Annotated in this window: 88 protein-coding genes, 5 tRNA genes and 1 pseudogene (1 of these 94 cut by a window edge); 71 read left to right on the top strand and 23 right to left on the bottom strand. The window is 66.0% G+C overall.

Annotated features, from left to right (window positions below):
* Together ACEN9N_RS27400 and ACEN9N_RS27405 are read right to left on the bottom strand one after the other, a co-directional pair.
* Positions 1-841 carry the 5' portion of an ABC transporter substrate binding protein gene (locus ACEN9N_RS27400; RefSeq protein ID WP_495654978.1) on the bottom strand. 227 nt of this gene lie to the left of the window's left edge, so only the first 841 of its 1,068 coding nucleotides appear in the window; the start codon lies at positions 839-841; the stop codon falls past the left edge of the window.
* A gap of 155 nt (positions 842-996) precedes the next feature.
* Positions 997-2,886 (bottom strand): ATP-binding response regulator, encoded by a 1,890-nt coding sequence (locus tag ACEN9N_RS27405; protein WP_413315278.1) that lies wholly within the window; start codon positions 2,884-2,886, stop codon positions 997-999.
* A gap of 161 nt (positions 2,887-3,047) precedes the next feature.
* Here ACEN9N_RS27405 and phnD (ACEN9N_RS27410) point away from each other — a divergent pair, with 161 nt between their 5' ends.
* The 34 genes from phnD (ACEN9N_RS27410) (at position 3,048) to ACEN9N_RS27575 (ending at position 48,735) form a co-directional block, all read left to right on the top strand.
* Positions 3,048-4,082: a phosphate/phosphite/phosphonate ABC transporter substrate-binding protein gene (gene phnD / locus ACEN9N_RS27410; RefSeq protein ID WP_413315277.1), complete on the top strand. Its 1,035-nt coding sequence runs from the start codon at positions 3,048-3,050 to the stop codon at positions 4,080-4,082.
* The gene (gene phnD, locus ACEN9N_RS27415; protein WP_495656427.1) at positions 4,082-5,158 is read left to right on the top strand and encodes a phosphate/phosphite/phosphonate ABC transporter substrate-binding protein; all 1,077 of its coding nucleotides are present in this window, start codon (positions 4,082-4,084) and stop codon (positions 5,156-5,158) included. The genes phnD (ACEN9N_RS27410) and phnD (ACEN9N_RS27415) overlap by 1 nt, the downstream gene beginning before the upstream one ends.
* A gap of 157 nt (positions 5,159-5,315) precedes the next feature.
* A complete protein-coding gene (locus ACEN9N_RS27420) occupies positions 5,316-5,504 on the top strand; it encodes a hypothetical protein (protein ID WP_495654979.1) in 189 nt (62 codons plus the stop codon).
* Positions 5,505-5,735: 231 nt separating this feature from the next.
* Positions 5,736-6,041, top strand: coding sequence for a hypothetical protein (locus ACEN9N_RS27425; protein WP_413334891.1), 306 nt, complete (start codon positions 5,736-5,738; stop codon positions 6,039-6,041).
* Positions 6,042-6,199: 158 nt separating this feature from the next.
* Entirely contained in the window at positions 6,200-7,531 is a 1,332-nt protein-coding gene (tssK, locus tag ACEN9N_RS27430) for a type VI secretion system baseplate subunit TssK (protein ID WP_413315276.1), read from the top strand.
* 121 nt (positions 7,532-7,652) lie between these two features.
* Positions 7,653-8,984 (top strand): DotU family type VI secretion system protein, encoded by a 1,332-nt coding sequence (locus ACEN9N_RS27435; protein WP_495654980.1) that lies wholly within the window; start codon positions 7,653-7,655, stop codon positions 8,982-8,984.
* Positions 8,981-12,583 carry a type VI secretion system membrane subunit TssM gene (gene tssM, locus ACEN9N_RS27440; RefSeq protein ID WP_495654981.1) on the top strand — a complete coding sequence of 1,201 codons (3,603 nt, stop codon included), beginning with the start codon at positions 8,981-8,983 and terminating at the stop codon, positions 12,581-12,583. Before ACEN9N_RS27435 ends, tssM begins: the two co-directional genes overlap by 4 nt.
* Positions 12,580-13,233, top strand: coding sequence for a type VI secretion system-associated protein TagF (tagF, locus tag ACEN9N_RS27445; protein WP_495654982.1), 654 nt, complete (start codon positions 12,580-12,582; stop codon positions 13,231-13,233). Before tssM ends, tagF begins: the two co-directional genes overlap by 4 nt.
* 609 nt (positions 13,234-13,842) lie before the next feature.
* Complete coding sequence (locus ACEN9N_RS27450) at positions 13,843-15,726, top strand: protein kinase domain-containing protein (RefSeq protein ID WP_495654983.1); 1,884 nt, start codon at positions 13,843-13,845, stop codon at positions 15,724-15,726.
* A 55-nt stretch (positions 15,727-15,781) separates the two neighbouring features.
* Positions 15,782-17,380: a murein transglycosylase A gene (mltA, locus tag ACEN9N_RS27455; RefSeq protein ID WP_495654984.1), complete on the top strand. Its 1,599-nt coding sequence runs from the start codon at positions 15,782-15,784 to the stop codon at positions 17,378-17,380.
* A 105-nt stretch (positions 17,381-17,485) separates the two neighbouring features.
* Positions 17,486-18,235, top strand: a complete 750-nt coding sequence (locus ACEN9N_RS27460; RefSeq protein WP_495654985.1) for a hypothetical protein — start codon at positions 17,486-17,488, stop codon at positions 18,233-18,235.
* Positions 18,236-18,262: 27 nt separating this feature from the next.
* Positions 18,263-19,426: a hypothetical protein gene (locus ACEN9N_RS27465; RefSeq protein ID WP_495654986.1), complete on the top strand. Its 1,164-nt coding sequence runs from the start codon at positions 18,263-18,265 to the stop codon at positions 19,424-19,426.
* A gap of 155 nt (positions 19,427-19,581) precedes the next feature.
* Positions 19,582-21,555: a caspase family protein gene (locus tag ACEN9N_RS27470; protein ID WP_495654987.1), complete on the top strand. Its 1,974-nt coding sequence runs from the start codon at positions 19,582-19,584 to the stop codon at positions 21,553-21,555.
* Between the two features lie 55 nt (positions 21,556-21,610).
* On the top strand, positions 21,611-22,168 hold the full coding sequence (locus ACEN9N_RS27475) for a type VI secretion system tube protein Hcp (protein WP_007833348.1): 558 nt from the start codon (positions 21,611-21,613) through the stop codon (positions 22,166-22,168).
* 28 nt (positions 22,169-22,196) lie between these two features.
* Positions 22,197-23,015, top strand: a complete 819-nt coding sequence (locus ACEN9N_RS27480; protein ID WP_495654988.1) for a type VI secretion system accessory protein TagJ — start codon at positions 22,197-22,199, stop codon at positions 23,013-23,015.
* Positions 23,008-23,520, top strand: coding sequence for a type VI secretion system baseplate subunit TssE (gene tssE / locus ACEN9N_RS27485; RefSeq protein WP_007833351.1), 513 nt, complete (start codon positions 23,008-23,010; stop codon positions 23,518-23,520). The genes ACEN9N_RS27480 and tssE overlap by 8 nt, the downstream gene beginning before the upstream one ends.
* A 111-nt stretch (positions 23,521-23,631) precedes the next feature.
* Positions 23,632-25,524, top strand: coding sequence for a type VI secretion system baseplate subunit TssF (gene tssF / locus ACEN9N_RS27490; RefSeq protein WP_495654989.1), 1,893 nt, complete (start codon positions 23,632-23,634; stop codon positions 25,522-25,524).
* Positions 25,521-26,585 carry a type VI secretion system baseplate subunit TssG gene (gene tssG / locus ACEN9N_RS27495; protein WP_413314924.1) on the top strand — a complete coding sequence of 355 codons (1,065 nt, stop codon included), beginning with the start codon at positions 25,521-25,523 and terminating at the stop codon, positions 26,583-26,585. The genes tssF and tssG overlap by 4 nt, the downstream gene beginning before the upstream one ends.
* Positions 26,582-29,308: a type VI secretion system ATPase TssH gene (gene tssH / locus ACEN9N_RS27500; RefSeq protein ID WP_413314925.1), complete on the top strand. Its 2,727-nt coding sequence runs from the start codon at positions 26,582-26,584 to the stop codon at positions 29,306-29,308. Before tssG ends, tssH begins: the two co-directional genes overlap by 4 nt.
* Before the next feature lie 321 nt (positions 29,309-29,629).
* Positions 29,630-32,518 carry a type VI secretion system Vgr family protein gene (locus ACEN9N_RS27505; protein ID WP_007830891.1) on the top strand — a complete coding sequence of 963 codons (2,889 nt, stop codon included), beginning with the start codon at positions 29,630-29,632 and terminating at the stop codon, positions 32,516-32,518.
* 17 nt (positions 32,519-32,535) lie between these two features.
* Positions 32,536-35,139, top strand: a complete 2,604-nt coding sequence (locus ACEN9N_RS27510; RefSeq protein WP_495654990.1) for a DUF2169 family type VI secretion system accessory protein — start codon at positions 32,536-32,538, stop codon at positions 35,137-35,139.
* A 22-nt stretch (positions 35,140-35,161) separates the two neighbouring features.
* Positions 35,162-36,211: a pentapeptide repeat-containing protein gene (locus ACEN9N_RS27515; RefSeq protein WP_495654991.1), complete on the top strand. Its 1,050-nt coding sequence runs from the start codon at positions 35,162-35,164 to the stop codon at positions 36,209-36,211.
* Positions 36,212-36,227: 16 nt separating this feature from the next.
* Positions 36,228-36,881 carry a DUF3540 domain-containing protein gene (locus tag ACEN9N_RS27520; RefSeq protein WP_495654992.1) on the top strand — a complete coding sequence of 218 codons (654 nt, stop codon included), beginning with the start codon at positions 36,228-36,230 and terminating at the stop codon, positions 36,879-36,881.
* An 11-nt stretch (positions 36,882-36,892) separates the two neighbouring features.
* On the top strand, positions 36,893-37,288 hold the full coding sequence (locus ACEN9N_RS27525; protein WP_007830901.1) for a DUF4150 domain-containing protein: 396 nt from the start codon (positions 36,893-36,895) through the stop codon (positions 37,286-37,288).
* Between the two features lie 74 nt (positions 37,289-37,362).
* Positions 37,363-39,708, top strand: a complete 2,346-nt coding sequence (locus tag ACEN9N_RS27530) for a type VI secretion system Vgr family protein (protein ID WP_495654993.1) — start codon at positions 37,363-37,365, stop codon at positions 39,706-39,708.
* Positions 39,709-39,711: 3 nt separating this feature from the next.
* Complete coding sequence (locus ACEN9N_RS27535; protein WP_495654994.1) at positions 39,712-40,185, top strand: DUF6484 domain-containing protein; 474 nt, start codon at positions 39,712-39,714, stop codon at positions 40,183-40,185.
* 11 nt (positions 40,186-40,196) lie between these two features.
* Positions 40,197-41,246: a DUF2169 family type VI secretion system accessory protein gene (locus ACEN9N_RS27540; RefSeq protein WP_495654995.1), complete on the top strand. Its 1,050-nt coding sequence runs from the start codon at positions 40,197-40,199 to the stop codon at positions 41,244-41,246.
* A complete protein-coding gene (locus ACEN9N_RS27545) occupies positions 41,243-42,307 on the top strand; it encodes a beta-ketoacyl synthase N-terminal-like domain-containing protein (protein ID WP_413314933.1) in 1,065 nt (354 codons plus the stop codon). The genes ACEN9N_RS27540 and ACEN9N_RS27545 overlap by 4 nt, the downstream gene beginning before the upstream one ends.
* A gap of 3 nt (positions 42,308-42,310) precedes the next feature.
* Positions 42,311-43,243: a PAAR-like domain-containing protein gene (locus ACEN9N_RS27550; protein WP_007830908.1), complete on the top strand. Its 933-nt coding sequence runs from the start codon at positions 42,311-42,313 to the stop codon at positions 43,241-43,243.
* Positions 43,244-43,273: 30 nt separating this feature from the next.
* Complete coding sequence (locus ACEN9N_RS27555) at positions 43,274-44,215, top strand: type VI immunity family protein (RefSeq protein ID WP_413314934.1); 942 nt, start codon at positions 43,274-43,276, stop codon at positions 44,213-44,215.
* Between the two features lie 5 nt (positions 44,216-44,220).
* The gene (locus ACEN9N_RS27560) at positions 44,221-44,901 is read left to right on the top strand and encodes a hypothetical protein (protein ID WP_007830916.1); all 681 of its coding nucleotides are present in this window, start codon (positions 44,221-44,223) and stop codon (positions 44,899-44,901) included.
* Positions 44,898-46,166 (top strand): TIGR02270 family protein, encoded by a 1,269-nt coding sequence (locus ACEN9N_RS27565; RefSeq protein ID WP_495654996.1) that lies wholly within the window; start codon positions 44,898-44,900, stop codon positions 46,164-46,166. Before ACEN9N_RS27560 ends, ACEN9N_RS27565 begins: the two co-directional genes overlap by 4 nt.
* A gap of 79 nt (positions 46,167-46,245) precedes the next feature.
* Complete coding sequence (gene tagH, locus ACEN9N_RS27570; RefSeq protein ID WP_495654997.1) at positions 46,246-47,907, top strand: type VI secretion system-associated FHA domain protein TagH; 1,662 nt, start codon at positions 46,246-46,248, stop codon at positions 47,905-47,907.
* Between the two features lie 36 nt (positions 47,908-47,943).
* Positions 47,944-48,735, top strand: coding sequence for a PP2C family protein-serine/threonine phosphatase (locus tag ACEN9N_RS27575; RefSeq protein ID WP_007830922.1), 792 nt, complete (start codon positions 47,944-47,946; stop codon positions 48,733-48,735).
* A 97-nt stretch (positions 48,736-48,832) separates the two neighbouring features.
* Here the strand turns inward: ACEN9N_RS27575 and ACEN9N_RS27580 are convergent, their stop codons facing one another.
* The 5 genes from ACEN9N_RS27580 to tssA all read right to left on the bottom strand — a co-directional run bounded on the left by ACEN9N_RS27580 (position 48,833) and on the right by tssA (position 53,222).
* Complete coding sequence (locus ACEN9N_RS27580; RefSeq protein WP_495654998.1) at positions 48,833-49,372, bottom strand: peptidoglycan-binding domain-containing protein; 540 nt, start codon at positions 49,370-49,372, stop codon at positions 48,833-48,835.
* Between the two features lie 87 nt (positions 49,373-49,459).
* Entirely contained in the window at positions 49,460-49,939 is a 480-nt protein-coding gene (locus ACEN9N_RS27585) for an Hcp family type VI secretion system effector (RefSeq protein WP_495654999.1), read from the bottom strand.
* Positions 49,940-50,091: 152 nt separating this feature from the next.
* Positions 50,092-51,585, bottom strand: a complete 1,494-nt coding sequence (gene tssC, locus ACEN9N_RS27590) for a type VI secretion system contractile sheath large subunit (RefSeq protein WP_495655000.1) — start codon at positions 51,583-51,585, stop codon at positions 50,092-50,094.
* Positions 51,586-51,617: 32 nt separating this feature from the next.
* Positions 51,618-52,133, bottom strand: coding sequence for a type VI secretion system contractile sheath small subunit (tssB, locus tag ACEN9N_RS27595; RefSeq protein WP_007830930.1), 516 nt, complete (start codon positions 52,131-52,133; stop codon positions 51,618-51,620).
* Positions 52,134-52,184: 51 nt separating this feature from the next.
* Positions 52,185-53,222, bottom strand: coding sequence for a type VI secretion system protein TssA (gene tssA, locus ACEN9N_RS27600; RefSeq protein ID WP_413314939.1), 1,038 nt, complete (start codon positions 53,220-53,222; stop codon positions 52,185-52,187).
* Positions 53,223-53,293: 71 nt separating this feature from the next.
* Here tssA and tssJ point away from each other — a divergent pair, with 71 nt between their 5' ends.
* A complete protein-coding gene (gene tssJ, locus ACEN9N_RS27605) occupies positions 53,294-53,806 on the top strand; it encodes a type VI secretion system lipoprotein TssJ (RefSeq protein ID WP_007830934.1) in 513 nt (170 codons plus the stop codon).
* A 59-nt stretch (positions 53,807-53,865) separates the two neighbouring features.
* On the opposite strand, the gene ACEN9N_RS27610 is transcribed toward tssJ, so the two are convergent.
* Positions 53,866-55,209: a DotU family type IV/VI secretion system protein gene (locus ACEN9N_RS27610; RefSeq protein WP_495655001.1), complete on the bottom strand. Its 1,344-nt coding sequence runs from the start codon at positions 55,207-55,209 to the stop codon at positions 53,866-53,868.
* A 242-nt stretch (positions 55,210-55,451) separates the two neighbouring features.
* Here ACEN9N_RS27610 and ACEN9N_RS27615 point away from each other — a divergent pair, with 242 nt between their 5' ends.
* Positions 55,452-56,147 carry a response regulator transcription factor gene (locus ACEN9N_RS27615; protein ID WP_007830939.1) on the top strand — a complete coding sequence of 232 codons (696 nt, stop codon included), beginning with the start codon at positions 55,452-55,454 and terminating at the stop codon, positions 56,145-56,147.
* 19 nt (positions 56,148-56,166) lie between these two features.
* Here the strand turns inward: ACEN9N_RS27615 and ACEN9N_RS27620 are convergent, their stop codons facing one another.
* The 6 genes from ACEN9N_RS27620 to ACEN9N_RS27645 form a co-directional block, all read right to left on the bottom strand.
* The gene (locus tag ACEN9N_RS27620) at positions 56,167-56,703 is read right to left on the bottom strand and encodes an Rrf2 family transcriptional regulator (RefSeq protein WP_413314941.1); all 537 of its coding nucleotides are present in this window, start codon (positions 56,701-56,703) and stop codon (positions 56,167-56,169) included.
* Between the two features lie 214 nt (positions 56,704-56,917).
* Positions 56,918-57,379, bottom strand: a complete 462-nt coding sequence (locus ACEN9N_RS27625; RefSeq protein ID WP_495655002.1) for a methyltransferase family protein — start codon at positions 57,377-57,379, stop codon at positions 56,918-56,920.
* 46 nt (positions 57,380-57,425) lie between these two features.
* Complete coding sequence (locus ACEN9N_RS27630; RefSeq protein ID WP_007830949.1) at positions 57,426-58,232, bottom strand: oxidoreductase; 807 nt, start codon at positions 58,230-58,232, stop codon at positions 57,426-57,428.
* Positions 58,233-58,270: 38 nt separating this feature from the next.
* The gene (locus tag ACEN9N_RS27635) at positions 58,271-59,152 is read right to left on the bottom strand and encodes a class I SAM-dependent methyltransferase (protein ID WP_007830951.1); all 882 of its coding nucleotides are present in this window, start codon (positions 59,150-59,152) and stop codon (positions 58,271-58,273) included.
* Between the two features lie 65 nt (positions 59,153-59,217).
* The gene (locus ACEN9N_RS27640; protein ID WP_495655003.1) at positions 59,218-60,063 is read right to left on the bottom strand and encodes an alpha/beta fold hydrolase; all 846 of its coding nucleotides are present in this window, start codon (positions 60,061-60,063) and stop codon (positions 59,218-59,220) included.
* Positions 60,064-60,250: 187 nt separating this feature from the next.
* Positions 60,251-61,144, bottom strand: a complete 894-nt coding sequence (locus ACEN9N_RS27645) for an NAD(P)/FAD-dependent oxidoreductase (protein ID WP_495655004.1) — start codon at positions 61,142-61,144, stop codon at positions 60,251-60,253.
* 96 nt (positions 61,145-61,240) lie between these two features.
* Here ACEN9N_RS27645 and ACEN9N_RS27650 point away from each other — a divergent pair, with 96 nt between their 5' ends.
* The gene (locus ACEN9N_RS27650; RefSeq protein ID WP_495655005.1) at positions 61,241-61,879 is read left to right on the top strand and encodes a TetR/AcrR family transcriptional regulator; all 639 of its coding nucleotides are present in this window, start codon (positions 61,241-61,243) and stop codon (positions 61,877-61,879) included.
* Positions 61,880-62,166: 287 nt separating this feature from the next.
* Positions 62,167-62,877: a phosphoglycolate phosphatase gene (gene gph, locus ACEN9N_RS27655; RefSeq protein WP_495655006.1), complete on the top strand. Its 711-nt coding sequence runs from the start codon at positions 62,167-62,169 to the stop codon at positions 62,875-62,877.
* A 24-nt stretch (positions 62,878-62,901) separates the two neighbouring features.
* On the opposite strand, the gene ACEN9N_RS27660 is transcribed toward gph, so the two are convergent.
* Complete coding sequence (locus ACEN9N_RS27660; protein WP_007830959.1) at positions 62,902-63,507, bottom strand: chalcone isomerase family protein; 606 nt, start codon at positions 63,505-63,507, stop codon at positions 62,902-62,904.
* A gap of 348 nt (positions 63,508-63,855) precedes the next feature.
* Here ACEN9N_RS27660 and trpE point away from each other — a divergent pair, with 348 nt between their 5' ends.
* From trpE to hyoA, 30 genes and pseudogenes are all read left to right on the top strand, one after another.
* Complete coding sequence (trpE, locus tag ACEN9N_RS27665) at positions 63,856-65,358, top strand: anthranilate synthase component I (RefSeq protein WP_495655007.1); 1,503 nt, start codon at positions 63,856-63,858, stop codon at positions 65,356-65,358.
* Positions 65,355-65,747 carry a GxxExxY protein gene (locus ACEN9N_RS27670; protein ID WP_495655008.1) on the top strand — a complete coding sequence of 131 codons (393 nt, stop codon included), beginning with the start codon at positions 65,355-65,357 and terminating at the stop codon, positions 65,745-65,747. Before trpE ends, ACEN9N_RS27670 begins: the two co-directional genes overlap by 4 nt.
* On the top strand, positions 65,744-66,328 hold the full coding sequence (locus ACEN9N_RS27675; protein WP_495655009.1) for an aminodeoxychorismate/anthranilate synthase component II: 585 nt from the start codon (positions 65,744-65,746) through the stop codon (positions 66,326-66,328). Before ACEN9N_RS27670 ends, ACEN9N_RS27675 begins: the two co-directional genes overlap by 4 nt.
* 7 nt (positions 66,329-66,335) lie before the next feature.
* Positions 66,336-67,394 (top strand): low-specificity L-threonine aldolase, encoded by a 1,059-nt coding sequence (gene ltaE, locus ACEN9N_RS27680; protein WP_495655010.1) that lies wholly within the window; start codon positions 66,336-66,338, stop codon positions 67,392-67,394.
* A gap of 16 nt (positions 67,395-67,410) precedes the next feature.
* Positions 67,411-68,070, top strand: coding sequence for a LysE family translocator (locus ACEN9N_RS27685; RefSeq protein WP_007830968.1), 660 nt, complete (start codon positions 67,411-67,413; stop codon positions 68,068-68,070).
* A 22-nt stretch (positions 68,071-68,092) separates the two neighbouring features.
* The gene (trpD, locus tag ACEN9N_RS27690) at positions 68,093-69,115 is read left to right on the top strand and encodes an anthranilate phosphoribosyltransferase (protein ID WP_478180531.1); all 1,023 of its coding nucleotides are present in this window, start codon (positions 68,093-68,095) and stop codon (positions 69,113-69,115) included.
* Between the two features lie 26 nt (positions 69,116-69,141).
* Positions 69,142-69,942, top strand: a complete 801-nt coding sequence (gene trpC / locus ACEN9N_RS27695) for an indole-3-glycerol phosphate synthase TrpC (RefSeq protein WP_495655011.1) — start codon at positions 69,142-69,144, stop codon at positions 69,940-69,942.
* Positions 69,939-70,646 (top strand): uracil-DNA glycosylase, encoded by a 708-nt coding sequence (locus ACEN9N_RS27700; RefSeq protein WP_007830971.1) that lies wholly within the window; start codon positions 69,939-69,941, stop codon positions 70,644-70,646. Before trpC ends, ACEN9N_RS27700 begins: the two co-directional genes overlap by 4 nt.
* A 106-nt stretch (positions 70,647-70,752) precedes the next feature.
* A tRNA-Tyr gene (locus ACEN9N_RS27705) sits at positions 70,753-70,838 on the top strand.
* 65 nt (positions 70,839-70,903) lie between these two features.
* Positions 70,904-70,977: transfer RNA gene (locus tag ACEN9N_RS27710), tRNA-Gly, on the top strand.
* 41 nt (positions 70,978-71,018) lie between these two features.
* Positions 71,019-71,093: transfer RNA gene (locus ACEN9N_RS27715), tRNA-Thr, on the top strand.
* Between the two features lie 74 nt (positions 71,094-71,167).
* Positions 71,168-72,361 carry an elongation factor Tu gene (gene tuf / locus ACEN9N_RS27720; RefSeq protein WP_108143266.1) on the top strand — a complete coding sequence of 398 codons (1,194 nt, stop codon included), beginning with the start codon at positions 71,168-71,170 and terminating at the stop codon, positions 72,359-72,361.
* 21 nt (positions 72,362-72,382) lie between these two features.
* A tRNA-Trp gene (locus ACEN9N_RS27725) sits at positions 72,383-72,458 on the top strand.
* Positions 72,459-72,560: 102 nt separating this feature from the next.
* The gene (gene secE, locus ACEN9N_RS27730) at positions 72,561-72,944 is read left to right on the top strand and encodes a preprotein translocase subunit SecE (RefSeq protein WP_007831049.1); all 384 of its coding nucleotides are present in this window, start codon (positions 72,561-72,563) and stop codon (positions 72,942-72,944) included.
* 3 nt (positions 72,945-72,947) lie between these two features.
* Positions 72,948-73,550, top strand: a complete 603-nt coding sequence (nusG, locus tag ACEN9N_RS27735; protein WP_007831050.1) for a transcription termination/antitermination protein NusG — start codon at positions 72,948-72,950, stop codon at positions 73,548-73,550.
* 137 nt (positions 73,551-73,687) lie between these two features.
* Positions 73,688-74,119 (top strand): 50S ribosomal protein L11, encoded by a 432-nt coding sequence (gene rplK, locus ACEN9N_RS27740; protein WP_007831051.1) that lies wholly within the window; start codon positions 73,688-73,690, stop codon positions 74,117-74,119.
* Complete coding sequence (rplA, locus tag ACEN9N_RS27745; RefSeq protein ID WP_007831052.1) at positions 74,120-74,818, top strand: 50S ribosomal protein L1; 699 nt, start codon at positions 74,120-74,122, stop codon at positions 74,816-74,818. It begins immediately after the preceding gene.
* Positions 74,819-75,078: 260 nt separating this feature from the next.
* A complete protein-coding gene (gene rplJ / locus ACEN9N_RS27750; protein WP_007831059.1) occupies positions 75,079-75,615 on the top strand; it encodes a 50S ribosomal protein L10 in 537 nt (178 codons plus the stop codon).
* Positions 75,616-75,658: 43 nt separating this feature from the next.
* Complete coding sequence (gene rplL, locus ACEN9N_RS27755; RefSeq protein WP_007831060.1) at positions 75,659-76,033, top strand: 50S ribosomal protein L7/L12; 375 nt, start codon at positions 75,659-75,661, stop codon at positions 76,031-76,033.
* A gap of 296 nt (positions 76,034-76,329) precedes the next feature.
* A complete protein-coding gene (rpoB, locus tag ACEN9N_RS27760) occupies positions 76,330-80,454 on the top strand; it encodes a DNA-directed RNA polymerase subunit beta (protein ID WP_495655012.1) in 4,125 nt (1,374 codons plus the stop codon).
* A gap of 21 nt (positions 80,455-80,475) precedes the next feature.
* Positions 80,476-84,711, top strand: a complete 4,236-nt coding sequence (gene rpoC, locus ACEN9N_RS27765; protein WP_007831062.1) for a DNA-directed RNA polymerase subunit beta' — start codon at positions 80,476-80,478, stop codon at positions 84,709-84,711.
* Between the two features lie 98 nt (positions 84,712-84,809).
* Positions 84,810-85,418 (top strand): LemA family protein, encoded by a 609-nt coding sequence (locus ACEN9N_RS27770; RefSeq protein ID WP_413314953.1) that lies wholly within the window; start codon positions 84,810-84,812, stop codon positions 85,416-85,418.
* 130 nt (positions 85,419-85,548) lie between these two features.
* A complete protein-coding gene (rsmB, locus tag ACEN9N_RS27775) occupies positions 85,549-86,883 on the top strand; it encodes a 16S rRNA (cytosine(967)-C(5))-methyltransferase RsmB (protein ID WP_495655013.1) in 1,335 nt (444 codons plus the stop codon).
* Positions 86,884-86,935: 52 nt separating this feature from the next.
* Positions 86,936-87,502, top strand: a complete 567-nt coding sequence (locus tag ACEN9N_RS27780) for a DUF4390 domain-containing protein (protein WP_007831065.1) — start codon at positions 86,936-86,938, stop codon at positions 87,500-87,502.
* Positions 87,499-89,829, top strand: a complete 2,331-nt coding sequence (locus ACEN9N_RS27785) for a sensor histidine kinase (RefSeq protein ID WP_413314955.1) — start codon at positions 87,499-87,501, stop codon at positions 89,827-89,829. Before ACEN9N_RS27780 ends, ACEN9N_RS27785 begins: the two co-directional genes overlap by 4 nt.
* A gap of 89 nt (positions 89,830-89,918) precedes the next feature.
* Positions 89,919-90,620, top strand: coding sequence for a response regulator (locus ACEN9N_RS27790; protein ID WP_007831069.1), 702 nt, complete (start codon positions 89,919-89,921; stop codon positions 90,618-90,620).
* A 24-nt stretch (positions 90,621-90,644) separates the two neighbouring features.
* Positions 90,645-90,720: transfer RNA gene (locus ACEN9N_RS27795), tRNA-Phe, on the top strand.
* 534 nt (positions 90,721-91,254) lie between these two features.
* Positions 91,255-95,007 (top strand): hypothetical protein, encoded by a 3,753-nt coding sequence (locus tag ACEN9N_RS27800; protein ID WP_027730223.1) that lies wholly within the window; start codon positions 91,255-91,257, stop codon positions 95,005-95,007.
* A 485-nt stretch (positions 95,008-95,492) separates the two neighbouring features.
* Positions 95,493-95,966 (top strand): annotated as a pseudogene (locus tag ACEN9N_RS27805) (type I restriction endonuclease subunit R); the annotation flags it as partial.
* Between the two features lie 15 nt (positions 95,967-95,981).
* The gene (gene hyoA, locus ACEN9N_RS27810; RefSeq protein WP_049809676.1) at positions 95,982-100,289 is read left to right on the top strand and encodes an NACHT domain-containing antiphage protein HyoA; all 4,308 of its coding nucleotides are present in this window, start codon (positions 95,982-95,984) and stop codon (positions 100,287-100,289) included.
* A gap of 336 nt (positions 100,290-100,625) precedes the next feature.
* Here hyoA and ACEN9N_RS27815 read toward each other — a convergent pair whose 3' ends face one another.
* From ACEN9N_RS27815 to ACEN9N_RS27830, 4 genes are all read right to left on the bottom strand, one after another.
* A complete protein-coding gene (locus ACEN9N_RS27815) occupies positions 100,626-101,714 on the bottom strand; it encodes an NADH:flavin oxidoreductase (RefSeq protein ID WP_026284327.1) in 1,089 nt (362 codons plus the stop codon).
* A 195-nt stretch (positions 101,715-101,909) separates the two neighbouring features.
* Entirely contained in the window at positions 101,910-103,427 is a 1,518-nt protein-coding gene (locus ACEN9N_RS27820; protein ID WP_018907324.1) for an efflux transporter outer membrane subunit, read from the bottom strand.
* On the bottom strand, positions 103,424-106,630 hold the full coding sequence (locus ACEN9N_RS27825; RefSeq protein ID WP_027730221.1) for an efflux RND transporter permease subunit: 3,207 nt from the start codon (positions 106,628-106,630) through the stop codon (positions 103,424-103,426). Before ACEN9N_RS27825 ends, ACEN9N_RS27820 begins: the two co-directional genes overlap by 4 nt.
* Entirely contained in the window at positions 106,627-107,802 is a 1,176-nt protein-coding gene (locus ACEN9N_RS27830; protein ID WP_018907322.1) for an efflux RND transporter periplasmic adaptor subunit, read from the bottom strand. The genes ACEN9N_RS27825 and ACEN9N_RS27830 overlap by 4 nt, the downstream gene beginning before the upstream one ends.
* 208 nt (positions 107,803-108,010) lie before the next feature.
* Between ACEN9N_RS27830 and ACEN9N_RS27835 the strand changes: the two genes are divergently transcribed.
* The 3 genes from ACEN9N_RS27835 to ACEN9N_RS27845 all read left to right on the top strand — a co-directional run bounded on the left by ACEN9N_RS27835 (position 108,011) and on the right by ACEN9N_RS27845 (position 111,608).
* Entirely contained in the window at positions 108,011-108,955 is a 945-nt protein-coding gene (locus ACEN9N_RS27835; protein ID WP_018907321.1) for a LysR family transcriptional regulator, read from the top strand.
* Positions 108,956-109,245: 290 nt separating this feature from the next.
* Positions 109,246-110,634, top strand: coding sequence for a glutathione-disulfide reductase (gene gor, locus ACEN9N_RS27840; protein WP_027730220.1), 1,389 nt, complete (start codon positions 109,246-109,248; stop codon positions 110,632-110,634).
* A gap of 65 nt (positions 110,635-110,699) precedes the next feature.
* Positions 110,700-111,608, top strand: a complete 909-nt coding sequence (locus ACEN9N_RS27845) for a LysR family transcriptional regulator (RefSeq protein ID WP_027730219.1) — start codon at positions 110,700-110,702, stop codon at positions 111,606-111,608.
* 79 nt (positions 111,609-111,687) lie between these two features.
* On the opposite strand, the gene ACEN9N_RS27850 is transcribed toward ACEN9N_RS27845, so the two are convergent.
* The 4 genes from ACEN9N_RS27850 to yghU form a co-directional block, all read right to left on the bottom strand.
* Positions 111,688-112,032: a carboxymuconolactone decarboxylase family protein gene (locus tag ACEN9N_RS27850; RefSeq protein ID WP_021004317.1), complete on the bottom strand. Its 345-nt coding sequence runs from the start codon at positions 112,030-112,032 to the stop codon at positions 111,688-111,690.
* 117 nt (positions 112,033-112,149) lie between these two features.
* On the bottom strand, positions 112,150-113,241 hold the full coding sequence (locus tag ACEN9N_RS27855; RefSeq protein ID WP_027730218.1) for an alkene reductase: 1,092 nt from the start codon (positions 113,239-113,241) through the stop codon (positions 112,150-112,152).
* Between the two features lie 26 nt (positions 113,242-113,267).
* Positions 113,268-113,882, bottom strand: coding sequence for a glutathione transferase GstA (gene gstA, locus ACEN9N_RS27860; protein ID WP_028253984.1), 615 nt, complete (start codon positions 113,880-113,882; stop codon positions 113,268-113,270).
* 219 nt (positions 113,883-114,101) lie between these two features.
* A complete protein-coding gene (gene yghU / locus ACEN9N_RS27865) occupies positions 114,102-114,977 on the bottom strand; it encodes a glutathione-dependent disulfide-bond oxidoreductase (protein WP_018907561.1) in 876 nt (291 codons plus the stop codon).
* Positions 114,978-115,343 lie beyond the last annotated feature (366 nt).

The following is a 115,343-nucleotide window of genomic DNA, read 5'->3' on the forward strand; positions in this document are numbered from 1 at the left end:
CCGCCAGGCCACCCGAGCGCACCAGCCCTTCGCTGGCGCCGAACACCGGCAGGCCCGCGCCCGCCCCGGCACGAAGCACCGAGAGCGTGGCCGCCTGGTTGTCGCCGATCAGGTCGGGCAGCACCATCAGCGCGTCGCTCTGCGGCACCACGAGGCGCAGTGCGGCGGCGAGCGACCTGGCGTCGGGTGCGTACTCCACGCGCAGCTCCCAGGCCGGGTTCGCGCCCTGTGCCGCGCGCTGCAGCTCGCGCACCAGCGGCTCCGATTCGGGCGTGGCGACCACGCCCACGCGGTGCTGCCGCAGAAGCACCGCGTTGATCAGCGCGAGCTGATCGGCCATGGCCGGGTCGCGCAGCAGCACGCCCACGCGCCGGTCGCCGCGCCGCAGGGCGGGGCTGGCGGCCTTCAGGGTTTCGTACTCGAGCCGGCTCAGCATCGCCAGCACCAGCGGCTCGTGGCCCGGCCGCTCGACGGCGGCGCGCGCGGCGGCGGGGCCGACAGCCATGGTGAGCGGAGCATCGGAGGCGGTGCGCAGCCTGCGCGTGCGCACGCCGGAGTTCGCCGTGCGCTCGGCGTCCGCAGCTTCCGTCGACGCTTGCGGATCGGCGCCGCCCGGCGCGAGTCGCACCAGCTCGAACCTGCCGCCCGGCTCCTGGTCCGCGCGCAGCCGCTGCACGAATTCGGAAGACGCCGCGACGTCGTCGCCCATCAGCACCGTGAGGCTCGCCGCCGTGGCGCTGCTGCCGGCGCCCCAGGCCAAGCCCGCGGCCAGCGCGGCACCGGCCGCGCGGCGCAACCTTCCGTAGAGGGGCGAGAAGAAGGACTTCACGGCAACAAACATGGACTGCTTTCGCAGCGAGGGAGCGATGGTCCAATGTAAGGACGCCCCCCGCTTCGCGCGATAAGGCAGAGGGCTTATGTCAGCGCTGGCAGGCGCCTGCCAGTGTGACGAAACTCACACCATTGCAGCCGCTCGGCCTATGTCCGACGGACTACCTATGCACCTACCATTTGCGCGGCGGCCGCGCGCTGCGCTTGAATGGCCTGGCGCAGCACGCGCGGCGACACCGGCTTGTAGAGCACCGCGATGCCTGCACTCGCCACTTCGCGCAACCGGTCGGGCTTGGTCTCGCCGGTAACGAGCAGGCGCGCGGTACCGGCGCCGATGCCGCGCGGATGGCGCTCGAGCGCGCCGATCACGTCGAGCCCGTTGTCGCCGCCCTGCAGCAGCAGGTCGCTGATCACCATGTCGGGCGGCTGCGCCCAGGTATCGGCGAGTGCCAGCGCCTCGGCGCGGGTCTGCGCGGGCAGCACCTCGGCGCCCCAGTTGGAGAGCACCACCGTCAGGCCCTCGAGGATGGTGCGCTCGTCGTCGATCACGAGGATGCGCACGTTGGCCAGGCTCTCTTCCTCCTCGATGGCGGCAGCGGCGGGCGACACCGCCGGTGCCGGCAGCGCGGGCGGCGCCGAACGCACCAGCACCCGCACGCAGGTGCCCTTGTGCAGCTTCGAGCTCAGTTCGACGCGGGTGTTGAGCAGCTCGGCCAGCCGCTGCACCGTGGCCAGGCCCAGCCCCATGCCGCGCGCGCCGCGCGCCGCCTGGCGGCCGGTGGGCTCCACCTGGTAGAACTCCTCGAACACACGGGCCTGGTGATGCGTGGCAATGCCCACGCCGGTGTCGACCACGTCGATGCGCACGCCACGGCCGCGCCGACGCGCGCCGATCAGCACGCCGCCCTCGATGGTGTGGCGCAGCGAGTTCGACACCAGGTTGTTCAGGATGCGCGAGAGCATCACGTAGTCGCAGCGCACCCACAGGTCGGTCTTGCGCGCCACCAGCCGCAGGCCCTGCTGCTCGGCCACCGGACGGAAGTTGCGGCTGATCTCCTCGAACAGCCGGTCGAGCGGGAAGTCGATCCACTGCGGCTGCAGCACGCCCGCGTCGAGCTGCGACAGGTTCAGCAGCTCGGAGAACAGCCGGTCCAGCGAATCGACGCACTCGCGGATGTGGCCGATGCGCTGCAGCTTCACCGGGTCGGTCTCGCCGTTGGCCAGGCCGTCGGAAAACAGCGTGAGCGCGTGCAGCGGCTGGCGCAGGTCGTGGCTGGCGGCGGCCAGCAGGCGGGTCTTGGCCTGGCTCGCCACCTCGAGCTGCTGGTTCTTGCGCGCCAGCTCGGCCGTGGCCTCGTTGATGCGGCTTTGCAGCAGCCGGTGGCTTTCGGCGAGCGCGCGCGCGGCCTGGTTGAAGCCCTGCTGCAGGTGGCGCACCTCGGACGTGCCCTCGACGGCCACGCTCGCGTCCTCGCCCGCGCCGAGGCGATCGACCGCCTCGCCGAGCGCACGGATCGGCTCGCTGATGCGGCGCGCCGCCCACCAGCCCGCCAGGGCCACGCCGGCGAGGCTGATCGCCAGCACCAGCCCCACGTTGAACCAGACCGAGCGCCGCGCGCTCTGCACCGCGGCCAGGCTCATCTCGACCATCACCTGGCCGGTGTGCCGGCCGTCGTCGCCCACGATGGGCACCACCACCTGCAGGCCGTCGCCGCGGACGCGGTCGACGGTTTCGGAATTGGCCACGATCTCGCCGTCCTCCGTCCAGATCTGCACCTGCTGCACGTTGGGCTGGTAGGTGCCCGACTGGGCGGTGCGCGCCAGCGCGCGGCGGTCCATGCGCGCCAGCGGCGCCTGCGCCACCGTGGCCACCTGCAGGGCCACCGTCTGCGCATTGGCGCGCATCAGTTCGGTGAGATTGCCCAGGTGCTGCCGCGTCAGCACGGTGATTGCCGCGAGCGTGGCCAGCGTTGCCGGCACCAGTGCCAGCAGGATCAGCTGCTGGGCGAAGGTCAGGCGGGCCAGGCCGCGCAGGACGCGGAAGTTCCAGTTCATAAGGGCATTGCAAGCATGGGCGCCGAGCTTAGAGGGGCAACCCGGAACTGGGAAGGCAGGAAAAACATCACGAAACTTGCATGTATTTGATATTTAATGGCGTCCGCGCTGCCCATGTTAGACCCGCCGCTGCGCAACGGCCCTTTGTCCCAGGCCCACAAATGCAGGCTTCCATGCGCCGATTTGCCGATTTGCCAGGCGCCCTCCGTGCGGCGGCGCTGGCATTGTTCGTGGGGCTGCCGCTGTGGGCCTCGGCCCAGGCCGGCGCGCTGGACGGGCCGGTTCGCTTCGGCATCCTGCCGCTTGGAGGCGCCTTCGAGTCGCGCAACGACTGGGACCCGCTGCTGGCCGAGCTGAGCCGCGCCATCGACCGCCCGGTGAGCGTGCTGTCGGTCAACTCGTACGAGGCGCTGGAGCAGGCCATCCAGCGCGACGAGGTCGACATGGCCTTCCTGTCGGGAAAGATGGCGCTCGACGCCGTGACCCAGCGCCGCATGAAGGTGGTGGCGCAGGTGGTGCGGCACGACGGCCTGCCCGGCTACCGGGCGCTGCTGCTGGCGCGCAAGGCGCCGCCCTTCAATTCGTTGAAGAACATGCTGGAGCAGCCGGAGCGCTGGCGGCTGGCGCGTGGAGAGAAGCAGTCGGTGTCGGGCTTCATCGTGCCGCAGCTGCAGCTCTTCCTGCCGAACCACATCGCGATGGAGACGCGCTTTCTCAGCGAGACCGTGGGCACCCACCAGACCAATGCGCTGGCCGTGGCCAACAGCGAGGCCGACGTGGCCACCAACAACTCGGCCGACTTCGAGCGCTTCAAGCTGCGCTTTCCGGCCGAGACGGAGCGCCTGCAGGTGCTGTGGGAGTCGGAGCTGATCCCGCATGCCCAGATCGTGGTGCGCCGCGAATACCCGCCCGAACTGCGCAAGCGCGTGCAGGCCTTCCTGGTCGGCTACGGCCGCGCCAAGGGGCCGCGCGGCGACGCCGAGCGCGCGGTGCTCAAGTCGCTGCACGACCTGGCCGGCTTCGTGGCCGCCGACAACAGCTCGCTGCAGCCCGCGGCCAAGCTGGCCTACCAGCTCGCCAGGCAGAACGCCATGACCGCGCAATGGGTGAACGACGCCGCGCGCCAGGCCCGCCTGCAGCGCATCGAGAGCGGCTATGCGGACCAGGTCACCGTGCTCAGGGACACGACACCGTGATGAAGCCCTTGCGCGCGTTGGTCCCGCCATGGTGGCTGCTGGCTTTTCTGGCCGCCGTGCTTGCCGGGCCCTTGATGGCCATGGCGCAGGGTGCGGGCGCCGCCGCATCGACCGAGAAGACCGACAAGGCCGCCCCTGTGCCGCCGGCCGTCAGGATGATCCGCTTCGGCGTGCTGCCGCTGGGCGGCGCTGTCGAATCGCGCGCGCTGTGGACGCCGCTCATGGCCGACATGAGCCGCAGCCTCGGCATTCCGGTGAGCGCCTATTCGGTGCCGACGTACGAGGAGCTGGACCGTGCCATCGGCCGCGACGAGATCGACATGGCCTTCCTCTCGGCCAAGATGGCGCTCGACGCCGTGATGCAGCGGCGCATGAAGGTGGTGGCGCAGATCGCGCGGCACCCCAGCGTGCCCGAGCACCGCGCCGTGCTGCTGGTGCGCAAGGACGGGCCGCTCAACACGCTCGAAGGCGTGCTCGCGCAGCCCGAGAAATGGCGGCTCGCGCGCGGCGACAGCCGTTCGGTCACCGGCTTCATCGTGCCGCAGAGCCAGCTCTTCCTGCCGCACAACATCGAGATGGAGACGCGCTTTCGCAGCGAGTTCGTCGGCACCCATCAGGCTACCGCGCTGGCGGTGGCGAACGGCGATGCCGACGTGGCCACCAACAACACCACCGACTTCGAGCGCTTTCGCCAGCAGTTCCCGGTGGAAGCCGAGCGGCTGCAGGTGGTTTGGCAATCGGAGCAGCCGCCCGGCGCGCCGATGGTGGTGCGGCGCGACTACCCGCCGGAGTTCCAGGCGCGGCTGCAGAGCTTCCTGACCGGCTATGGCAAGGCCAAGGGCGCGCGCGGCGACGCCGAGCGAGAAGTGCTGAAGACCCTGCGCGCGGCCTACGGCTATGCCGCGGCCGATGACAGCGCGCTGCTGCCCGAGGCCGCGCTCGAATACCAGCTCGGCAAGCAGAACGCCATGGCCGCCGCCTGGGTCAACGACGCGGCGCGCGAGAAGCGCCTGCAGCGCCTCGAGAAGAACTACAGGGAACAGGTCGAGGCATTGCGTGCAGCCGCCGCGCGCTGAGCATCTACGGATGGCCTTTCAAGGCTGATCTCTGTGGTGTGCTCCAGGGCCCGGACCCTGGCCCCAAGTGGGGACCTTGGCCAACCGGCAGCACCTGTCCAAGCCGATATCATGGATCTGGCCTGCCAGGGCAACTGGCCAATCAAGGGAGAGAACGATGTCAACGAACATGAATTCGGCTGCGCGTGCGCAGCATTCGGAGCCCAACATCACTCTGTACGGGCGCATCGCTGCAGATCCTGTCGGCTATGTCAGCTGGCCCACGCCCGACCTGCATTTTTCGATCGTCATCGACGACGCCTACAGCGGCATCACTGTGATCGATGGTCAGCCATCCTTCTTTTGAAGCAGGTAGGCGAAATTTTGGTTTGATCCGATCGAACCGATACACGAACTCGCTTCCTGGCGAGGTGCGCACCAAGATTCCTTTGAATCCCCCGCACAACAGCAGTTCCTATGTTGCAGGCTTGCTCAAGAGCGTGACGGGCTACGTGCCTTTGGTGTCCGTACCTGGATATCAGACGCCAGGTTGGGAGAGCCCCATGCCGGCGCATTACTACAAGGGCGAGGCGATCCGATGAAAACGCGGTGGCGGCTGCCGCTGAACATGCTGGCCTGGACCTTGGCGATGCCCTTGCTCAGCGTCGGCCTGCGCTTCCTGGAGCAGCATCGAATCCTGGCAATGTCGGGGAGTGTGGTGGCGGCGGGAGCGCTTGCGCTCGTGCTGTGGGCCGCGTTGATCTACGCGAGGTGCGTTCCGGCAGCACCCGGGCTTTCGCGCCGCATCGGGTACTTCGTGGCGTTCGTCGCCGCGATGCTTGCGCTGGGCGCGGGAGCCCTTTGGCTGACCTTCTGGGCGATCGTTGCGATCTACGGCCTGTAGCACCCGCCCGGAGGTGCCCGTTCCTTTGCCGGCGCATCTACTCCCTTCGCCGTAGCTCCAAAACCCCGCATCTAGGCCGTTAGGCGGATTTGCCCGCCGCCGCCCGCGCCGGAAACTTCGTGTTTCTTTCAGGCACCCTTGCCGTTGACGGAGTGCGGATGAGTTGGCGAACAAAAGTGGTCTGGAGCGAGGGGATGCTGTTGCAGCCTCAGCACCTGCAGCAGAGCGAGCGTCATGCCGATCATGCGCGGCATGTGCTGCTGCGTTCGACCACCCCCTACGCCTGGGGCTTTGCCGAGCTGGAGATCGACTCCGCCGCGCTCACGCTGGGCAAGCTGGCATTGGTGCGGGCGGTCGGCGTGTTCGGCGACGGCACGGTGTTCGACATGCCGGCGGTCGATCCGCTGCCGGAGCCCATCGACATTCCTTCTTCCATGCGCGACGAGGCCGTGGTGCTCGCGCTGCCGCTGCGCCGTGCCGGTGCGCGCGAGGCCGACGCCGAGGAATATGAAGAGCTGGTGCGCCACCGCGTGCTCGAGTCCGAAGTGCCCGACTCCAACACCGCCGGCGAACGCACCGCCATGCTGCAGCTGGGCCGGCTCCACACGCGCCTGATGCGCGCCGGCGAAGCCACCGACGCCTGGACCACCATCGGCGTGGCTCGCGTGGTCGAGCGCCGTGCCGACAACCAGGTGCAGCTCGACCGCGCCATGCTGCCGCCGCTGCTCGACGTGGCCGGCCATGCCGTCATCCGCGCCTGGCTCGACGAACTGCTGGGCCTGCTGCGCCAGCGCGGCGAGGCGCTGGCGGGCCGCATGACCCAGGGCGGCACCGGCGGCGTGGCCGAGATCGCGGACTTCATGCTGCTGCAGGCCGTGAACCGCAACGAAGCCGTCTTCGCGCACCTGGCGAAGAGCGCGGTGCTGCACCCGCAGCATTTCTTCGAGCATGCGCTGGGGCTGGCCGGCGACCTCGCGAGCTTTCGCGACTCGCGCCGCGTGGCCCACTTCGGCCCCTACGTCCACGACGATCTCGCGATGAGCTTCCGCCCGGTCATGGACGACCTGCGGCGCAGCCTCTCGATGGTGCTCGAACAGTCGGCCATCCGCATCGACCTGCACGACCGCAAGCACGGCGTGCGCGTGGCGATGGTGACGGACGTGGAACTGCAGCGCAAGGCGACCTTCGTGCTCGCGGTGAACGCGAGCATGCCGAGCGAGGCGCTGCGCGCGCGCTTTCCGACGCAGGTCAAGATCGGCCCGGTCGAGCGCATACGCGATCTCGTCAACCTCGCGCTGCCGGGCGTCACGCTGACGCCGATGCCGGTGGCGCCGCGCCAGATTCCGTTCCACACCGGCGCGAACTACTTCGAGCTCGAGACGCGCAACAGCGACCTGTGGCGCCAGCTCGAGCAGTCGGGCGGCATCGCCATGCACATCGCCGGCGACTTCCCCGGCTTGGACCTCGCGTTCTGGGCGATACGAGCATGACCCCCAGTCTTCGCGCACTTCGTGTCGCTACGCCAACCCCCTTCCAGGGGGCAACGCCTGCGGCCCGGCAAAGCCGGTTCCGCGGCATTCCACGAATTGGCACCGTCAGCGTGGAGCCATCATGAGCACACCTCCCGATCCTTTTGCCGCCTTCGAGTCGGAGCGCACGGTCATCAAGCCCAAGCCGCGCACGCCGGGCGGCACGCCCAGCGCCCCGGCGCCCGCGCCTTTCTTCGGCGGAGCCGATCCGACGCCGGTCGCCGATGTCGGCGAGCTGGGCCTGCTCAATCCGCTGGTGTCGGCGGCCGGCAAGCTGCTGGTGCTGATCGGCAAGCTGCGCAACCTCGCGCAGCCTCCCAATGTGCCGGCCTTGCGCGCATCGACCGCCGACGCGGTGAGCCAGTTCGACGCCAGTGCGAGGCGCGCAGGCGTCGGCAACGAATCGGTGCTCGCCGCGCGCTACGTGCTGTGCACCGCGCTCGACGAGGCCGTCGCCAACACGCCCTGGGGCGTGCAGGCCGGCTGGAACAAGCAGAGCCTGCTGGTGCAGTTCCACAACGAGACCTGGGGCGGCGAGAAGGTGTTCCAGCTGCTGGCCAAGCTCGCGCAGGACGTGCCCACGCACCGCCAGCTGCTGGAGCTGATCTACAGCGTGCTCGCGCTCGGCTTCGAGGGCCGCTACCGCGTGGTCGACAACGGCCGCGCGCAGCTCGACTCGGTGCGCCAACGCCTCGCGGACCTGATCGCGAAAGACCGCCCGGCCGTCGAGCCCGAACTCTCGCCGCACTGGCGCGGGCAGGGCGCGGGCACGGTGCGCTTGCGCGAGTCGCTGCCGCTGTGGGTGTTCGCGGCGGGCTTCGCGCTGCTGCTGGCGCTCGCATGGTTCGGCCTGCGGCTCACGCTCAACCACCGCTCCGACACCACCTACGCCGCGGTGTCCAGCCTGCGCGCGCCCAACATCCAGATCGCGCCACCCGCGCTGCCGGCGAAGGCGCCACGCCTCGCGCGCTTTCTCGAACCCGAGGTGAAGCAGGGCCTGGTCACGGTGACCGACGAGGCCGACCGCAGCGTGGTGCGGCTGCGCGGCGACTCCTTCTTCGGCTCCGGCAGCGCCGAGCCGATGGCGCAGTCGCTGCCGGTGCTGCGCCGCATCGGACAGGCGCTGGCGGAGGTGAAGGGCGAGGTGCTGATCACCGGCCATTCCGACAACCAGCCGATCCGCTCGCTGCGCTATCCGTCGAACTGGCACCTCTCGGCCGCGCGGGCCGATGCGGTGAAGGGCGCGCTGTCGACGCTGGTCGATCCGGCGCGCATGCGCGCCGACGGCAAGGCCGACGCCGAGCCCGTGGCCGCCAACGACACGCCGGCCAACCGCGCGAAGAACCGCCGCGTCGACATCGTGCTGCTCACGGAACCCGAGCGCGTGGCCGCGAACACGGGAGCCGCGAAATGATCAAGAAAATCTTCGGCTTCCTGTTCAGCCCGCTGCTGCTGACACTGCTCGCGCTGATCGTCGTCGCGCTGCTGATCTGGTGGATCGGGCCGCTGGTGAAGATCGGCTCGATCGCGCCGCTCGAAAGCGAAATGGTGCGCGCCATCGTCATCGGCGTGATCGTGCTGGTCGTGGTGTTGCGCGCGCTGTACCGCCGCTGGCGCGCGCGCCGTGCGAGCCAGCATTTGACCGACGGCCTCATGAAGGCCCCGGCCGCCAAGGCCGATGCGCCGGTCAACGGCGAGCAGAAGATCCTCGACACGCGCTTCAGCGAAGCCGTCGCCACGCTCAAGCAGATGCGCCTGCACGCCGCCGGCAGGAAGCCGGGCTGGCGCGACTGGATGTCGATCTCTGGCGGCAGCTACCTGTACGACCTGCCGTGGTACGTGTTCATCGGCGCGCCCGGCGCGGGCAAGACCACTGCGCTGGTGAACTCGGGCCTGAGCTTTCCGCTCGCCGAGAAATTCGGCCCCGGCGCGATCCGCGGCGTGGGCGGCACGCGCAACTGCGACTGGTGGTTCACCGACGAGGCCGTGCTCATCGACACGGCCGGACGCTACACCACGCAGGACAGCCACCAGTCGGAAGACAAGAGCGCGTGGGAAGGCTTCCTGGGCCTGCTCAAGAAGGCGCGCCCGCGCCGGCCGCTGAACGGCGTGTTCCTCACCGTCAGCGTGGCCGACCTGCTGAGCCAGGGGCCGGAGGCGCGCACGCAGCTCGCGGCCTCGATCCGTGCACGCCTGCTCGAACTCGACGGCAAGCTCACCACGCGCCTCCCCGTGTACGTGCTCGTCACCAAGAGCGACCTGCTCTACGGCTTCACCGACTACTTCGACGACCTGGGCAAGGAGCAGCGTGCGCAGGTCTTCGGCTTCACGCTGCCGGCCGACGAGAACCTGCAGCTCGAGGAGAAGGGCCTTTCCACGGCCTTCCACCGCGAGTTCGCGCTGCTGCACAACCGCGTGAACGACGGCCTCATCGCGCGCATGCAGCGCGAGACCGACGGCACGCGCCGCGCGGCGATCTTCGGTTTTCCGGCGCAGTTCGGCTCCATCGGCTCGCTGCTGTCCGACCTGCTCGAACAGGTGTTCGCCGGCTCGCGCTTCGCGCAGCCGCCATGGGTGCGCGGCGTGTATTTCACCAGCGGCACGCAGGAGGGCAGCCCGATCGACCGCGTGATGGGCAGCCTTGCGCGCAGCTTCGGCATCGAGCGCGCCATGCTCGCGCCGCAGAAGTCCAGCGGTCGCAGCTACTTCCTCACCTCGCTGCTGCGCGAGGTGGTGTTCCCCGAGCAGCGCCTCGCGGGCGCCGACGTGAAGCTGGAGCGCCGCCGCCACACGTTGCGCGTGATCGGCGTGACCGCGATGACGCTCGTCACCGTCGGCCTGCTCGCCGCCTGGGGCTACAGCACGCTGCAGAACATGAACTACCTGAAGTCGGTCGAGGCCCGTGTCGAGCCGGCCCGACAGAACCTCGCGGCGCTGCCCGCGCGCGTGCAGAACCTGGTCGAGGTCGCCCCCGTGCTGCAGGGCCTGCGCGACATCTGGAAGACGCCCGACAACCGCCAGGGCGACGAGCCGCTGTCGATGACGCTGGGCCTGTACCAGGGCGACAAGCTCGACGCCGCCGCCATGCTCACGCACCAGCGCGCGCTCAACGACGCCTTCCTGCCGCAGATCGCCAAGCGCATCGAGGACCAGCTGCGCACCGCGCAGAAGGACAACCTCGAGTACACGTACGAGGCGCTCAAGAGTTATTTGATGCTCTACCAGCCCGAGCACTTCGACGCCGAGGCGCTCAAGGCCTGGATCACGCTCGACTGGTCGCGCAACCTCGACCGCGGCATTCCCGAAGACCAGCGCAGGCAGCTCGAAGACCAGCTCGACGTGCTCATCGCCCAGGGCCCGCCGCGCTCGCCGCTCAAGATGGACGAGAACCTGGTGCGCAGCGTGCGCGCCGTGCTCGCGAGCTACCCGCTGGAGCAGCGCGTGTTCAGCCGCCTGAAGCGCCAGCGTGCCAGCAAGGACATTCCGGCCTTCAGCGTGGCCAACGCCACCGGCCCCTCGGGCCCGCTGGTGTTCGAGCGCATCAGCGGCAAGCCGCTGTCCGATGGCGTGCCGGGCATGTTCACCTACGACGGCTATCACAAGCGCTTCCAGAACGAAGTGACCGTGCTCACCGGCCTGCTCGCCAACGAAGACCCGTGGGTGTTGGGGCAAGACCGCAACGCCGCCGACCGGCTGCGCGACGTGGCCGCGCTCGGCGCGCTGACCGACCGCGTGCGCCGCCTCTACCTGGAGGAATACGTCAAGCAGTGGGAGGCGCTGCTCGCCGACGTGCGCCTGATCCGCGTGAGCGGCCTGGAGAAGAACATCGAGACCGCGCGCATCCTCTCGGGCGTCGATTCGCCGCTCGCGAACTTCCTGCGCGCCGTGGTCAAGCAGACCACGCTGATCCCCGCGGCCGACGCCAGCAAGGACGTGGTCAGCAAGGCCACCGAGACGGTGCGCAACACCCGCAAGGGCCTGGAGGACCTGTTCGGCAGCGACCCTGGCCGCCAGGTAGCGCCGGGCAAGCGCATCGAGAGCATCGTGGACGACCGCTTCGAGTCGCTGCGCCGCCTCGTCACCGCGGGCGGCCCCAACCAGCCCGCGCCCATCGACGACGCGCTCAAGCTCTTCAACGAGGTGTACGTGTACCTCAATGCGGTCGACACGGCGGTGAAGGGCCGCACGTCGCCGCCGCCCGGCGACGTGGCCGGCAAGCTCAAGTCCGATGCGGGCCGGCTGCCCGAGCCGGTGCGCTCGATGGTCGAGAACCTGAGCCAGGCCGGCGCCGCACAGGCCCAGGTGGCCGAGCGCGGCAACCTGAGCCAGGACCTGCGCCCGGTGGCCGAGTTCTGCGCGCGCGCCATCGCCGGCCGCTACCCCTTCGTGCAGGGCAGCAAGCGCGACGTGCTGCCCGAGGACTTCGGCCAGATGTTCGGCCCCGGCGGGTTGATGGACGACTTCTTCCAGAAGCGCCTGGCCGCCATCGTCGACACCAGCACGCGCCCGTGGCGCTACAAGCCCGTGGCCGAGCGCGGCGCCATCACCACCCAGGCGATCGCCCAGTTCGAGCGCGCCGCGCGCATCAAGGAAATCTTCTTCCGCGGCGGTGGCCGGGGCCCGTCGATGCGGCTGGATTTCAAGCCGGTGGAGATGGACGCGGGCATCACCCAGTTCATCCTCGATGTCGATGGCCAGCTCGTGAAATACGCGCATGGTCCTGTCGTGCCCATGGCCGTGCAGTGGCCCGGCCCGAAGGGCAGCAACCAGGTGCGCATCCAGGTCAGCCCGCCCTCGACCACCGGAAGTTCCGGCGCGGCGGTGGACGGGCCATGGGCCCTTTTCCGCGCGCTCGACGATGGCCAGCTCGAGGCGGGCGACGCGCCGGAGAAATTCTTCATCACCTTCCAGATCGGCGCGCGCAAGACGCGATTCGAGGTGACCACCAACAGCGTGCAGCATCCGATCCGCTTGCGCGAGCTGCGTGAGTTTTCTTGTCCGGAGGGGTTGTGAGCGAGGCTTCCTCTTCACCTTCTTCTCTCTTTGCATCGACCGCATTGCCGGGGTGGTTCGGCAAGCTGCCCGGCATGGGGGACTTTGCGCATCGCCGGCTGCCTGAGTCGTTCCGTGCGGTGTGGGACCAGTGGCTGCAGCGCGGCATGTCGCGGCTGCGGGATCGGCATGCGGACTGGACCGAGCGGTATCTGGAGGCGCCTATCTGGTGCTTTGCGCTGGGGCGGCAGGTGGCGGGGGAGCAGGCGTGGATCGGGGTGCTGATGCCTTCGGTGGATGGGGTGGGGCGCTACTTTCCGTTTGCTTTGGCGATGGAGCTTGATGAGGCGGTGCCTGAACAGCTTCAAGGGGCGGCGCTGGCTGCGGCGCTGCAGTGGTGGGCGCATGCGACTCAGGCTGCGCTCGAGGGGCTGGATGGGGATCTGGATGCGCTGCGGTTCGATGCTGTGCTGCAGAGGCTGTTTGCTGTTGCTGATGCTGCTGCGTCGGTTCGCGAGAACGCGGTGGAGTCGTTGATGTTGCCTGTTGCTGGGGCCTCGCTTTGGTTGGGGGATCCTGCTGCTGAGCAGGGGGTTCGGATGTCGAGTACCGGGTTGCCTCGGGACGAGCAGTTCGAGGCGTTGTTCCTCGGCTTTGCGGAGGAGGGGTGAAATGACTGCCTCTCTTCGTCTTGTTTCCCGAGGCCGGGTCTCGCCCCGGCAGGCGACTTACTTTCTTTGCTTCGCCAAAGAAAGTAAGCAAAGAAAGGCGACCCCACTGTCTGCGACCCTTCGCTTCGCTTCGGGCAACCTGCGGTGCTCGCGTTTCGCGGGGTCCGCAGAACTCGCTTCGCTCAAACAGCTGCGGCCCTTATCCGCGAAACGCTGCGCTCCTCGGCGCAGCCAGAGGGGAGGGGAATCCTCCCGGGTCTTTGCTTCGCTCGGCCCTTACGCGGCTGCAGGCGCTGCGCGCCTGCAGCCGCCCCCCGCCGAGCGCAGCGATGGCGCGTTCGGTTTCCAAATCCCTTCTGGCTGCGCCGAGGAGCGCAGCGGTTCGCGGATCAGGGCCCGCCCTTGTTTGAGCGAAGCGAGTTTGGGCGGGACCCCGCGAACCGCGAGCACCGCAGGTTGCCCGAAGCGAAGCGTAGGGACGCAGACAGCAGGGTCGCCTTTCTTTTGCCTACGTTTCTTTGGCGAAGCAAAGAAAAGTAGGTCGCCCGCCGGGGCGAGACCCGGCCTCGGGAAGCAAACCAAAAGCACAGTTCAAACAGGAGCCAGTCGATGACCGACTCCAACGACGACCGCACCCAGGTCCTGCCCAAAGCCGCGCAGCCGCCGACGACCGGCGACATGACCGCCACCGTCATCACCGCCGGCGCGACCCCCGTCACCAGCCCTGCCACGGGCAGCACCGAAGCCGGCCTCCTCCCCGTAGGCAGCCGCCTCGCGGAATTCGAAGTCACCAGAGTCATAGGCCAGGGCGGCTTCGGCGTCGTCTACGAGGCCTGGGACCACACCCTCGAACGCGTGGTGGCCATCAAGGAATACCTGCCAACGTCGCTATCGACAAGACAGCAGGACGGCACAGTGGTCCCCCTGTCGGAACGACACCGCGAAACCTTCGACCTCGGCATGCGCAGCTTCATCAACGAAGCGCGATTGCTGGCCCAGTTCGACCATCCGTCGCTGCTCAAGGTCTACCGCTTCTGGCAGGAGAAGGGCACCACCTACATGGTCATGCCCTTCTACCGGGGCGACACGCTGAGAGAGGCCCTGGTGGCCATCCCCGCCGGTGTCGACGAGGCATGGCTGATCCGCATCATGGACGGCGTGACGCAGGCGCTCGCGGTGATGCACAACGCCAACTGCTACCACCGCGACATCGCCCCCGACAACATCATCCTGCTCGAAGGCTCCGGGCGTCCGGTGGTGCTCGACTTCGGCGCTGCGCGCCGCGTGATCACCGACAAGACGCAGGCGATCACCGTCATCCTCAAGCCCGGCTATGCGCCCATCGAGCAGTACGCCGAGATGCCCGACATGTCGCAGGGCGCGTGGACCGACGTCTACGCACTCGCAGCCGTGATGCACGTGGCCGTATGCGGCCGCGCGCCGCCGCCGTCGGTGGCGCGGCTGCTGTCCGACAGCTACGTGCCGCTCGCGGGCAACGAGATCCTGCGCCAGCGCTACAGCACGCGGCTGCTCGAAGCCATCGATGCGGGCCTGGGCGTGCGGCCCGAGCAGCGGGCGCAGTCGATGGCCGAGCTGCGCGCGGCGCTCGATCTCGAGGTGGGGCACAGCGTCGCGCCGACGCCGCGCACGCAGCCGCCATCGGGAGCGCGGGCCACCACGAATGCCGATGCGGCGACGGTCATCGCCAGCGGCAGCAAGACCGGCAGCGGCAAGGCGCCTGCACCCGCCCCCGCCAGCGGCGGAAAGGGCAGCAGCAAGGCTGTCGCCGCACTCGCATCGGTCGCCGTCCTCGCGGCCGCGGCAGGTGGCGCCTGGTGGTGGTTCCAGGGCCGCGCAGGCGGTGAAGCGGGCAGCGGCGGCGGCAAGCAGACCGTCGCCGCCACGCCGGCCCCGCCGCCCGACACCAAGGTTGCAGAGGCACCACCTCCTGCGCCTCCACCACCGCCGCCGCCTCCGGCTCCGCGCACGCCTGCCGAATCGCTGCAATCGCTTGCGGCCGGTGCAGCCCCGGGCTTCGACGTGACGGCCACACCGAAGAAGGCCGAGGTCGCCATCGGCAAGGACCGCCTCGCTTTCGAGGTGCGCAGCAAGCGCGAGGGCTTCGTCTACGTTTTCCTTCTGTCCAGCGGCGGCGAGATGTTCCTGCTGTTCCCGAACCTGCTCGACAAGTACAACAAGATCACCGCCGGCGGCTCGCTCTCGCTGCCGCGCGCCTCGTGGCCGATGGACGCGGGCGGCCCGGCCGGCACCGACCAGTTCGCGGTGCTCGTGAGCGAGCGCGAGCGCGATTTCAGCGCCGCCGGCGTGCAGAACGACGGCGTGTTCCCGGTGTTCCCTCTGCCGGTGCTGGCCGCGCTCGAAGCCACGCGCGGCACCGGTCCGACGCCGCTGCTGGGCAAGCCCGTGTGCGCGCCCAACACCCCGTGCAACGACGTCTATGGCGTTGCGAATTTCAAAATCGTCGAGAAGTAATCGTCTGTAGGGCGTTGGCCCCTCGGGCCGCCACTTGCTGGACAAGGAGACTTTCATGACCGCTTCACAACCGCAACAGCAGCCCGAACAGCGCCTCGCCTGCGCGCTCCGATGGGCCGTGGCCGCCGCCATTGCGTCGCTGGCGGGCTGCGCCGCACCACCGCCGGCCGCCACGGGTACCGGCGCGGCCACGACCGACGCCGCGGGCAGCACGACCGCCTCGCGCCCGCCACCCGATGGCAGCAGCGTGGCCGGGCAGGCGCGCACTTTCTCTACGCAGCTCGCCACCTACACCTCGGTCGGTTTCGACTCGGTGCCGGGCTGGGCGCGCGACGATTTCTCCGAAAGCTGGCCCGCCTTCCTCGGCAGCTGCAAGGTGCTGACCGGGCGCGGCGCCGAGTGGAAAGAGGTGTGCGACCGTGCGCTGAAGGTCGACGGCAAGAGCAGCACCGCCATCCGCGGCTTCTTCGAGGGCGAGTTCTCGGCCTACCAGATCCGCGACGACGACCGCAGGCCCGACGGCGTGGTCACCGGTTACTTCGAGCCCGAGATCGCGGGCGCCCGCCAGTACGGCGCACCCTTCATCTACCCCGTCTACGGCCAGCCCGAGGACATGCTGTTTGCCGACGCGCGCAAGCTGCCCCCCGGCAGCGGCACGGTGGCGGCGCGGGTCGAGGGTCGCAACGTGGTGGTGCAGACCGGCCTCAGCACGCGCGACATGGGCGCACCGGGCCTCTATGCGCTCGACCTCTCGGCCATTTCGCGCGACACGCTCGACCGCAAGGTGCGCCTGCGGGTCGAGGGCAAGCAGCTGCTGCCGTACTACACGCGCGAAGAGATCGAGACCAAGGGCGCGCCCAACGCCAAGGTGCTGGCCTTCGTGAGCAGCGCCACCGCGCTGTACGAAATGCAGATCCAGGGCTCGGGCCGCATCAGGATGGCCAACGGCGACATCGTGCGCGTCGCCTACGCCGAGCAGAACGGCCAACCCTTCCGCCCGACGCTGGCGCAGGCCTCCAACGGCAAGCCGCGCAGCCCGGTGAAGGTGCGCGGCTCGTCCATCGAGCTGCAGTTGGACGATGGCGACGAGGACGACACCGGTGCCGTCGACAGCGGCACCATCCGCACGCGCGGCTTCACGCTCGTGCGGCCGGTGGCCAGCGGCCCGGTCGTCGTGCCGGGGCGGCGCGCGGCTGGCGCGGTGAGCGGCTCGGGCATCAAGGACCCGAGCTACGTGTTCTTCAAGGAATCGATCTCGCCGGTGGGCGGGCCGGTGGGCGCCTTCGGCGTGCCGCTGTCGGCGGGACGTTCGATTGCGGTCGATCCGCGCAGCACGCCGCTGGGCTACCCGGTGTTCGTGTCGACGCGCACGCCCGGCAGCGGCGCGCCGATGCAGCGCCTGACCATCGCGCAGGACACCGGCGGCGCCATCCGCGGCGCGGTGCGGGCCGACTATTTCTTCGGCAACGGCCAGCAGGCCGCGACCAACGCGCGCCGCATGAAGGAGCGCGGGCAGCTGTGGATTCTTCTGCCGCGCGGCCTCGCCGTGGCGCAGGCCGCGGTGTCGTCGGCTATCCGCACGCGCGGCGGGGCGGTGGGGGCGAACCTGCCGCAGTGCCTTGTGCCCTCGGAAGGCAGCTGCGTCGACGATTAGTCATGTCTGCCCCCCGGCTTTTCACTCGCTGCGCTCGTGTAACTCCACCCCCCGGGGGGGAGGCGCGGCTCGCCTTGGGGCGGCCCGGCGGCGGCCGCTGAACTCATGCAGGAGACGTTGTCGTCCGCGGAGAGCAGCGAACTCGTCCGCCTCTGGCGGCGCAGGCAGACGCTGTCCCCGGGCGAGATGGGCGCCATGTACCGCATCGTCGGCGAGGCGCTGGTGGCCTGCAATCCGCCCGAGCTGCAGGTGCTGGGCGAGGGCCGGCAGGAGCTGGTGGCGCAGTTCATCTACGTGAAGGTGCTGCGGCTCGATGCCGACCCCGACGAGGCCGACGAGCGCGCGGGCCACAGCGCGCCGTCCACCGCCTTCGCGCTGTGCGCCTACTTCCGCCGCTACCTCATCGACTGCACGCGCGCCAGCTCGTTTCGCCGCAAGCTCTCCATCGGCGACCAGATCACCGAGGCGCAGCTCGAGGACGAGATCGGTGCCGGCGAAGACCTCGACGGTTGCCTGGCCGAACACGGCCTGAGCGCGCAGGCCGTGCAGCTTGCCGCGCGCGCCTTCATCGCCGAGCTGCCCGAGCCCGAGCGCCTGCTGCTGTGCGAGGGCTTTGGCAAGGAGGCCGAGGGCGGGCTGTCGGGCATCGCCTCGCGCCATGCCATTGCGTCGTACCACTACCGTGCGGGGCGGCTGGGCCTCGTGCACAAGCGCGAGGGGCTGACCGCGGACTACGCCAGGACCCGGCTCGGCGGCTGGCTCCAGCAGACGCTGGGCATCGCCATCGAGCCCGACAACATGGCCGTGATCCTGCAGGTTTTCAAAATCCTCGGTGCTGAAGCGTCTTATGCCTGAAGACATAGCCATTCAGGAACAGATGCCATGACCCACGACCTCTGGCCCCCGCTCAGCGTGATCCGCCACGCGTTCGAAACGGGCGCGGCCGTGCCCGACGACGCGTCGCCGCCCGGCATGGCCACCGTGGCCATGCCGGGCTCGTCCCCCGGAACGGGCGCCGAACCCGTTGCTGCAGCCGCTGCATCCGACCTGCTGCTGCCCCTCACCGATCTGGCCCGGCGCCGCGAGGCTGTCGCCCAGCGTGCCTTCCCGGCGCGCTGGGCGCCGGGCCGCCTCGTCAGCGTGGTGCACGAGGGGCGGCTGCTCGGCGTGCTGCTCGACCGCCGCATCCACGGCGAACTCTGGCAAGGCTGGATGGCCGCTGGCGAGGCCGACTGGGCATCTGCCTTCGACGTGCTGCTGGAGCCCGAGGACGAGCCCTTCGAGCCGATGTTCGGCGTGATCCAGGCCTGGAACGTGCTCACGCTCGAGCCGAGCCCGCAGCTGTGCGCGCGCGTGCAGGGCGAGGTGTCGGCCATGCGTCTCGCCGCTATCCGCGCGGTGCACGACGAGTGGGCCGCGCACGCCCCGCTGGCCATTGCGCCCGAACCGGGGCGCATCGCGCTGCGTAGCGTGGGCGGGGTGTTCTCGGTGCTGTCGGGCACGCCGCTCGGTCCGCAGGACCCGCGTGCCGACTACCAGGCGCTGTACCGCGACGCGGGCCTGCGGCTTGGGGCGGCGCTGGCGCGGCCGCAGGGCGATGCATCGGCTTCCTCGCCTTCTTCTTCATCTTCGCGTGCGCAGCCGCAGTCCCGGCCGGAAGACGGCTGGTGGGGCAGCATCCGCCGCTGGTTCGGCGCGGAAGGCTGGGCGCGCCCGGCCTTCGCGGTGCTGGCGCTGTTCGTGGTGATCCAGAACATCGGGGTGCTGGGCGGCCGCGATGCGTCCGAGGAAGACGAGGTGCGATTCCGCGCCGTGCCTGCCGCACCTGCGCCGACGCGGGCCGACCTCGTGGTGCGTTGGAAATCCGGCATACGCATGGACGAGGCCGACCGGCTGCTGCAGTCGATCTCGGCCGATGTGGTGGGCGGGCCGGGCGGCGAGGGCGCGTGGCGCCTCCGGGTGCCGGAGCCCGTCGATGCGCTGGCGGTGCTCGCGGCTTCGCCGCTGGTCGAGTCGGCCGGGCCGGCCACGGGGCAGCGGCCATGAGTCGCATCGTGCATTTCTCTTTCTCCCTCCCCCACTGGGGGAGGGCCGGGGTGGGGGCACGCGGCGTATCCGATGGGCGCTCTGCCCGCCCCCATCCCAGCCTTCCCCCAAAGGGGGAAGGAACAACACAACTTCGCGTTCTGCAGGTGCTGCTCGTGCTGTGGCTGCTCGCCTGCTGCACCCTTGCTTTCGCCACCCCGCGCGCGCTGCTCGTCGGCGTCTCCGAACTCGCCAACCAGCCGCAGGCGCTGTGGCTGCAAGCGCCGCGCAACGACGTGATGCTGATGCGCGATGCGCTGCTCAAGCAGGGCTTCGCGGCGTCCGACATCGCCATGCTCGCCGACGGCGTGAATGGCGCCGCATTGCCCGAATCGCAGGCCATCCACGAGGCTCTTGCCAAGTTGCTTGCGCAGTCGGGAAGCGGCGACTTCGTGCTGCTGTACTTCTCCGGCCACGGCACCCGGCTGCGCGACATCGCCAAGCGCTACCAGGAGCCCGATGGCCTCTCCGAGAACTTCCTCGCGCGCGACGTGCGCGGCACGCTGGGCAGCGACAACGTGCTCACGGGCGACCTGCGCGACGCCGACTTCGATGCATGGATCCAGTCCTTCCTCGCGAAGAACGTGTTCGTCGCCTCGGTGTTCGACACCTGCTCTGCCAACTCCATGACGCGCGGCACCGCCGATGCACCCGCCACCGCCGAGGGCCCGAGCGACGACGAGGTGCGCTGGCGCGGCCTGCGCGCGACCCAACTGACTGGCGGTGCAGCGCCGGTACGGCCCCTGACGCCGCCCATACCGGCCGAAGCCGTGCCGCGCGCCCGCTACGTCGCCTTCTTCGCCTCCGAGAGCCACCAGATCACGCCCGAGCTGCGCCTGCCGCGCAAGGCGCGCAACGCCCGGCCGCAGGGCCTGCTGACCTGGGCCATGGTCGAGGCGCTGTCGCGCAAGCCCGCCACCTGGCGCGACCTGTTCGACGGCGTGCTCGCGCTGTACCCGCCGGTCATCGATGAACTCGCACAGCGCTTTCCCACGCGCGAGCTGCCGTCCCCGGTGGCCGAAGGCAACCTCGATGCGCCGCTGTTCGCCAACAGCGGCGCGCCCGCGTCCACGCGCCCCGTGTGGCGCGCGCAGCGCAGCGGCGACAGCCTGGCCATCAAGGCCGGCCTGCTCGATGGCCTTGCACAGCAGCAGGAGCTGCGTGTGATCGCGACGCTCGACGACGGCGCCGTGCGCAGCGCGCCGGCCACGGTGGCGCAGATCAAGCTCGGCGGCGCGTGGCTCGCTGTACCCGCGGCGTTGAAGGACGTGTCGGGCAGCGCGTTCTGGAGCGTCACGCCCATGACCGAGCCGGCCGCCACCGCCTTGCGCGTGCGTGCCGACAAGCCCTTGCCCGCCGGCCTCAGCCTCGACTATCCGGCGGCGATCCGCCGGGCCGACGACGCGGCCACCGCCGACGTGCGCTGGACCGACCTCGGCCCCCCGGGACAGCGCCTCGAGCTGCTCGCGCCGATGCTCGGCGCGACGGTCTCCACCGTGGTGCTGCCCGACACCGCTGCCCTGCGCCGCCGCCTGCAGGCCCTGGCGCAGCTCAAGTGGCTCGCGCAGCTGCAGGCCTATGGCAAGGACGGCCAGCTCGACGGCTTCGATGCGACGCTCGAGGTCTGGAGCGCCGATCGGCTGCTGCGCAGCGTGCCCGTCGTTCAGGCTGCAGCCATGCTGCCATCGCCGCGCGCCGGGGAGCGCGTGCGCCTGACCGTGCGCAACACCAGCGGCCGCTCGCTCGACCTCGTCATCGCCGGCATCGATGCGCGCGGCAACCTGCAGTCGGTCTACCCCGACGAGCTCGGCGAAACCAACCGCTTCAAGCGCGGCACGACCGAGCAGCCCTCAGTCAAGCGCTTCGACCTGCCCTGGCTCGACGCCGCCGGCGATGCGCGCCTGCTGGTCATGGCCGTGCCCGCCACGCCCTACAGCGCGCCACGCCTGTTCGGCGTGGCTTACGCACAGGCCGAGGTGTCGGAAGTGCGCGTGCGCGGCGGCCAGCCGCCGGCCGAGAGTGGCGAGCGGCAGGTGTTCGCGGCCTTGCTGCGCAGAAGCGGCGCTGCGGACGGCGGAGCCCGGCCATGAAGCCGGCGCATGCGATTTCGGTTCAACCTTTTTTCTTTCGCACCCCGGAGGTGATATGGCATTTCTCGACGACGGCTCCTGGAGCCCTGAAGACGCCCGGCAGTTCTACGACCTGATCGGCACCGGCTCCGCGGAAACCGACCTTGTCATGCTGATCGAGAACAAGGGCGCGCCCGTCGAAGCCGAGCTCGACCGCTCCTTCGACGACGGCAAGGCGCGGCTGAACATCGGCGGTTACTACTGGTCGGTGCAGGTGCCCGAGTCGTCCAGCCAGAACCAGGTCGTGCCCAACAACCTGATCGTCGCGCGCCGCAGCGACGCGGCCACCGCCACGCTCGCCAGCCTGCTGCGCACGCAGGAGAAAGACCTGAAGGTCGTCATCAGCGCCTTCAAGGCCGGCGGCGACGAGCGCTCGCCCGATGCGCAGTCGACCTTCGAGCTGGTGCTGGAGAACGCCCGCATCTGCCGGCTGGTGCTCAACTCCGGCGGCCACTGGGGCGTGCCCTCGGAGCTGGTCTCCATCAGCTACCGCACGGTGAAGGTCAAGTCGGCGCCGCAGAAGACCACCGGCTTGCGCGGCGCGGTGCGCGAATGCCAGTTCACCCGCGCCTGAACGCCGCCACATCCAGGAGCCGCACACCATGACGACCGCCGCCGAACTCCTCAAGGCCGCCGACCCGGCCGCCGCCCTCAAGGCCCTGAGCGACGACGTGCGCGCCAGGCCCGCAGACAGCAAGCACCGCGTCTTCATGGCGCAGCTGCTGTGCGTGCTCGGCCAATGGGAGCGCGCGCTGAACCAGCTCAGCGTGGCGGCCGAACTCGACGCGCTCGCCGTGCCCATGAAGCAGGTCTACGGCGAGGCCGTGCGCTGCGAGGGCCTGCGCGCCGAAGTGTTCGCCGGCACGCGCACGCCGATGATCTTCGGCCAGCCCGACGAGTGGCTGGCGCTGCTCATCGAGTCGCTGCTGCGCCAGGGCCGCGGAGAAAGCGAGCTGGCCGAGGACCTGCGCCAGCGCGCCTTCGACGGTGCGCCCGCCATCAGCGGCACCATCGACGGCGCGCCCTTCGAGTGGCTCGCCGATGCCGACATGCGCCTGGGGCCGGTGCTCGAAGCCTTCGTCAACGGCAAGTACTATTGGATTCCGTACGCGCGCCTCGCGCACATCAAGATCGAGCCGCCCGAGGACCTGCGCGACTGCGTGTGGATGCCCGCGCACCTGCAGTTCGAGAACGGCGGCGAAACGCTTGCGCTGATTCCCACGCGCTACGAAGGCACCGAGAAGACCAAGGACGGCGAGCTGCTTCTTGCGCGCAAGACCGAGTGGCGCGAACTGCGCCCCGAGGTCTGGGCCGGCCATGGCCAGCGCGTGCTCGGCAGCGACGCGGGCGAGTACGCGCTGATGGACGTGCGCGAGATCCTGTTCACGCCCGAGGGCGGCGAAAGCAGCGCCGGTGGCTGAACTCACCGCGCAGGAGCGGCTGCAGCCTTCGCTGCTCGACCGCCTCGTCGACAACGCGCCCGACGAGAAGCGCGAGAGCGACGAGAAGCGCACGCTGACCAAGCAGGCGCTGCGCCAGGCCGTGCTGCGCGACCTCGGCTGGCTGTTCAACGCCACCGGCTACGGCCTTGCGATGGACGACAGGCAGTACCCGAATGCCGCACGCTCGGTCATCAACTACGGATTGCCTATGCTGTCTGGCCAGTTCACCTCGTCGGTGCAGCGTGTCAGCATGGAACAGGCTTTGAAGAACGCAATCCTGCAGTTCGAGCCGCGCATTTTGTCCCGCACACTCGAAGTGGAACTCGTCATGGAAGGCCCGGCACTGGACTCCCACAACAGCATCGGCCTGCAGATCCGCGGCATGCTGTGGGCGCAGCCGGTACCGCTCGAGTTCCTGATGCGAAGCCGCGTAGACCTGGAAGAAGGACGCATCGAGATCGTGGACATGGCGCAGAAGTTATGAGCCCCCCGGCTTTTCACTGCGCTGCGCTTCGTGTAATTCGCCACCCCCCGAGGGGGAGGCGCGGCCCGCCTTGGGGCGGCCCGGCGGCGGCCGCCTTCCTGGAGTGAAGAGATGGACCCCAGGCTGCTGAGTCTGTACGAACAGGAACTGCGCTACTTCCGCGAAAGCTCTGCCGAGTTCGCGCGCGCGTTCCCGAAGATCGCGCATCGACTTGGCATCGAGGGCCAGGAGGTGGCCGACCCTTACGTGGAGCGGCTCATCGAGGCCACCGCGTTCCTGTCGGCGCGCGTGGGCCTGAAGCTCGACGCCGAGTACCCGCGCTTCACGGGCCACCTGCTCGACATCGTCTATCCGCACTTCCTCGCGCCGACGCCGGCGATGGTGGTCGTGTCCTTCGTGCCCGACCCCGACGACGCGAACCTCGCGACCGGCCCGAGCCTGCCACGCGGCAGCGGCCTGCGTGCGCGGCAGGCCGTGGGGCAGAACACGCATTGCGAATTCCGCACGGCCAGCGCGCTGCGCGTGTGGCCCATCGAGGTGCAGCGTGCGCAGTACTTCACCTACGCCCCCGACCTGCCACTCAACACGCACCCGCAGTCGCGCGCCATCCGCGGCGGCCTGCGCATCGCGCTGCGCGCCACGGCCGGCCTGAACTTCAGCCAGATCGCGCTTGACGACCTCGTGCTGCACTTCGGAGGCGCCGAAGACGTGGCCTGGCAGCTGCACGAATGCGCGCTGGGCCAGCCCGTCGGCGTGCTGGTGCGGCCGCTGGCACCGAGTGGTGCCTTGCAGGGCGCGGCACAGAGCCTGCCCGCCAGCGCCATCGGCGCGGTCGGCTTCGAGGACGACGAGGCGCTGCTGCCCGCCACTGCCACCGGCTTCTCGGGCTTTCGCCTGCTTCAGGAGTACTTCGCGTTTGCGCAGCGCTTCCAGTTCGTGCGCATCGGCGGGCTCGAGGCGCTGCTGGCCACGATGCCGGTGACCGATGTCGAGATCGTGCTGCTGTTCTCGCGCGGCGACGCGGCGCTCGAAAAGCTCGTGAGCGCCGACAACGTGCAGCTGCATTGCGTGCCCGCCGTCAACCTTTTCACCAAGCGGCTCGACCGCGTGGCCATGACCGAGGGCGTGAGCCAGTTCCACCTCGTGCCCGACCGCACGCGGCCGCAGGACTTCGAGGTGCACACCGTCACCGAGGTCATCGGCCATGGCGCGCCCGGTGCCGATGCGGCGGCGGTCGAGCAGCCGTTCAGGCCCTTCTACTCGGCCTTCCACGGCAGCCGCACGAGCCACCCGGCCTACTTCACCACCACGCGCGAGCCGCGCATGCTGTCGGTGCGCCAGCGCACCGAGGGCAACCGCAGCAGCCACATTGGCTCCGAGGTCTACATGCAGATCGTCGATCCGCAGCAGGCGCCGTATGCGGCCACGCTGCGGCAGCTGGCGGTGACCGCGCTGTGCACCAACCGCGACCTGCCGCTGCTCATGCCGCTGGGCCGCGAGAACGACTTCGACTGCGTCGATTCCTTCCCCGTGCAGCGCGTGCGCATGGTGCGCGGGCCGTCGCGGCCGGTGTCGCCGGTAGTGAGCCAGGGGCTGGGGTGGCGCGTGGTCGACCACCTCGCGCTCAACTACCTGTCGCTGTCCGACAGCACGCCGGAGCAGGGCGCCGCCGCATTGCGCGAGACGCTGATGCTCTATGCCGTGCATGCCGACGAGATGCGCCAGGGCCAGGTGCGCGGGCTGCTGTCGGTGAAGTGCAGGCCCGTCGCGCGCAGGCTGCCGCTCAAAGGGCCGATCGCCTTCGGGCGCGGGCTCGAAGTGACGCTTGAAGTCGACAAGGACGCCTTCCACGGCCACAGCGCGTTCCTGTTCGGCGCTGTGCTCGCGCGCTTCCTGTCGCGCCATGTAGAGGTGAATCATTTCGTCGAAACCGTGCTGCGCATCGCAGGCAAGGGCGAGACCATGCGCTGGAGGCCGCTGTGCGGGACGCGCCAGATTCTGTGAGTGCGCGGGTCGACGCCGCACTGCGCGAGTGGTCGGCGCAGCCGTGGGCCTTCGACTATTTCGCGGTGATGCGGCGGCTCGAATCGGTCGCGAAGACCACGCCGCGCTGGGGCCGTGCCCTGTTGCCGAACGCCGAACCGGTGCGTGTGGGGCAGGAGCCTTCGCTGTCGTTCGCTCCCGCGAGCTTCAGCCGCTTCGAGCCCGCCACTGCGCATTCACCGCCACGCTTGCGCCAGCAGTTCTTCGGCTACATCGGCCCCAACGGCCCGCTGCCGGTGCACCTGAGCGACTTCATCCGCGAGCGCAGCCTGAACCACGGCGACCCGACGTGGCTGGCCTTTCTCGACAGCTTCTCGCACCGTTTCTCGCTGCACTTCTATCGCGCCTGGGCGCAGTCGCGGCCGGCCGTGGCGCTCGACCGGCCGGGCGAGGACCGCTTCCGCCTGCAGATCGGCGCGCTGATCGGCATCGGCACGCCGGGCCGCGTGGACCGCGACGAGATCCATGACGACGCGCGCCTGCATTTCTCGGGCTGGCTCGCGCGCCGCGTGCACAACGTGGAGGGCGTGGAGTCGGTGCTGTGCAGCTACTTCGGCGTGCCCGTGAAGCTGGAGCGCTGGGTCGGCCACTGGATGAGCCTGCCGGCCGGGGAGCTCACGCGGCTGGGGCGGGGCGAGAGTTCGCGCTCGATGGGCATGGGCGCCATGCTCGGCACCCGCGCCTGGGACCGCCAGCACCGCGTGCGGCTGCACCTGGGGCCGCTCACGCTCGACCAGTACCGCATGTTCCTGCCGATCGGCAACGCACGGCCCGTGCTGCAGCGCTGGATGCAGCAACTGCTGGGCGACGAGCTGGAGTGGGACGCCGAACTCGTGCTCGAAAAGACGCAGGTGCCGCTCACGCGCCTCGGCGATGCGAAGGGCAACGGGCCGCGCCTCGGCTGGGTCTCGTGGCTCGGGCAGCGCACACGTTCGCGCGACGCAGCGGAGGTGCGCATCGGCAGCCAGCCTTTCAATCAACCCATCTTCATTCGTTCAGAAGAGATACGGAGTCCCTCATGAGTGAAATCAGCCGCACCGCCCTTTTCGGCAAGCTCAACGCGCTGGCCTACAAGGCCATCGAGGGCGCCACCGTGTTCTGCAAGATGAGGGGCAATCCGTACGTGGAGCTGGAGCACTGGTTCGCCCAGCTGCTGCAGGCGCAGGACTCCGACCTGCACCGCGTGATCCAGCACTACGGGCTCGACGTGTCGGTCATCGCGAAAGACATGACCGCCGCGCTCGACCGCCTGCCGCGCGGCGCCACCGCCATCAGCGACTTTTCGCCGCACATCGAGAACGCCATCGAGCGCGCCTGGACCTACGCCACGCTGCAGTTCGGCGAGGCACAGGTGCGCACCGGCTACCTGCTGGTGGGCATGCTCAAGACGCAGAGCCTGCGCAACCCGCTGTTCGGCTTGTCGAAGCAGTTCGAGAAGGTCAAGGTCGAAGACCTGGCGGACAACTTCGCCAAGATCTGCGATGCCTCGCCCGAAGCGCAGATGCGCGCGCAGGACGGCACCGGCATGGGCAGCGGCGCACCCGGCGAAGACTCGGGCGCGATGGCGCCGGCCGCAATGGGCAAGGGCGATGCGCTGAAGAAGTTCGCGGTCGACCTCACTGAGAAGGCGAAGAAGGGCGAGATGGATCCGGTGACCGGGCGCGACGAGGAGATCCGCCAGATCGTCGACATCCTCATGCGCCGCCGCCAGAACAACCCGCTGCTGACCGGCGAGGCGGGCGTCGGCAAGACGGCCGTGGTCGAGGGCTTCGCGCAGAGGCTCGCGCGTGGCGACGTGCCGCCGCAGCTGAAGGACGTGAAGCTGCTCACGCTCGACATCGGCCTGCTGCAGGCCGGCGCGAGCATGAAGGGCGAGTTCGAGCAGCGGTTGCGGCAGGTGATCGACGAGGTGCAGAGCTCGCCCACGCCCATCATCCTGTTCATCGACGAGATCCACACGCTGGTGGGCGCGGGCGGCGCGGCCGGCACCGGCGACGCGGCCAACCTGCTCAAGCCGGCACTGGCGCGCGGCAACCTGCGCACCATCGGCGCCACCACCTGGGCCGAGTACAAGAAATACATCGAGAAAGACCCGGCGCTCACCCGCCGCTTCCAGGTCGTGCAGGTGCCCGAGCCCGACGAGACCAAGGCGATCCTGATGCTGCGCGGCGTGGCCAGCGTGCTCGAGAAGCACCACCGCGTGCAGCTGCTCGACGAGGCCATCGAGGCGGCGGTGAAGCTGAGCCACCGCTACATTCCCGCGCGCCAGCTGCCCGACAAGGCCGTGAGCCTGCTCGACACCGCCTGCGCGCGCGTGGCCGTGTCGCAGCACGCGACGCCGCCCGAGGTGGAAGACTGCATGCGCCGCATCGAGGGGCTCACGGTCGAGCAGGAAATCATCGGGCGCGAGGAGGCCATCGGCATCGATGTGACCAAGCGCGCGGCGCAGGTAGCGGGGCTGCTCGACGAATCGAAGACCCAGCTCGAAGGGCTCAATGCGCGGTGGAAGGAAGAGAAGGGACTGGTCGACCGGCTGCTCGAACTGCGCGCCAAGCTGCGGGCGGGGAACAAGCCGGTCGATGCGCCGGCCGGCGGTGATGCCAAGGCCGACGTGCCCCCACCCCAGCCCTCCCCCAGCGGGGGAGGGAGCGAAGACCGTGCCGCGCTGCTTGAGGAGTTGCACGAGCTGCAGGCCAAGATCCACGCGGTGCAGGGCGAGTCGCCGCTCATCCTGCCCTCGGTCGACGAGCAGGCGGTGGCCTCGGTCGTCGCCGACTGGACCGGCATTCCCGTCGGCCGCATGGTCAAGAACGAAGTCGAAGCCGTGCTCAAGCTCGCCGACACGCTCAACCAGCGCGTCATCGGCCAGAAGCACGGCCTGGAGATGATCGCGCGCCGCATCCAGACCTCGCGCGCGCGGCTCGACAACCCGCAGAAGCCCATCGGTGTGTTCATGCTCTGCGGCACCTCGGGCGTGGGCAAGACCGAGACCGCGCTCGCGCTGGCCGAGGCGCTGTACGGTGGCGAGCAGAACATCATCACCATCAACATGAGCGAGTTCCAGGAGGCGCACACGGTCTCCACGCTCAAGGGCGCACCGCCGGGCTACGTGGGCTACGGCGAGGGCGGCATCCTGACCGAGGCGGTGCGCCGCCGTCCGTACAGCGTGGTGCTGCTCGACGAAGTGGAGAAGGCCCACCCCGACGTGCACGAGATCTTCTTCCAGGTGTTCGACAAGGGCTGGATGGAAGACGGCGAGGGCCGCATGATCGATTTCAAGAACACGATCATCCTGCTGACCACCAACGCCGGCAGCGAGCTGGTGATGAGCATGTGCCGCGACCCCGAGCTGCTGCCCGATTCCAATGCGTTGGCCGATGCGCTCAAGGCGCCGCTGATGAAGGTGTTCCCGCCCGCGCTGCTGGGCCGCATCGTCACCATTCCCTATTACCCGCTGTCGCCCGAGATGATGAAGAAGATCGTGCGGCTGCAGCTGGGCCGCATCAAGAAGCGCGTGGAGACCAACCACGGCGTGCCTTTCGAATACAGCGAGGCGGTGGTCGAGCAGGTGGTTGCGCGCTGCCAGGACCCGGAGTCGGGCGGGCGCGTGATCGACGCGATCCTGACGAACACCGTGCTGCCGACGATCTCGGTCGAGTACCTGCAGCGGCTGGCGTCGGGTGGGGAGATCCGCCGGGTGGCACTCGACGTGAAGGATGCCGACTTCACTTATGCCTTCGACTGAAATGAAAGTCTGCTCTTCAGTTTGCGTTGTGCATTGGTCGCGGTGGGATCACGCCGACGGGGTACCTTGCTCCGCGAATGTCCCCCGGCCCGCGGCCTCCTCCCTTATTTCGCTGCGCAAGGCACCCCATCGGCGTGATCGTTCAGAGCACTTGTTGATCGAGCGAAACAACGGCAGCGCCCATCGTGCACACGGCATCGGGTGCTCCCCGCAGCGAAATAAGGGAGGAGGGCGAAGCCCGGGGGACATTCGCGCAGGGGAGTACCCGGTGGCCTGTGCACGCACCCCGAACAAGCGCCAATAAGTTCCAAAGAGAAAAAAATGGCCGACAACGAGTTCCGCATAGAGACCGACTCCCCCGCCAAGGACGACCTGATGTTCTGGCGCATCGTCGGCCATGAAGCGCTCGCGCGCCCGTCGTTCTACGAGCTCACGGTTCTCTCGAAGAACCGGGCCATCGATGCGAAGGACATCCTCGGGCGTGCCTTCGACGTGGTGATCGAATTCCTGGATTCGGATGGCGGCACGCACGAGCGGCATTGCCAGGGACATGCGGTGCGCTTCACGCGCGTGCAGGCGGCCGGCCGCTACTTCGAGTACCGCATCGCGCTGCGCTCGTGGTTCTGGCTGCTGACCAAGCGCAGCAACTCTCGCATCCTGCAGGACAAGAAGGTGCTCGAGGTGCTCGACGCCGTCTTCGAGGACAGCCCGATCAAGCGATTCAAGAAGACCAAGCCGGGCAAGGTGATCGGTGCCCACAAGCCTCGCCGCTATTGCGTGCAGCACCTCGAGAGCGACTATCGCTACCTGTCGCGCCTGCTCGAGGACGAGGGCATCTACTACTGGTTCGATGCGCACGACGCGCCCGGCACGATGCATCTGTCCGACGCCAGCGACATCGCGCACGACAAACTGCCCGTGGCCGACACGCTGAACCACATGGCCGGCAATGCGAGCGAGGCGCGCTTCAACGAGATTTCCCAATGGGTCAGCGCGCGCCAGTTCGACACCGGCAAGCATGCGAGCCGCGACAGCGACTTCAAGGCCATCAACAAGACGCTGGGTGCCAACGTCGACGCGGCCGACGACCACGAACTGGCGGATTTCGAGGCCTTCGATTTTCCGGGCGGCTACTTCAGCGGCGAGGATGCCGAGAGCAGCGCCAAGGTGCGCGCCGAGGAGCTGGGTGCACGGCGCGACCGGCACTGGGCGTTCACCGCATGGCCCGACGTGACCGCCGGCCGCAGCTTCGCCTACAAGGGCGACCCCGACGGCACGCGCGACGGCGACTATTTCATCGCGGCCTGCACCTTCGTCGCGAGCCATCCGGGCTACGAGGGCCTGCACATCGGCGACGCTCCCGAGCCCTTGGCGCTCACGTTGCGCGAGGCACTGGACGACGACGCCGTCGGTGCCGACACGCGCGCCGTCCTCGAGGCGCTGATTGCGCGCATGCCCGACGTGCGCGGCGGCTGCGCCTTCCTGCTCACGGTGCTGCCCATGGACATGCCGTTCCGTCCACCGCGCCTCACGCCGCGCGTGGTCATGCCGGGGCCGCAGACCGCCATCGTGGTCGGTGCCAAGGGCAAGGAGCACGACGTGGACGAGTTCGGCCGCGTCAAGGTGCATTTCTTCTGGGACCGCTACGACGAGAGCGACGAGAAGTCCACCTGCTGGGTGCGGGTCTCGCAGCCCTGGGCCGGCAAGGGATGGGGCGGCTACTTCGCGCCGCGCATCGGCCAGGAAGTGATCGTCGACTTCATCAACGGCAACCCCGACCGGCCGATCATCGTGGGCCGCGTCTACAACGACGAGCAAGGCATTCCCTACAAGTCGGCCACGCAGAGCGGCTTCAGGACGCGCTCGACGCCGGGCGGCAGCCCCTCGAACTACAACGAGATCATGTTCGAGGACCAGAAGGGCTCCGAGCTGGTCAACATCCATGCCGAGCGCAACATGTCGACCTCGGTCGAGGTGGACGATTCCACCAGCGTCGGCCACGACCAGAGCCTCACGGTGGAAAACGATCGCCACGTCACGGTCAAGAAATTCGAGACGCACGTGGTGGGCAAGAATCAGGACGTGGAGATCCACGGCTACAACACCAGCAAGATCGGCAAGGACTATGCGCTGCTGGTGACCGGCAACCTGCTCACCCAGACCAAGGGTTTCCGTACCGACGTGTCGGTGCTCGGCGAACTCCGCACCGTCGGCGTCGGCCAGACCATCGGCGTGTCGGGCCCGGTAGTGCACGGCTCGGCCTCGCTGGCCGTCACCACGGGCGAAATGAGCGTCACCACTTCGGCGACCAAGCTCGGCGCATCGGGCGACATCAGCGTGACGGCGGGGGGCGCACGCAAGGACGTCGCAACCGGCTCGCACACCATCGCATCGAGCGCCGGCATCAAGCTGGTGGCGGGCGCCGACATCGACCTGATGGCCTACGCGAACATCAATGCGACCTCGATGGGCTCCAACACCACGGTGCTGGGCTCCAACTCGAGCGGCTACATCGGGTCGTCCAGCGAAGCCAACATGGGCATGGCGCGCAGCACCTTCATGGGGCTGCAGATGAGCAACTTCCTCGGCGTGAGCATCGACAACGCGCTGGCGATCCAGATGGAGAACTGCGCCGCGCTGCAGATGCACAACGTGGCCGCGCTGGACCTCACCAACACGCCGGCCGACATCGAGTGCACGGCCGTCAAGATCATCCAGCCCGGTGCCGGCGCGGGCGGGGCCGCCGGCGCGGCCGTGGTCGGTGCGCTGGGCGGATTGGTGGCGGGCGTGCTCGGCCTCGGCGATGCCGCGGCGACCATGAAGCAGTACGCCGATGCGGCGCAGGCGCTGCGCGATGCCGCCAAGGACATTCCCGAACTGCCGGGGCTGCAGACCAAGCTCAATGCCCTGGCCGACAGCGCGGACCGCCGGCAGCGGCAAGTCGGCACGGCCGTCGGGGCTGGCGTGGGTGCGGCGGTGGGATTCGTGGCGGGTGGGCCGCTCGGCGCCGCGGCGGGTGCCGCGGTTGGCTCGCAACTGGGAGGCAACTACCTGCCGGGTGCGGCGACCAAGGCCGCCGGGTTCGTGGACGACCACACCAAGGGCGTCGGCGAAGCCGCGGACAAGGCGTGGGATGCCGCCATGCCGGCTGCGGGCAAGTCTCCCGGTCCCCAGGGCGGCAGCGGTGGCTCCAATCCGGTGGGCAGCTGATGCAGGTCTGCAAGCCCATGTCGCTCGGCTTCTCGAGCCGCGCGATCGAATACCGCAAACGCTACGGCCTGTGCGTCACGCACTGCCTGTACCTGCCGTTCGAGCAAGGCGCAAGCGGACGGCTCTGGGGCGAACAGTCGATGTGGAACTTCGTGGGCCGCGAGATGGCCCTGCCGCTGCTCGACGAAGGCGTGGCGAAGCTCACGCCCGAGTTCCTGGTGCACGGCCATGCGTGGCCCGACCCGGCCGGCTCGTCGCCGGACTGCGCCGTGCGGGTCCGGCTCGCCGGAACGCAGAAGACCGTGCTCGCCTTCGGCGACCGGTGGTGGGACGGTGACGAGCCGCGCGCGGCACCGGCGGCAGTGCCCGGGAAGATCGACCTCGACTGGACCAATGCCTATGGCGGCAGCGACTTCGCGCCGAACCCGTTGGGCAAGGGGCGCGCGGCTGGCGCAGGCGTGCGCTTCCTGCCGAACCTCGAGCTGCCGGGCTCGCGCGTTCTGTCGCCACGGTCCGAGGTGGTGCCGGCCGGCTATGGACCGCTCGATTCAACGCATCCGCAGCGCATCGCGTACCGCGGAAGCTACGACGCCGACTACCTCAAGACGCATGCGCCGGGCTTTCCGCCGGACCTCGACTGGAAGCACTTCAACATGGCGCCGAAGGACCAGTGGCTTGGCGAAGCGCTGCGCGGGGACGAGCCCTACGCGCTCGACAACCTGCATCCGACGCAGCGCCACATCGAGGGCCGGTTGCCGGGCCTGCGCGTGCGCACCTTCGTCAACTACGCGCGGGGCGCGTCCGGCGACCACAAGTTGCGCGAGGTGCCGATGCGGCTCACCACCGTGTGGTTCTTCCCGCATGCGGAGCGTCTGGTGCTGGTGTTCCATGGGATGGCCGAATGCGCGGAGGACGATGGCGCCGACATCGTGCACCTGCTCGGCGCGGTCGAGCGGCTGGGTGCCCCCAAATCCGACGCGCACTACATCGACGTGCTGGCCCGGCGCAGTGATCCGAAGCACGGCGGCCTCGAGGCGCTGAACGACACGGACCTGCTGCCCGAAGGCATCGACACCTGCGACCCGGAGGCCGAGCAGGCCGAACAGGCCTTCGCGATGGAGGGACTGCAGGGCCAGGCGCAACGCCAGCGCGCAGAGGTCGACATCGCCCTTGCGCGCGAGGCCCTGCGCGCGCAGGGCAAGGACCCGGACGCACTGGGCATGGTGCTGCCGCCGCCCGAGAAGAAACGCAGCATGGCCGAGCTCCCGGCCTACCTCAAGGCCAGGCAGCAGGAGGCCGAGGCCTCGCGCTGGGCCGCGATCGAGGAGATGGTCGGGCAGGTCCAGCGCGTGCTCGACATGGAAGAGGCGGGCCAGGTCGACATGGCGAAGCTTGCGCACCGCGGGCCGCCACGCTACAACGCCGAAGCCCATCTGGCCGAGCTCGACGCGCAGCGCGCGGAGGGCCTGGCCTTCGACCAGCGCGTCGTCGCCCGGCAACTGGCCCAGCGCGAAGGCGCCGAGCGCCTGGGCTACCTGCAGGCGGCGCACCTCCAGCCGCCGGCCTATGCGCAGCAAGGCGAGGTGGCGGCCGGCGGGCGCTCCCTGATGCAATGGATGCTGGGCAAGGGGCTGCGCAGCTTTCCCGGCATCGACCTCACCGGTGCCGACCTGTCGGCGCTGGATTTGCGCGACGTCGACTTCACCGACGCCTGGCTCGAGAGCGCGAACCTGCAGGGTTCGAACGTGTCCGGTGCGAACTTCACGCGGGCCGTGCTCGCGCATGCCGGGCTGCAGGGCACGATCGCCATCGGTGCCACCTTCACCCATGCCAACCTGGGCCGTGCCCGGCTGGCGGGCGCGGTGTTCGACCAGGCCCAACTCCAGGGCGCCGTCCTGATGCACTGCCAACTCGCGCAGACCAGCCTGCGGCGCGCGGACATCGCTGGCGCGAACCTGCTCGAGACCACGTGGGGCCCGGCCGACTGGAGCGGTGTCGAAGCCGGCAACAACCTGTTCTACAAGCTCGACATGCGGGGGCTGCAGGCCGGCGAGGCGAACCTTGCGGGCGCCACGCTGGTCGAGTGCGACCTGAGCGAAACCGACCTGCGCGGTGCGCGGCTGGCCGGCGCCAGCTTCGTCGCCTGCCGGCTCGACCGCACACGGCTGGCCGGCGCCCAACTCGATGGCGCGGTCTTCACCAAGGACTGCTCGCTCACCGAAGCCGACCTGTCGCGAGCCAGCCTGCGCGGCGCCAACCTGGGCGAGGTCGAGATGCGCGGGTGCACGCTGGTCAGGGCGCAGTTGAACGGCGCGAACCTCGGTGCGGCGCGCCTTGCGGGTTGCGACGCGCGCCTGGCCGTTGCCGAAGGCACGCTGCTGCGCAAGGCGGTGCTGACCGGGGCTCGCCTCGCGGGCGTGAACTTCAAGGACGCCATGCTGCAGCATGCCGACCTGCGCAGCGCCGATCTGCGCAACGCCAACTTCTTCGGCGCCGACATCTCCCGCACGAAGCTGGACGGCGACGTGCGATTCGATGGCGCGCTGCTGGAGCGGGTGCGCACCTGGCCGCGGCTCACGCCCGAGCAGCAGGCGCGCCATGCGGCGGCCCACCCGATCTGAACGGGGCGACGGAGAACACCCAGTGAAAGCCGAACACCTCACGCTTGCCATCGGCATGGGAGAGACCATCGACGGACTCGACCTGCGCAAGGGCCGCTTCGCGAAGACCTTCATCGGCGGTGGCGTGTTCACGAAGGCGCAGCTCGACGAAGTCGACCTCCGTGAAGCCGATGGCCGCGAGACCGTGTTCGACCGCTGCCACCTCACGGGCGCGATGTTCAACGGCGCCAATCTGCGTCGCGCGGTGTTCCACCAGTGTGAGCTGGCCCACGCGGATTTCCGCAACGCACACCTGCATGGCGCGACCTTCAGCGAATGCAGCCTGAGCCATGCCCAGTTCGCGCAGGCCTGGATGGGCATGGCGACGTTCTCGCGCTGCCGGCTCGACCACGCGAGCCTGTCGGAAGCCGCGCTCGAGTCTGCGGTGTTCACGGATTGTTCCCTGATCGACGTCAACGCCGACGGCAGCGAATGGAAACATACCTGCGTGCTGCAGTGCGACCTGTCGCAGCTCACCTGGGCGGGCGCGCGCATGACCCGCGCGACGTTCAGCAAGACCGCGCTGCGCCGGAAGTCCTTCGAGGGACTGGCGCTCGACGGCTGCCAGTTTTCCTTTGCCGATCTCAGCGAGGCGAATTTTTCGGGCGTCTCGCTGCGGCAATGCAACTTCCAGGGCGCGACCCTCGACCGGGCCGACTTCAGCCATGCGGTCGGCCCCAACGCGCTGTTCTGCGACGCGCAGGGCGAGCAGGCGAACTTCTCGCAGGCCCGGCTGCGCCAGGCGCTCTTCACGGGCGGCCGCTTTCCGGCGGCGCGCTTCGATGGCGCCGATCTCTACCAATGCCATTTCGCCCATGCGCAACTGGCGGGTGCCAGCCTGGCGGGCGCCGAACTCACCTACGCAGATTTCCGGCACGCAGACCTCGTCAACGCCGACCTGCGCCAGGCCACGATGCTGCGGACCTGCCTGCATGGCGCGAAGGCGGCCGGCGCCCAGATGACCGACCGCGCCCGCGCGCTCGAAACCGACCCCGAGCTGGACCGCGCCGAGCGCTGGACAGCCAGCGCCTGATCTTCCGGAGACGACCATGACCACCATCACTCCCTCTGCCCGCCGCCGCGCATCCGCGCGCGACACCTCGCCGGCCACGCCGGCGCAAAGCTGCGTCGGCCTGATCACCGGCAGCGACGCGCAAGGCTTCAGCGTGGCCAGTGGCGGCTTGCGTGCACGCGGCCGGCGCGCCGCGAGCTGCCTGCTCGAGCCGGCCGCCGGCGACACCGTCGCCTGCCTGCTGGTGGCGCCCGACGAGGTCTGGGTGCTGGCGGTGCTGCAGCGCGAAGAGGGCGTAGCCAACGTGCTGAGCTGCCGTGGCGATACCCGGTTCGCGGTCGAGGGCGGCGCGCTGAGCCTGGCCGCGCAGACGCTGTCGCTGGAGGCGGCTGCGTTCTCGCTGAAGACGGACAAGGCCAGCGTCTGCGCCGAGGACGCCGAGCTCATGGGCCGGAACCTGCGCGTCATCGGTACCGCGGTCAAGCTGGTGGGGGCGGTGCTGTCGACCGTGTTCGACCGGGTCACTCACTTCAGCCGCCATCACCTGCGCACGACAGAAGGTATCGACCGCGTGCAGGCCACGCACGTGGAATGCGAGGCGCAGCAGTTGCTGCGCCTGTCGGGCGAGCATGCGCTGGTGAACGGCGAGAAGCTCGTCAAGGCGCGCGGCGGCCAGATCCACTTCGGTTGAAGGAGCGCGCCATGTTCGCCAACTGCCAGATGATGGGGATGGACATGGGCTTTCCCGACGTCTGCATCACGCCGGCCGCGCCGTCGCCCATTCCCGTGCCCTATCCCAACATCGCGATGGGGCCGATGGCGATCCCGAACTGCCCGACCATCCTGATCATGGGCATGCCGGCGCACAACCTCGGCACCACCATCCCGATGACGAACGGCGACAACGCCGGCGTGTTGATGGGCGTGGCTTCGGGCACGGTGATGGGGCCGAGCCGGCACCTGACGGCGGCGTTCACCGTGCTCTTCTGCGGCATGCCGGCCACGCGGCTGACCAGCGTGTCGCTGCAGAACAGCACGAACTGCCCGGGTGTGCGCACGGTGCCGAGCCAGGCGCTGGTGCTGTTGCTGGCGCCATAGGCCACACGGCTGCTTCACGGCGAGGCCGCGAAGCGGCATCGTTCGCAAAGAAGCACGAAGAGGGAGTGCATGGCATGGCCGATCACAAGTTCAGCATCCAGGGCGATTCGCCCGTCGTCGACAAGCTCATGTTCTGGCGCATCGCGGGCCATGAGGTGCTCGCGCGCCCCTCGGCCTACGAACTCACCGTGCTGACCGACAGCGAAAGCATCGATGCCGCGGACATACTGGGCCGCTCCTTCGATGTCGTGATCGAGTTCGCCGATGCTGACGGCGACGCTCATAAGCGGCACTGCCAGGGGCATGCCGTGCGCTTCACGCGCGTGTCGCAGAGCGGGCGCTTTCTCGAGTACCGCATCAGCCTGCGCTCGTGGTTCTGGCTGCTGAGCAAGCGCGTCAACGCGCGCATCCTGCAGAACAAGCCGGTACTGGATGTGATCGACGCCGTGCTGGACGACGGCCCCATCGGCAGCCTCAAGAAGATCAAGGCCGGCGGCGTGGTCGGGCGCCATGAACCCCACGTCTACTGCGTGCAATACCGGGAGAGCGACTACCAGTTCCTTTCGCGCCTTCTGGAAGAAGAGGGCATCTACTACTGGTTCGACGCGCACGACGCGCCCGGCACCCTGCATCTGTCGGACGCCAGCACACTGGCGCACGAGAAACTGCCGGTTGCCGACACGCTGAACCATGTCGAGCGCGGCGCGTCGGAGGGGCGTTTCAACGAAATCACGCGCTGGGTCAGCTCGCGGCAGTTCGATTCGGGCAAATTCGCGTCGCGCGATCGCGACTTCAAGGTCATCAGCAAGCAGCTGGACGCGGACAAGGGCGACCCCGACACGCATGAGCTGTCCGACCTGGAAGTGTTCGAGTTCCCGGGTGGCTATCAGTCGGGCGACGACACCGACAACCTCGCGCAGCTGCGGCTCGACGAGCTGGTCGGCCGGCGGCAACGCCACTGGGCACTGACCGGCTGGCCCGACGTGACCGCCGGGCGCAGCTTCTCGTTCAAGGGCGACCCCGACGGAAAGCGCGACGGCGACTACCTGATCGCGGCCTGTACCTTCGTCGCGAGCCACCCCGGCTACGAGGGCGCGAACTTTCCCGAGGGCCAGCGGCCGATCGACAGCGTGCTGCACGAGGTGCTGGCCGACGACCCCGTCAACGCCGGGCTGGGCGAGCTGGTGAGCGACCTGATCGCCGAGACGCCGGCGCTGCGCACCGGCCAGCGCGCGAGCAGCAGCTTTCTGCTCACGGTCATTCCGTTGAACACGCCCTGGCGCCCGCCGCGCCTGACGCCGCGCGTGACCATGCCCGGACCCCAGAGCGCCATCGTCACGGGCCGCAGCGGCGAGCAGATCTGGACCGAGGAGCACGGCCGCGTGAAGGTGCAGTTCCACTGGGACCGCTACGGCAAGAACGACGAGAACAGCTCGTGCTGGGTGCGCGTGTCGCATCCCTGGGCCGGCAAGAGCTGGGGCGCGATCAGCATTCCGCGCATCGGCCAGGAAGTGATCGTCGACTTTCTCGACGGCGACCCCGACCAGCCCATCGTCATCGGGCGCTTCTACAACGGCGAGTCGATGGCGCCCTTCGGCCTGCCGGCAGGTGCCGTGGTGAGCGGCATCAAGTCGAATACACACAAGGGCAAGGGCTACAACGAGCTGTCGATGGACGACACCGCCGGCAAGGAGAAAGTGACCATCCACGGCCAGTACGACATGAACACCACGGTCGAGAACAACCAGACGACCACCGTGCACAACAGCCGCACCGACACCATCGACGTGGACGATTCGGAGAGCGTGGGCAACAACCAGAAGCAGCACGTGGGCGTCAATCAGACCGTGTCGATCGGCGCCAACCGCAGCGAGACCGTGGGCGGCACCGAGACCATCGTCATCACGGGCCACCGCACCGAAACGGTCAACGGCGGCGAGACCGTGACGGTCAACGGCGGGCGCAGCCACACAGTCAACGGCATGCAGACCACCACCATCTCGGTGGCCGAGGCGCACACCGTGGGGGCGGGCCGCATGCACAGCGTGGGTGCGGGCGAAGCCATCAACGTGGGGGGCGTGCAGACCGTGAGCGTTGGCGGGGCGCAGATGGTGAGCGTGGGCGGCGTGCAGAAAGTGAACGTGGGCGCGCTGCAGTCGATCAGCGTGGGCGGCCCGCACAAGCTGTCGGCGGCGGTGATCGCCGAGACATCGAAGGGGCCGATCAAGATCAAGGCGGGCGCGATCTGCATGGTCGAGGCGCCCACCATCATGCTCAAGGCGGGCGGCAGCAGGATCGTCATGAATGCCAGCGGCATCACCATCAAGGGCGCCAAGATCACCATCAAGGCCGACGGCACTGCATCGTTCAAGGCCGGGGGCTCGATCAAGATCAAGGGCTCCAACCTGGGGGAGGACTGAGCCGTGGAAGACCACACCGATCTCCAGAGCGCGCGCAGCGTGCTGCACAGCGTGGCGGCCTGGTCGAAGCTGTCGGGCCAGGGCGTGGCCGTGGCCGCCTTCGCGGGCTTCGATGCCGAGGGGCGCTTCCTGGTCACGCTCGGCGACGGCATGGCGCCGGTGCAGGCGCTCTCGACCGTGGGGCTGGCGCCTGGTGATGCGGGCGCGGCCATCGTCGTGGCCTTCGAGCAGGGCGAGGTGCGGCATCCCGTCATCGTCGGGCGCTTGCAGCCGCCACGCACCGGAACACCGGCGCTCGATGCACGCGTGGACGGCGAACGCGTCGTGCTGCAGGCGCGCGAGCGCATCGAGCTGCGCTGCGGGGAGGCCAGCATCGTGCTCACGCGCGCGGGCAAGGTGCTGATCAACGGCAACTACGTGCTCTCTCGCTCGCGCGGCGCCAACCGCGTCAAGGGCGCGTACGTCGGTATCAACTGAAGGGGCGTGCCATGTGGCAGCTCGACAACCGCACGCCCTACGCCGCCGAACGCACCTGGGTGCGCGACCGCGACGGGGCGGAGATCTGGCTCGTGGCTGTGAAGTGCAGCTTCGACATTTCGCCCGATGGCGAGACGAGCATCGCGCCCCAACAGCCGCCCGTCGCGCAGGCACCCGTCTTCATCGACGAGTCCGCGCCCCAGCCGAGCCTGCTCTACGAGATGGACCTGGTGCGCACCAAGCTGACGACCGACGTGCTGCTGATCGGCCATGCGCACGCGCCCGTCGGCGTGCCGGTGACGCAGCTCGACGTGGGCATGCGCGTCGGTCCTGTCGCCAAGCGGCTGCGCGTGACGGGCGACCGCGTGTGGCTGGGCGGTTCGCCGTCGGAGCCCGAACCCTTCAGCACGATGCCGCTGGTGTGGGAGCGCGCATACGGCGGTGTCGATCCATGGACGCGCGATGCGCCGAATCCGCAGTTCGACGTGCGCAACCCCGTGGGCACCGGCTTTGCGCTCGAGGCCGCGCATGCGGAGGGCATGCGGCTGCCGAACATCGAGTACCCGGATCAATGCGTGCGGACGTGGATCGACCGGCCGGAGCCCGCGGGGTTTGGGCCGCTGTGCAACCACTGGCAGCCGCGGGCGGGGTTCGCGGGGACGTATGACGCAGCGTGGCAGCGAGATCGGTTGCCGCTGCTGCCGGTGGACTTAGATGATCGGCATTACCAGAGTGCGCCTGTGGACCAGCAGGCGCCGCAGTTTCTGCGGGGTGGCGAGCCGGTAGTGCTGATTCATTTGTCGCCGCATGCGGCGCAGCTGAGCTTCGAACTGCCGCGGGTGGTGCTGGGACTGGAAACTTTCTTTTCGAATGGCGCGCGCCAGCGGCACGAGCCGCCGCGCCTGCACACGGTGATTGTTGAGCCCGATGCGGCGCGTGTGTCGCTGGTATGGCATAGCACGTTGCCCTGTCACCCCAAGGTCCACAAGCTGGAGAAGACGCGCGTTTACGAAAAGCAGCTAGTTCGCCTGGGCGAGACACCTTCAGAGGATTTCGCATGAGCGGCGACGGATTGCGCATCGTAGGCTTGGGCGGTTGCACGCCGGTGGGGCGCGATGTTTTCGCGAGCGCTGCCGCGGTACGCGCAGGAGTCTGCGGTTTCGGCGAGCATCCGTTCGTGATCGATACCGCCGGTGAACCGATGCGCGTGGCCCGCGCAGCCTGGATCGATGCATCGGCTGACGTTGCAGACCGTTGTGCCGCGCTGCTGCTGCCGGCTATCGACGGTGCGCTGCGAGTGCTATCCACGGCCGACGACGTATCGGTGCGATGCGGTCTCGCGCTGGCGCTGCCGCCCACGCGTCCGGGCCGGCCCCACGACCTGGCCGGTTCTTTGTTGGCGTGGGTGTCGCGCCGATATCCCGGGCGCTTCGGTACCGCGCGGGCCTTTGAAGCGGGCCACGCTGGCGGACATCTCGCGCTCGAGGCGGCCGTGCAAGACTGCTTTGCTGGTGCCGTCGACGTGTGCCTCGTCTGCGGCGTCGATTCCACCCTGGCACCAGAGACGCTCGAATGGATTGAGGCATGCGGGCAACTCCACGGCGGAGGTGCCGACAACAATGCATGGGGCTTCGTGCCTGGCGAGGCGGCTGGCGCGCTGCTGCTGGCTTCGCGGGACTTCGCGCGAGCGCGGCAGCTCGACGCCTGGGGTGAAGTGGTGGGGATTGGCGTCGCCCAGGAAGCCCATCTCATCGGGACCGGTGAGGTGTGCGTGGGCGATGGCCTGAGCGAGGCCTTCGAACAGGCGCTCGGGCGATTGCCCCCGGAGGAATGCGTACACAACGTTTTCTGCGACCTCAACGGCGAACCCTATCGTGCCGACGAGTACGGCTTCACGGTGCTGCGAAAGGGTGATCGCTTCCGAGCGGCCAGCGATTTCGTCGCCCCGGCCGACTGCTGGGGTGATATCGGCGCAGCAGGCGTTCCGTTGCACATTGCCATCGCCGCGATCTGCCATCGCAAGCGCTACGGCAAGGGGCGATGGTCGATGGTGTGGGCCAGTTCCGCGTCGGGCGAGCGGGGTGCCGCATTGATCTGCGCGATGGACTTCGGCGAGGAATGAATCATGCCGGTCTCCATCAGGGTCAACGGCACGAGCCTGTCGCTAGTTCACAAGTTCAGCACAGGTGTCAGCATCGCGACCATTCCCGATGTCTGCAAGACCCCGAGCCCAGGCGGGCCGGTGCCGGTACCCTACCCCAACATCGCGAACTCGATCACGCTAAGCAACGGCACCTCTACCGTCAAAGGCGACAAGGCGATGGCCGCCAACAAGGGCTCGAAATTCGCGCTCTCGAACGGCGACAACGCGGGCGTGGCCGGTGGCGTGAAGTCCAGCACCTTCATGAAGGAGGCGACATGGATTCTCTATTCCTTCGACGTGAAGATGGATGGCAAGAACGCTACCCGCCTTACGGACAAGATGTTCCACAACGCGGAGAACGCCGCCAACCTAGGCGGTGTGCTGCAGAACCCAGTGATCGTCGCAGCATTGGGGCAGGAACTCGGGGATCAAATCTGCACTGCCATCTGCGATACGCGTGACGAAGCGGACGAGGGCACGATCCCGTCGAAGAAATACCCAACCCTCCAGTCCCGCGTGGCGAGCAAGCTCAGCAGCGGATTTCCACTCTACAAGCCGAAGAAGCTCGACCTGTTCGTCGAGATGACCTGGAAGATCGCCAAGCGGGTCGGCGGCACTTTCGTCGGCATCATGTCGGAAGGGCGGGCGTTGTCGAATGGCTTGCCGGCACCGGGTTCGTTGTTTCGCGGGCTGGCGGCTGGACGCGGTGCGCCGGGCACTACTTTTCGGCCTGATTTCACGGTCTTGAAGGATGCGGCCAAGCCGGCGAATTTCGACAACGTCAAGAGTTTCGTCGAAGTCAAGTTCAAGGGCGACACGCCCACGGCCAATCAACAACTGGCCAAGGAGCGGCTGGGGGCGAAGAATGCGGGCAAATACCAGCAGATCGAAGAATCGGACTGCGCTTGCGATTGAATGCGGTCCACCTATGCAAGGAAGCAAAGAATGAACGACACGATCCTTGGCGACGGCGCCAGCACGGCCATGCATTTTCGACCGTGTCTTGAAATCCTGGTGTTCTGCACCGTCCCTCGCGCCGCGTTGGCGCCTCAGTTCATAGAGTTTCACCGTGCCTTCTGCGAACATCACGGTCAGGCACTCGGCTGGTACAAGACCAACGTAATGAAGACTGCGAAGCGTCTCGTCGGTCCCGCCAATGATCAGGTGGCACAGATGTTGGGTGACAGGAAGGCGCTCGCGAGCTACCTGCTCGGGGTGGAGCAGCACTCCGGTGCGAGCGCGGCCGACTATGCGTTGCCGTCGTTTCAGTTTTTTTCCGAGGAAGACCTGAGCGACCCTGACGACCGCGTGGTGCGGCACATGCTGCGCATATGCCTCCCGCTCGACGAAGCCAATGTGCCCGATCGAACAGTCGAACGAGTGCTGGGCCTGCTGGCACTGGTTGATTTCGACTCCGGTTATGGCGGATTCTCCTACTACTGGAACACCGGTGATGGCGAGGCAGAGCGCGAGCTCGAACGCGCCAACCGGGGATGGCTTACGCGTTATCCGGGGCTCGCCTACGGCAAGCCACTCGGTCTTTTCAGCTTTGCCGACCTGGGCATTCTCGGAGTGAGCTGGTTGACCTTTCTCGGCAAGGCCCGCGCTGCGGAAATGGGGGGCATCAACGCGCTGGCCTCGGCATTGCCGCCTCCGATCAATGTGCAGGCCATTGCAAACGATCGCGGCTTGCTGATCCGCGCCAGCACGCAACCTGAGCTGGGTGATGTCAATCGGGGGCACGCGTTGCCGGCGTATCACGCGGTCGGCAAGGTGCTCGCGCCGCTGCGCGTGCCGGATGACTGGATCGATAACCTGCTCGTCACTGGCATGACGCCCGAAGAATCACAAGCGTGGTACGCGCGATTCTTCGGCGAAGAGGATTGAGCCGCATGCTGACCTTCTCCGTGGCTACCCGCGCCGATGCTGCCGTCGTCGTGCTCGACTTCGTGCGCGTCGTCGCGCGCGACTTCGCCCGCGCGATGCAGTTGGGCTTCTTCGGCCCCGGTGTCGCGGCGGTGCCGGTAGTTGTGCAGCTGGCGTCGCCCACGCTGGTGCTGGTGCACATGCATACCGATGCAATTCATCCGGCGGTGCTGCGAATTTTGCGCGGCATGTGCGAATGGGGGCGGCTTGCGCGCGATCTGCCGTTGCGGTGGCTCGGCCCGGCCGGGCAACAGGCCGGGGCAACGGCGATCGGTGAAGCTGCCTCGGCTCTCGCAGCCAAACCGCAGCAAGCGTTCATGCTGCAACGTCCCGACTTCGTGGGTTTCGGCGAACAACTGGTGGTCGTGCTTAACCTGGATGCGCCACCCGATGAGCAGCAATCAGACCTGCTCGATGCAGGCTTCGAATGCTGGATCGCGCTTATGCAAGGCGGCCTGCCGCCGGAACCGTACCTGCCGGGTGAATCCACCGTTGGCGCCACGCAGACGATGCGGATCGGCAGTACCACCTGCCAATGGTTTCTCGAAGGCGTGATAGCTCATGAGGCCTGCCTCGACCTGCTTACCCACTTCCTCGTGGCGCATGCCGACGCATTGCGGATTCGCGACGTGGAGATCGAAGTATGAGCGGCGCCGCGCCTGTGATCGAATCCATCCTCGCCGAGCACGCCGACGAAGCCTCCTTCCTCTGGCTCCAGCGCACCAGCGCAGTCCACGCCCCCAACTACTCGATCCAGCAATTCGCCGACCTCGACGAACGCCTCGCCGCCCACATCGACGGCCTGCGCGTCGCCGGCGAAGAAGGCTGGCAACATGCATTGGCCCTCACCGACAATGAAGGCCCCGAAGATTTCTTCGTCGCAGCCGTGCTCGCCATAGAAGCGGTCGACAGCCGTTTCGACGATCTGGTTGAGCGTGCAAGAGAAGGCCTGCCCGAGGTCGTGCCCGGCCTGATCTCTGCGCTCGGCTGGGTCGAGCCGAAGCATCTGGGCGGCCGCGTCAAGGCCTTGCTCGACGATGCCTCGCCGTTGCGGCAGAAGCTCGGCGTGGCGGCTTGCGCGCTGCATCGGCGCGACCCGGGCGCGCTGCTCGGCGAACTGCTCGCGAGTGCGCCCGACAGCGTGCGCATCCGCGCGCTGCGCGCGGCCGGCGAACTGGGCCGTGCCGACCTGTTGCCGCAGGCGCAGTCGCTGCTGGGCGAGGCCAAGCCCGAACTGCGCTTCTGGGCCGCGTGGGCGGCGGTACTGCTCGGCGACCGGGCGCAGGCGCTCGATGCGCTCGCCGCCTTCGCGCTGAAGAGCGGGCCGCGCCAGCCGCGCGCGTTCCAGCTCGCGCTGCAGGCGATGGAGATCGCCCCCGGCCATGCGCTGCTGCTCGACAGCGCCACGCTGCCCGGGGCGCAGCGCCTGCGCATCATCGGCTCGGGCTTCATCGGCGACGCGCGCTACGTGCCCTGGCTTATCGAGCAGATGACGCAGCCGGCCACGGCGCGCATCGCGGCCGAGGCCTTCGTCACCATCACGGGCGTGGACTTCAACCTCGCGCAGATGGAGGTCCCGCCGCCCGACGGCTTCGAGGACGGCCCGACCGAGGACCCCGACGACGACAACGTGGAACTGCCCGAGGACATCGCGTTGCCGTGGCCCGACGTCGACAAGATTCGCGCGTGGTGGCAGAAGAACGGTGCGCGCTTCACCCCTGGGACGCGGCTCTTCATGGGGCAGCCGCTCTCGCCCGACAGCTGCACGGGCGTGCTGCGCCAGGGCTTCCAGCGCCAACGCGTGGCGGCCGCGCTGCACCTCGCGTTGCTCGACGCGCGTGCGCCGCTGTTCGCGACCAGCGCGCCGGCGTGGCGGCAGCAGCGCTGGCTCGGCGACGGCATACCTCTTTAGGCGAGATTGCCAAGGTGCCGGCCGGAATGAATACTTCCCTCGAGTTGTTTCGCTCGCGACGGGCGACAGGGGCCGATTCATGATCCATATCGCTGTCATCACCCGGCAAGGCGCTCCGGCGGGGCAGTCCATCGCCGCGGACTTCGGACCCAATGGCGGCACCATCGGCCGCGCCGACACCAACACGCTCGTGCTCGTCGACCCCGACCGCACGGTTTCGCGGGTGCACGCCCAGGTGCTGTGCCGCGACGGGCAGTACTTTCTCATCGACCGCGGCAGCAACCCGATGCAGTGCAACGGCGTGTCGCTGGGCTCGGGCAAGGAGGTCGCGCTGGCCGATGGCGCGCGGCTGGTGGTCGGCAGCTTCGAGCTCGCGGTGCGCGTGACGGCCGACGCCGCGCCGCCGTCGCTGGCCATCCCGAACACGGTGCTGGGCGGTCCTTCCGCCGCCGCGCCGGCAGCAACTGCGGCACCGTCGAGCGACGACCCCTTCGCCGACCTGCTGGCGGGCCTCGCGCCGCCGGCCGCGCCGGCTGCATCTGCGCCGGCGTCCGCTCCCGCTGCAGCACTGCCCGATTCGCTGCTGTTCCCCGACCCGATGGAAAGCGGCTCGCGCAACGCGCAGGCCGCGCAGATCGATCCCTTCGCAAACCTGCTCGGACCCACGCCGTCGTCCGCGCCCGCGGCCGGCCTTGGCGCGCTCGACGATTTCTCCGACCTCGGCGCACCCCCGCACGGCAAGGCCGCGGGCATCGACGAGCTGTTCGGCGGCATGGGCGGCGGTGGCGGCATCGGAGGCGATCCGCTCGCGCTGTCGCCGCTGGCCGATCCGCTGCTGCAGCCCAACACCGCCTCCAATGCCGATCCGCTGGCGGCCCTGCAGCAAGCGGCGCCCCCCACGCCCACGCCGCGCTCCGACCATCTTCCGATCGACCAGTTCGGCTTCACGCCGCCGAAGGCGATCACGCCGCCTTCGTCGCCATCGCCGCAGCCCCAACCGATGGCGCAGTTCGACGACGTCACGGGCCAGCCGATCCGCATCAGCGGCCCCGAGGGCTCCGCCAGGCCGTTCGAGCCGCCCGCGCCCGTGGCCCCTGCCGCGTCGCCGCGGCCGGCCCCGCGCCCCGCAGCGCCCGCGCGCACCGCCACCGACGACGAACTGCTCGCCGCCTTCCTGCGCGGCCTCGCCAGCACGCACCAGCCGCCCGAGATGCTCACACCCGGCCTGATGGAGCGCATCGGCGCGATGCTGCGCAGTGCCACCGAGGGCACGCTGCAGCTGCTGCTCACGCGCCAGGAGTTCAAGCGCGAGGTGCGCGCCGAGGTCACGATGATCGCGTCGCAGGCCAACAATCCGCTGAAGTTCTCGCCCACGGTCGAAGTGGCGCTGGCCCATCTGCTGGGCCCTGGCGTGCGCGGCTTCATGCCGCCCGAGGCCGCGATGCGCGATGCCTACAACGACCTGCGCGCACACCAGTTCGGCGTGATGGTGGGCATGCGCGCGGCGCTGGCCCATGTCATCGCGCGCTTCGAGCCGGCGGAGCTGGAGAAGAAGATCAGCGCGAAGTCGGCGCTCGACGCGCTCTTCAGCGCCAACCGCAAGGCCAAGCTCTGGGACCAGTTCGTGTCGCTCTACGGTGGCATCGCGAGCGAGGCGGAAGACGACTTCCACAGCCTCTTCGGCAAGGCCTTCCTCGAAGCCTACGAAGAGCAGATGGCGCGCCTCAAGTCCGAAGCCTGACGACAACTACCACCGCATCACCAGCGAGGCACCCGCTTGGAAATCGAAATCGTCACGCTCTCCCGCCAGGGCGGCCGCACCTACAACGAAGACGTCCACGGCCACTGGCACGACGAGCGCTATGTCGCCTGCCTGGTGGCCGACGGCGCAGGCGGCCATGGCGGGGGCGACGTGGCCGCGGCCACCGCGCGCAGCAGCGTGCTGGGCGGCTTCTCGGCTGCGCCGGGGCTCGACGAGCCCACGCTGCGCCGGCTGGTGGAGCAGGCCAACGTCGACGTGGTGGCGCGGCAGGCCGAGGGCGGCAAGCTCGCGGGCATGCGCTCGACCATCGTGTTCGCGGCCATCGACCTCGAGGACCACGCGCTGGCTTGGGTGCACAGCGGCGACAGCCGGGCATACCTGTTCCGCGGCGGTGCCATCGTGGCGCGTACCACCGACCACAGCCTGGTGCAGCAGATGGTGGCCGGCGGCATGCTCGACGAGGAGGGCGCGCGGCTGCATCCGCAGCGCAACATGCTGCTGTCGGCGCTGGGCTCGATCGAGGAGGCACCCGACATCGCCGTGTCCGACCGCATGCGCCTGCTGCCAGGCGACGTGCTGCTGCTGTGCAGCGACGGCGTGTGGGAGCCGCTGGGCGACGAGCGCCTGATCGACACGCTGCATGCCTCGCGCACGCCCAGCCAGTGGACCGAGCTGATCGACGCGCAGGTGAAGGCCAACGCCAAGCCGGGCCACGACAACTACACGGCGCTCACGCTGTGGGTGATCGAGGATGAGAGCGACGATGCGACGCGGCTGCTGCCAGAGAGCATTGCGTCGGCCGACTGACTCTTGAATTGCTTCGAACAAAAGACAAGGGCCTGAAGCGCCGTCCATCGGACGATCGCTCCAGGCCCTTGGTTGCTGCCGAGGGCGGGGCGGAGACTCAGATGCCGCCCGTGACCGGAACCCTCGCGGGTGCGCCGTAGGCGTACTTGCTGGCCGTCTTCTTGACCCGCTTCAATGCGCTGCGCAGCAACAGCGGCATGTCTTCCCGGTTGGGCAGGTTGGTGTAGTTGTCGATCCCCTGTTCCTTGCAGAAATTGGCGCAGCCGTTGTTGAGCAGGTCGAGCGCGTAGCGCGACTGGCTGATCGTGCTGGATGTGCCGGGGTCCCGGAACGGGTCGAAGATGCCGTCCGCCAGGACCTTGCGCCCGGTCGCAACCATCTGCTGCTGGAAGTGCGTGATGTGCTTCTGCGTGACCGGTCCGTAGTAGCCGTCCACGGCGATCACTTCGGTCTGGCCGGGCGGCGGGTCGAAGTCGTGGTTGAAGCCCATCAGCTCGTAGTAGAAGATCTTGAACAGCGCCTGTACCAGCATCACGTCTTCACGCGTGTTGGAGCCGATCCGGCCGACCGACCAGTCGATGTTGTAGGTGGCGAGCAGCGCGCCGCTGTCGCCGATGATTGGGGTGCTGAATGCCATCGCATTGCTCCGGTGGAGGACACGCAAAGGAAGCGGACCGGGCGCGGCAGCCGCGCCTGATTCCGCACTCGACGAATCCGCCGTCCGTCAGCGCGTTTCGGTGGTCGGCACGTTCCAGCCGAACTTCACTTCGCCGCCCGCTGCACCCTTGTCGTCCTGCGCCTTGTAGGCGAACTCGATGTCCTTGAACGAGCACGACACCTGTTCCTGCACGTCGCCGCCCTGCGCGCCGCCGGGGGCCACGCTGGAGATGAAGACTTCCTTCAGCGTGACCTTGAGGTACTCCTGTTGGCCTTCGCCCGACTTGCGGCAGGTCATGATCATGTCCTTGAAGTGCTTGCCGCCCACGCAGTTCTTGGCCAGCACCGGGGAGGCCTTGTCGTAGGTGTGCACGAAGTGGAAGTCGCCAGGTGTGGCCTTGCCCTTGCCGGAGCCGCCGCCCGAGCCCGCGCCCGAGGCGTTGCTCACGTTCCACGACCACGACGAGATCTCGATCTCGTCCTTGTGGTCCTTGTGGGAAGACTCGCCCTTGACGCCGTCGAGCTTGATGTGAAAGTCAGATGACATGTTCCTACTCCTTGGAACCCGATTTGCGTTCGGGCGGTTGATGACTGGGTTGAAGACGAAGGCTGCCGGCGGTTTGAAGACACGACCGATACGCGGCAGCTACAGAGAGAACGAAACGGAATCGGGAATTTCAAGAAAACCCGCGGGACTTTTCAGGTGCCGCCCTTGGCCGAAGGCAGCTTCGACACCAGGCGCAGCGAGACCGTGAGGCCCTCGAGCTGGTAGTGCGGGCGCAGGAAGAACTTGGACGTGTAGTAGCCCGGGTTGCCTTCCACTTCCTCGACGATCACCTCGGCGGCGGCCAGCGGCTTCTGGGCCTTGGTGGTTTCCGACGAGTTGGCGGGGTCGCCGTCCACGTAGTTCATGATCCATTTGTTGAGCCAGCGCTGCATGTCCTCGCGCTCCTTGAAGCTGCCCACCTTGTCGCGCACGATGCACTTGAGGTAGTGCGCGAAGCGGTTGCAGGCAAAGAGGTAGGGCAGGCGCGCCGCGAGGTTGGCGTTGGCCGTGGCGTCGGGGTCGTCGTACTCGGCCGGCTTGTTCAGCGACTGGGCGCCGATGAAGGCCGCGAAGTCGGAGTTCTTGCGATGGATCATCGACAGCAGCCCGGCCTTCGACAGCTCGGCCTCGCGCCGGTCGCTGATGGCGATCTCGGTCGGGCACTTCTGGTCCACGCCGCCGTCGTCGCTCGGAAACGTGTGCAGCGGCAGGTTCTCCACCGCGCCGCCCGACTCGATGCCGCGAATGCGCGAGCCCCAGCCGTAGAGCTTGTACGAGCGGTTGATGTTGGTCGCCATCGCGTAGGCGGCATTGGCCCAGGCGTACTTGCTGTGATCGGCGCCGGCGGTGTCTTCCTCGAAGTCGAACTCTTCCACCGGGTTGGTGTTGGCGCCGTAGGGCGTGCGCGCCAGGAAGCGCGGCATGCACATGCCGAGGTACTTGGAGTCGTCCGATTCGCGCAGGCTGCGCCAGCCGGCGTACTCAGGGGTGGAGAAGATCTTGGTCAGGTCGCGCGGATTCGCGAGTTCCTGCCACGACTCCATCTGCATCAGGTTGGGACTGGCGCCGGTGATGAAGGGAGCATGCGCCGAGGCCGCGATCTTGGCCATCTCGCCGAGCAGCTCCACGTCCGGCGGGCTCTGGTCGAAGTGATAGTCGCCCACCAGCGCGCCGAAGGGCTCGCCGCCGAACTGGCCGTACTCCTGCTCGTAGATCTTCTTGAACATCGGGCTCTGGTCCCAGGCCGCGCCCTTGAACTTCTTGAGGTTCCTGGCCAGCTCCTGCTTGGAGATGTCCATCACGCGGATCTTGAGGTTCTCGTCGGTCTCGGTGTTGTTCACCATGTAGTGCAGGCCGCGCCATGCACTCTCGAGCTTCTGGTAGTCGGGGTGATGGATGATCTTGTTCACCTGGTCGGTGAGCTTGGCGTCGATCGCGGCGATCATGGCCTGGATCGACCGGGTCACGTCCTTGCCGATGACGGTGCTGTTGGCCAGCGCCTGCTGCGCCAGCGTGAGCACCGCGGCTTCGACGGCGCTCTTGGCTTCGTCGCTGCGCGGCTTGAATTCCTTCTGCAGCAGCGAAGAAAAGTCGCTGCCTGCATACGCGACATCTTTCAGCGCGCTCTGTTCGAGTGCTTCGGCCATGGTGGTTTACTCCTCGTGTGCTCGGATGGGTGTCAGGTGGCGGACGCGCTGCCGTCTTCGGGTTTCTTGCTCGCGGCCAGCGTCTGCAGCAGGGCCGGGTCTTCGAGCACCTTGGCCAGCAGGTCCTCGGCGCCGCCCTTGCCGTCCATGTAGGTGACGAGGTTCGACAGCTGGGTGCGCGCCTCGAGCAGTTTGTTGAGCGCACCGACCTTGCGCGCCACGGCGGCGGGCGAAAAATCTTCCATGTTCTCGAAGGTGAGTTCCACCTTGAGGTCGCCTTCGCCGGTGAGCGAGTTCTCCACCGCGAACGCCGCGCGCGGTTTCATGGCCTTCATGCGCGAGTCGAAGTTGTCGACGTCGATCTCGAGGAACTTGCGGTCGACCACCGGCGCGAGCGGGTCGGCCGGCTTGCCCGACAGGTCGGCCAGCACGCCCATCACGAAGGGCAGCTGCACCTTCTTCTCGGCCCCGTAGAGCTCCACGTCGTACTCGATCTGGACCCGGGGCGCCCGGTTGCGGGCGATGAATTTCTGACTGCTCTTGGCCATGGAGATGCTCCTTGCGGGTGTGAATGGGTGCGGGTGTCGGGAAGGGCGGGCTTATTCGGACGGGCGGCGGCCCGTGACCGTTTCGATGGTGTCCATCGCGTTCGGCGCGAGGTTGGCCATGATCTCGAGAAAGCTAACGCCGATGAGCTTCTTGGCACGCTCGATCAGCAGCGGCGCAGGGTTGCCGGGCTCGGCCTGCTCGAGGTAGCGGATCACGCGGTCGAGCATCTGCAGCGCGTCCTGCCGGTTCTGGATCTCGCCGCGCATCGCGGTGGGACGGGCGGTGGTGCCGGCCGCCTGCGATTCGTCGGCTTCGGCATCCGCACTCGCTGGCGCTTCGTCAGGCGCGCCAGCGGCGGCGCCGCACGCTTTCTTCAGCACCAGGGCAACGGTGCGAAGCGGGGTCAGGTCGATGGCGTCGGCGCGGCCGGTGCGATCGACCAGCAAGGCCCGCAGTTTCTCGAGGAGGGCGGGCACGTCCATCGCGGTTCGCAACGGCTCGGGCTGGGACGCGTGGATGGCCTCGAGGCCGCCTTTGACCTGCGAGGCCGAGTAGGTGGCTTCGCCGCTCACGGCGCCCAGTGCGTTGTGGGCGACGGCGATGTCGCGCACGCGTATCGGCCCCACGCCGGGTGCCACGCCCACCTGTGCGTCGTACAGCTCTCGCAGCATCGTCTGGCTCTCGTCGCAGAAGGGCGCGAGCGCGTTCAGGCGCATCGTCGGGTCGTTGCCGTCGTCGGCATCCAGCTTTGGATGTATGCCTTCCCAGAAGGTGTCGAGCAGACCCGTCAGCAGTTGCAGTCCGGCAACGAAGCCGGGCACGCCTTGCAGGTGCGTCGATGCGCGCAGCAGCAGCACTGCGGCGCGCACGTCCTTGCTGCGGCGCAGGATGCTTCCGGCCTGTTCGCCCACTTCGCGCCACTCGGGTTCGACCGCGGGGATCACGGTGTCGCCGAACTGCTGCTCGGGCTTGCCTTGCGCGGCCGCCACCAGCGCCATGAAGTCCGCGTCGTACTCGAGATCGTCGCCGCATGGCGAGGCCTCGCCGATGGGCGCGAGCAGTGTGGCTGCAAGTTCGTTGGTCAGCATGTTGCCTGTTGGAGTTCGCTGGTGATAATCAAAGATGCGTCTTGACCGGTCAATGCAACGAAGGGAATAGCATGCGCACGCTGGGTACACACCATTCGTCCTATGAAGGCTTCCTTGCCGCTGCAACGCGGCGCCGCATTGCGGTCCTTGGCCTTGCTGCAGCGGGTCTTTTGATCTCGGGCTGCGCAAGCAAGCCGGTCGTCACCACGGTGGCCGTTACGCTCACGGCGGGTGCCGACGCCAACCCCGATGCGCGCGGCCGCGCCTCGCCGCTCACCGTGCGCGTGTATGCATTGAAGTCGCCGGGCCCCTTCGAGGGCGCGGACTTCTTCTCGCTGTTCGAGAAGGACCAGGCCACGCTCGGCGCGGAGCTGGTGCAGCGCGAAGAGGTGCTGCTGCGGCCCGGCGAGACGAAGAAGCTCGACTTCAACCTGCCGCCCGATGCGAAGTCCATCGGCGTGATGGCGGCGTTCCGCGATCTCGACCGCGCGCGCTGGCGCGAAGTGCGGCCCGTCACTACCGGCAAGGCGCAGGCGCTTGACGTGAACTTCAGCGCCCGCGCAATCCGCGTCGATGCGAAGTGAGCGCCGCGCCGCATGCCGGCGAGCCGCCAGAAGCGGGGGGGCGGGGAGCGGCAACGCGTTCAACGCGCAACGGTTTCGAGGAACACGAAGTCCGCGATCAGCCGCTCGCTGTTCTTGCTCGCCGCCAGCGCCTCGCGCAGCCGCAGCAGGTAGGCCGAGGCCAGCTCGAAAGGCGGCCGGCCGGATGCTTCTGTAAAAGGCGTCGGCGACGAGAGCACCGTGATCAGCACGCTGCCGAAGGGCGGGCTCACCAGCCAGCTCGAAGGGACGTCGCGGCCCAGCTCCAGCGTCTCGCCGGCCCGCAGCCGCGTGGGCGCCTGTCCGGCGTTGAGGTGCATGACCGAGCCGTCGGCGGTGTAGTAGTCGACCCAGATGTAGCTGTCGTGGCGCGGCGCCACCACCCGCACGCGCACGCCGTCGCCCTCGCGCAGGTCGCCTTCGCGGGCCGAAGGTGCATCCACCTCCAGCCCGTAGGCCTTCTCGCGGTTGCGCGCCTGGTAGGGCTTGAGGATGGCGAACACCTCGCAGTGGGGCCACACGCGCAGGCCGACGTCGAAGCGCGGCGCCTGCACGCCGGGAATCGCGCTCACTTCGCTCTCGACGCGCGGCAGGTCGCCGGGCACCGAGACGAAGCCGGTGACGTGCGTGCGGCCCTCGGGGTCGATGCCGGCCGTGAGGTCGGCGCAGGCGAAAGTCTGCAGATGCTGCTCCACGCGCTGGCCCGGGCCCGCGGCGGTGGCCGGCGGCCCGGTGGACCACAGCCACAGCAGGTAGAGCAGCGGCAGCATCAGCGCCAGCGCGGCACTGCTGTGCAACAGCGTGCGGTCGCGCCGGCGCGTGTCGCCGGGGCCGCGCGGGTCGGGCACGTCATGGGGTTGCGGCGCGACGCGGTCCTGCACCGGGCTGCCGGTGGACAGCGGGCGCAGCTGAAGCTGCCGGCCGTGCAGTTCCTTGAGCTTGCCGAGCTCGCCGTGGTCGCCATCCTCGAAGTAGTACTGGCCCTTGAAGCCGAGCACCAGCGCATGCCAGTACACCTCGCGCACGGGGTCGTCCTGTGGGGTCAGGGCAGACAGGTGATGGAAGAACTCGCTGTGCGCGTTGTTGGAGTTGAAGAGCTGCACCTGCAGCGGGGCTGCGCCAGCCGTGTTGACGGCAGCGGTTGCGCCGGGATGGCGCGCGAGGATTTCGTCGATCCAGGCCACCATTGCGAAGGTTGCCGATTCGATCTGCGCCGCGGGCGTGCCCGAGGCCTCGGCGGCGGCGCGGGCCGCATCGAGCAGCTGGCGGGCCTGCTGCTGTGCGGTCTCGTGCGGCAGCAGCGGCGGCGTGCCGGCCGCGATCGATGCATCCAGCGCGAGACCGAACGAGATGAAGCTGGAGAAGCAGTCGAGAAGGCGAGCCATGCGTGGGCTCGCTCAGCCATGCGTTGCGAAGGATGCCTTGCGCCGGAGTCTGCTGCGATGGCACATGCCCATGTCCCCGGTTTCTTCGAGTAGGCGTTCATTCTTTCAAATGGCTCTCGCCCCGCGCCATACCGCTTGGGGTCTATGCCGTTGGTGGGGCCGCCGCCCTTGCTGCACGGGGCATTCGCCGGTATCTTCAACGCCTGCAATTCACTGCACGCTGGGACACGGGAAAAAGCATCATGAAAATCCTGATCGCCGACGACCACCGGCTCGTCATCGAGGCGGTCAAAGCCAAGTTGTCGGAGCTGGAGCCTGGCATCGAATTCGTTTTGGCGATGAGCGTCGACGAATTGCTTGCCGGAGCCACCGATGATCTCGACCTGGCCCTGATCGACCTCAACATGCCCGGCGCCGACGGCCAGGCCCACATCGACGAAATCCGCCGCCGCCATCCGGCCGTGCCGCTGATCGTTCTGTCGGGCTACGAAGACCCGGCCATCATGCGCAGCGCGCTCGAGCGCGGCGTGCTCGGCTTCATTCCGAAGGCCTACTCGCCCGAGGTCATGCTCTCGGCCGTGCGGCTGGTGCTGGCCGGCGGCGTGTACGTGCCGCCGATGATGCTGGCTGCGCTGCCGCCCGGCATCGTGGCCGGCGTGGCGCCGCAGGCCGGCGCCGAGGCGCTGGTGCGCAGCGGCAATGGCGGCGCTGGCAGCCAGACGCTGGAGCACCTGCGCAACGTGCTGACGGAGCGGCAGGTCGAGGTGCTGCAGTTGCTGTCGCAAGGCAAGCCCAACAAGCTGATCGGGCGCAGCCTCGGCATCAGCGAGGGCACCGTGAAGATCCACCTTGCGGCGATCTTCCGCGCGCTGAATGTGCGCAACCGCACCGAGGCAGTGGTGGCGGCGCAGGCGCTGACCGAAGCGCAGCAGGCCTGAGCCCGCACGCGCGTGGCGTTCAGCGCTTGGCGAACACGCCGTTCCAGGCGAACACGGAGTTCGGCGCATTCACGCGCATTGGCGTGACGGCGGAGATTTGCGGGGTCTGTCTCTTCGTCGGCGCTTCGTGCTCGACGCGCACGCCCTTGGCGAGTTGCTCTTCGACCAGGCTCTGCAGCGTGACGGAGCCCAGAAACTCCATGACATGGTGCTTGGCGGAGGCCCACAGCGCGTCGGTCGAATAGCAGCCCTTGCCAGCGGTGTCCTTCCTTGGCGAGGCCTCGGTGTCCGCCACGGGCTGGCCATCGACCGAGGCAAGGATGTCAGCCACGGTGATTTCGGAAGCCCTGCGCGTCAATGTGTAGCCGCCTCCAGGGCCGCGCGTTGCCTTGATCAGCGCATGCTGGCGCAGCTTGCTGAAGAGCAACTCCAGCGAAGAACGGGCAATGTGTTGCCGCTGGCTGATCGACGCCAATGGCACGGGGCCGTCCCGCTCGCGCATCGCGACATCGATCATGGCCGTCAAGGCGAAGCCGCCCTTCGTCGTGAGACGCATGGAGTGTTCCTCGGTGGTGAGTTTTGCAAACGATGGACGGTAGGTGTGCAAAAGACCGGGAAAAGTTTCCGACGCGTGGCGGCGGCTTTTTTTGAAACAATATGCAGAACGCCGTGGGCTCTCGCCGTTGAGGGGGGCGGCCGCTTCCGATTTTCTTGCTGCGCTGGGATGTGTTGATGACTTAGGGGGGAAGTCCTTGCAGACCCGTTAGGCCTCATGCCCATCTGCGTACCCGCTCTTTGTAAGCCTCGTACTCTGCCCCAAATAGAGACGCCAGCACGCGTTCTTCCGGGATGATTTGGAACCGGGTGATGTAAAGCACGTACACGACAACCCACAGTACAACAAACGGATTCGCCAGAAACACTGCCCACGCCAACAGGGTAAGCAAGAGTCCGACATACATGGGGTTGCGCGTATACCGGTACACGCCTTGGATGACCAACGAGGACGCCAAGCTTGCCTTGATGGGGTTCGCGGTGGTCTTGGCGCGCCGAAACGCAACCATTCCGGCGATGCTGATGCCTTGGCCAATGCACACCAAAATGACGGCGCAGAGCACGCGGGCCGGATAGGGAATCTGCACAAGGCCCGCGATGGCTGGCGTCAGCCACATAAGAAGCGCCAGGACAAGCGCTACGATGGGGGGAGGAACCTTCAGTTCAAGCACGCTCATATTACTCCATGAGGTCTAGCACCCGGCCGTGAACACAGCTGTGATTTCAGCCCAGTCCGAACGTCTTGCGCAGGCCCTTTTCGACCGGGCCAGCGGGCATGAAACGGCGCAACTTGGCCAGGAGGGACGCTTCGCCCTTGGGCGTGTGGCGCATCTTCCACGGACCAAGTGCCGCGCTGACCATCGTCGCCACAACGCCTTCAGGCGTGGGCGCCTTTTGCACGTTGTTCTGGAAGGCTTTGGTGACGATGGCAAGCTCTTTGCTGTAGTCCGGGATTCTGGCAGCAGTCTGAGGCGCGTTGAGATCAAGGTTGGTTTTGGTGAAGGAGGGTTCGACCAGCGACACGCGGATGCCGAATTGGCGTACTTCATGATCCAGTGACTCGGACAGCCCTTCAACAGCGTATTTGGAGGCCGCATACAAGGCCATGTACGGCGAACATAGAAAGCCCACCACCGAGCTGACATTGACGATACGACCGGAACGCTGCTGACGCATGTGCGGCAGCACGGCCTTGATCACGCGCAAGAGGCCGAAAAGGTTGGTTTCGAACAGCGTCTGGGCCTCGGCAATCGAGGTTTCTTCAGTCGCGCCCAGCAGGGTCACACCCGCATTGTTGACCAGCACATCGATGCGCTTGGCCTGCGCGATGATGGCCTGAATGCCTCGATCAACGGAAACATCGTCGCGGATGTCCATCTCAATGAGCGTGACGCCAGGTATGGCTTGGGCCTTTGCCGTGTTGCGCACGGTGCCGAAGACCCGGCAGCCTTGTTCGGCAAACTTTGTGGCGGCGGCGCACCCGATGCCTGACGACACGCCGGTGACGAGGACAACTTTGGAATTCGACATGGCCGTTCCGTTGTGTAGAGGCAGTGGAGTGAGGAGGATCAGTTGTGTAAGGAGGCAGGTCTGATCGGATTGCGTGCCATGACGATCCACGCTGCGCCGTCGATCATCACCGAACGCTCGCCGGGGAGGCCTGCGAAGACGGCACGAACCGCGGCCGAGGCGCGGGCGCGGATGTCGTCGGGCTGATCAGCGAGCGCGCGCGAAAGCGGGCCGACCTCGAGCGCCATCTTCACCGCGTCGTCGATCGCAGCGTCCCGCGTCCCGCCCTCGCCGAACGGGACGGAAGCATCGAAGGGCGCGATAGCGATATCGGTGAAGCCGGCTGCCGTCAGGATGCGCGCCACTCGTCCCTGGTCGCCGAACGAAAATGGGCCGGGCGCTTCGGGATCGGGCAGCGCGGTCAACGGGACGATGCTCTTGAGCGCGCCAATCGGCAGGCGCACCCAATCGTTCTCGGCCACGCCGCGCCAGCAGACGAAAGCGACCCGCCCGCCCGGCCGGAGCGCGCGTCGCAAGTGGGCGAACGCCCCTGTCGGATCGTCGAAGAACATCACCCCGAAACGCGAAAACAGGATGTCGAACGCGCCCTCGGGCAGCTCGGCGCTGCTGGCGTCGGCCACCCGGAACAGGGCCGGCGTATCCTGTGGCGCAAGCGCGCGCGCTCGGTCGATCAGCGCTTCGGATATGTCCACTCCCAGCACTTGGCCCCCCGGGCCAACGCGGGCGGCCAGAGCCAGACTCGACGCGCCCGCGCCGCAGCCGACGTCCAGCACGCGCTCGCCCGTCGCAGGCGCGACGGCTTCGATCGCGGCCTGGCCGAACACCGCCACCATGGCGTCGAGCCGGGCCTGGTTGGCGACCCAGCGCTCTCCACTTTGGCCATTCCAGTCGGCGACCTGATAGGCATTTTTCTCTGTCATGCTATCTCCTTGTTCTGATTCGTTCTTAACTAGCTACCCTTTTATCGAGGCAGGGGGAAATGACGCTACTCGGCCCATGCCGCGATCCGTTTCGCGATCGCCTCGGGGGCCTCGATGTGCAGGAAGTGACCGACCCCGGGGATGACTTCCAGCGCGTGCGGAGCGGCGAACCGATGTCGGTCGTCGACCTGCTGGGGGAGGATGCAGCCGTCGGCGGCACCGTGAAGCTGCAACAGGGGCACCGCGATCGGCCGAGACAGGCGGCGCGTCGCTCCAAGCATGCCGGGGCGCAGCATCGCCCGGTAGTACTTGAGAGGCGCGGGCATGCTCGCCCGCAGGTGCTCGTGCAGCTCTGCCTGGAGAGCAGGAGCTAGCGAGAGGCCGGGCGACCACTGACGCCAGAGGTGGTCGATGAGGGCGAGATCGCGGGCGGCGGCCATCCAGCCGCTTCCCGGCAGTTGAAAGAGTCCCATGTACCAGCTCCGGCGTAGCTGAGCGGGGCGCGCAAGCTGGCGCATGAACGTGAGTGGATGAGGGATTGCGAGCGTGACCGCGCGTTCGATCCGCTCCGGCGCGGTGACGCAGGTATCGTAGGTGACCAGGGCGCCCCAGTCATGGCCAATCAACTCCACGGGCCGCCCCGGAGACCAGCGGTCGATCAGGGCGATCACGTCGCCGGTGAGGGCAGCGAAGTCGAACGGCCCCGCAGTCGGGGACGGGGCGTAACCGCGAAGCCAGGGGGAGACGACGTGACGCCCACGGCGACCGAGCTCGGCAAGGAAGGGCTTCGCCGTCGGCGGATGGTCCGGGAAGCCGTGCAAGACGATGGTCGGTTGGCCATCGGGATCACCCCCCTGCAACGCATGAAAGGTGCCGTGTGGCAGGTCGAAAGTGACGTGTTCGAACTCCATGTGTGGGGCTTCTCCAAGAGCGGTCGGACGAGAGATGCTGATGCTGGCTTCGGCGTTCCTGGTTTGGACAGGCGCGTTCAGGCGCCGGGTGTAATGCGGGGTCAGCCGGCCAGCCGGCTCTCCGTGACACCGGCCCGCAAGCTTTCAGAATCAAGCCCGCGGCAACCGGAGCAGGGAATCCATGCCTTCAAACCACCATCGATTGCTGGGCGAAGATTCCCGCCATCGCGCCCTGCGACGATGCCTGGGTGACCGAGGGCAAGAAGGGCGTGGTCAGGTCGCCGGCGGCGTAGATGCCGGGCATGCTGGTTTGGCGGCGCTCGTCGACCTTGAGGACGATGCCGGTGGGCGTATCCACCGTGGCGAGGCCCAGTGATTCATGCAGGCTTGCGGACGGCTTGTTGCGCGGATGGGCGAACAGGACGTCGACCGCGACATTGCGGCCGGTATCGAGATTGACTGTGGAGATATGGCCCTTGTGATGGGCGATCTCGACGATCCGGCCATCGATGACAGGTATGTTGCGGCGCGCCAGATCGGCCTGGATATCGGGTGGGATGTCGTGACCATCGGCGAAGACAGTCAACTTGTCGGTCCAATCGCGGAACAGCCTGGCCTGATTGTGCGATTGCGGGCCGGACCAGACGAGGCCCCAATGCCGGTCGGCGACTTCAAAGCCGTCGCAATAGGGGCAGGGCACGATGGACGTGCCCCAGCTTTCGGCAAAGCCTGGAACCTCAGGCATCTGGTCGGCGACGCCGTAGCTCAGGATCACGCGGCGCGCCCCGAGGCTTTCGTGATCGTCAGTGACGACGCAGAAATCGTCGATGGCGCCAGACACGCTCTCGGCCCGGGCATTGACCAGCCTGATCGTTGGATAGCGCGCCAGCTGCTGCCGCGCCTCGGCCAGGATGTCCAGCGGTGGTTTGTGATCGTGGCCGAGCAGGCCATGCGAGTGGCCGGCAAAGCGGTTGCGCGGCCGGCCGGTATCGAGAACGGTGACCTTGCGGCGGGCACGGCCGAGTTGCAGGGCGGCGGCGAGGCCGGCAAAGCTGCCGCCGATGATGATGACGTCATTCATGGTGATGGGCTCCGTGTGGGCTGGTCGATTATTGGACTATCAAGTACAGTAATGTAGAGTCGATATAGTAAACTGTCAAGTCCACTAAATCTGCCCATGACCCGTCTACCAGTTTCTGATCCGAAGCCCCAACGCGGGCGGCCACGCGATCCCGAGCGCGTGCGGCGCATCCTGGAAGCGGCGCAAAGGCACTTCAACGAGCATGGCCTGGAGCGTGCCAGCGTGGATGCCATCGCCGCGGACGCAGGCGTCTCCAAGATGACCGTGTACAGCAACTTCGGCTCCAAGGAGGGGTTGTTCGAGGCGGTCGTGCGCGACAGGACGGCAGCCGTAATGGCTGGCTTCCCTGGCGCCGGGACGCTGGACCCGGACCAGCCGGAGAAGGTGCTGCTGGCGATCGGCGCTCGGTTTCTCGCACTGGTGCGCGGTGACGCACTGGGCGCGTTGCGCGCTGTCTATGGCGTCGCGGGGGCGCAGCCGGAAGTCTGCCGCGCGTTGTACAAGGAGGGCCCGGAGCGTGTGAACGACGCGCTGGCTGCATACCTGCGCCGTGCCAACTCGGCGGGCACGCTGAAGGTGCGGAACCCGCTTCAGGCGGCGGACCTTTTCCTGTCGATGTTCCTGGGCTCCGGGCACATCCGCGGACTGCTGAAGCTCGAGATGCCGGATTCCCGGGAAAACAGGGCTCTTCTGCGCGAGGCTGTACGGGTCTTCATGGCGGCCTACGTCGCGTAGGTACCCGATTTCTCGTGCGGCGCTTGGTTGGCTCGCACAACATGCCGATCCCAAATGTGGAGCCTGGTGTTCTCCTCAAGTCAGGCGACGTGCGAAATCTGATCGTCCGATCAGGAATGCGTTTGGCGAAAACTGCGCCTCACGAGGCTTGGCTCTCACATCTTCGATGAACTGCAGCTACTGCGGGTGCACCTTCGCTTTTCACCCGGCATTTACGATTTTTTTGAACTCTATTTTTTGATGGCCAGTAGAGTACCAGGCAATTTTTTGAACTCTATTTGTTTGTTTTGAACTCTATTAGCTTCGACCACACCCGCTTCGACGCAGCCATCGTCGACCTCGACGGCACCATGATCGACACGCTCGGCGACTTCGCCGCGTCGCTGAACCGCATGCTCGACGATCTCTCGCTGCCGCATGTGGCGCCTGCCGCCATCGAGGCGATGGTGGGCAAGGGCTCGGAGCACCTGATCCATTCCGCGCTCGTGCACGTGATGGCGCCGTCGGGCGCCGACGCTGCTGGCGCGAAGGCGCGTGCGCTGTTCGATCGCGCGTGGGAGCGCTATCAGCATCACTACCTTGCCATCAACGGACAGCATTCGGCGGTGTATGCCGGTGTGATCGACGGGTTGAAGGCGCTGCGTGCGCGAGGCCTCAGGCTGGCCTGCCTCACCAACAAGCCGACGTCGTTCGCCAAGCCGCTGCTTGCCGGCAAGGGTCTCGACGGCTTCTTCGATCTGGTGTTCGGCGGCGATGCCTTCGAGCGCAAGAAGCCCGATCCGCTGCCGTTGCTGAAGACCTGCGACGCACTGGGCACCCAGCCTGCGCGCACGCTGATGATCGGCGACTCGAGCAACGACGCGCGCGCCGCACGTGGTGCGGGTTGCCCCGTGGTGCTCGTGACCTACGGCTACAACCACGGCGAGCCGGTGCGCGGCGTCGATGCCGATGGCTTTGTCGATTCGCTGGCCGAGTTCGGGGCGGCCGCGATGCGATAGCGGCGCTGCCTGCTTGTTGGCGAGCTATTGCTTGCCGAGCAGCGCGTCCTTCAGTTTCCAGTCGGCCGGATTCGGCCCCAGCCAGATGCGCAGCAGCGCGTTGAAGAAGGCCTGCTCCCTGATCGGATCGGGCTGCGCCACGCCGCGCACGGTGATCACCGTGCCGGTACCGGGCAGCCAGTCGATGGTGAAAGTGTCGCCGGCCTTCAGCTGCTTCTGGTCGGCGAACATCTGGCCCATGCGCAACAGGCCGGGAATGAGGTTGACCATCTCGCTCTTGGGCGAGTTGTCTTCCACGCCCTTGGTGAAGAGCTTGCCGAGTTCGTTCGCGTCGATGTCGCGCAGCATGGTGATGGCCACGCGCTTGGGGCCCGGCGCGGCCAGTGCCTCTTCGGTGGTCGATGCCTTCTTGCCCATGTACAGGCCGGCCGTGTAGACCTTGAAGATGGCCTTGTAGCGAATGCCCGCGCCATTGAGCACCAGGGGGGTGCCGCGCAGATCCATCTGGTCTTCGAGCTTGACGCCGGCCACGTCGACCTGCGCGGCCGAGGCGCCGAGGGCTGCGGTGGCCAGACAGGCGCCCAGGAGGAGGCGCGAGAAGAACGCGCCCGGAAGCGAAAGAGCAGTCAACGGGGGACTCCTTGGATTTTTGCGAACGGTCGTGCGAATGTATCTTTTCGTTTTACGTTTCGCCCTCGGGGGAACCCTCAAAACCGAGGTTGGCGGCTCCCGGTGCACGCCTGCGCGTTTTCGTGGGCTAAACTCCGCCCCTCATATGTTCGTTCATCACATCATTCAAACAGGTGAAGGCAGCCGGGGAGCCTGGCCCTGGCGTCGCCATACTTCGCTGACTGTTTGATTGCACGGCGCACGCCGTGCGCCCGCGGTTCCGGATCGACACACACGACGACGCCGGACCATCCGTGAATGACCTTGCCACGGCCAAAGCAGCGCCGGCCGGCAATTGGAGAACGATCCGTGATCACCGAACTTGAATTCAAGAGCCTCAGCGCCCAGGGCTACAACCGCATTCCGCTGATGGCCGAGGCCTTTGCCGACCTCGAAACGCCTCTGTCCCTTTATCTCAAGCTGGCCCACTCGCAGGGCGGTGGCAAGCACAGCTTCTTGCTCGAATCGGTGGTGGGCGGCGAGCGCTTCGGGCGCTACAGCTTCATCGGCCTGCCGGCGCGCACGCTGCTGCGCGCCAGCGGCTTCGGCGCCGAAGCCGTCACCGAGGTGGTGACCGACGGCCAGGTCGTCGAGACCGCCAAGGGCAATCCGCTGGATTTCGTGGCCGATTACCAGAAGCGTTTCAAGGTCGCGCTGCGGCCCGGCCTGCCGCGCTTCTGCGGCGGCCTTGCCGGCTACTTCGGCTACGACACCGTGCGCCACATCGAGCGCAAGCTCGAGAACAGCTGTCCGCCCGACACGCTGGGCTGCCCCGACATCCTGCTGCTGCAGTGCGAGGAACTGGCGGTCATCGACAACCTCTCGGGCAAGCTCTACCTCATCGTCTATGCCGATCCGAAGCAGCCCGAGGCCTATGCCGTGGGCAAGCGACGCCTGCGCGAGCTGAAGGAAAAGCTCAAGTACTCGGTGAGCGCACCCATCGTGAAGCCCACGCAGCCGCACCCGCCCGAGCGCAGCTTCGCCAAGGCCGACTACCTCGCAGCCGTGGAGCGCGCCAAGGAAATGATCGCTGCCGGCGACTTCATGCAGGTGCAGGTGGGCCAGCGCATCAGCAAGCGCTATACCGAGTCGCCGCTGTCGCTGTACCGCGCGCTGCGTTCGCTGAACCCGTCGCCCTACATGTACTACTACAACCTGGGCGATTTCCACGTGGTGGGCGCCTCGCCCGAGATCCTGGTGCGCCAGGAGAACACGGGCGAAGGCGAGCAGAAGATCACCATCCGCCCGCTGGCCGGCACGCGCCCGCGCGGCGCATCGATCGAGCTCGACAAGGCGGCCGAGGTGGAACTCATCAACGACCCGAAGGAGCGCGCCGAGCACGTGATGCTCATCGACCTCGCGCGCAACGACATCGGCCGCATCGCCAAGACCGGCACCGTGAAGGTGACGGAAGCCTTCGCGGTGGAGCGCTACAGCCACGTGATGCACATCGTGAGCAACGTCGAAGGCACGCTGAAGGACGGCATGACCGCCATCGACGTGCTCAAGGCCACCTTCCCGGCCGGCACGCTGACCGGCGCGCCCAAGGTGCATGCGATGGAGCTCATCGACCAGCTGGAGCCCACCAAGCGCGGCCTGTACGGCGGCGCCTGCGGCTACATCAGCTATGCGGGCGACATGGATGTCGCCATCGCCATCCGCACCGGCATCGTGAAGGACCAGATGCTGCACGTGCAGGCCGCGGCCGGCGTGGTGGCCGACTCGGTGCCCGAGCTGGAGTGGAAGGAAACAGAGGCCAAGGCGCGCGCGCTCTTGCGTGCGGCCGAACTGGTCGAGGAAGGCCTGGAATGAGCACCGCACCCGACATTCAGAACGACTTTTCGCACGAGATCATCGGCGCCGCCGTCGAGGTGCAGCGCGTGCTCGGCACGGGGCTCGATGAAGGGGCCTACGCAGCGGCGCTGGCCATCGAGCTTGCCGAGCGCGAGATCGGCTTTGCGCGCGACGTGGCGCTGTCCGCCACCTACAAGGGCCGCTCGCTCGGCGAGGTGTACCGGGCGGGCTTCGTGGTCGAGCAATCGGTCATTGTCGAGCTCAAGGCGGTCGACGTGCTGACCGATCTGCACCGCGCGCAGGTGCTGGCCGCGCTGCGGCTCTCGGGCCTCAAGCTGGGCCTCCTGATCAACTTCAACGTGTTCCCCGTCGTCAAGGGCGTGCACCGGATTGTGAGCAAGCCATGAAACTGCTGATGATCGACAACTACGATTCCTTCACCTACAACATCGTCCAGTACCTCGGCGAGCTGGGTGCGGATGTGCAGGTGCATCGCAACGACGAGATCACGGTAGCGCAGATCGGCGAGCTGATCGCTTCCGGCGTCACGCGTCTCGTGGTGTCGCCAGGGCCTTGTTCGCCTGCGGAAGCGGGCGTTTCGGTGGCGGCCATCGAGGCCTTCGCGGGCAAGCTGCCCATTCTTGGCGTGTGCCTCGGCCACCAGGCCATCGGTGCGGCCTTCGGCGGCAAGATCGTGCGCGCGCAGCAGCTCATGCACGGCAAGACCAGCGAGATCACGACCACGCGCGAAGGCGTGTTCGCCGGGCTGCCCGAGAAGTTCATCGTCAACCGTTACCACTCGCTCTCCATCGAGCGCGAGAGCTGCCCGAAGGCGCTGGCGATCACCGCGTGGACCGACGACGGCGAGATCATGGGCGTGCGGCACACCGGCTTTGCGCATGATGTGCGCATCGAGGGCGTGCAGTTCCATCCCGAATCGATCCTCACCGAGCACGGCCACGCCATGCTCAAGAACTTTCTCGATTGATCCCGCCATGACAGACCGCTCCTCCCTCGTCGACCTGCGCAGCGACACCGTCACGCAACCCACCCCGGCGATGCGCGAGGCCATGATGGCGGCGCTGCTCGGCGACGACGTCTTCGGCACCGACCCGAGCGTGAATGCGCTGCAGGAAAAGATCGCGGCCATGCTGGGCTTCGAGGCCGCGCTGTTCGTGCCCACGGGCACGCAGAGCAACCTCTGTGCGATCCTGTCGCACTGCGGCCGCGGCGACGAATACATCGTCGGCCAGCAGGCGCACTGCTACCGCTGGGAAGGCGGCGGCGCCGCGGTGCTCGGCAGCGTGCAGCCGCAGCCGCTCGATCACGCGCCCGACGGCACGCTGCCGCTCGCGCAGATCGAGGCGGCGATCAAGCCCGACGACGCGCACTTCGCCCGCACGCGGCTGCTGGCGCTGGAGAACACGCTGGGCGGCAAGCTGCTGCCTTTCGAGTACGTTCAGGCGGCGACTGATCTAGCGAGGAGCAGGGGGCTGCAGCGGCACCTCGACGGCGCGCGGCTCTTCAATGCGGCAACCGCGCAGGCGGCATTGAACAATCGAAGCGACATCCGCGCGGAAGCCCGCCGCATCGCGCAATGTTTCGACAGCGTGTCGGTGTGCTTCAGCAAGGGGCTCGGCGCGCCCATCGGTTCTGCCCTGGTGGGTTCGCGGGAGTTCATCGCGCGGGCACACCGCGTCCGCAAGATGGCGGGCGGCGGCATGCGGCAGGCGGGGCTTCTGGCGGCAGCGGCTTCGCATGCGCTCGACCGTCATGTCGACCGTCTCTCCGACGACCACGCACTGGCGCAGCGCCTGGCGCAGGGGCTCGAAGGCATCGAAGGGCTGAAGGTCGAGGCACCGCACACGAACATCGTGTTCGTCGATCTTGCCGGCGCCGCGCAGGCGCGTTCTTCGGAACTGCTCGCGAGCCTCAACCAGCAGGGCATCCTTGCAACCGGGCTCTACCGCCTGCGCTTCGTGACGCACCTCGATGTCGATGCCGCCGGCGTCGACCGGGCCGTGGCCGCGATCCGCGCCTTCTTCAAGTCCTGAACCCGGCGAGGACGCGATGCCTGATCTTCCCCATCTGCTCGCCTTCATCGCCGCCGGCTGGCTGCTGAACCTCACGCCGGGCCCCGACGTGCTGTACGTCGTGACCAACTCGCTGCGCTCGGGCGTGCGCGCCGGCGTCATGGCGGGGCTTGGCATCACGGCAGGCTGCTTCGTTCACATCTTCGCCGCAGCGGTCGGCGTCGGCACGCTGATGGCGACATCCGCCACGGCCTTCACCGTGCTCAAGTACATCGGCGCGGCGTACCTGCTGTACCTCGGTGTGCGCATGCTGCTGTCGCGCGCGAAGCCGCCAGCCGACCTGGAAGCCGTGGCCGCCGTGAGCGAGGCGCGCAGCCTCAAGGCGATCTTCCTTGGCGGCTTCTGGACCAACGTGCTGAATCCGAAGGTTGCGCTGTTCTTCCTGGCCTTCGTGCCGCAGTTCATCGCGCCGGGCACAGACAGCAAGGCATTGGCCTTCGTGTTGCTGGGCGTGCTGTTCAATCTCAACGCCATCCCCGTCAACGTCGGATGGGCCATGGCCGCGAGCTGGATGGCGCATCGCAGCGCCGTGCAGAAAGGCATGCACTGGCTCGACCGCGCCGCCGGCGTGCTTTTCATCGGCTTCGGCCTCAAGCTCGCGTTCACCGACGCGCCTGCCGTTCGCGTCGGTTCCTGACTCACTTTCCAGGAGACTTTCCATGATCACCCCCCAGGAAGCGCTGCAGCGCACCATCGAGCACCGCGAGGTCTTCCACGACGAGATGCTGCACATCGTGCGCCTCATCATGAGCGGCGAGTGCTCGCCCGTGATGATGGCTGCGCTGATTACCGGCCTGCGCGTGAAGAAGGAAACCATCGGCGAGATCACCGCCGCCGCGCAGGTGATGCGCGAGGTGTCGACCAAGGTGCCCGTGACGGACACGACGCACCTCGTGGACATCGTCGGCACCGGCGGCGACGGTTCGCACACCTTCAATATCTCGACCTGCTCGATGTTCGTCGCGGCCGCAGCGGGTGCCAAGGTGAGCAAGCATGGCGGGCGCAGCGTGTCGAGCAAGTCGGGCAGCGCCGACGTGCTGGAGTCGCTGGGCGTGAACATCAACCTGAAACCCGAGCAGATTGCACGCTCGATCGAGCAGGTGGGTATCGGCTTCATGTTCGCGCCGAACCACCACCCCGCGATGAAGAACGTCGCGCCGGTGCGCAAGGAGCTCGGCATCAAGACGATCTTCAACATCCTCGGGCCGCTGACGAATCCGGCCGGTGCGCCGAACATCCTGATGGGCGTGTTCCACCCCGACCTCGTGGGCATCCAGGTGCGTGCGCTGCAGCGGCTCGGCGCCGAGCATGCGATGGTGGTCTACGGCCGCGACGGCATGGACGAAATTTCGCTTGGTGCGGCCACCATGGTGGGCGAACTGAAGGACGGCGAAATTCGCGAATACGAACTGCATCCGGAAGACTTCGGCTTCCAGATGTCGAGCAACCGCGCACTGCGCGTGGAGACGCCCGAACAGTCGAAGGCGATGCTGCTTGGCGTGCTCGACAATCACGCCGGCCCCGCACTCGACATCGTGTTGTTGAATGCTGGCGCCGCACTGTATGCGGCGAACGTGGTCGATTCGGTGGCGGCGGGCGTGGAGCGCTCGCGCGCTGCCATCGCGTCGGGCGCGGCGAAGGCCAAGCTGGCCGAACTGGTCAAGGCCTCTGCGGCCGTCTGAGCCTCAAGAAAACGGAACCCAAAGCTATGTCCGACATCCTCGACAAGATCGTTGCCGTCAAGCACCAGGAAGTCGCGGCGGCCCTGAAGCGCGCGCCGCTCGAGGCCGTTCGCTTCGACGCCGAGAGCCGCGTGCTGACGCGCGATTTCGAAGCCGCGCTGCGCGCCAAGATCGCCGCCGGCCATGCCGCCGTGATCGCCGAAGTCAAGAAGGCCAGCCCGAGCAAGGGCGTGCTGCGCGAGGACTTCATTCCCGCCGACATTGCGCAGAGCTACGCCGAAGGCGATGGAGAGATCAGTGCGGCCTGCCTTTCGGTGCTGACCGACAAGCAGTTCTTCCAGGGCGGCGTGGACTACCTCAAGCAAGCCCGCGCCTCGTGCGACCTGCCGGTGTTGCGCAAGGATTTCGTCATCGACGCGTACCAGGTGTACGAATCGCGCGCAATGGGTGCCGATGCGATCCTGCTGATCGTCGCGTGCCTCGACGACGCGCAGATGAAGGACTACGAAGCCATCGCGCGCGGGCTGGGCATGGCGGTGCTGGTGGAAGTGCACGACGCCGCCGAACTCGACCGCGCGCTCAAGCTGAAGACCGCGCTGATCGGCGTCAACAACCGCAACCTGCGCAACTTCGAGGTGTCGATCCAGGCGACCATCGATCTGCTGCCCAGGCTGCCGGCGGACCGCCTGCCCGTCACCGAATCGGGTATCGCCACGCGCTCAGACGTGGCTACGCTGCGCGCGGCCGGCGTCAATGCATTCCTGGTCGGCGAGGCGTTCATGCGCGCCAAGGAGCCCGGCGAGGCCCTCGCTGCGTTGTTCAAATGAATCGGCCCGATCAGCTGTCGAGCAGCGATCCCGCCGACTGGCCGGTAGCGCCCGGCTGGCAGCCGCTGGTCGACGACTTTTTCGGTGGCGCCGTCGGGCAGAAGTTGCTGGGTTTCCTGCGCGAACGCCTCGATGCGGGCGCCGTGATCTTTCCGCCGCAGCCGCTGCGGGCGCTGGAACTCACGCCGCCCGACGAGGTGCGCGTGGTGATCCTGGGCCAGGACCCGTACCACGGACGCGGCCAGGCCGAGGGGCTGGCGTTCTCCGTGGCGCCCGGCGTGGCGCTGCCGCCGTCGCTGCGCAACATCTTCAAGGAGCTTCAGCGCGACCTCGGCGCGCCGCAGCCGCCGTTTCCGAACCCGGGCGGCAGCCTGGTGAAGTGGGCGAAGCACGGCGTGCTGTTGCTCAACACCTGCCTGACGGTCGAAGAAGCGCAGCCCGCCAGCCATTCCGGCCGCGGCTGGGAAGTGCTGACGGATGCCGTCATCCGCCATGTTTCGGCTGGCACCAAACCTGTTGTTTTTATGCTGTGGGGCTCGCACGCGCAGAGTAAGCGTGCGTTGATCGATGTTGGGCGCCATAAGGTGCTGATGGCGAATCATCCGTCGCCCCTTTCGGCGCTGCGCCCGCCCGTGCCGTTCATCGGCTGCGGTCATTTCGGCGAAGCGCGCGCATGGCGGGAGGCGCAGCGGCCGGAGGGCTGAACTTCGGAGATAATCGTGGGCTCACGCCTCGGGCAGTTCTTCCGCATCTTCTTGATGCTGGGATTTCTGGGTAGTCACAAAACCGTGCTATATTTCGAGGTTCGCCGGAGAGGTGGCCGAGTGGTTAATGGCAGCAGACTGTAAATCTGCCCTCTTACGAGTACGCTGGTTCGAATCCAGCCCTCTCCACCAGCGATGAATTTGGTTTCTAGGAGCGATTGGATCTAGCGCTTTGGGTGCCTTGAAGTGCCCCTGATGCGGGAGTAGTTCAATGGTAGAACCCCAGCCTTCCAAGCTGATGACGCGGGTTCGATTCCCGTCTCCCGCTCCAGAGATCCGGTTCGGCGCAGGAATGCGATTTGGTTAGACAAAGCCCTTTTGGCTCAGTGGTAGAGCACTCCCTTGGTAAGGGAGAGGTCGCGGGTCCGATTCCCGCAAAGGGCACCAGTTTTTGGGGGTTGCAACGGCAGCTTTGCAACCCATCTGCATACGTTGAAAACGTTTTTTTTCGGAGTCGAAAAATGGCAAAAGGTAAATTCACCCGCACCAAGCCGCACGTGAACGTGGGCACGATCGGTCACGTCGACCATGGCAAGACCACGCTGACGGCGGCGATCGCCACGGTGCTGTCGGCCAAGTTCGGCGGCGAAGCCAAGGCCTACGACCAGATCGACGCTGCGCCCGAAGAAAAGGCCCGCGGCATCACGATCAACACCGCGCACGTCGAGTACGAAACGGCCAACCGCCACTACGCACACGTCGACTGCCCCGGCCACGCCGACTACGTGAAGAACATGATCACCGGCGCCGCCCAGATGGACGGCGCCATCCTGGTGTGCTCGGCCGCCGACGGCCCGATGCCCCAGACCCGTGAGCACATCCTGCTGGCTCGCCAGGTGGGCGTGGGCTACATCATCGTGTTCCTGAACAAGTGCGACATGGTCGACGACAAGGAACTGCTCGAGCTGGTCGAAATGGAAGTCCGCGAACTCCTCGACAAGTACGAATTCCCCGGCGATGACACCCCCATCATCCACGGCTCGGCCAAGCTCGCCCTCGAAGGCGACAAGGGCGAGCTGGGCGAAGGTGCCATCATGAAGCTGGCCGAAGCCCTCGACACCTACATCCCGACGCCTGAGCGCGCCGTGGACGGCACCTTCCTGATGCCCGTGGAAGACGTGTTCTCGATCTCGGGTCGCGGCACCGTGGTGACCGGCGCTGTCGAGCGCGGCGTGATCAAGGTCGGCGAGGAAATCGAAATCGTCGGCATCCGCCCGACCGTCAAGACCACCTGCACCGGCGTGGAAATGTTCCGCAAGCTGCTGGACCAGGGCCAGGCTGGCGACAACGTCGGTGTGCTGCTGCGCGGCACGAAGCGCGAAGAAGTCGAGCGCGGCCAAGTGCTGTGCAAGCCCGGCTCGATCAAGCCGCACGTGCACTTCACCGCCGAGGTGTATGTCCTGTCGAAGGACGAAGGCGGCCGTCACACGCCGTTCTTCAACAACTACCGTCCGCAGTTCTACTTCCGCACGACGGACGTGACCGGCGCGATCGAGCTGCCCAAGGACAAGGAAATGGTCATGCCCGGCGACAACGTCAGCATCACCGTGAAGCTGATCAACCCGATCGCGATGGAAGAAGGCCTGCGCTTCGCCATCCGCGAAGGCGGCCGCACCGTGGGTTCGGGCGTCGTGGCGAAAATCCTCGACATCTAAGCCGAGCGAAAAGAGTACCGGAGGGGTATAGCTCAATTGGCAGAGCGTCGGTCTCCAAAACCGAAGGTTGTAGGTTCGATTCCTACTGCCCCTGCCACCTAGGTGGCACCCCGAAAAAGCCCATCGCGACCCGATGGGCTTCGGCGTCTCAAGAGGCGCATTGAATAGAAGGCCGAAAGGCGCAGGAAATCAGCCAACCATGGCCACTTCTCAAATCGAAACCGTGAGCACCGGCGCAGACAAGGCCAAGTTGGCCGCGGCTGTTGTGCTGGCAGTGGGCGCCATCGTGGCGTTCTATCTGCTGTCGCGCCAAGGTTCGCTGGTCCAGTGGGCTGCGCTGCTGGTCGGCCTGGCCGCTGCGGTGGGTGCCTTTGGCAGTTCGGAGAATGGCCGTCAGTTGTGGGCTTTTGGCCGCGACTCGTGGCGCGAGGTCAAGAAGGTCGTGTGGCCGACCCGCAAGGAAGCAATGCAGATGACGGCTTATGTGTTCGCCTTTGTGGCGATCATGTCCGTCTTCCTCTGGCTCACCGACAAGACGCTCGAATGGGTGTTTTTCGACCTCATTCTGGGCTGGAGAAAGTAAGCAATGACCGACGACGTAGTTGAAACCACGCCTGAAGAGGAAAACACTCCGATTCTGGCTCCCGCCGCCAACCCCGATCTGCGTTGGTATGTGGTGCATGCCTATTCGGGCATGGAAAAGGCCGTCGAGCGCAACATCACCGAGCGCATCAACCGCGCCGGCATGCAGGACAAGTTCGGCCGCATCCTGGTTCCGACCGAGGAAGTGGTCGAGATCAAGAACGGCCAGAAGCGCACCACCGAGCGCCGCTTCTTTCCTGGCTACGTCCTGGTCGAAATGATCATGGACGACGAGAGCTGGCACCTGGTGAAGCACACCAACAAGGTGACGGGTTTCGTGGGTGGCGCCAAGAACCGTCCGGCCCCGATCTCGCAGAAAGAGGTCGAGGACATCGTCAGCCAGATGCAGCAGGGCACCGAGAAGCCGCGCCACAAGGTCGAGTTCACCGTCGGCGAATTCGTGCGCGTCAAGGAAGGCCCGTTCACCGACTTCAACGGCACGGTCGAAGAAGTCAACTACGAGAAGAGCAAGGTCAGCGTGTCGGTCATGATTTTTGGCCGCGCGACGCCTGTGGAGCTCGAATTCAGCCAGGTCGAAAAGACCTGAGCCACAGGCCGCAAGGCCTGAAGCATTCCCGGCTGCGCGTTGTCCGACTCGGCGCGCGGCCTTGATCGAAGAGTCGTTCAACCCCGGGGAGCCCTGGCCGCAAGCCAAGGCGATATCACCCGCAAGGAGCAAAAAGCATGGCGAAAAAAATCGTCGGCTTCATCAAGCTGCAAGTGCCAGCTGGTAAGGCCAACCCGTCCCCGCCGATCGGTCCCGCACTCGGTCAGCGCGGTCTGAACATCATGGAGTTCTGCAAGGCGTTCAATGCGCAAACCCAAGGCGTCGAGCCGGGTCTGCCGCTGCCGGTGGTCATCACCGCGTTCGCTGACAAGAGCTTCACCTTCATCATCAAGACGCCCCCGGCGATCACCTTGATCAAGAAGGCCATCAAGCTGGAAAAGGGCTCGGCCCGTCCGCACACCGACAAGGTCGGCAAGATCACTCGCGCACAGCTCGAAGAAATTGCCAAGGCCAAGATGAAGGACCTGACTGCCGCCGACCTCGACGCAGCAGTTCGCACCATCGCCGGCTCGGCCCGCTCGATGGGCGTGAATGTGGAGGGCGTGTAAATGTCCAAGATCACCAAGAAGCAGAAGTCGCTCGCAGGCAAGGTCGACAGCAACAAGCTGTACCCGCTGGCTGACGCGATCGTCATCGTCAAGGACGCCGCTACCGCCAAGTTCGACGAATCGATCGACGTGGCTGTGCAGCTCGGCATCGACGCGAAGAAGTCGGACCAGGTCGTGCGTGGCGCCGTCGTGCTGCCCAACGGCACCGGCAAGACCAAGCGCGTCGCCGTGTTCGCCCAAGGCGCCAAGGCTGAAGAAGCCAAGGCCGCCGGCGCCGACATCGTCGGCATGGACGACCTCGCTGCCATGGTCAAGGCTGGCGACATGCCTTTCGACGTCGTGATCGCTGCCCCTGACGCGATGCGCGTCGTCGGTACGCTCGGCCAGATCCTCGGCCCGCGCGGCCTGATGCCCAACCCGAAGGTTGGCACCGTGACGCCCGACGTTGCGACCGCTGTCAAGAACGCCAAGGCTGGCCAGGTCCAGTTCCGCGTCGACAAGGCCGGCATCGTGCACGGCACGATCGGCCGCCGCTCGTTCGACAACGACAAGCTGCAGGGCAACCTCGCCGCGCTGATCGACGCTCTGGTCAAGGCAAAGCCCGCGACCAGCAAGGGCGTGTACCTGCGCAAGGTGGCTGTGTCGTCGACCATGGGTCTGGGTGTCCGCGTGGACACGCAAACCATCTCGGCGAGCTAAAGAGATTTGCCTTGCTCCTGATCTAACGTGAAGGGGCGGGGCGAATGTGGTGGGTCGCGGCAGCTCAGGTTGCTGCGGGCCATCCAAGACCGCTGGTGTGCAGGGCGCTGCACTTAATCGCCGGATCGATCCTTCCGGTATCCAGCGCAGATGGCGATCCCGCTGCAAGGAATTTGATTTTTGTTCCGAAACAGTTGTTGGTCGCTGCATGAAGCGCGATCCCAGGCCCCGGCCGAAGATCGCATTAAAAGGAGTAGACCTTGAGTCTGAATCGCAGTGAGAAAGAAGCGGTCATCAGTGATGTGACCAGCCTCGCCGCAAAAGCTCAAACGCTCGTGATGGCGGAATACCGTGGCATCACGGTGGCCGATATGACCAAACTGCGCATCGAAGCGCGCAGCAAGGGTGTGACCCTGAGTGTTCTGAAGAACACCCTGGCACGCCGTGCTGTCGCCGGTAGCGCGTTTGAGATTGTTGGCGACCAGATGACCGGTCCGCTGATCTACGGCTTTTCCGAAGACGCAGTGGCTGCCGCCAAGGTGGTGGCCGACTTCGCGAAGACCAACGACAAGTTGGTGATTCGCGGTGGCGCGTTTGGCGGCAAGGCCCTGGACGTGAACGGCGTGAAGCAACTGGCCAACATCCCTTCGAAGGAAGTGCTGCTGGCGCAATTGCTGGGCTTGATGCAATCCCCGATCTCTCGTACCGCCCGCGTGCTCGCGGCGCTGGCCGAGAAGCGCGGTGGTGGCGAAGCTGCACCCGTTGCCGATGCACCGGCAGAAGCGCAGGCCGCTTGAGCCTCGCGTTTGAAACATTCAACCCAATTGTTAGGAAACAAAAATGGCATTCGATAAAGACGCATTTCTGACCGCACTCGACGCGATGACGGTCCTGGAACTCAACGACCTGGTGAAAGCCATCGAAGAGAAGTTCGGCGTGAGCGCCGCTGCAATGTCGGCTCCGGCCGCCGGTGGTGGCGCTGCCGCCGCTGTGGTCGAAGAGAAGACCGAATTCAATGTCGTGCTGGCCGATGTCGGCGCGAACAAGGTGTCGGTCATCAAGGCCGTGCGCGAAATCACCGGCCTGGGCCTCAAGGAAGCCAAGGACCTGGTGGAAGCCGCTCCCAAGGCTGTCAAGGAAGGCCTGTCGAAGGCTGACGCTGACGCTGCCAAGAAGAAGCTGGAAGAAGCCGGCGCCAAGGTGGAACTGAAGTAATTCAGACCCCCTAGAGGGCTGGAGGTGCTTGAAAAGGCCCTCCAGCCTTTGCCGCTTTCAGAGCGCACCCGAAAGTCGGCTTGATTGCCGGCTTCCCCGGAGATCTTCAGGTCGAAGGGAAAGTCAAAATCAAGCGGATTTTCGAGTGTCTTCTGACCCCGACTGCAGAAGATCCCTTGGTTCGGGCGATGTGCAACGCATCGCTGTCCGCCAACGGCTGGTAGTGGCCAGCCGCCAAGCAGTGGTGCCTCGGCACTGCTGACAAGTCGCTGAAGATCTCAAGCACCGGAGCTCTCATGGCCCAATCGTCCGCGTACAGTTACACCGAACGCAAGCGCATCCGAAAAAGTTTCGGCAATCGCGACAGCGTCGTCGAAATCCCCTACCTGCTGCAGATGCAGAAAGACGCGTACACCGCGTTCCTGCAAGCCGGCATTCCCCCGAAACAACGCACCGTCGAAGGCCTGCAGGCCGCGTTCGACGCCGCCTTCCCGATCGTCTCGCACAACGGTTTCGTCGAGATGAAGTTCCTCGAGTACAACCTGGCGAAGCCGGCGTTCGACGTGCGTGAATGCCAGACCCGTGGTCTGACCTTCGCCTCGGCCGTGCGCGCCAAGGTCCAGCTCATCATCTATGACCGGGAGTCGTCGACGTCGCAGTCGAAGGTGGTCAAGGAAGTGAAGGAGCAAGAGGTCTACATGGGCGAAGTTCCGCTCATGACCGACAAGGGTTCGTTCATCATCAACGGCACCGAGCGCGTGATCGTCTCGCAGCTGCACCGTTCGCCCGGCGTGTTCTTCGAACACGACAAGGGCAAGACGCACAGCTCGGGCAAGCTGCTGTTCTCGGCCCGCGTGATTCCCTACCGCGGTTCGTGGCTCGACTTCGAGTTCGACCCGAAGGACATGCTGTACTTCCGCGTGGACCGTCGCCGCAAGATGCCGGTCACGATCCTGCTGAAGGCCATCGGCCTGAACCCGGAATCGATCCTCGCGAACTTCTTCGTGAACGACAACTTCCGCCTGATGGACAGCGGCGCGCAGATGGAGTTCGTCTCAGAGCGCCTGCGCGGCGAAGTCGCGCGCTTCGACATCACCGACAAGTCGGGCAAGGTCGTGGTCGCCAAGGACAAGCGCGTCACCGCGCGCCACACGCGTGAGCTTGAGCAGGGCGGCACCACGCACATCAGCGTGCCGGAAGACTTCCTGGTCGGCCGCGTGATCGCCCGCAACATCGTCGACGCCGACTCCGGCGAAATCCTGGCCAAGGCCAACGACGAGCTGACCGAAGCGCTGCTGAAGAAGCTGCGCACCGCCGGCGTGCAAGACGTTCAGGTGATCTACACCAACGAACTCGACCAGGGCGCGTACATCTCGCAAACCCTGCGCATCGACGAAACGGTGGACGAATTCGCAGCCCGCGTGGCCATCTACCGCATGATGCGCCCCGGCGAGCCGCCGACGGAAGACGCCGTGCAAGCGCTGTTCCAGCGCCTGTTCTACAACCCGGACACGTACGACCTGTCGCGCGTCGGCCGCATGAAGTTCAACGCCAAGGTCGGCCGCGACGAGTCGACCGGCCCGATGGTGCTGACCAACGAGGACATCCTGGCCGTGGTCAAGATCCTCGTGGACCTGCGCAACGGCAACGGCGAAGTCGACGACATCGACCACCTGGGCAACCGCCGCGTGCGTTGCGTCGGCGAACTGGCCGAGAACCAGTACCGCACCGGCCTGGCACGTATCGAAAAGGCCGTGAAGGAACGTCTGGGTCAAGCGGAACAAGAGCCGCTGATGCCGCACGACCTGATCAACAGCAAGCCGATCTCGGCCGCGCTGAAGGAATTCTTCGGTGCGTCGCAGCTGTCGCAGTTCATGGACCAGACGAACCCGCTGTCCGAAATCACCCACAAGCGCCGCGTGTCGGCCCTTGGCCCGGGCGGTCTGACGCGTGAACGTGCAGGCTTCGAAGTGCGCGACGTGCACGTGACCCATTACGGCCGCGTGTGCCCGATCGAAACGCCTGAAGGCCCGAACATCGGCCTGATCAACTCGCTGGCCCTGTACGCCCGCCTGAACGAATACGGCTTCATCGAGACGCCGTACCGCCGCGTGGTGGACAGCAAGGTCACCCACGAGATCGACTACCTGTCGGCCATCGAGGAAGGCAAGTACGTCATCGCCCAGGCCAACGCGGCCCTGGACAAGGACGGCGTGCTGACCGGCGACCTGGTCTCCGCGCGTGAAGCCGGCGAATCGATCCTGGTCGGTGCCGAGCGCATCCAGTACATGGACGTGTCGCCCGCGCAGATCGTGTCGGTGGCCGCATCGCTCGTGCCGTTCCTGGAGCACGACGACGCGAACCGCGCGTTGATGGGCGCCAACATGCAGCGTCAGGCCGTGCCCGTGCTGCGGCCCGAGAAGCCGATGGTCGGTACCGGCATCGAGCGCGTCTCCGCGGTCGACTCGGGCACCGTGGTCACGGCCACCCGTGGCGGTATCGTCGACTACGTCGATGCGACCCGTGTCGTGGTGCGCGTGAACGACGCCGAAGCGGCTGCCGGTGAAGTCGGTGTGGACATCTACAACCTGATCAAGTATCAGCGTTCGAACCAGAACACCAACATTCATCAGCGTCCGATCGTCAAGCGCGGCGACAAGATCGCCAAGGGCGACGTGGTGGCCGACGGCGCATCGACCGACCTCGGCGAACTGGCCCTCGGCCAGAACATGCTGATCGCGTTCATGCCGTGGAACGGCTACAACTTCGAAGACTCGATCCTGATCTCGGAACGCGTCGTTGCAGAAGACCGCTATACCTCGATCCACATCGAGGAACTGGTGGTGATGGCTCGCGACACGAAGCTGGGCGCTGAAGAAATCACGCGCGACATCCCGAACCTGGCCGAGCAGCAGCTCAACCGCCTCGACGAATCCGGCATCATCTATGTCGGCGCCGAAGTGCAGCCGGGCGACACGCTGGTGGGCAAGGTCACGCCGAAGGGTGAGACCACGCTGACGCCTGAAGAGAAGCTGCTGCGCGCCATCTTCGGCGAGAAGGCTTCCGACGTGAAGGACACCTCGCTGCGTGTGGACCAGGGCTCGCAAGGCACCGTGATCGATGTGCAGGTCTTCACCCGCGAAGGCATCACGCGCGACAAGCGCGCCCAGCAGATCATCGACGATGAACTCAAGCGCTTCCGCCTCGACCTGAACGACCAGCTTCGCATCGTCGAAGCCGACGCGTTCGACCGTATCGAGAAGCTGCTGACCGGCAAGGTCGCCAACGGCGGCCCGAACAAGCTGGCCAAGGGCACCAAGCTCGACAAGGCCTACCTGTCGTCGGTCGAGAAGTTCCACTGGTTCGACATCCGCCCGGCGGAAGACGAAGTGGCCACGCAGCTCGAGTCGATCAAGAACTCGCTGGAGCAGACGCGCCACAGCTTCGACCTCGCGTTCGAAGAAAAGCGCAAGAAGCTCACGCAGGGCGACGAGCTGCCCGCGGGCGTGCTCAAGATGGTCAAGGTCTACCTGGCCGTCAAGCGCCGCCTGCAACCCGGCGACAAGATGGCCGGCCGCCACGGCAACAAGGGTGTGGTGTCCAAGATCGTTCCGGTCGAAGACATGCCCCACATGGCCGACGGCACGCCGTGCGACATCTGCCTGAACCCGCTGGGCGTGCCTTCGCGGATGAACGTGGGCCAGGTGTTGGAAGTGCACCTGGGCTGGGCCGGCAAGGGCATTGGCCAGCGCATCGGTGACCTGCTGCAGCAGGAGGCCAAGGTGGCCGAGCTGCGCAAGTTCATGGAGCAGCTGTACAACGGCTCGGGCCGCCAGGAAAACATCAGCTCGCTGAACGACACCGAACTGCTCGAAATGGCAGCGAACCTGCAGAACGGCGCGACCTTCGCGACGCCTGTGTTCGACGGTGCTTCGGAAGAAGAAATCCGCGGCATGCTGAAGCTCGCCTACCCGGACGACATCGCCAAGCTCAAGGGCCTGACCGATACGCGCACGCAGGCGTACCTGTTCGACGGCCGCACCGGCGACCAGTTCGAACGCCCCGTCACCGTCGGCTACATGCACTTCCTGAAGCTGCACCACCTGGTGGACGACAAGATGCACGCCCGTTCGACCGGCCCGTACTCGCTCGTCACGCAGCAACCGCTGGGCGGCAAGGCGCAGTTCGGCGGCCAGCGTTTCGGGGAAATGGAAGTGTGGGCGCTGGAAGCTTACGGCGCCGCCTACGTCCTGCAGGAAATGCTGACCGTGAAGTCCGACGACGTGCAAGGCCGTACCAAGGTGTACGAAAGCATCGTCAAGGGCGAGCACTCGATCGAAGCCGGCATGCCGGAATCGTTCAACGTGCTGGTCAAGGAAATCCGTTCGCTGGGGCTCGACATCGAGCTTGAGCGTTCTTAAGTTGAAAAGGGAAAGAGTCTTATGAAATCGCTACTCGACCTGTTCAAGCAATTCACGCCCGATGAGCATTTCGATGCCATCAAGATCGGCATGGCTTCGCCCGAGAAGATCCGCTCGTGGTCTTTCGGCGAAGTGAAGAAGCCAGAGACGATCAACTACCGCACGTTCAAGCCCGAGCGCGACGGCCTGTTCTGCGCCAAGATCTTCGGCCCCATCAAGGACTACGAGTGCCTGTGCGGCAAGTACAAGCGCCTGAAGCACCGCGGCGTGATCTGCGAGAAGTGCGGCGTCGAAGTCACGCAGACCAAGGTGCGTCGCGAGCGCATGGGTCACATCGACCTGGCCGCGCCCTGCGCCCACATCTGGTTCCTGAAGTCGCTGCCGTCGCGTCTGGGCCTCGTGCTCGACATGACGCTGCGCGACATCGAACGCGTGCTGTACTTCGAAGCCTACGTGATCACCGACCCTGGCATGACCCCGCTGAAGAAGTTCGGCATCATGTCCGAGGACGACTACGACGCGAAGCGCAAGGAATACGGCGACGAGTTCGTCGCCAAGATGGGCGCCGAAGGCATCAAGGACCTGCTCGAGGGCATCGAACTCGACAGCGAGATCGAACGCCTGCGCGGCGACCTGACCGGCTCCGAAGTCAAGGTCAAGAAGAACTCCAAGCGCCTGAAGGTGCTGGAAGCCTTCCGCAAGTCGGGCATCAAGCCCGAGTGGATGGTGCTCGACGTGCTGCCCGTGCTGCCGCCGGACCTGCGTCCGCTGGTGCCGCTGGACGGCGGCCGCTTCGCGACCTCCGACCTGAACGACCTGTACCGCCGCGTCATCAACCGCAATTCGCGCCTGCGCCGCCTGCTGGAGCTGAAGGCTCCGGAAATCATCGCGCGCAACGAAAAGCGGATGCTGCAGGAAGCTGTCGACTCGCTGCTCGACAACGGCCGCCGCGGCAAGGCCATGACGGGCGCCAACAAGCGCGCGCTGAAGTCGCTGGCCGACATGATCAAGGGCAAGAGCGGCCGCTTCCGCCAGAATCTGCTGGGCAAGCGCGTCGACTACTCGGGCCGTTCGGTCATCGTGGTGGGCCCGACGCTCAAGCTGCACCAGTGCGGCCTGCCGAAGCTGATGGCGCTCGAGCTGTTCAAGCCCTTCATCTTCTCGCGCCTCGAGGCCATGGGCATCGCGACGACGATCAAGGCTGCCAAGAAGGAAGTCGAATCGGGCACGCCGGTGGTCTGGGACATCCTGGAAGAGGTCATCAAGGAGCACCCGGTCATGCTGAACCGCGCTCCGACGCTGCACCGCCTGGGCATCCAGGCGTTCGAGCCGATCCTGATCGAAGGCAAGGCCATCCAGCTGCACCCGCTCGTTTGCGCAGCCTTCAACGCCGACTTCGACGGCGACCAGATGGCTGTCCACGTGCCGCTGTCGGTGGAAGCGCAGATGGAAGCCCGCACGCTGATGCTGGCCTCCAACAACGTGCTGTTCCCGGCTTCGGGCGAACCGTCGATCGTTCCTTCGCAGGACGTGGTGCTGGGTCTGTACTACACGACCCGCGACCGCATCAACGGCAAGGGCGAGGGCCTGATCTTCTCCGACATCGGTGAAGTGCAGCGTGCGCTCGACGCCAACGAAGTCGAACTCACCGCCAAGGTGGCAGTGCGCATCACGGAGTACACCAAGGACAAGGAAACCGGCGTCTTCACGCCGTCGACCTCGCTCGTGGACACCACCGTGGGCCGCGCACTGCTGTCCGAGATCCTGCCGAAGGGCCTGCCGTTCTCGAACATCAACAAGGCGCTGAAGAAGAAGGAAATCTCCAAGCTCATCAACGTCTCGTTCCGCAAGTGCGGCCTGAAAGAGACCGTCGTGTTCGCCGACAAGCTGCTGCAGAACGGCTTCCGCCTGGCGACCAAGGCCGGCATCTCGATCGCGATCGACGACATGCTGGTGCCCGCTGAAAAGCACGGCATCATCGAACGCTCGGCCAAGGAAGTGAAGGAGATCGAACAGCAGTACGTCTCCGGTCTCGTGACCTCCGGCGAGCGCTACAACAAGGTGGTGGACATCTGGGGCAAGGCCGGCGACGAAGTGTCGAAGGTCATGATGGCCAAGCTCTCGAAGCAGAAGGTCATCGACCGCCACGGCAAGGAAGTCGAGCAGGAGTCGTTCAACTCCATCTACATGATGGCCGACTCGGGCGCCCGCGGTTCCGCAGCGCAGATTCGCCAGGTGGCCGGTATGCGGGGCCTGATGGCCAAGCCGGACGGCTCGATCATCGAGACGCCCATTACCGCGAACTTCCGCGAAGGCCTGAACGTGCTGGAGTACTTCATCTCCACCCACGGTGCCCGTAAGGGTCTGGCCGACACGGCGCTGAAGACGGCGAACTCGGGTTACCTGACCCGTCGTCTGGTCGACGTGACGCAGGATCTGGTCGTGACCGAGCAGGACTGCGGCACGCACGGCGGCTACCTGATGCGCGCGATCGTCGAAGGCGGTGAAGTGATCGAATCGCTGCGCGACCGTATCCTCGGCCGCTCGGCTGCGGACGACGTGCTGCACCCGGAAAACCGTTCGGTGCTGCTCAAGGCCGGCGAGATGTTCGACGAAGACAACATCGAAGTCCTGGAAGCCCAGGGCGTCGACGAAGTCAAGGTCCGCACCGCGCTGACCTGCGAAACCCGCTTCGGCATCTGCGCGACCTGCTACGGACGCGACCTGGGCCGCGGCGGCCTGATCAACATCGGCGAAGCCGTCGGTGTGATCGCTGCCCAGTCCATCGGCGAACCCGGCACGCAGCTGACGATGCGTACCTTCCACATCGGTGGCGCCGCTTCGCGCGCTGCCATCGCTTCGAGCGTGGAAGCCAAGTCGAACGGCTCGATCGGCTTCAATGCCACGATGCGCTACGTGACCAACAGCAAGGGCGAGCTGGTCGTGATTTCGCGTTCGGGCGAGATCGTCATCCATGACGAGCACGGCCGTGAGCGCGAACGTCACAAGGTGCCGTACGGCGCCACGCTGACGGTCAAGGCCGACCAGCAGATCAAGGCCGGCCACGTGCTCGCCAACTGGGACCCGCTGACCCGTCCGATCATCACGGAATTCGCCGGCAAGACGCAGTTCGAAAACGTCGAGGAAGGCCTCACGGTTGCGAAGCAAGTGGACGAAGTGACCGGTCTGTCGACCCTGGTCGTGATCGATCCGAAGCGCCGCGGCGCTGCCAAGGTCGTTCGCCCGCAGGTGAAGCTGATCGATGCGCAAGGCCAGGAAGTGAAGATCCCCGGCACCGATCACTCGGTGACGATCGGCTTCCCGATCGGCGCGCTGGTGCAGATCCGCGACGGCCAGGACGTGGGCCCCGGCGAAGTGCTGGCGCGTATTCCGGTCGAAGGCCAGAAGACCCGCGACATCACCGGCGGTCTGCCGCGCGTCGCCGAGCTGTTCGAAGCCCGTTCGCCTAAGGACAAGGGCATGCTGGCCGAAATGACCGGTACCGTGTCGTTCGGCAAGGAAACCAAGGGCAAGATCCGCCTGCAGATCACCGATCCGGAAGGCACGGTCTGGGAAGACCTCGTGCCGAAGGAAAAGAACATCCTGGTGCACGAAGGCCAGGTGGTGAACAAGGGCGAAAGCGTGGTCGACGGCCCGGCGGACCCGCAGGACATCCTGCGCCTGCTGGGTTCGGAAGAACTCGCGCGCTACATCGTGGACGAAGTGCAGGACGTGTACCGTTTGCAGGGTGTGAAGATCAACGACAAGCACATCGAGGTGATCGTTCGCCAGATGCTGCGCCGCGTCGTGGTCGACAACATCGGCGAGACCGGCTACATCTCCGGCGAACAGGTCGAACGCAGCGAAATGCTCAACACCAACGACGCCCTGCGCGCCGAAGGCAAGATCCCCGCGACGTTCACCAACCTGCTGCTCGGTATCACGAAGGCATCGCTGTCGACCGACTCGTTCATCTCGGCCGCGTCGTTCCAGGAAACGACGCGCGTGCTGACCGAAGCCGCGATCATGGGCAAGCGCGACGAGCTGCGCGGCCTGAAGGAAAACGTCATCGTCGGCCGCCTGATTCCCGCAGGCACCGGCATGGCGTACCACCAGGCCCGCAAGGTCAAGGACGCCATGGACGAAGCCGAGCGCCGCGCCATCGCCGAATCGGAAGCTGCCGAACTGGCAGGCTCCGCCGACAGCGATGCGACGACCAGTACGGCGGACGCCAGCGAAGGCGCTGCGACCGAATAACTGGGTAGCATCACCGGCCATGACCGGTACACACGCCCCCCGACCGCCCCCGGTTGGGGGGCGTTTTTCTTTGTGTTTTCCATGAGGCGTTGTCGTCGATGAGCGTGTTGCCCGAATCGCTGGCCAGCTGGATCGTCATTGCGATCCTGTTGTTCTGGTTTGTCGGTGCCTACAACCGGCTGGTGCGTTTGCGCGCGGCTGTGTTGCAGGCCTACGGCCTGCTCGACGCGGCCCTGGGCAAGCAGCTGGATTTCGTGCAGGCCAGCATCACCGCCGCGCCAGCGCCAGAAGCAGCGCCAACGGGGGAGTCGCTGTCGTCCATCGCGCCATTGCAGGCCGCGACGACCCAACTCGCGACCTTGCTCGGTGCGACCCGGCTGCACCCGTTGGACAGCGGCGGCATGGCCGCGCTGGCCACTGCGCTCCAGGTGTGGGCCAATGCATGGCGCCGCCAGCACCCGGACGAGGTGACGGTGTTCGATGCCGACGGCACGCTGTCGCGGCCGGCGCAACTGCAGCCTGGGGCCGAGGCCATGTCGCCCAGCGCCAGCGAGCCGATCGCGTGGCCCGAGCCTTCGGCCGCGGCGGAGATCGCTCGGGGCCAGTTCAATCAGGCGGTGGGGCACTACAACGCCGCGATCGCGCAATTCCCGGCACTGCTGGTGGCATGGGCCGTGCGTCTGCGTCCGGCTGCGCCGTTGCTCTGAACGAACCCGGCGCGATTCTTTTCCATCTTTTCATTGCGGGGCGCCCGGCTTTCCGGGCGCCCGTTACCATCGTCCCAACTTGTCAGAACTACCTTCCGATCCTTCCTCGAGCAGCAGCGGCACGCCGTCATTGCAGCCCCCGCTCTGGCGCCAACTGCAACTGACCGCAGCGGCGCTGGCGTCGATCCGCGCCGGCACCTCGGGTTCCGTCGCGTTCGAAGCCGTCGAGCCCGCGCTGCGGCCCGGCGTGCAGGCGCTCGGCTTCCAGGTGCTGCGATGGCTCGGCCGCGCCGAAGCGCTGCGCCGCCACCTGGCCAAGCGCACGCCGCCGCCCCTGCCCGATGCATTGCTGTGCACCGCGCTGGCGCTGGCCTGGGACGCCGAGCGCGCGCCCTACGAACCGTTCACGCTGGTCGACCAGGCCGTCGAGGCCGCCAAGCGCAACCCCGCGACGCGGGCGCAGGCGAGCTTCATCAACGCCTGCCTGCGGCGCTTCCTGCGCGAGCGCGACGAACTGGTGGCCGCCACCGACTCCGAGCCGGTCGCGCAATGGAACCACCCTCGCTGGTGGATCGAGCGCCTCAAGCGCGACCATCCGCGCGAGTGGCAACGGGTGCTGGGCGCAGACAACGCGCAGGCGCCGATGACGCTGCGGGTCAATGTTCAGAAGTCGACCGCGGCTTCCTATCTTGTGGAGCTGGAGGCCGCCGGTCTCGGCGCGACGCGCGTGGGTCCCAGCGGCCTGCAACTGACGCGTGCACGCCCCGTGCAGCAACTGCCCGGCTTTGCCGACGGTGCCTGCTCGGTGCAGGATGCCGCTGCGCAGATGGCCGCGCCGCTGCTGCTCGAAGGCCTGTTGCCGGCGAAGCCCGGTGCCGCAGTGCCGCTGCGGGTGCTCGATGCCTGCGCGGCTCCCGGCGGCAAGACCGCGCACCTGCTCGAAATGGCGGCTCCCGGCGCCATCGACGTGACCGCGCTCGAAGTCGATGCCGCCCGCAGCCGCCGCATCGACGAAACCCTCGCCCGCCTCGGACTGAGCGCCAAGGTGCTCGTGGCCGACGCGGGGCGTCCGGCGCAGTGGTGGGACGGCACGCCTTTCGACGCCATCCTGCTCGATGCGCCATGCACCGCCTCGGGCATCGTGCGGCGCCATCCCGACGTTCGCTGGCTGCGCCGCGAGAGCGACACCGCCCAGCTCGCCGCCCAGCAGGCCGCGTTGCTGGCCGCGCTCTGGCCGCTGGTGCGGCGCGGCGGCCGGCTCCTTTACTGCACCTGCTCCGTGTTTCGCGAAGAGGGTTCGCAACAAATTGATGCGTTTCTTGTACACAACACCGACGCCCGATTGCTGCCATCGCCAGGCCATTTGCTGCCCCAAAGCGGGTCGAATGCCCGCGGCGTCCCGGACAATCCCTCTGGTGACCACGACGGTTTCTTCTACGCCCTGCTTGAAAAGCGCCCGCACTGAGCGGCGCTGGCCGGTCTGGCTGCCCATCCTGTTCTGGGCCTGGGCGATGTGCATGGCCTGGCTGCCGGCTCCGGCGGCCGCCCAGGCCCGCACCGGCGCGTCGATCACGCAGATGCGCCTCGAACAGGCCGACGACGGCGTTTATTTCAGCGCTGCGGTGCAGTTCGAACTGCCCTCGCTGGTGGAGGAGGTGCTCGACAAGGGCATCGCCATCTATTTCGTGGCCGAGGCCGAGCTCTACCAGGAGCGCTGGTACTGGACCGACCGAAAGGTCGCCCAGGTCACGCGCCACATGCGGCTGGCCTACCAGCCCCTCACGCGCCGCTGGCGCCTCAACGTGTCGGCAGCGCCGATGACGGGCGCGGCCGGCCTGGGCATCTCGCTGAACCAGAACTTCGACACGCTGGCCGATGCGCTCGACGCCATCAAGCGCGTCGGCCGCCTGCGGTTGGCCGACGTGTCGGAGGTCGGCGACGATCCGCTGCACCAGGTCACCTTCCGCTTCCGGCTCGACACCTCGCAGCTGCCGCGCCCGTTCCAGATCGGCGTGGTCGGGCAGGCCGACTGGAACATCGCCACCGAGCGCACGGCCCGGCTCGCAATGGAGAAGCAGAAGTGAGCATTTCCGGGCGCAGCGGCGCAGCGGCCACGCCGGCCGCGCGCCGCGCGCGGGCCACGCGCTGGGCCATTGGCGTCGGTGCCGCGCTGGTCACGGCCATCGGCCTGGTGCTGATGTTCCTGCTGGCGCAGGCCACCAACAACCGCGCGCTGTACGAGCGCTACTACGTGCGCCTGTTCGGCATCAACGTCGTGGTGGCGGTGCTGCTGGTGCTGGTGATCGGCTGGGTCGCCTTCCGTTTGCTGCGGCGGCTGCGGCAAGGCAAGTTCGGCAGCCGGCTGCTCATCAAGCTGGCGGCCATCTTCGCGCTGGTGGGCGTGGTGCCCGGGGCGCTGGTCTACGTGGTGTCCTATCAGTTCGTTGCGCGCTCGATCGAGAGCTGGTTCGACGTCAAGGTCGAAGGTGCGCTCGATGCCGGCCTGAACCTCGGGCGCGCCACGCTCGATTCGCTGTCCGACGATCTCGCCGCCAAGACGCGCGGCGCCAGCGCACAGCTGGCGCAGGTGCCCGACACGAGCGCGGGCCTGGTGCTCGAACGCATCCGCGACCAGCTCGAGGCCACCGACGTGATCCTCTGGACCGGTTCCGGGCAACTGGTGGCCAGCGCCGGCAGCTCCCGTTTCCAGCTCAGCCCCGAGCGTCCGACCCCCCAGCAGTTCCGCCAGGTCCGACCGGAGCGCGCCGTCGCGCACGTCGAGGGTCTGGACGAAACCGCCCCACCGGGCGCGACCCCGCCGGTGGCGAGCGTGCGCGCGCTAGCCATGGTGCAGAGGCCGGGCTTCGACTTCGACACCGCGCCCCGGTATCTGCAAGTCACGCGGCCGCTGCCGCCGGCCGTGGTCGCCAACGCGCTGGCCGTGCAGGAGGCCAACCGCGAATACCAGGAGCGGGCGCTCGCTCGCGAGGGCCTGCGCCGCATGTATATCGGCACGCTCACGCTGAGCCTGTTCCTCGCCGTGTTCGGTGCGGTGCTGCTGGCCGTGCTGTTCGGCAACCAGCTCGCGCGGCCGCTGCTCGTGCTGGCCGACGGTGTGCGCCAGGTGGCCGCCGGCGACCTGCGGCCCACCGCGGTGCTTCAGGGCAAGGACGAACTGGGCGGCCTCACGCGCTCGTTCGCCGTCATGACCCAGCAGCTGGCCGATGCCCGCGGCGCCGTCGAGAAGACCGTGGGCGAGCTCGATGCCGCGCGCGCCAACCTGCAGACCATTCTCGACAACCTGACCTCCGGCGTGATCGTGCTCGACGCCAAGGGCACCGTGCTCTCGACGAACCCAGGCGCGACCCGTGTGCTGCGCGCGCCGCTCGCGGCCTACGAAGGTCGGGCACTCGTCGACGTGCCGGGCCTGGCCGACTTCGGCGCCAAGGTGCAGCAGCAATTCGAGGACTTTCTCGTCGAGCGCGTGCAGCACGGCCTCGACCACTGGCAACACGCCTTCGAACTGCACGCTTCCGGCACCGACCTGCCGCAGCAGGACGGCGCCATCAACATCGTCGCGCGCGGCGCGGAACTGCCCGGCGCCGCACGGCTGCTGGTGTTCGACGACATCTCCGAGATCGTCTCGGCCCAGCGCGCGCAGGCCTGGGGCGAGGTCGCGCGCCGGCTGGCACATGAAATCAAGAACCCGCTCACGCCGATCCAGCTCTCGGCCGAGCGGCTGGAGATGAAACTGTCGGGCAAGGTCCAGCCGCCCGAACAGGCCGTGCTCGTGAAGTCGGTGAAGACCATCGTCGACCAGGTCGATGCGATGAAGCGGCTGGTGAACGAATTCCGCGACTACGCGCGACTGCCCGCCGCCGACCTCAAGCCGGTGGATCTCAACGCCTTGCTGGCCGACGTGCTCCAGCTCTACAGCGCGGAGAACCTGCCGATCACGCTGCGCTCCGAACTCGACGAGCGCTGCCCGCCCATTCGCGGCGATGCGCAGCAGATCCGCCAAGTGATACACAACCTGTTGCAGAACGCGCAGGACGCCGCCGAGGCTGCCGCCAGCGGGACCGGCAGGGCGGGCGAGGTCGTGGTGCGCACGCGGCTCGGAGATTCGGGTCAGCGCGTGCGCCTGACCGTGCAGGACAGCGGCCCTGGTTTTGCCGAGAACATCCTGAAGCGCGCGTTCGAACCCTACGTCACCACGAAAACAAAAGGTACCGGTTTGGGCCTTGCGGTCGTCAAGAAAATCGCCGACGAGCATGGCGCGCGCATCGAGCTTTCCAACCGTGTCGTCGACGGGGCTGTAGCAGGGGCGCAAGTCTCGCTATCATTCGCGCTGGCAAGCGGGCCGCGGGCAGCGGCCGCTCACACCGAAGATTCAAAGTCTTCCGCCGCCTGAGCCGCACGAATATCCGTCGCACAGGCGACGGATGGGCCCGCGGACCCTACACACATTGCAGACACCAGCGCAAACAACAAGCAGCACTCATGGCAAACATTCTCGTGGTCGATGACGAGCTGGGCATCCGGGACCTGCTCTTCGAAATTCTCAATGACGAAGGCCACAACGTGGAGCTCGCGGAAAACGCCGCCGAGGCGCGCGCTGCGCGCCAGCGCGCGCGGCCCGACCTCGTTCTGCTCGACATCTGGATGCCCGACACCGACGGCGTCACCTTGCTCAAGGAGTGGTCCACCGCCGGCCTGCTGAGCATGCCCGTCATCATGATGAGCGGCCACGCCACCATCGACACCGCGGTCGACGCCACGCGCATCGGCGCGTTCGCCTTCCTCGAGAAGCCCATCACCATGCAGAAGCTGCTCAAGGCGGTGGAGCAGGGCCTGGCGCGCGAGAGCGCGCGCCGCGCCGCTGCAGGCGTGGTGCCCGCGCCCGTCGCCGGCAGCCAGGCAGCCGCCATCACGACGACGGGCGACAGCCTGCTGATGGCCTCGCTGGCTTCCGTGCCGGTGGCCGACGCCGGCCCGCAGTCGACGCAGAGCTTCGATCTCGACCGCCCGCTGCGCGACGCGCGCGACGGTTTCGAGAAGGCGTACTTCGAGTTCCACCTCGCGATGGAGAATGGTTCGATGACCCGCGTCGCCGAGAAAACCGGCCTCGAACGCACCCATCTCTATCGAAAGCTCAAACAACTTGGTGTGGATCTTTCAAGAGGGCGCAGAAGCGCTGTATAATTTAGGGCTGCACTCAAATGCAATGGCCCGGTAGCTCAGTTGGTAGAGCAGCGGATTGAAAATCCGCGTGTCGGTGGTTCGATTCCGCCCCAGGCCACCAACATTACTTTCGCGGTTGTCCGCGTAAGTCCAAAAGCCCTAAGTAAATCAACTACTTAGGGCTTTTTTCATTGCGCTTGCTTCCGCATCTGTCCGGGTGCTTCCGAGGCATTGTGCAGTAACAGTGCCAGTAACCGCGCCTGCAGGCCAAGAGACGTGTGAAAGTTACTGCAGCATGCCAGCCAATTATTCACGCACCCGTTTACCCAGAGCACTCAAGTGAACCTAGGGCCGTTGGTTCACACGGAAGCCTGACCGTTGTTGACCCGAACATATTGGCTGCCAGCCAAGTCTTTCCGTACACCTACCGGATGTAGCTCCACAGTCAGCTTGAGACTGAATGCGGTCGCTCTCCCCGAAGGGCGTCAGTGACAGCTTTCCGTGCAAGCGATCACTGGGGACATGTTTCCGGCTCCCTTCGCCAGTCCCCTCGACAGAGCTGAATGCTTTCGGTGGCCGAGTTCACCTTCAGAGGGGGTAGGCGGGCGCTGCTGGGTCGGCCGGGCAAAATGGAAGCTCTCAAAGGACAAGATGCATGAAGTGGATCACCGCGTTCGACTTGGGCACGTGGGCAGCACGCACGACCTCCAAGGCCCTGTTCCCTGAACTGATCGCGGACCTGATCCGCGCGTCGGTCGATGACATCGGGGCCTTCCGTTTCCCGAATGGCGAGAAAGGCTACATCCGTGGATTCGACGGCGTCCTCCAGACAGACGCTGGCGCCAAACCATTCGTGCCGAAGGGCCGATCCATCTGGGAGTTCGGGCTCGATGCGGACGTCTCGGGCAAAGCCGACGGCGACTACAAGAAGCGCACCAACGAGGTGTCGGCCGAAGAGCGCAAGGACACGACGCTGGTGCTCGTGACTGCGCATAGCTGGGACAAGCCGAAGCTGAAGCTGCCGACGTGGCTCAAGAAGAAGCACGACCTCAACGAGTGGGCCGCTGTTGAACTCATCGATGGAGTTCAGTTGGAGCACTGGCTTGCAGACCACCCGGGCGTCGGCGCCTGGTGGGCTCGCGAAGTCCTGTCGCTGATGCCCAGGCACGGCGCCCGCAGCATCGACGAGTACTGGGGCGAGTTCTCCAACCGCTACATGCCCGCCCTGACGGAACAGGTCCTCCTGTGCGCGCGCCAGGCTCAGGCGGAGAAGTTGGTGAATGCGCTGATTGCGGGGGAAGCGAAGCTGCGCCTGACCGCTGACTCGCCGGACGAGGTCATCGCGTTCGCGGTGGCCGCGATCCGCAACGCCGAGGCACAGAAGCGGCTGTACCTGGAGTCGCGAACCCTCGTGGTCGATACTTCAGAAGCCATCGATCAGTTGGTCAGCATGAAGGATCTCATGTTTCTGCCGCGGGGTGCGGCGCGTAATCGGGCTGGCCAGTTGGCGACGACGGGGCCGACTGTGATCAGCGCTGGCGCAGACGAAGATCGCAAGAGCTTCGATGTGCTGGAACGCCCCTCGACGCATGCGCTCGGGCAGGCGCTGGTCTCGATGTTCCCTGCGCAGGAAGATGCGATGGACCGCGCCAGGAGGTGCGGCCGAAGTCTCGCGGTCCTGGCGCGCCAGATTCCGAGCAGCGCGGCCGAGAACCCGGCCTGGCTTCTTAAGGCCCGCGACCTAGTCCCGGCGTTGCTCGCCGGCGGCTGGGACGCAGCCAGTGAGCCGGACAAGGCTGTGCTCCAGGCGCTCGGGCGTCAGAAGGACTACGACGCGGTGGAAGAGCCATTCCGCGACCTGAGGGTGTCCGTGGACCCGCCGATCGACCGGGTAGACACCGTGTGGCGCATGCGCGCACCCGTCGACGCCTTCACTTACCTTGGGAAGCGCCTTGGCCAAGCCGATCTGAATGCTTTTGCTGCTGCCGCCAGGGAGGTGTTCGGACGCGTCGTCGAGCCGCCCAAGGCCTCGGACCTGTTTCGGCTGGACAAGAAGCCGGAAGAGATCCACAGCTCGTGGTTGCGTGAAGGCCTGGCCACGACCCTTCTGCTGATCGCGGCGCTGGGCGAGGAGGTCGGCCTGGTGATCCCGCATTCCACGCCTAAGCGCTTCGTGGATGGCATCGTCAGCAGCTTGCCCGGGCTCGGCACGGACTGGCGCGTGGTCGCGAGCTTGCGGGACAACTTAACCTTTCTCGCAGAGGGCTCACCTGATGCTTTTTTGAGCGCCCTTGAGCACCTGCTCGAGGGCGGCCCCAATGAAGTCGACCCGCTGTTTGCTGAATCGGACGACGTCTTCGCGCCGACCAGCCCGCATGTATTCGTGCTGTTTGCGCTCGAAGTGCTGGCTTGGGATCCGGCGTACCTGCTTCGCGTCTGCAAGGTGCTCGCCCGTCTTTCCGCCTTCGACCCGGGTTTGAAAATGGAGAACCGGCCGGTCAACACGCTGCGGTCGATCTTCCTGTGTTGGGCGCCGAACACCAACGCTCCATCGAAACAGCGTGACGGTGTGCTGACCACGATCATCGGAGAGTTTCCTGAGCTTGCGTGGGAGTTGCTGGTCAAGTTGCTTCCGAGGCACCATGACCACTCCGTTCCGAACCAGCGGCCGCTCTTTCGTGAGGCCGGCGGGTCGAATGTGGAGGAACTGACTTACGGCATCGTCTGGGGCAGTCAGGATCAAGTCGTGCGGTTAGCGCTCGATCAGGTGATGGGCGAACCCGCTCGCATGATTACGCTGATTGACAAAATGGGCCAGGTGCAGGAGGGCTCGTTTAATTCGATTTTGAACGCAACTGCCGATTTCCTAGCGGCGGCACCTGCTGCTGCGCAATACGAAGTGTGGAAGGCGCTTCGACATGAGGCGAATCGCAACCGCACTTACCAGAGCATGGATTGGGCGCTCAAAGGCGAAGCGATCGCCAAGGTAGACGCAGTCGTACAGCGGTTTGAGCCGAAAGACCCTCTGCTGCTCCATTCGAATCTCTTCGACGACTGGATGCCACACCTCCCCGGCGTGGCAGATGACGACACTGAGAGTGTTGACAGGGCGCGCGCACAGGCTATCAAAGCGATCCTTGGATCCGGTGGCGTTGACGCCATCGTTGAACTGGCCCGACGCGTGAAGGTTCCTCATCTCATCGTCCCAGCATTGGAAAGTGCCAATCTGGGTGAAGCGGACAGCAGGACGTTCGTGCTCGCCGCCGTTCGTGTCGGCACGCCCGATCTCATCGGGTTGGCGTCGTCGGTTTCGGCGTGGATGTTTGCCAAAAACAAAAAGGCTTGGAGTGAAGCCCTGGCTGAACTGGCCGGTGCCAACGGATGGTCTGCGGAGACGTTGGCGGGCATGTTTTTACAACTTCCAGATGGCGCGGCATCGTGGGCTCTCGTAGACGATTTCGGCGAGGAGGTCAGTAAGTTCTACTGGGAGACGAAACACCCGTTTGCGATCAAGGGCAGCACAGAGGAGCTCGCAGTTGCGTTGAAGCGCTACATAGCCGAGGGCAGGGCAATCGGAGCGATGGCGGCAGGGCACGGTCGATTGGCCGAAGTGGACTCGCCCACATTGTTCCGCATGCTTGACGAGGCCGTTGCCCAGATCAACGCAGCACTTTCCGCGAACGGCACAATGACCACCTACTACGTAGAGGCAGTGTTCAAGGCCCTGGAAGGACGCTTAGATGCCTCTGACGAGGAGATTGCCAAGCGGGAGTATGCGTACCTGCCGATGTTCGATCGCCGGAAGGAGCCGCTGAAACTGCACCAGCTCATTGTTCAACGTCCGGAATTGTTCTTGGATTTCATCAAGGTGGTGTTCAAGCCCGCGACGGGTGAGGCGCCGCAAATGGACGACGCCAAGCGTCTTCACGCGACGGCAGCGTACCGACTGCTGAGCGGCATTTCTATTGTGCCGGGCCAGTCAGGCAGCGAAGTCGACGAGAAAGCCGTTGTAGAGTGGTGTCTTGCTGTCCAGAAACTCGCCGCTGAAGCAGATCGAGTGCGGATCACGGAGCAGTACATCGGCCACGTTCTTGCCCATGCGCCGAACGACGCATCGGACAAGGGGTGGCCGCACCGCGCGGTGCGAACGGCCATTGAGCGGCTAGTCAGCGACGATGTTGAGAGCGGCATCCTTGTGGAACGGCACAACATGCGTGGCGCTTTCAGCAAGGCGATTGGCGAAGGAGGCGGGCAGGAAAGGACGTTCGCAGAGCAAGCGAAGAAGTGGGCAGAGATCGCTGCCGGCTATCCGCGGACTTCGGCAATGCTGTTCAATCTGGCGAAGAGCTGGGAGAAGAGCGCTGAGGGTGAAGACATCCGTGCGGCGAAGGACCGGCTCCGGAATTGACTGTTCGAATCAGGCGGCGCTATCAACCGGGTAATGCGCTTCGAGTGATCGAGGTCGAAGCCATCAATCCGCTGGTAGTTGGTCTACTGCGCGGTTGTCGTCGCGATGGATCATTCTTGCCGGGAATGTCTGCTGTGCGCCGCGTAGCTGGCACTGGGCACGAAGACGCAATAGACCGCAATCGCAGCACAGCTGTCCTTCGCGTACGCACGCTTCAGACTGGTTGCGGACGTTGGTCAACCGCGAGTCGAGCGACTGCTTCTGTGCTACTCGCCGTCCTTTCTGTGCCGTGCTGGCTAGCTTGCTGGACCTGCTTGAGGAGATGTGAGGCTGTGTCCTCACTAGCAAGGTTCCAGCGCCCGCGCTTCGGAAAGTGCAGGGGGCCTTTTAGGTGTAAGCGAGCTCGAACGCATGGGAGCGGAAAGCTGACACAGCCGCTTTCTCGTTCCGTTCAGGCAGAATGCCTATGACCCGGTGGAGGGGCCGTGAATAATAAGGCTCAGTCTGAAATCGACATCTGCGACAAGTTCATTCGCCCGGCCATTGAAGCGGCCGGATGGGAGGGCTCATCGCAGATCTACCGCGAGTACGCCCTGCGGGCGGGCCAGGTCGTCGTCCGCGGGCGCAAGGCTTGGCGGGACGATTCGACGGTTCTTCGCGCGGACTACGCGCTCTTTTTCAAGACCGAAATCCCATTGGCCGTCGTCCAAGCTAAGGACAACAACCACGCCATGGGCGCCGGGATGGCTCAAGCCATCAATTACGCCCAACTGCTCGACGTGCCGTTTAGCTTCGCCAGCAACGGTGACGGCTTCGTATTCCGCGACGCGACACTGTCCGATGGCGTGCTCGAGCGCAACCTGACCCTCGACGAGTTCCCGTCGCCAGCTGCTTTGTGGGCGCGCTACTGCGCCTGGAAGAGCTGGACGCGCGACATTCGCAGAGTCACCGAGCACGACTAGCCGTCAATCAAGATGAATCGCACGTTCAAAGACTTGAGAACGCCCTCCGACAAAGACGATGCGTTCGAGCTTTCCTGGGGTGAGCGCTTCGACGAATCCGGCGTCAGCTGGGACGATCTGCTGAAGTCTCAACGCATTCTCATGGTGTCAGAGGCCGGTGCCGGCAAGACCTATGAGTGCGAGTCAAAGGCGAGAGAACTCTTCGCTCACGGCGAGCCTGCGTTCTTCCTGTCGCTCGAGAGCGTTGCATCGACAGGCGTTGTCGCTACCCTCTTCGGCGACGACCTGACGCGATTTACCGACTGGTTGGCATCCTCGTCACAGGTTGCCTACTTCTTCCTCGACTCGATCGATGAGCTCCAACTCGTTCATCGGTCGTTCAAGGATGCTCTACGCCGATTTGCGTACGACATCCGTGGGGCGTTGGGACGGGCGACCGTGGTGGTCACCGCTCGACCAGTACCCATTGATCGCCGAGCGTTCAAGGAGATCTTGCCTGTACAGGCCGCAGTAGGGGTAGTCGACTCAGAAGATGAGTTCATCCGCATTGCGATGGATGGACCTAGCAAGAGCAAAGACGACGCGCCGCCTTCTCACCGCGAGGTTGAGCTGCTGCCGCTCACGGGGCCACAAATCATCGAGTTCGCTCGTGCTCGTGGCGTCGCGAACCCTGATGTCCTGCTTCAGGCAATTGACGCCAAGCATGCTCGAGAGTTTGCGTGCAAGCCGCAAGACATGATCGAGCTGTGCGATGACTGGCGCGAACACGGGCGAATCCGCGCGCACCTCGATCAGATTCAGACCCATGTGCGTGCCAGGCTCACCGCGCGCCCGGATCGGCGCGAGAGGGCAGACCTCTCGCCTGAAATGGCACGAACGGGCGCGCAGCGGCTCGCGCTCGCGGTGATTCTGAGCCGGCGTCTGACTGTGCGTTACAGCGCGGGGTCGGATGGTGACGCGACGGGTGGCGCGCCGATTGACCCGCGTTCGCTGCTTCCTGATTGGAGCGCCAACGAAGTGACTGCTCTCCTGGAGCGCCCCATCTTTGTGGAGGGCGGATACGGTCGCGTCCGCTTCCACCATCGGTCGGTTATGGAGTTCTTGGCCGCATGCCAGATCCATGACTTGATTCAGGCCGGGCTCCTCGCCCAGTCAGCGGCCGCTCGTCTCTTGTTCGGGCTTACGCCGACGAACCAGACAATTCTCAAGCCCTCGATGAGACCCATCGCCGGCTGGCTCGCATTGCTTCGATCGGACATGTTCGAGAGGATCGTCAAGCTTGAGCCTGATGCGCTGTTGACTCAGGCCGACCCTGAATCGCTGACGGATCTCCAGCGCGAGCGTGCGTTGCTTGGGTTTGTCGAACGATACGGCCGGGGCCAGTGGCGTGGCCTCGAAGTGCCGAATCTGCAGGTTGCACGACTTGCGCAGCTGGGGTTGACCAGCACTGTGCTCGCCGCATGGGGCAAGGGCGTCGAGTCTCCCGAAGTCCGAGAGCTGCTTCTCAGGCTGGTGAGCGCCGGTCGGATGCTGGGATGTGCTGACTTTGTCGCAGGCGTAGCGGCCGACCTAACCTGCAGCGATCGCGAGAGATTCGAAGCGCTCATGGCCCTCGCGGCATTGGGCGATGCGCGCCTCGGACCGATGATTGATGGCATCGTGACTCTTTCTTCGGGCTGGACGGAGCGCCTTGCCCGCTGGGTCGGGACCATGCTGTACCCGGAGCACGTCACTGAAGCGCAGTTGGTTCAACTCCTCGCCAGGGTTCGTAGTGATTCCAAGCGAAGCGGCGAATACGCAGACAGCGTCGCCCGGGTGATTCAGAAGGCCGACATAAGCCGAAGCCGCCTTGAGGCCCTTCTGCCCGATGTACTGGCAATAGCGCGTGGCGGTCTGGCCGTTGTGGACGAGGAGTTACGCGACGCCGACGGGCGACTGGAGATGACGAGCATCTTGCGCGCGCTGTGTCTCCGGTTGCTTGAAATCGGCAGTGTGAGCGAGACCCTGATCGGGGCGTCGGTGCTGGCCTTGAGGTCTACTGACGCTGCATATGGCCTCAGGAAAGGCAAAACGGAGCTGCGAGCGCTTCTTGACGGGCTGCCTGTCGAGTGGCGACCGCGTGTCCTCTTGGCTGATCTGGCTTGCGTCGAAGCCCTTGGTAGCGACCGCAGTGCCAGATACCGATTGGGTCGGATCGTGTACGAGGGAGCACTGAATTACGCATTGGATCGCGACGGCCATTGGGTACAGGCGGCGCTGGCTGACAAAAAGACTCCTGCCGATCGTCGGTCGGTGCTGCTTCACTTGGCCGTGCACCTCAATGCGAACGAACGGGGTTTCGAAGACCGCGCGGAGGCCCTTCGTCAGGCGGTGGGTGACTCAGCCTCGCTGGTGGACGAGCTCGGTTCGAGCATCGAAGCGAGCAAGCCCAACGCCGAGTTCCTGAAGATGCAGGAGGAGCAGCGCAAGCGCCAGGAGCGGCAGGCCAGGAAACGTGCTGACGAAAGGGAGGCTTGGATTCAGATCCGGGGCGAACTTGCTGACCAGCCGGCGTTGGCGCTGGGACCCGGTCGAATGAACACCACGATCTGGAATCTGTGGCTGGTCTTGCGCAAGTTGGACCGCAACGGAAACGAGGGTAGATGGGATCGCGCCTTCCTGGTCTCCCACTTCGGCCGCGACGTAACGGACAGACTGAGGCTTGCCTTGATGGCCTATTGGCGCAGCATGCGCCCGACGGTTCGATGTGAGCGTCGACTCGGAGAGGAGAACACCTATCTCGTGGTGTGGTCGATCGGCCTCATGGGTATCTACGCAGAAGCGGAGGATCCTATCTGGGCGACAAAGCTGAGTTGTGGAGAAGCTGAACTCGCAACTCGTTATGCCTTGCTGGAGCCGAACGGCCTGCCGAGTTGGATTGGCAGCCTTGCGGGGGCGCACCCCGCGGAGGTAGAGACAGTCATCGGCACCGAGTTCCTCGATGAATTGCTCGACCCGGGTGGCGAGACGGTTTGGCACTCAACGGTGCTGCAGTCCTTGGGGACCGGCACGCGGGACGAAGCCCAGGTACTTCTGCCTCGTCTCGTTGGCTGGCTCGCATGCTCGGGCTCGGCCCTCATGCAGTTTCCGCATTCGCCGTCGAATGAACAGAAGCTGTCCCAGGTTGTACGCGTGCTGTTGGCGCACGCCGGCCCCGAAATCAAAGGGCCCATGGAGGAACTGGCCGCCGAACAGGTGCAGGCCGCCGGAACCGGCCTGTACTTGCTGTTTTGGCTGCCTGTCCTTTTCTCGCTCGCGCCGATGCGCGGTGCGGAGAGCATGCTTGCGGTCTTGGCGACACTCCCCGTAGAGCCGAAGGGGGAAGCCGTTCGCATCATCGGTTCACTATTCAATGACCGGACTGGCTTTGGCACAACTGATTGGGCCACCAAGCTGGCGCCTGCCGCCTTGCTTCGTCTGACGATTGAGTTTCATCGGCACGTGAGATCGGAAGACGATCTCGTTCACGACTCCGTCTATTCGCCCGGGGCGCGCGACTTTGCCGAGGACGGGCGTCGGTTCATCTTCGAGGCATTGATAAAGGCGAGCGGACCCGAGGCTTTCAGCGCAAAGGTGGCTCTGGCTGCCGACCCGCTCTTCGCGCGCTTGCGAGATCGCATTGCAGCATTGGCTCATGAGCGCCTTGCTGCTGAGATCGACTCCAGCGCTTGGACACCAACGGAGGTGGCCACTCTCCTGTCCCGCAAGGAGCTTTCGCCCAAGACTGCGACGGACATGGCCCAGTTGTTGGTCGATCGGCTGGACGACCTTCAAGAACTGTTGCTCAAAGACACAGGACCACGTGCCGGCTGGGCGTCGATCGACGACGAGAACACGCTGCGGCCCTTGATTGCACGCGAATTGGAAGTTGCATCGCGGGAAGCCTACACCGTTGATCAGGAGGCTGTGACCGCTGATGGCAAGGAGACCGACATCCGCCTGCGGGCGGTATCAGGCTACCAGGCCACCATCGAATTGAAGGTTGGGGAGAAGGGTCGTTCCGCCAGAGAGCTGTGTGAAACGATCCCGGAGCAGTTAGTAAAGAAGTACATGGCCCACCGCGAGGCACGCACGGGTTGCTTGATCGTCACGGTGGCAGATCCGGCGAGGCGCTGGCAGCACCCGGAAACGGGAGCTCGCATCGACCGAGTGGAACTGCAGGCTTTGCTTCAGGCGTGTGCGGATGCCGAGCAGCGACGACTTGGCGGGGAGGCGAGGGTGCTCGCTCGAGTTCTTGACCTAGTCCCGCGTTTGTCTACGGAGCAAAAGCGTAAGGCGTGATTCTTCGGGAGGCCTTCGTGGAGCACCGACAGACAAGGGCAGTGGACCGGTCGTTCGGATCAGCTGGTGAGAACGACCGCATCCGCTGCGTACCTGCCGGTTGCAGGGACGAGCTGCCGACCTGGCGCAGCATGTTCCTACCGTTTGCGGTGCGTTCTCAGCCGCCGATAAGGGGGTATTGACGTGCCTTTGGTTATCGTCAGTTGTTTCCTCGGCCCCGAGTTTCGGCGTTGCTCCGGCCTGCGTTCTTCGATGGTCGTAATAGTACGGCGATCGCGCGGACAACCCGCCTCCTTGTGCTGGGAGCGAGTCGGGGACCGGGTATTCGTCCGCCCCCTATCGCGAACCGTGCAAGACGAAGGTCTGCCATCCCCGCATATGGTCGATGAAGCGTTCGCTCAACCCACGCTCGCGCAAGTACTCGGCAGGCACTGGAAGCCTTGGACTGTCGTACGTCGGGTTGGCCTTGACCTGCAGAGGAAAGTCCCGCTGAAGAATGCCAGCGCGGGCAATCAGCACGAAGTCGCAGCCCTCGTCCAGCAACTCGCCGGCACGCTTGGCACTCATGATCTTGCCGGCTGTCCCCAGGCGAACTCCCTTACGAGGCAATTCGGTGAAGAGGCTAAGCATCGTCTTGCCACGGAATGGCCCTTCTCTGACGACCTGCGCAGAGTCCCACAAGGCCAGGTCGAGGTAGTCGATCAACTCGCGATCAAAGATATATGCGGTGACCTCGCGCAGTTCCTCCAGGCGCAACCCGTACCGCTCGATCGACAGTCGCCAACCAATCTGAAAATCAGGGCCGCATTCCCGGCGGATGCCTTCGATCACCTCCAGGGTCAGGCGCGCCCGGTTCTCGAGGCTCCCGCCGTATTTGTCCTTGCGATCGTTCAGGAAGGGCGACATGAACTCCGAAAGGATCCAACCGAATGCGCCATGCACCGCGACGCCGTCGAACCCTGCCAGTTGCGCCCTTTTCGCGGCGGCGATAAAGCTGTCGCGGATCCGCTCCACCACTTCGGTCGAGATCGCCTGAATGCCCGGCAAAGTGTCACTGGAAGCAGGAGCTGGAATGCCCCCCAGCAGCGGGTTGGCACGGTGGCCCGCGTGGTGCAGCTGAACCGCCGAGAGGCCACCGCCGCTCCGAATGGTTGTGGCCATCCGGGTAAGGCCTGGCAGGTGTTCATCGCTGTGGATTCCCAACTGCCGCGCAAACGCAATGCCGCCCGCTTCCACGGTCGTGGCACAAGTCTGGATCAACGCGTAGCCACCTTGAGACAGCTGCTCCATCCAGAAATGGTCGTACACGGAGGCAGTGCCGTCGAGCTCGCTTTGCTGGTTGGTCAGCGGCGCCAGCATGAAGCGATTCCTCATCGCCGGGCCGTGCAGGAGAGTGAGCGGTTTGAAGAGATCGGAAACAGACACAGGAAAGCTCCAAAAATTGGTTAGAAATACAGATCGGGATCGGGCGGCGACCGTTGACCAGCCGCACCCGAACTAGGACTGCGTCCGCGGCGGATGCAATCGCTCGAACGCGCAGCTACAAATGCCTTGAATTCGAGTGCGGCATGCGGCCGCGTGGAAGGAGGCAGCCTTGGCCGCTCCTGCGACACCGTCGGGTCAGCCTTTGATGTCGGACCTCTCGGCCTTTGAGAGATCCCAGCCACCGCCGAGCGCTTTGACCAGATCAACGGTCGCGCGCGCGCGCTCACCCTCGAACTGGATGCGCGACTGGCGACTGCGCAAACGGGTGCGCTCGGCATCGACAACGACCAGGTAGTCGACGTCGCCTTCGTCGAATCTCGCTTTGGCTGATTGCGCAACGCCAGACGATGCGTCTTCCGCTCCCCGCTGGTGAACGATCCGCTCGTCAAGGGTTCTGATAGAGACCAGGGAGTCTTCAACCTCGCGGAAGGCCTGGAGCACCGTCTTGCGGTATTCGGCGACTCTCTCCTCGTAGACGCCGCGTACGCGGGCCACTTCGGCACTTCGCCTTCCTCCATCGAAGATTGGCATGCTCAAGGCCGTTCCCACCAGAGGACCGAGCAGAAACGTTCGTTGGGACCAGTTGGCCAGATTGGCCAAGTCGGCCGACTCGTAGCCCAGGGAGCCCGTCAGCGAGAGCGCCGGAAAGAATGCTGCCCTCGCAACGCCGATGCGCGCGTTCTCCGCGGTCATGGCGCGTTCGGCTGCAGCGATGTCCGGCCTGCGCTCAAGTAACGTCGAGGGCATGCCTGGCGGGAGCTGGACCGTGACGTTGTCGAGAGGCTTTGCCTCGACGGAGAACGCCGCAGGCAGCTTGCCCAACAGGATCGCCAAGGCATGCAAGGCCAGGGCATGCTGCCGTTCGACAGACAGCTGCTCCGAGCGGGCCGAGAACAATTCAGTCTTCACCTGGTCGACGACATAAGGGGCCACAGCGCCCACATCGAACTTTCGCTCCAACAGCGACATGGCGTCTTGTCTCAGCTTCACGGTGTCCCGAAGCAGGCGGAGCTCGCCCTCGAACTGTCGCAGGCTAAAGTACGTCTTGGCGACGTCGGCCTGGACGAGCAACAGCATCTGGTGCGCCAGCGCCTGCTGCCGGGCCGCATCGGCACGTGCGGCGGCAACACCCGACGAAACCCGGCCGAAGATGTCGACCTCGTAGGCGACGGAGGCCTGTGCGCGCCACAGCGTTTGCGTGGACCCCGGCGCGCCGTCTCCGCGCCCCGCAGCCGTGCCGCTGATGCGCTGCCGAGTGGGACCGAAACCGACGCCCACTTCCGGAAGCTGCGCCGACTCGCTTTGCGAAATCAGTGCGCGTGCCTGCTTGAGCCTTGCCATCGCGATGGACACATCCGGATTCGCCTTGAGCGCCTCCTCTTCGAGTTGCACAAGGACAGGGTCGCCGAAGACTCCCCACCATGGAGATGGCGCCTGCTGGTCTGCCGGTTCGGCCGGCCGCCACCGGCCTGGGTCTTCCGTGGGCTGGAGCGCGAGCGTGCGCCCCTCGTACTCCGCGAACGTCGCGGGAATGTCGATGGCGGGACGATTCTCGACGGGCGTGAGGGAGCACGCAGACAGCAGGAACAGACTTGCTGCCAAGGCAAGCGCACTTCTGGACAGTTGCTGGATCGCTCGGGTTGGGTGGGTCATGCCTGAACCTCCGGCTGTTGATTTCCAAGGTGATGCGGGGCGATCACGGGCGCCTCGTGATGCGCGGCAGATCGAAGCGGCCTTCCTCCGCTAAGCGCCCGGGCCAGTACGTAGAAGAGCGGTGTGAGAAACAGGCCGAACAGCGTGACGCCGATCATTCCGAAGAACACCGAGATGCCCATCGCCTGGCGCATTTCTGCACCTGCGCCTGTCGAAAGAACGAGTGGGATCACGCCCATGATGAAGGCCAGCGACGTCATCAGGATGGGCCGCAGCCGCAAGCGGCAGGACTCGATCACGGCCTTCAACGTGGACATTCCCGCCATCTCGAGCTCGCGCGCGAACTCGACGATCAGGATGGCGTTCTTCGACGCCAGGCCGACAAGCACGATGAGTCCGATCTGGGTGAAGATGTTGTTGTCGCCCTTCGTGAGCCACACACCGAGCAGCGCGGAGAAGATGCTCATCGGAATGATGAGGATGATGGCCAGCGGCAGCGTCAGGCTCTCGTACTGGGCCGCCAATACGAAGAACACCAAGAGAACGCAGAGTGGAAGAATCCAGACCGCGCTGTTGCCGGCAATGATCTGCTGGTAGGTCAGGTCGGTCCATTCGAACGTCATCCCCGGTGGCAAGGTTGCTGCCGCAATCCGCTGGATGGCCTCCATTGCTTGGTCCGACGAGTAGCCCGGCGCCGGGCTGCCGCCCACGTCGGCCGACGTGAAGCCGTTGTAGCGGCTGACCTGGTCGGGGCCGTACGTCTGGCTGACCTTGGCGAACGACGCGAGCGGAACCATCTGCCCGGACTCGCTGCGAACGTGCAGTTGCCCGATGTCTTCCGGCTTGGAGCGGAACTGGCCGTCGGCCTGCATGCGCACCTGGTACACGCGGCCCAGGAAGTTGAAGTCGTTCACGTAGTAGGAACCAAGGAACGACTGCATCGCACTGAAGGCCGCTGGCGTATCCACACCCAACTGCTGTGCCTTCGCGCGGTCGATGTCCACCTTGAGCTGAGGCGCGTTCACGTTGTAAGTCGAGAAGAGCGGGCCGAGCTCAGGCGCTTCGGACGCCTTTTTGATGAAGGCTTGTGTCGCCTTGTAGAGCTCGTCGTAACCCAGGTCCGCCCGGTCCTCGATCTGCAGCTTGAAGCCGCCCAGGGTTCCGAGGCCGTAGACCGGCGGTGGTGGAAAGATCCCGGTGAAGGCGTGTCCGATGCTGCCGAACTCACGGCCCAGGTCGGCCGCGACCTGGTCGGCGCTGATCCCCTTGCGCTCCTTGAACGGCTTGAGCAAGACAAATGTCAGAGCCGTGCTCGAGCTCTTGGTCACCCCATTTATCGAAAGACCGCTGTAGCTCGATGTTCCGAGGACGGCAGGGTGCTTGAGCGCCATGGCATTCATCTTGTTCATGGTCGCCTCGGTGCGGTCCAGCGTCGAGCCCTCGGGCAGTTGCGCCAGGCTCACGAGGTACTCCTTGTCCTGTGCAGGAACGAACCCACCCGGGACATGATCGGTAAGCCACCAGGTTCCCCCCAGCAAGAGCGCGTACACGACGAGCAACGCCCCCTTGTGCCGCAGCAAACGGCCGACGCCTCCTCCATATGCCTCTGAGGTGCGATCGAAGGTGCGATTGAAGCGCCCGAAGAAGCGGCCGAACACCTTCTGCGTTATCCGGGTCACCGCGTCTGGCGCATCGCCATGTCCCTTCAGCAGCAAGGCCGACAGCGCCGGAGACAGCGTGAGCGAGTTCACCGCCGAGATCAGCGTGGAAATGGCGATGGTCACCGCGAACTGCTTGTAGAACTCGCCTGTCAGGCCGCTGAGAAAGGCCAGCGGAAGAAACACCGCAGACAGCGTCAATGCGATGGCGATGATGGGCCCACTGACCTCGCGCATGGCCTGGTAGGTCGCCTCACGGGGACTGAGCCCGCGTGCGATGTTCCGCTCCACGTTCTCGACGACCACAATGGCATCGTCCACCACGATGCCGATGGCCACCACCAAGCCGAACAGCGACAGCGTGTTGATGGAGTAGCCCGCCAGCAGCAGGAAGGTGAACGTGCCGACGATCGAAATGGGAACCGCGATAAGCGGAATGATGGAAGCGCGCCAGGTCTGCAGGAAGAGAAACACGACCAGCACCACCAGCGCCACCGACTCCAGCAGCGTTTCGATGACCGCGTCGATGCCGGACTGGACTGCACGGCTCGGTTCATAGACGATGCGATAAACCACGTCTTCGGGGAAATCCTTCTCGAGCTCCTTCATGGCCTTGTGCACGTCGCGGGAGATCTGAAGCGAGTTCGCACCGGGAGCTTCCTGCACGGTCACCGCGACAGCGGGCGCGTTGTCCAGCGTGGCGCGGATGCCGTAGTCTTCGGCGCCGAGTTCCACGCGCGCCACGTCGCCCAGGCGCGTGATCGCTCCACGGGCATCGGACTTGATGACGATGGCCTTGAACTCCTCGGGCGACTTGAGTCGGCCATCGGCGTTGACGTTGAGTTGGAAGGCGGTGTCCGCGGAGGTGGGTGAACTTCCGATCGTTCCGACAGCGGCCTGGATGTTCTGGCGTCGAATGGCGCTGGCGACATCGTTCGCACTCAGTCCCCGCTCGGCCAAAGCGGCCGGATCCAGCCAGACACGCATCGCATAGCCGCCGGGCCCCCAGATCGCCACGTCGCCGACGCCCGTGATCCGGGCCAGACGATCCTTCACGTGAAGGATGGCGTAGTTGCTGATGTAGTTGTTGTCGTAGGTCCCCTTTGGCGACACCATGTGCACGGCGATGGTGATCATCGGCAGGTTCTTGACCGCGGTCACGCCCAGGCGCTGCACGTCCTCGGGCAGTCGCGCTTGGGCTTGGGAGACGCGGGTTTGCACCAGCTGCTGGGCCCTGTCCGGATCGGTTCCCAGCTTGAAGGTCACGGTCAGGTACAGGTGACCGTCACCGCTGGCCTTCGAGTCCATGTAGAGCATGTCCTCAACGCCGTTGACGGACTGCTCCAACGGTGCCGCGACGGTTTCCGCGATCGTCTTGGCGTTAGCGCCCGGGTATTGCGCGTGCACCACGACCGACGGCGGGATGACCTGCGGGTATTCCGAGACCGGCATGTTGAACGACGCTACGAGCCCTGCGAGGAGAATCAGCGCAGACAGGACGCCAGCGAAGATCGGCCTGTCGATGAAGAATTTCGAGATGTTCACGACCGGCCTCCGTTGGTGGCGCCGGCGGAAGCCTCGGGGGCCTCTGAAGCGACTGCGGACACCGACGCACCGGGCGACGCGCGGAAAGCGCCGTCCACGATGACCTTGGCGCCCGGGGCGAGCCCGCTGCGCACGACCCGCTGCGTTCCTTGCAGCACGCCGAGGTCGACGACCCGGCGCTCGACCTTGTTCTGCGCATTGACGACGAGAACATACTTCCGGTCTTGGTCGGTGCTGACGACGGCCTCGTCCACCAACACGGCGTCGTAGGGGGCACCGCCTTGCAGACGGATGCGCGCCCGCAGACCGGGGAGCATCTCGGGATTCACCTTGTCGATGCGCGCACGAACCCGCACGGTTCCCGACCGAGGATCCATCTGGTTGTCGATCGCTTCGATGGACGCCGCGTAGGGAAAGTCGGTGTCGGTGGCCAAACCGACCTTCACTACAGGCTGCGTGCCCGCCCTCAGCGAAGGGGCGATGATCTGGAGGTAGCTCTGCTCGTCCACGTTGAAGGATGCGTAGAGCTTGCTGTCAGAGACGATCCTGGTGAGCGGGGTCGCTTCCCCGCCTGCCGTCACCACATTGCCCGCGGTGACTTCCGCCCGGGAGATCCGTCCCGCAATAGGCGCGCGAACCTGGGTGTAGCTGAGCTGCAGTTGAGCCTGCGCGAGAGCGGCCTGCGCTCCCTTCAGTGACGCGGCAGCCTCGCGCGCCGCATTGTCGAGCGTGTCGAACTCCCTGCGCGCGATCGAATTCGACTCCAGCAGCCTCTGTCCGCGGGCGCGCTCCGTGTCTGCCAGCCGTTGCCGTGCTTCGGCACCTGCCAGGGTGGCCTGCGCCTGGCGCACCTGGGTCTCGAACGGTGCTGGGTCGATGACGAAAAGAACGTCACCCTGGCGAACATGCTGGCCCGGCTTGAAGTGCACCGCGAGCAGCGAGCCCGGTACCTTGGCGCGAACGTCGACGAGGTCCACGGCTTCGAGCCGCCCCGTGTAGTCCTGCGCATCGGACACCGAGCGCTGCAAGGCTGGCCGGTACTTGACGGTGGGGAGTGCGGCGGCGGCTTGAGCATGCGCTTCGGAACCGTGCTTCCAAAACATGCTGCCAGCAACGACCACCGCAACGGCAGTCGTGACGACCGCCAGGTGCTGTTTCTTGAGGGTTTTCATGCGACGTGCTCTACAAAATTGAACGGTTTGCAGTCTGTGCGTGTGGCACATGAAGATCGAGCCCGGAACCTGGGTTACTTTGTTGCCGCCGTTGGAACAATCACTTGTCGTCGCCCCCCTGCCAATGCGATAAAAATGGAATTTCTCGCGGTGCAAGCCACACCTAGTTCCGTACCGTGCAATAGTGGCCCTACAAGGAGAGAAGCCCGTGGACCGCCTCCAGTCGATGCAGATCTTCGCCCGCGTGGTCGAAATGCACAGCTTCACTCGAGCTGCGGACAGCCTGTTCCTGCCCAAATCCCGGGTCACGCGAGCCGTGAAGGACTTGGAGAAGTTCTTGGGCGTGCGACTTTTGCAGCGGACCACGCGCCACATCAGCCTGACACCGGAAGGCACGCTGTACTTCGAGCAATGCAGGCGTTTGCTTGCGGACTTAGAAGGCGTCGAGTCCAGCTTCCCAGGACGAGCTGGGCAGCCTCGAGGCTGCCTGCGGGTCGACATGACGCTCTCGCTCGCGCGCTTGGTCGTCCTGCCTTGCATCAAGGACTTTCAGTCTCGCTTTCCGGAGGTCGAACTCACGCTGACGGCGTCTGACCGCACTGTGGAGCTCGTGCAGGAGGGTATCGATTGCGTCATTCGAGCGGGGACGCCCGAGGACTCCACCACACTCGTAGCAAAGCGCATCGGCTCGTTCGAATGGGTGACCTGCGCCTCGCCGGAATACCTGGCCCGTCACGGCACGCCAAAATCGCTGGAGGATCTGGCGAACCACGAGGCGGTTGGCTACCTGTCCAGCCGCACCGCGCGCACCTTGGATTGGAATTTCGAGTTGAATGGCGAGCACCGCAGCGTCAGGATGCGAGAACGTCTCATCGTCAACGATACGGATGCCTACGTGACATGCGGCCTCGAAGGCCTTGGGCTCATCCGTGCGGGGAGCTACATGGTGCGGCCCTACCTTCTGAGCGGCCGCCTTCGGCAGGTGCTCGCCGACTACGCGTCGCCGACTGTGCCGCTTTCGGTCCTATACCCCCAGAATCGTCAGTTGTCCCCGACCGTGCGAGCGTTCGCAGACTGGGTTGCAGAAGTCGTGCGCAGGGAGGAAGCCGGATGGCGGGTCGACTCCTACGAGTCCGCACGATGGCAAGCTTAGGCCCAGGATACCCTGACGCTCGGTTTCATATGTCTTGCGGCCGGTTGTGCACGCCGTTGTTCAGTCGCCTGAACATTCAATTCGTCGCCGGTGTCTTTATCGAGTTCTGGAACATGGTCAGAATTCGCGCTCAAGGTCGTGGGTGCGACGACGCTGTGTCGCTTGACGCTCAAGCCACTTGGCGGGGAAAGGACGCGGCGAAGCCCATGGGTCGATCACCAGACCGCCACGAAATTCGACGAGAGGGCGCTTTGCGCGCCTTCGCGCGTCAGTCAGAAAAGGAATCTTTCATGGCCGCGTATGACTACGATCTGTTCGTGATCGGAGGTGGCTCGGGCGGCGTGAGGGCCGGGCGTGTTGCTGCCGCGCTGGGCAAACGTGTCGCGATCGCGGAAGAGCACCGGTTCGGCGGCACCTGCGTCATTCGGGGCTGCGTTCCCAAGAAGCTTTTCGTGTACGCCTCCCAGTATCGCGAGCACTTCGAGGATGCTGCAGGGTACGGATGGAAAGTCAGCGAGACCACGTTCGACTGGGATACCTTGCTGGCCGCCAAGGACAAGGAAATCCTAAGACTCGAAGGCTTGTACCGGCGTGGGCTCGAGAGCAACGGCGCCCGGATCATCGACAGCCGCGCCGAGTTGGTCGACGCGCACACCGTGCGCCTGGTGCAGACCGGCCAGACCGTCACCGCCGACAGGATTGTCATTGCCACAGGCGGCACGCCGAACCCCCATGCAGCGCTCCCTGGCCATGAGCTGTGCATCTCGTCCAACGAAGCTTTCGATCTTCCGCAGCTGCCGCGCTCGATACTGATTGCCGGCGGCGGCTACATCGCGGTCGAGTTCGCCAATGTGTTCCAAGGCCTTGGTGTGGCTGTAACGCTCATCTACCGCGGCAAGGAGATCTTGTCGCGTTTCGATCACGACCTGCGCCAGGGCTTGCACAAAGCCATGGTCGACAAGGGCATCCGCATCGTTCTCACCGACGTCATGGAGAAGGTGGAACAGAAGGTTGACGGCAGTTTGTTGGTCAGAACGATGTGCGGCGAGTCGATCTCGGTCGACACCGTCATGCTGGCGCTCGGCCGCGAGCCGAACACGCAGGGGTTGGGCCTGGAAGCTGCCGGTGTGAAGGTGGATGGGCTTGGCGCGATCGTCGTGGACGATTACTCCCGCACAAATGTGCCCAACATATTTGCGCTGGGAGACGTCACCCACCGGGTGCAGCTGACACCCGTCGCCATCCATGAAGCCATGTGCTTCATTGAGACCGAGTACAAGAACAATCCGACCTCGCCCGATCACGACCTGATCCCCACGGCCGTTTTTTCGCAGCCGGAGATCGGCACGGTGGGCCTGTCGGAAGAAGAGGCCGCCAAGAAGTATCCCGAGATCGCGGTCTATCGCGCCGAGTTCCGCCCGATGAAGGCGACGCTCTCGGGCCGCACGGAAAAGATGCTCATGAAGCTCGTCGTCGACGCCGCAAGCCGCAAGGTGGTCGGCGCCCACATCCTCGGCCACGAGGCCGGCGAGATGGTGCAGTTGCTTGGCGTCTCCCTGAAGGCAGGGGTCACGAAGGATGATTTTGACCGGACCATGGCCGTCCATCCCACTGCGGCGGAAGAGCTCGTGACCATGTACCAGCCAAGCTATCGCATCAGGGGCGGCGTGCGCGTTTGAACCTTGATGGCTCGATTGCGCCTTGCTGCGCGGACTCCTGTCACCCGATTCGCTCAGGACCACGGATGAACAAATTTTTGGCGATGGAAGTGTTTGTCCAGGTCGTGGACACCGGCGGATTCACCCGCACGGCCGAGAACATGAAACTTCCCAAAGCGACGGTGTCAACCTTGATCCAGTCGCTGGAAGGTTCGCTGTCGGTCAAGCTTCTGAACCGGACCACCCGGCACGTCAGCGTCACCGCTGAAGGCGCCGCCTTCTACGAACGCTGCATGCGCATTCTCTCGGAGGTGCGCGAAGCCGAGGACTGCGTGTCTCAAACAAGGGGCAGCCCCGCGGGAAGGCTGCGTATCGACGCCCCCACCGGCCTGGCCAGCGAGGTGATCATTCCCGCGCTTCCCGACTTCGTCGAGCGGTATCCGGACATCCGGCTCGAACTGGGTTGCAGCGACCGGCAGGTGGACCTGGTCGAGGAAGGGGTAGATTGCGCGATTCGCGGAGGCCGTCGCCTGACCGATTCCAGCCTGATCGCGCGCCGCGTCGGCACGATGCACTACACCACTTGTGCCTCGCCGGCCTACCTCAAACGCCATGGCCGGCCCATGCATCCCAACGATCTGGTACACCACAGCTGCGTCAACTATTTCTCCGCACGTTCGGGCAAGATGTTCGATTGGTACTTTAAGAAGGACGGCGAGAAGATCCAGGTCGCCTTGTCCAGTCACATCGCATTGAGCGACAGCTATGCGTACACGGCTGCAGGCCTGGCCGGGTTGGGTATCGTCCAGATGGCAGACTTCCTGATGGCGCCTATGCTCAAAGACGGGCGGCTCGTATCCGTCCTGGACGACTGGACCAACGAACCACTGCCGATCCACGTGGTGTATCCGCAGAACCGCCACCTTTCGGCCAAGGTGCGTGTGTTCGTCGAGTGGGTAGCGCAACTGTTCTTGAACCACGCCACCATGCGCTGACGAAGGGCTGCCACCCGCCGGCACAGGCAAGATACTTGCGGCCACCGGGGACGAAGCCAAAGGCGCTTCCTGCAGCGGCTTACTTGCCGGGCAGTTGCTGGTACGTTTCGACCACGCGGGCCGAATACGTGAGCGCCGCTCCGGCGTTCATCGCAATGGCCACGCCCAGTGCCTCGGAAACTTCCTCGAGCGAGGCGCCAGCCTCCGCGGCCTTCTTGGTATGCACGGCGATGCAGCCATCGCAACGCGTGGTGACGGCGACGGCGAGGGAGATCAGTTCGTGGATCTTGGGCTCCAGATGGCCAGTTTTTGCGGCGGCGTTGTCCAGGGCCGCCATCCCGCGCATCACGTCGGGACTTTGCTTGGCGAAGTCGCCCACGCGCTCCAGCAGAGACGTCCGGTAGCCGTTCCAATCTTGCATCATGATCCTTGTTCCTTTTCTAGGGTTGTGGGTGCCGGCGCCAACCTGGCGTCCGGCGGGAATGGAAGAAATTTCGCTGTCCCAACTCACGGCGGGATGGCGCGGGTAGCGGCCAGTCGCTCAATCAAAGGCTTTGCTGCACATCAGCGTCTCGTAGTCGGTGTAGCCCTCAGCTCCCTGGCTGTAGTAGGTCGCCATCTCGTCCTTGGTCAACGGTGCGCCGTGGCGCAGGCGCCAGACCAGGTCAGGGTTGGCCAGGAAGGGACGCCCGAAGCTGATCGCATCGGCCAAGCCGCTGTCGAGGTCGGCCTTGGCGCGCGCCACGTCGTAGTCGCTGTTGAGCACCAGGGCGCCCTTGAAATGCCTGCGAATCTGAGGCGACAGTCGGGGGACGTCGGTTGCGCCAAATGTCCCGTCCGGGCCAGGCTCTCGCAACTCCAGGAAGGCGATACCGATAGCGTTCAGCATCTCCGCCGCGGCCGTGAACAGCGGCGCCGGGTTGCTGTCGTCCACGCCGTAGCTCTCGCCATTGGGGGACAGGCGCACGGCCGTGCGATCGGCGCCCACTTCGTCTGCAACGGCCTGCGTGACCAAGCGCAGCAACCGCACCCGGTTGTCGATGCTGCCGCCGTATTCGTCGGTCCGGGCGTTGGTTCCGTCCCGCAAGAATTGGTCGAGCAACTGGCCATTGGCGGCGTGGATCTGAACGCCGTCGAAGCCCGCGGCCATGGCGTTGCTTGCGGCGCTGACATAGTCGGAGATCAGGCTTGGGATTTCCTCAGTCGCCAGCGGTCTTGCGATTTCGAACGGCATCTTGCCTTCATAGGTGTGCGCATCTCCCGGCATGGCCGTGGCACTGGCCGATACAGGCTGACGGCCCGTCACGGCCGAGTGCGCCATGCGGCCCATGTGCCAAAGCTGCGCGAAGATGAGCCCGCCTTTGTCATGCACCGTCTGCGTGACGGGCATCCAGGCCTTGACCTGCTCAGAGGACCACAGTCCTGGTGCATAGGGCCAGCCAACGGCCTGGCGCGAAATGCCAGTGGCTTCTCCGATGATCAACCCGGCCGTGGCGCGCTGCGCGTAGTAGTCGGCCATGATCGGCGTCGGCACATGGTCGCGGGTGGCGCGCGCTCGGGTCAGCGGCGCCATGAAGGTGCGATTGGACGCGTTGAGCGCGCCCAGTGCGATGGGATCGAAAAGTGTCGGCATGAAGGTTCCTCGGGAGGGCTTGGATTTCAGTCGTTCGCCAGAAGGCCTTCAGCTTGCAAAGCCGCGCGCACACTGGCCCGTTGCTCCATGCGTGCCATGAACTTCTGGATGGAGGCGTAGCCGGTGATGTCGATCCTTACCCGCGACGGCCATGACAGGACGTTGTAGAGATACGCATCGGCGACCGAGAATTGCGCGCCCAGGACGTAGTCGTTCCGGGACAGGTGTTCGTCGATGTATTCGAACTTGCTGGTCAGGTTGCCATCCGAAAATCTTTTCTTCGTTACTTCATCGAGGAATGGCGAAAACATCACGGCCATGCCCTTGTGCAGATCGCTTGCCACGAAATTGAGCCACTCCAGCGCCGTGTAGCGCTCGCGGGTTCCGAAGGGTGGCAGGAGTTTGGCGGCCGGGTTCTTGTCTGCGATCCACTGCAGAATGACCGCCCCCTCGGTGAGCAGGTCGCCGTCGTCCATCTTCAGCACAGGGATGAAGCCCTTGGGCGATACCTTCAGGTAGTCGCCTTCGACCGTCGTCTTGGTTTTGAAGTCGACCTTGATCAGGTCGTACGCCTGTCCGGCCTCTCGCAGTGCGATTTGCGAAGCAAGCCCGCAAGAGCCAGGGGAGTAATACAGTTTCATAAAAAAAGCCTTGATGGTTGGAAAGCGCCGCTGGGTATGGCGGTCTGCTGGACTGGAAAATTGCCTAGATGCTTGGGGGCGCCGCGGGGATGTCCATGCGGCAGCTCCAAGGGCGAAGGCATCGCCCTGGGAGACACGGTTGAATCTTTGAGAGCCCGGACCAGGGCGCGCGACGCGTGCGGGTGGCGTGGTCGTGCAGCCTGGGGCTGGGAGCGCTGACTATTCGCCTTGCTGTATTGACTCGAAGTCCTTGGCGTCGTGGCGTTCGCGAAGGAAGGTGCCCGGCTCTCCGGCTACGCGGTTGACGACCCTGCCGCGCGCAACTGCGGGGCGAGTTGCTATCGCCCTGTACCAGCGCAGCAGATGCGTGTATTCCTCGACGGCCAGGAACTCGTGCGTGTTGTAGACGCCATAGAGGCTGCCCGGATACCACGGCCAGACCGCCATGTCCGCGATCGTGTACTGATCCCCAGCGAGGAACTCGTGCGTGGCCAGATGCGTGTCCAGCACATGCAGCTGCCGTTTGGTCTCCATCGCGTATCGGTCGATTGCATACTCGATCTTTAGCGGTGCATAGGCGTAGAAGTGGCCCAGTCCTCCGCCGACGAAGGGAGCCGAGCCCATCTGCCACATCAACCAGTTGAACGTCTCCGTCCGCGCCCGACCTTCGGTCGGTAGGAATGCGCCAAATCGTTCTGCAAGATGAACGAGGATGGAGCCGCTCTCGAAGACGCGCGTGACTGGATCCGTGGAGTGATCAACGAGCGCCGGTATCTTGCCATTGGGATTGATGCCCACGAAGCCGCTTCCGAATTGAGCGCCTTTGAAGATATCGATCAGCCACGCGTCGTATTCGGCGCCCGGATGCCCGGCCGCCAGAAGCTCCTCCAGCATGATTGTGATCTTCTGTCCGTTCGGGGTGCCCTGCGAGTACAGCTGCAGAGGATGCTTGCCGACTGGCAACTCCTTCTCGAACCTGGCGCCGGAAACCGGGCGGTTGATGCTACCGAACGTACCGCCATAGTTGTTCTTTGGGCTCCAGACTTTGGCTGGAACATAGTCGGCAGGTTGATTTTGAACTTTGGAATCGGTCATCGGTTGCTCCGTGTGAGACAGGAATTCGGAACTAGGCGATCCGAGGCGGAGAATTCAATGGGTGAGCATCTAGTGACTTTGCATACCTTGATCGTTGCGTTACTCAGAAGGGTCGCAGTCACTCTCGAGTTGCGTTGTCGGCACTGCCGGATCGGCCAATCACGAGCGCAGCAGGGCTGAAATTGAGATCTCCTCAATTCGAAACTTTTAAATACCTGCCAATGGACATTTAGCAGATTGACTGACTTCGCATCGCATGCAAAAAATTTTACAGAGACGGTTAAATGGATAAACCAGTTGAAGCCGAATTCACCGTTCAGCCGGCGGAACAGTGCTAATGGCTATGCGGCAGGCTTTCGATCTCGG

The organism is Variovorax sp. Varisp46, from assembly GCF_059491885.1.

Bases quoted from the DNA above. Each gene is read 5' to 3' on its own strand.
- secE (WP_007831049.1), top strand. From the start codon at position 72,561: ATGGCCACTTCTCAAATCGAAACCGTGAGCACCGGCGCAGACAAGGCC.
- ACEN9N_RS27460 (WP_495654985.1), top strand. From the start codon at position 17,486: ATGCAGGAGACGTTGTCGTCCGCGGAGAGCAGCGAACTCGTCCGCCTC.
- ACEN9N_RS27420 (WP_495654979.1), top strand. From the start codon at position 5,316: ATGTCAACGAACATGAATTCGGCTGCGCGTGCGCAGCATTCGGAGCCC.
- ACEN9N_RS27580 (WP_495654998.1), bottom strand. From the start codon at position 49,372: ATGGCATTCAGCACCCCAATCATCGGCGACAGCGGCGCGCTGCTCGCC.
- ACEN9N_RS27845 (WP_027730219.1), top strand. From the start codon at position 110,700: ATGAACAAATTTTTGGCGATGGAAGTGTTTGTCCAGGTCGTGGACACC.
- phnD (WP_495656427.1), top strand. From the start codon at position 4,082: ATGAAGCCCTTGCGCGCGTTGGTCCCGCCATGGTGGCTGCTGGCTTTT.
- ACEN9N_RS27635 (WP_007830951.1), bottom strand. From the start codon at position 59,152: ATGACAGAGAAAAATGCCTATCAGGTCGCCGACTGGAATGGCCAAAGT.
- ACEN9N_RS27645 (WP_495655004.1), bottom strand. From the start codon at position 61,144: ATGAATGACGTCATCATCATCGGCGGCAGCTTTGCCGGCCTCGCCGCC.
- rplA (WP_007831052.1), top strand. From the start codon at position 74,120: ATGTCCAAGATCACCAAGAAGCAGAAGTCGCTCGCAGGCAAGGTCGAC.
- ACEN9N_RS27800 (WP_027730223.1), top strand. From the start codon at position 91,255: ATGAAGTGGATCACCGCGTTCGACTTGGGCACGTGGGCAGCACGCACG.
- tssA (WP_413314939.1), bottom strand. From the start codon at position 53,222: ATGCTGACCAACGAACTTGCAGCCACACTGCTCGCGCCCATCGGCGAG.
- ACEN9N_RS27505 (WP_007830891.1), top strand. From the start codon at position 29,630: ATGGCCGACAACGAGTTCCGCATAGAGACCGACTCCCCCGCCAAGGAC.
- ACEN9N_RS27530 (WP_495654993.1), top strand. From the start codon at position 37,363: ATGGCCGATCACAAGTTCAGCATCCAGGGCGATTCGCCCGTCGTCGAC.
- ACEN9N_RS27550 (WP_007830908.1), top strand. From the start codon at position 42,311: ATGCCGGTCTCCATCAGGGTCAACGGCACGAGCCTGTCGCTAGTTCAC.
- ACEN9N_RS27545 (WP_413314933.1), top strand. From the start codon at position 41,243: ATGAGCGGCGACGGATTGCGCATCGTAGGCTTGGGCGGTTGCACGCCG.
- ACEN9N_RS27510 (WP_495654990.1), top strand. From the start codon at position 32,536: ATGTCGCTCGGCTTCTCGAGCCGCGCGATCGAATACCGCAAACGCTAC.
- gstA (WP_028253984.1), bottom strand. From the start codon at position 113,882: ATGAAACTGTATTACTCCCCTGGCTCTTGCGGGCTTGCTTCGCAAATC.
- ACEN9N_RS27425 (WP_413334891.1), top strand. From the start codon at position 5,736: ATGAAAACGCGGTGGCGGCTGCCGCTGAACATGCTGGCCTGGACCTTG.
- ACEN9N_RS27625 (WP_495655002.1), bottom strand. From the start codon at position 57,379: ATGAGCGTGCTTGAACTGAAGGTTCCTCCCCCCATCGTAGCGCTTGTC.
- rpoC (WP_007831062.1), top strand. From the start codon at position 80,476: ATGAAATCGCTACTCGACCTGTTCAAGCAATTCACGCCCGATGAGCAT.
- ACEN9N_RS27820 (WP_018907324.1), bottom strand. From the start codon at position 103,427: ATGACCCACCCAACCCGAGCGATCCAGCAACTGTCCAGAAGTGCGCTT.
- ACEN9N_RS27435 (WP_495654980.1), top strand. From the start codon at position 7,653: ATGAGCACACCTCCCGATCCTTTTGCCGCCTTCGAGTCGGAGCGCACG.
- ltaE (WP_495655010.1), top strand. From the start codon at position 66,336: ATGACAGACCGCTCCTCCCTCGTCGACCTGCGCAGCGACACCGTCACG.
- ACEN9N_RS27640 (WP_495655003.1), bottom strand. From the start codon at position 60,063: ATGGAGTTCGAACACGTCACTTTCGACCTGCCACACGGCACCTTTCAT.
- ACEN9N_RS27770 (WP_413314953.1), top strand. From the start codon at position 84,810: ATGAGCGTGTTGCCCGAATCGCTGGCCAGCTGGATCGTCATTGCGATC.
- ACEN9N_RS27855 (WP_027730218.1), bottom strand. From the start codon at position 113,241: ATGCCGACACTTTTCGATCCCATCGCACTGGGCGCGCTCAACGCGTCC.
- ACEN9N_RS27830 (WP_018907322.1), bottom strand. From the start codon at position 107,802: ATGAAAACCCTCAAGAAACAGCACCTGGCGGTCGTCACGACTGCCGTT.
- ACEN9N_RS27850 (WP_021004317.1), bottom strand. From the start codon at position 112,032: ATGATGCAAGATTGGAACGGCTACCGGACGTCTCTGCTGGAGCGCGTG.
- ACEN9N_RS27555 (WP_413314934.1), top strand. From the start codon at position 43,274: ATGAACGACACGATCCTTGGCGACGGCGCCAGCACGGCCATGCATTTT.
- ACEN9N_RS27700 (WP_007830971.1), top strand. From the start codon at position 69,939: ATGAATCGGCCCGATCAGCTGTCGAGCAGCGATCCCGCCGACTGGCCG.
- ACEN9N_RS27525 (WP_007830901.1), top strand. From the start codon at position 36,893: ATGTTCGCCAACTGCCAGATGATGGGGATGGACATGGGCTTTCCCGAC.
- gor (WP_027730220.1), top strand. From the start codon at position 109,246: ATGGCCGCGTATGACTACGATCTGTTCGTGATCGGAGGTGGCTCGGGC.
- tssB (WP_007830930.1), bottom strand. From the start codon at position 52,133: ATGGCCAAGAGCAGTCAGAAATTCATCGCCCGCAACCGGGCGCCCCGG.
- ACEN9N_RS27475 (WP_007833348.1), top strand. From the start codon at position 21,611: ATGGCATTTCTCGACGACGGCTCCTGGAGCCCTGAAGACGCCCGGCAG.
- ACEN9N_RS27615 (WP_007830939.1), top strand. From the start codon at position 55,452: ATGAAAATCCTGATCGCCGACGACCACCGGCTCGTCATCGAGGCGGTC.
- ACEN9N_RS27585 (WP_495654999.1), bottom strand. From the start codon at position 49,939: ATGTCATCTGACTTTCACATCAAGCTCGACGGCGTCAAGGGCGAGTCT.
- rplL (WP_007831060.1), top strand. From the start codon at position 75,659: ATGGCATTCGATAAAGACGCATTTCTGACCGCACTCGACGCGATGACG.
- tssH (WP_413314925.1), top strand. From the start codon at position 26,582: ATGAGTGAAATCAGCCGCACCGCCCTTTTCGGCAAGCTCAACGCGCTG.
- ACEN9N_RS27480 (WP_495654988.1), top strand. From the start codon at position 22,197: ATGACGACCGCCGCCGAACTCCTCAAGGCCGCCGACCCGGCCGCCGCC.
- phnD (WP_413315277.1), top strand. From the start codon at position 3,048: ATGCAGGCTTCCATGCGCCGATTTGCCGATTTGCCAGGCGCCCTCCGT.
- ACEN9N_RS27650 (WP_495655005.1), top strand. From the start codon at position 61,241: ATGACCCGTCTACCAGTTTCTGATCCGAAGCCCCAACGCGGGCGGCCA.
- ACEN9N_RS27565 (WP_495654996.1), top strand. From the start codon at position 44,898: ATGAGCGGCGCCGCGCCTGTGATCGAATCCATCCTCGCCGAGCACGCC.
- ACEN9N_RS27675 (WP_495655009.1), top strand. From the start codon at position 65,744: ATGAAACTGCTGATGATCGACAACTACGATTCCTTCACCTACAACATC.
- tssC (WP_495655000.1), bottom strand. From the start codon at position 51,585: ATGGCCGAAGCACTCGAACAGAGCGCGCTGAAAGATGTCGCGTATGCA.
- yghU (WP_018907561.1), bottom strand. From the start codon at position 114,977: ATGACCGATTCCAAAGTTCAAAATCAACCTGCCGACTATGTTCCAGCC.
- ACEN9N_RS27405 (WP_413315278.1), bottom strand. From the start codon at position 2,886: ATGAACTGGAACTTCCGCGTCCTGCGCGGCCTGGCCCGCCTGACCTTC.
- ACEN9N_RS27790 (WP_007831069.1), top strand. From the start codon at position 89,919: ATGGCAAACATTCTCGTGGTCGATGACGAGCTGGGCATCCGGGACCTG.
- ACEN9N_RS27560 (WP_007830916.1), top strand. From the start codon at position 44,221: ATGCTGACCTTCTCCGTGGCTACCCGCGCCGATGCTGCCGTCGTCGTG.
- rpoB (WP_495655012.1), top strand. From the start codon at position 76,330: ATGGCCCAATCGTCCGCGTACAGTTACACCGAACGCAAGCGCATCCGA.
- ACEN9N_RS27620 (WP_413314941.1), bottom strand. From the start codon at position 56,703: ATGCGTCTCACGACGAAGGGCGGCTTCGCCTTGACGGCCATGATCGAT.
- ACEN9N_RS27450 (WP_495654983.1), top strand. From the start codon at position 13,843: ATGACCGACTCCAACGACGACCGCACCCAGGTCCTGCCCAAAGCCGCG.
- ACEN9N_RS27520 (WP_495654992.1), top strand. From the start codon at position 36,228: ATGACCACCATCACTCCCTCTGCCCGCCGCCGCGCATCCGCGCGCGAC.
- tssK (WP_413315276.1), top strand. From the start codon at position 6,200: ATGAGTTGGCGAACAAAAGTGGTCTGGAGCGAGGGGATGCTGTTGCAG.
- trpC (WP_495655011.1), top strand. From the start codon at position 69,142: ATGTCCGACATCCTCGACAAGATCGTTGCCGTCAAGCACCAGGAAGTC.
- ACEN9N_RS27780 (WP_007831065.1), top strand. From the start codon at position 86,936: ATGGCCTGGCTGCCGGCTCCGGCGGCCGCCCAGGCCCGCACCGGCGCG.
- nusG (WP_007831050.1), top strand. From the start codon at position 72,948: ATGACCGACGACGTAGTTGAAACCACGCCTGAAGAGGAAAACACTCCG.
- ACEN9N_RS27610 (WP_495655001.1), bottom strand. From the start codon at position 55,209: ATGGCTCGCCTTCTCGACTGCTTCTCCAGCTTCATCTCGTTCGGTCTC.
- tagH (WP_495654997.1), top strand. From the start codon at position 46,246: ATGATCCATATCGCTGTCATCACCCGGCAAGGCGCTCCGGCGGGGCAG.
- trpD (WP_478180531.1), top strand. From the start codon at position 68,093: ATGATCACCCCCCAGGAAGCGCTGCAGCGCACCATCGAGCACCGCGAG.
- rplK (WP_007831051.1), top strand. From the start codon at position 73,688: ATGGCGAAAAAAATCGTCGGCTTCATCAAGCTGCAAGTGCCAGCTGGT.
- hyoA (WP_049809676.1), top strand. From the start codon at position 95,982: ATGAATCGCACGTTCAAAGACTTGAGAACGCCCTCCGACAAAGACGAT.
- tssF (WP_495654989.1), top strand. From the start codon at position 23,632: ATGGACCCCAGGCTGCTGAGTCTGTACGAACAGGAACTGCGCTACTTC.
- ACEN9N_RS27685 (WP_007830968.1), top strand. From the start codon at position 67,411: ATGCCTGATCTTCCCCATCTGCTCGCCTTCATCGCCGCCGGCTGGCTG.
- tssJ (WP_007830934.1), top strand. From the start codon at position 53,294: ATGCGCACGCTGGGTACACACCATTCGTCCTATGAAGGCTTCCTTGCC.
- ACEN9N_RS27630 (WP_007830949.1), bottom strand. From the start codon at position 58,232: ATGTCGAATTCCAAAGTTGTCCTCGTCACCGGCGTGTCGTCAGGCATC.
- ACEN9N_RS27540 (WP_495654995.1), top strand. From the start codon at position 40,197: ATGTGGCAGCTCGACAACCGCACGCCCTACGCCGCCGAACGCACCTGG.
- tuf (WP_108143266.1), top strand. From the start codon at position 71,168: ATGGCAAAAGGTAAATTCACCCGCACCAAGCCGCACGTGAACGTGGGC.
- ACEN9N_RS27670 (WP_495655008.1), top strand. From the start codon at position 65,355: ATGAGCACCGCACCCGACATTCAGAACGACTTTTCGCACGAGATCATC.
- ACEN9N_RS27465 (WP_495654986.1), top strand. From the start codon at position 18,263: ATGACCCACGACCTCTGGCCCCCGCTCAGCGTGATCCGCCACGCGTTC.
- tssM (WP_495654981.1), top strand. From the start codon at position 8,981: ATGATCAAGAAAATCTTCGGCTTCCTGTTCAGCCCGCTGCTGCTGACA.
- mltA (WP_495654984.1), top strand. From the start codon at position 15,782: ATGACCGCTTCACAACCGCAACAGCAGCCCGAACAGCGCCTCGCCTGC.